This is a genomic window from Litchfieldella xinjiangensis, from assembly GCF_000759345.1.
GTDB classification, from domain to species: domain Bacteria; phylum Pseudomonadota; class Gammaproteobacteria; order Pseudomonadales; family Halomonadaceae; genus Litchfieldella_A; species Litchfieldella_A xinjiangensis.
In genome coordinates, this window is sequence record NZ_JPZL01000004.1 from 403700 (window position 1) to 506731 (window position 103032).

Annotated in this window: 97 protein-coding genes; 33 read left to right on the top strand and 64 right to left on the bottom strand. The window is 60.8% G+C overall.

Annotated features, from left to right (window positions below; all coding sequences use genetic code 11):
* Positions 1-44: 44 nt before the first annotated feature.
* The 5 genes from JH15_RS16580 to JH15_RS17965 all read right to left on the bottom strand — a co-directional run bounded on the left by JH15_RS16580 (position 45) and on the right by JH15_RS17965 (position 4002).
* A complete protein-coding gene (locus JH15_RS16580) occupies positions 45-710 on the bottom strand; it encodes a hypothetical protein (RefSeq protein WP_043532335.1) in 666 nt (221 codons plus the stop codon).
* 58 nt (positions 711-768) lie between these two features.
* Positions 769-1158, bottom strand: a complete 390-nt coding sequence (locus tag JH15_RS16585; protein WP_197053355.1) for a DUF2846 domain-containing protein — start codon at positions 1156-1158, stop codon at positions 769-771.
* Positions 1159-1488: 330 nt separating this feature from the next.
* On the bottom strand, positions 1489-1830 hold the full coding sequence (locus tag JH15_RS16590) for a hypothetical protein (RefSeq protein ID WP_043532338.1): 342 nt from the start codon (positions 1828-1830) through the stop codon (positions 1489-1491).
* 334 nt (positions 1831-2164) lie between these two features.
* Positions 2165-3055 (bottom strand): flagellin N-terminal helical domain-containing protein, encoded by an 891-nt coding sequence (locus JH15_RS16595; protein WP_043532340.1) that lies wholly within the window; start codon positions 3053-3055, stop codon positions 2165-2167.
* 188 nt (positions 3056-3243) lie between these two features.
* On the bottom strand, positions 3244-4002 hold the full coding sequence (locus JH15_RS17965; RefSeq protein ID WP_081949092.1) for a putative metalloprotease CJM1_0395 family protein: 759 nt from the start codon (positions 4000-4002) through the stop codon (positions 3244-3246).
* Positions 4003-4406: 404 nt separating this feature from the next.
* On the opposite strand from JH15_RS17965, the gene JH15_RS16605 reads away from it, so the two are divergent.
* The 3 genes from JH15_RS16605 to JH15_RS16615 all read left to right on the top strand — a co-directional run bounded on the left by JH15_RS16605 (position 4407) and on the right by JH15_RS16615 (position 5240).
* Complete coding sequence (locus JH15_RS16605; RefSeq protein WP_043532342.1) at positions 4407-4637, top strand: DUF2835 family protein; 231 nt, start codon at positions 4407-4409, stop codon at positions 4635-4637.
* 131 nt (positions 4638-4768) lie between these two features.
* The gene (gene relB / locus JH15_RS16610; RefSeq protein ID WP_043532347.1) at positions 4769-4990 is read left to right on the top strand and encodes a type II toxin-antitoxin system RelB family antitoxin; all 222 of its coding nucleotides are present in this window, start codon (positions 4769-4771) and stop codon (positions 4988-4990) included.
* Positions 4974-5240, top strand: coding sequence for a type II toxin-antitoxin system RelE family toxin (locus JH15_RS16615; protein WP_043532349.1), 267 nt, complete (start codon positions 4974-4976; stop codon positions 5238-5240). The genes relB and JH15_RS16615 overlap by 17 nt, the downstream gene beginning before the upstream one ends.
* A gap of 62 nt (positions 5241-5302) precedes the next feature.
* Here the strand turns inward: JH15_RS16615 and JH15_RS16620 are convergent, their stop codons facing one another.
* Positions 5303-7102 carry a methyl-accepting chemotaxis protein gene (locus JH15_RS16620; RefSeq protein ID WP_043532351.1) on the bottom strand — a complete coding sequence of 600 codons (1800 nt, stop codon included), beginning with the start codon at positions 7100-7102 and terminating at the stop codon, positions 5303-5305.
* 211 nt (positions 7103-7313) lie between these two features.
* Here JH15_RS16620 and JH15_RS16625 point away from each other — a divergent pair, with 211 nt between their 5' ends.
* Positions 7314-9029 carry a GGDEF domain-containing protein gene (locus tag JH15_RS16625; protein WP_197053356.1) on the top strand — a complete coding sequence of 572 codons (1716 nt, stop codon included), beginning with the start codon at positions 7314-7316 and terminating at the stop codon, positions 9027-9029.
* A 6-nt stretch (positions 9030-9035) separates the two neighbouring features.
* On the opposite strand, the gene JH15_RS16630 is transcribed toward JH15_RS16625, so the two are convergent.
* From JH15_RS16630 to JH15_RS16710, 17 genes are all read right to left on the bottom strand, one after another.
* A complete protein-coding gene (locus JH15_RS16630; RefSeq protein WP_052384195.1) occupies positions 9036-11399 on the bottom strand; it encodes a bifunctional diguanylate cyclase/phosphodiesterase in 2364 nt (787 codons plus the stop codon).
* A gap of 252 nt (positions 11400-11651) precedes the next feature.
* Positions 11652-12290 (bottom strand): urease accessory protein UreG, encoded by a 639-nt coding sequence (ureG, locus tag JH15_RS16635; protein WP_043532353.1) that lies wholly within the window; start codon positions 12288-12290, stop codon positions 11652-11654.
* 160 nt (positions 12291-12450) lie between these two features.
* Complete coding sequence (locus tag JH15_RS16640) at positions 12451-13161, bottom strand: urease accessory protein UreF (protein WP_043532355.1); 711 nt, start codon at positions 13159-13161, stop codon at positions 12451-12453.
* A complete protein-coding gene (ureE, locus tag JH15_RS16645) occupies positions 13151-13672 on the bottom strand; it encodes an urease accessory protein UreE (RefSeq protein ID WP_043532357.1) in 522 nt (173 codons plus the stop codon). Before ureE ends, JH15_RS16640 begins: the two co-directional genes overlap by 11 nt.
* A 290-nt stretch (positions 13673-13962) precedes the next feature.
* Positions 13963-15678, bottom strand: coding sequence for an urease subunit alpha (ureC, locus tag JH15_RS16650; protein WP_043532359.1), 1716 nt, complete (start codon positions 15676-15678; stop codon positions 13963-13965).
* Positions 15675-15995 carry an urease subunit beta gene (locus JH15_RS16655; protein WP_043532361.1) on the bottom strand — a complete coding sequence of 107 codons (321 nt, stop codon included), beginning with the start codon at positions 15993-15995 and terminating at the stop codon, positions 15675-15677. Before JH15_RS16655 ends, ureC begins: the two co-directional genes overlap by 4 nt.
* Before the next feature lie 10 nt (positions 15996-16005).
* On the bottom strand, positions 16006-16308 hold the full coding sequence (locus tag JH15_RS16660) for an urease subunit gamma (RefSeq protein ID WP_043532629.1): 303 nt from the start codon (positions 16306-16308) through the stop codon (positions 16006-16008).
* Positions 16309-16475: 167 nt separating this feature from the next.
* A complete protein-coding gene (locus JH15_RS16665) occupies positions 16476-17387 on the bottom strand; it encodes an urease accessory protein UreD (RefSeq protein WP_043532363.1) in 912 nt (303 codons plus the stop codon).
* Entirely contained in the window at positions 17384-18082 is a 699-nt protein-coding gene (urtE, locus tag JH15_RS16670) for an urea ABC transporter ATP-binding subunit UrtE (RefSeq protein WP_043532365.1), read from the bottom strand. Before urtE ends, JH15_RS16665 begins: the two co-directional genes overlap by 4 nt.
* A complete protein-coding gene (gene urtD / locus JH15_RS16675; RefSeq protein ID WP_043532367.1) occupies positions 18082-18915 on the bottom strand; it encodes an urea ABC transporter ATP-binding protein UrtD in 834 nt (277 codons plus the stop codon). The genes urtE and urtD overlap by 1 nt, the downstream gene beginning before the upstream one ends.
* On the bottom strand, positions 18912-20036 hold the full coding sequence (urtC, locus tag JH15_RS16680; protein WP_043532369.1) for an urea ABC transporter permease subunit UrtC: 1125 nt from the start codon (positions 20034-20036) through the stop codon (positions 18912-18914). The genes urtD and urtC overlap by 4 nt, the downstream gene beginning before the upstream one ends.
* Before the next feature lie 5 nt (positions 20037-20041).
* On the bottom strand, positions 20042-21643 hold the full coding sequence (gene urtB, locus JH15_RS16685) for an urea ABC transporter permease subunit UrtB (protein ID WP_043532371.1): 1602 nt from the start codon (positions 21641-21643) through the stop codon (positions 20042-20044).
* A gap of 96 nt (positions 21644-21739) precedes the next feature.
* A complete protein-coding gene (gene urtA, locus JH15_RS16690) occupies positions 21740-23008 on the bottom strand; it encodes an urea ABC transporter substrate-binding protein (protein ID WP_231566469.1) in 1269 nt (422 codons plus the stop codon).
* Positions 23009-23418: 410 nt separating this feature from the next.
* Positions 23419-25245: an acyl-CoA dehydrogenase C-terminal domain-containing protein gene (locus JH15_RS16695; RefSeq protein ID WP_043532375.1), complete on the bottom strand. Its 1827-nt coding sequence runs from the start codon at positions 25243-25245 to the stop codon at positions 23419-23421.
* A 182-nt stretch (positions 25246-25427) separates the two neighbouring features.
* A complete protein-coding gene (locus tag JH15_RS16700; protein ID WP_043532377.1) occupies positions 25428-26954 on the bottom strand; it encodes a tripartite tricarboxylate transporter permease in 1527 nt (508 codons plus the stop codon).
* A complete protein-coding gene (locus tag JH15_RS16705; RefSeq protein WP_043532379.1) occupies positions 26954-27406 on the bottom strand; it encodes a tripartite tricarboxylate transporter TctB family protein in 453 nt (150 codons plus the stop codon). The genes JH15_RS16700 and JH15_RS16705 overlap by 1 nt, the downstream gene beginning before the upstream one ends.
* Positions 27406-28392, bottom strand: coding sequence for a Bug family tripartite tricarboxylate transporter substrate binding protein (locus tag JH15_RS16710; protein ID WP_043532381.1), 987 nt, complete (start codon positions 28390-28392; stop codon positions 27406-27408). The genes JH15_RS16705 and JH15_RS16710 overlap by 1 nt, the downstream gene beginning before the upstream one ends.
* A 228-nt stretch (positions 28393-28620) precedes the next feature.
* On the opposite strand from JH15_RS16710, the gene JH15_RS16715 reads away from it, so the two are divergent.
* The 4 genes from JH15_RS16715 to JH15_RS16730 are packed head-to-tail and all read left to right on the top strand — an operon-like array spanning position 28621 to position 32334.
* Positions 28621-29235: a helix-turn-helix domain-containing protein gene (locus JH15_RS16715; RefSeq protein ID WP_043532383.1), complete on the top strand. Its 615-nt coding sequence runs from the start codon at positions 28621-28623 to the stop codon at positions 29233-29235.
* On the top strand, positions 29232-29894 hold the full coding sequence (locus JH15_RS16720; protein ID WP_043532385.1) for a response regulator transcription factor: 663 nt from the start codon (positions 29232-29234) through the stop codon (positions 29892-29894). Before JH15_RS16715 ends, JH15_RS16720 begins: the two co-directional genes overlap by 4 nt.
* Positions 29891-31264, top strand: a complete 1374-nt coding sequence (locus JH15_RS16725) for a sensor histidine kinase (protein WP_043532387.1) — start codon at positions 29891-29893, stop codon at positions 31262-31264. The genes JH15_RS16720 and JH15_RS16725 overlap by 4 nt, the downstream gene beginning before the upstream one ends.
* Positions 31261-32334, top strand: coding sequence for an ABC transporter substrate-binding protein (locus JH15_RS16730; protein ID WP_043532389.1), 1074 nt, complete (start codon positions 31261-31263; stop codon positions 32332-32334). The genes JH15_RS16725 and JH15_RS16730 overlap by 4 nt, the downstream gene beginning before the upstream one ends.
* A 23-nt stretch (positions 32335-32357) precedes the next feature.
* Here the strand turns inward: JH15_RS16730 and cobA are convergent, their stop codons facing one another.
* The 3 genes from cobA to JH15_RS16745 form a co-directional block, all read right to left on the bottom strand.
* Positions 32358-33254 carry a uroporphyrinogen-III C-methyltransferase gene (gene cobA / locus JH15_RS16735; RefSeq protein ID WP_081949094.1) on the bottom strand — a complete coding sequence of 299 codons (897 nt, stop codon included), beginning with the start codon at positions 33252-33254 and terminating at the stop codon, positions 32358-32360.
* 10 nt (positions 33255-33264) lie between these two features.
* Positions 33265-34737 carry a sodium-dependent transporter gene (locus JH15_RS16740; RefSeq protein ID WP_043532391.1) on the bottom strand — a complete coding sequence of 491 codons (1473 nt, stop codon included), beginning with the start codon at positions 34735-34737 and terminating at the stop codon, positions 33265-33267.
* A gap of 104 nt (positions 34738-34841) precedes the next feature.
* Positions 34842-35447 carry a LysE/ArgO family amino acid transporter gene (locus JH15_RS16745; protein ID WP_081949095.1) on the bottom strand — a complete coding sequence of 202 codons (606 nt, stop codon included), beginning with the start codon at positions 35445-35447 and terminating at the stop codon, positions 34842-34844.
* Between the two features lie 98 nt (positions 35448-35545).
* Here JH15_RS16745 and JH15_RS16750 point away from each other — a divergent pair, with 98 nt between their 5' ends.
* Positions 35546-36430 carry a LysR family transcriptional regulator ArgP gene (locus JH15_RS16750; RefSeq protein WP_043532393.1) on the top strand — a complete coding sequence of 295 codons (885 nt, stop codon included), beginning with the start codon at positions 35546-35548 and terminating at the stop codon, positions 36428-36430.
* 2 nt (positions 36431-36432) lie between these two features.
* Here the strand turns inward: JH15_RS16750 and JH15_RS16755 are convergent, their stop codons facing one another.
* Complete coding sequence (locus JH15_RS16755) at positions 36433-36738, bottom strand: MTH1187 family thiamine-binding protein (protein WP_043532395.1); 306 nt, start codon at positions 36736-36738, stop codon at positions 36433-36435.
* Positions 36739-36980: 242 nt separating this feature from the next.
* Here JH15_RS16755 and cfa point away from each other — a divergent pair, with 242 nt between their 5' ends.
* Both cfa and JH15_RS16765 read left to right on the top strand, forming a co-directional pair.
* Positions 36981-38132 (top strand): cyclopropane fatty acyl phospholipid synthase, encoded by a 1152-nt coding sequence (gene cfa / locus JH15_RS16760; RefSeq protein WP_043532397.1) that lies wholly within the window; start codon positions 36981-36983, stop codon positions 38130-38132.
* A gap of 233 nt (positions 38133-38365) precedes the next feature.
* Positions 38366-39280 (top strand): sensor domain-containing diguanylate cyclase, encoded by a 915-nt coding sequence (locus JH15_RS16765; protein ID WP_081949096.1) that lies wholly within the window; start codon positions 38366-38368, stop codon positions 39278-39280.
* A 2-nt stretch (positions 39281-39282) separates the two neighbouring features.
* Here the strand turns inward: JH15_RS16765 and JH15_RS16770 are convergent, their stop codons facing one another.
* From JH15_RS16770 to JH15_RS16805, 8 genes are all read right to left on the bottom strand, one after another.
* Positions 39283-40293 (bottom strand): DUF2955 domain-containing protein, encoded by a 1011-nt coding sequence (locus tag JH15_RS16770; RefSeq protein WP_043532398.1) that lies wholly within the window; start codon positions 40291-40293, stop codon positions 39283-39285.
* Positions 40294-40414: 121 nt separating this feature from the next.
* Positions 40415-41476: an HlyD family secretion protein gene (locus JH15_RS16775; RefSeq protein WP_043532400.1), complete on the bottom strand. Its 1062-nt coding sequence runs from the start codon at positions 41474-41476 to the stop codon at positions 40415-40417.
* Between the two features lie 117 nt (positions 41477-41593).
* Complete coding sequence (locus tag JH15_RS16780; protein ID WP_156105355.1) at positions 41594-41995, bottom strand: group II truncated hemoglobin; 402 nt, start codon at positions 41993-41995, stop codon at positions 41594-41596.
* Complete coding sequence (locus JH15_RS16785; protein ID WP_043532402.1) at positions 41992-46908, bottom strand: coiled-coil domain-containing protein; 4917 nt, start codon at positions 46906-46908, stop codon at positions 41992-41994. Before JH15_RS16785 ends, JH15_RS16780 begins: the two co-directional genes overlap by 4 nt.
* Positions 46905-47819 carry a hypothetical protein gene (locus JH15_RS16790; protein ID WP_231566462.1) on the bottom strand — a complete coding sequence of 305 codons (915 nt, stop codon included), beginning with the start codon at positions 47817-47819 and terminating at the stop codon, positions 46905-46907. Before JH15_RS16790 ends, JH15_RS16785 begins: the two co-directional genes overlap by 4 nt.
* Entirely contained in the window at positions 47816-49231 is a 1416-nt protein-coding gene (locus JH15_RS16795) for a hypothetical protein (protein WP_043532404.1), read from the bottom strand. Before JH15_RS16795 ends, JH15_RS16790 begins: the two co-directional genes overlap by 4 nt.
* A gap of 71 nt (positions 49232-49302) precedes the next feature.
* Complete coding sequence (locus JH15_RS16800) at positions 49303-50913, bottom strand: BCCT family transporter (RefSeq protein ID WP_043532407.1); 1611 nt, start codon at positions 50911-50913, stop codon at positions 49303-49305.
* 128 nt (positions 50914-51041) lie between these two features.
* Positions 51042-51611: an endonuclease dU gene (locus JH15_RS16805; RefSeq protein ID WP_043532409.1), complete on the bottom strand. Its 570-nt coding sequence runs from the start codon at positions 51609-51611 to the stop codon at positions 51042-51044.
* A gap of 133 nt (positions 51612-51744) precedes the next feature.
* On the opposite strand from JH15_RS16805, the gene JH15_RS16810 reads away from it, so the two are divergent.
* Complete coding sequence (locus tag JH15_RS16810; protein WP_043532411.1) at positions 51745-52083, top strand: 4a-hydroxytetrahydrobiopterin dehydratase; 339 nt, start codon at positions 51745-51747, stop codon at positions 52081-52083.
* 1 nt (position 52084) lies between these two features.
* A complete protein-coding gene (locus JH15_RS16815; protein ID WP_043532413.1) occupies positions 52085-53272 on the top strand; it encodes an amino acid aminotransferase in 1188 nt (395 codons plus the stop codon).
* Between the two features lie 91 nt (positions 53273-53363).
* On the opposite strand, the gene JH15_RS16820 is transcribed toward JH15_RS16815, so the two are convergent.
* Together JH15_RS16820 and JH15_RS16825 are read right to left on the bottom strand one after the other, a co-directional pair.
* Positions 53364-54635, bottom strand: coding sequence for an MATE family efflux transporter (locus JH15_RS16820; protein WP_231566463.1), 1272 nt, complete (start codon positions 54633-54635; stop codon positions 53364-53366).
* 118 nt (positions 54636-54753) lie between these two features.
* Positions 54754-56751 (bottom strand): putative bifunctional diguanylate cyclase/phosphodiesterase, encoded by a 1998-nt coding sequence (locus JH15_RS16825; protein WP_231566464.1) that lies wholly within the window; start codon positions 56749-56751, stop codon positions 54754-54756.
* Between the two features lie 276 nt (positions 56752-57027).
* Between JH15_RS16825 and JH15_RS16830 the strand changes: the two genes are divergently transcribed.
* Positions 57028-57822 (top strand): 2OG-Fe dioxygenase family protein, encoded by a 795-nt coding sequence (locus JH15_RS16830; RefSeq protein WP_043532415.1) that lies wholly within the window; start codon positions 57028-57030, stop codon positions 57820-57822.
* A 112-nt stretch (positions 57823-57934) separates the two neighbouring features.
* On the opposite strand, the gene JH15_RS16835 is transcribed toward JH15_RS16830, so the two are convergent.
* The 17 genes from JH15_RS16835 to leuC form a co-directional block, all read right to left on the bottom strand.
* Complete coding sequence (locus tag JH15_RS16835) at positions 57935-58516, bottom strand: YceI family protein (RefSeq protein ID WP_043532416.1); 582 nt, start codon at positions 58514-58516, stop codon at positions 57935-57937.
* A gap of 62 nt (positions 58517-58578) precedes the next feature.
* Complete coding sequence (locus tag JH15_RS16840; protein WP_043532418.1) at positions 58579-59133, bottom strand: cytochrome b; 555 nt, start codon at positions 59131-59133, stop codon at positions 58579-58581.
* A 168-nt stretch (positions 59134-59301) separates the two neighbouring features.
* Positions 59302-60504, bottom strand: coding sequence for an O-succinylhomoserine sulfhydrylase (locus JH15_RS16845; RefSeq protein ID WP_043532420.1), 1203 nt, complete (start codon positions 60502-60504; stop codon positions 59302-59304).
* Positions 60505-60516: 12 nt separating this feature from the next.
* Positions 60517-62034: an amidophosphoribosyltransferase gene (gene purF / locus JH15_RS16850; RefSeq protein WP_043532421.1), complete on the bottom strand. Its 1518-nt coding sequence runs from the start codon at positions 62032-62034 to the stop codon at positions 60517-60519.
* A gap of 56 nt (positions 62035-62090) precedes the next feature.
* Positions 62091-62678, bottom strand: coding sequence for a CvpA family protein (locus JH15_RS16855; protein ID WP_043532423.1), 588 nt, complete (start codon positions 62676-62678; stop codon positions 62091-62093).
* Positions 62678-63394 carry an SPOR domain-containing protein gene (locus JH15_RS16860; RefSeq protein WP_043532425.1) on the bottom strand — a complete coding sequence of 239 codons (717 nt, stop codon included), beginning with the start codon at positions 63392-63394 and terminating at the stop codon, positions 62678-62680. Before JH15_RS16860 ends, JH15_RS16855 begins: the two co-directional genes overlap by 1 nt.
* A gap of 11 nt (positions 63395-63405) precedes the next feature.
* Entirely contained in the window at positions 63406-64695 is a 1290-nt protein-coding gene (gene folC / locus JH15_RS16865; RefSeq protein ID WP_043532427.1) for a bifunctional tetrahydrofolate synthase/dihydrofolate synthase, read from the bottom strand.
* A gap of 13 nt (positions 64696-64708) precedes the next feature.
* On the bottom strand, positions 64709-65665 hold the full coding sequence (gene accD, locus JH15_RS16870) for an acetyl-CoA carboxylase, carboxyltransferase subunit beta (protein ID WP_043532429.1): 957 nt from the start codon (positions 65663-65665) through the stop codon (positions 64709-64711).
* Between the two features lie 67 nt (positions 65666-65732).
* On the bottom strand, positions 65733-66536 hold the full coding sequence (trpA, locus tag JH15_RS16875) for a tryptophan synthase subunit alpha (protein ID WP_043532431.1): 804 nt from the start codon (positions 66534-66536) through the stop codon (positions 65733-65735).
* Positions 66537-66554: 18 nt separating this feature from the next.
* Positions 66555-67769, bottom strand: coding sequence for a tryptophan synthase subunit beta (gene trpB / locus JH15_RS16880; RefSeq protein WP_156105356.1), 1215 nt, complete (start codon positions 67767-67769; stop codon positions 66555-66557).
* A gap of 10 nt (positions 67770-67779) precedes the next feature.
* On the bottom strand, positions 67780-68442 hold the full coding sequence (locus tag JH15_RS16885) for a phosphoribosylanthranilate isomerase (RefSeq protein ID WP_052384197.1): 663 nt from the start codon (positions 68440-68442) through the stop codon (positions 67780-67782).
* On the bottom strand, positions 68435-69352 hold the full coding sequence (gene truA / locus JH15_RS16890) for a tRNA pseudouridine(38-40) synthase TruA (protein ID WP_043532435.1): 918 nt from the start codon (positions 69350-69352) through the stop codon (positions 68435-68437). Before truA ends, JH15_RS16885 begins: the two co-directional genes overlap by 8 nt.
* 4 nt (positions 69353-69356) lie before the next feature.
* Complete coding sequence (locus tag JH15_RS16895; protein WP_043532436.1) at positions 69357-71702, bottom strand: FimV/HubP family polar landmark protein; 2346 nt, start codon at positions 71700-71702, stop codon at positions 69357-69359.
* A 222-nt stretch (positions 71703-71924) separates the two neighbouring features.
* Positions 71925-73037: an aspartate-semialdehyde dehydrogenase gene (gene asd / locus JH15_RS16900; protein WP_043532438.1), complete on the bottom strand. Its 1113-nt coding sequence runs from the start codon at positions 73035-73037 to the stop codon at positions 71925-71927.
* A gap of 33 nt (positions 73038-73070) precedes the next feature.
* The gene (gene leuB, locus JH15_RS16905) at positions 73071-74150 is read right to left on the bottom strand and encodes a 3-isopropylmalate dehydrogenase (RefSeq protein ID WP_043532440.1); all 1080 of its coding nucleotides are present in this window, start codon (positions 74148-74150) and stop codon (positions 73071-73073) included.
* Positions 74147-74821 (bottom strand): 3-isopropylmalate dehydratase small subunit, encoded by a 675-nt coding sequence (gene leuD, locus JH15_RS16910; protein ID WP_043532442.1) that lies wholly within the window; start codon positions 74819-74821, stop codon positions 74147-74149. Before leuD ends, leuB begins: the two co-directional genes overlap by 4 nt.
* 3 nt (positions 74822-74824) lie before the next feature.
* Positions 74825-76282 (bottom strand): 3-isopropylmalate dehydratase large subunit, encoded by a 1458-nt coding sequence (gene leuC / locus JH15_RS16915; protein ID WP_043532444.1) that lies wholly within the window; start codon positions 76280-76282, stop codon positions 74825-74827.
* Between the two features lie 148 nt (positions 76283-76430).
* Here leuC and JH15_RS16920 point away from each other — a divergent pair, with 148 nt between their 5' ends.
* Both JH15_RS16920 and JH15_RS16925 read left to right on the top strand, forming a co-directional pair.
* Entirely contained in the window at positions 76431-77321 is an 891-nt protein-coding gene (locus JH15_RS16920) for a LysR family transcriptional regulator (protein WP_043532446.1), read from the top strand.
* Positions 77315-78670, top strand: a complete 1356-nt coding sequence (locus tag JH15_RS16925) for a hypothetical protein (protein WP_052384198.1) — start codon at positions 77315-77317, stop codon at positions 78668-78670. The genes JH15_RS16920 and JH15_RS16925 overlap by 7 nt, the downstream gene beginning before the upstream one ends.
* Before the next feature lie 4 nt (positions 78671-78674).
* Here the strand turns inward: JH15_RS16925 and JH15_RS16930 are convergent, their stop codons facing one another.
* On the bottom strand, positions 78675-79187 hold the full coding sequence (locus JH15_RS16930) for a zinc ribbon-containing protein (protein WP_043532449.1): 513 nt from the start codon (positions 79185-79187) through the stop codon (positions 78675-78677).
* Between the two features lie 212 nt (positions 79188-79399).
* On the opposite strand from JH15_RS16930, the gene leuS reads away from it, so the two are divergent.
* The 3 genes from leuS to holA are packed head-to-tail and all read left to right on the top strand — an operon-like array spanning position 79400 to position 83571.
* On the top strand, positions 79400-81982 hold the full coding sequence (gene leuS / locus JH15_RS16935) for a leucine--tRNA ligase (RefSeq protein WP_043532451.1): 2583 nt from the start codon (positions 79400-79402) through the stop codon (positions 81980-81982).
* 27 nt (positions 81983-82009) lie between these two features.
* Positions 82010-82513, top strand: a complete 504-nt coding sequence (locus JH15_RS16940; protein WP_043532453.1) for an LPS-assembly lipoprotein LptE — start codon at positions 82010-82012, stop codon at positions 82511-82513.
* Positions 82513-83571: a DNA polymerase III subunit delta gene (holA, locus tag JH15_RS16945; protein WP_043532455.1), complete on the top strand. Its 1059-nt coding sequence runs from the start codon at positions 82513-82515 to the stop codon at positions 83569-83571. The genes JH15_RS16940 and holA overlap by 1 nt, the downstream gene beginning before the upstream one ends.
* A 33-nt stretch (positions 83572-83604) precedes the next feature.
* Here holA and JH15_RS16950 read toward each other — a convergent pair whose 3' ends face one another.
* Positions 83605-84069, bottom strand: coding sequence for a YchJ family protein (locus JH15_RS16950; protein ID WP_043532456.1), 465 nt, complete (start codon positions 84067-84069; stop codon positions 83605-83607).
* Positions 84070-84354: 285 nt separating this feature from the next.
* Between JH15_RS16950 and JH15_RS16955 the strand changes: the two genes are divergently transcribed.
* Genes JH15_RS16955 through JH15_RS16965 form a run of 3 tightly spaced genes read left to right on the top strand, consistent with a single transcriptional unit; the run spans position 84355 to position 86714 of the window.
* Positions 84355-84747: a PA2779 family protein gene (locus tag JH15_RS16955; protein WP_043532458.1), complete on the top strand. Its 393-nt coding sequence runs from the start codon at positions 84355-84357 to the stop codon at positions 84745-84747.
* A gap of 9 nt (positions 84748-84756) precedes the next feature.
* On the top strand, positions 84757-85716 hold the full coding sequence (locus JH15_RS16960; RefSeq protein ID WP_043532460.1) for a PA2778 family cysteine peptidase: 960 nt from the start codon (positions 84757-84759) through the stop codon (positions 85714-85716).
* 47 nt (positions 85717-85763) lie between these two features.
* Positions 85764-86714, top strand: a complete 951-nt coding sequence (locus JH15_RS16965) for a 2-dehydropantoate 2-reductase (protein WP_043532462.1) — start codon at positions 85764-85766, stop codon at positions 86712-86714.
* A gap of 4 nt (positions 86715-86718) precedes the next feature.
* Here the strand turns inward: JH15_RS16965 and JH15_RS16970 are convergent, their stop codons facing one another.
* Positions 86719-87195, bottom strand: coding sequence for a YbhB/YbcL family Raf kinase inhibitor-like protein (locus JH15_RS16970; RefSeq protein WP_043532464.1), 477 nt, complete (start codon positions 87193-87195; stop codon positions 86719-86721).
* A 236-nt stretch (positions 87196-87431) separates the two neighbouring features.
* On the opposite strand from JH15_RS16970, the gene JH15_RS16975 reads away from it, so the two are divergent.
* From JH15_RS16975 to JH15_RS16985, 3 genes are read left to right on the top strand one after another with little or no spacing between them, the layout of a single operon-like run.
* Positions 87432-87635 (top strand): putative motility protein, encoded by a 204-nt coding sequence (locus tag JH15_RS16975; RefSeq protein ID WP_043532466.1) that lies wholly within the window; start codon positions 87432-87434, stop codon positions 87633-87635.
* A 15-nt stretch (positions 87636-87650) separates the two neighbouring features.
* Positions 87651-87986 carry a DUF488 family protein, N3 subclade gene (locus JH15_RS16980; protein WP_043532468.1) on the top strand — a complete coding sequence of 112 codons (336 nt, stop codon included), beginning with the start codon at positions 87651-87653 and terminating at the stop codon, positions 87984-87986.
* Between the two features lie 15 nt (positions 87987-88001).
* Positions 88002-88466: a flavodoxin family protein gene (locus tag JH15_RS16985; protein ID WP_043532470.1), complete on the top strand. Its 465-nt coding sequence runs from the start codon at positions 88002-88004 to the stop codon at positions 88464-88466.
* 50 nt (positions 88467-88516) lie between these two features.
* Here the strand turns inward: JH15_RS16985 and fadA are convergent, their stop codons facing one another.
* Positions 88517-89695 carry an acetyl-CoA C-acyltransferase FadA gene (fadA, locus tag JH15_RS16990; protein ID WP_043532471.1) on the bottom strand — a complete coding sequence of 393 codons (1179 nt, stop codon included), beginning with the start codon at positions 89693-89695 and terminating at the stop codon, positions 88517-88519.
* A 28-nt stretch (positions 89696-89723) separates the two neighbouring features.
* The gene (fadB, locus tag JH15_RS16995) at positions 89724-91874 is read right to left on the bottom strand and encodes a fatty acid oxidation complex subunit alpha FadB (protein WP_043532472.1); all 2151 of its coding nucleotides are present in this window, start codon (positions 91872-91874) and stop codon (positions 89724-89726) included.
* A gap of 236 nt (positions 91875-92110) precedes the next feature.
* Between fadB and JH15_RS17000 the strand changes: the two genes are divergently transcribed.
* Both JH15_RS17000 and slyA read left to right on the top strand, forming a co-directional pair.
* On the top strand, positions 92111-93274 hold the full coding sequence (locus JH15_RS17000) for a DUF5924 family protein (RefSeq protein WP_043532473.1): 1164 nt from the start codon (positions 92111-92113) through the stop codon (positions 93272-93274).
* 78 nt (positions 93275-93352) lie between these two features.
* Positions 93353-93811 (top strand): transcriptional regulator SlyA, encoded by a 459-nt coding sequence (gene slyA / locus JH15_RS17005; protein WP_043532474.1) that lies wholly within the window; start codon positions 93353-93355, stop codon positions 93809-93811.
* On the opposite strand, the gene JH15_RS17010 is transcribed toward slyA, so the two are convergent.
* Complete coding sequence (locus tag JH15_RS17010; protein ID WP_043532475.1) at positions 93801-94340, bottom strand: hypothetical protein; 540 nt, start codon at positions 94338-94340, stop codon at positions 93801-93803. The two genes, slyA and JH15_RS17010, sit on opposite strands and share 11 nt — an antisense overlap.
* Positions 94341-94453: 113 nt before the next feature.
* Here JH15_RS17010 and JH15_RS17015 point away from each other — a divergent pair, with 113 nt between their 5' ends.
* Complete coding sequence (locus JH15_RS17015) at positions 94454-94912, top strand: universal stress protein (protein ID WP_043532476.1); 459 nt, start codon at positions 94454-94456, stop codon at positions 94910-94912.
* A gap of 37 nt (positions 94913-94949) precedes the next feature.
* On the opposite strand, the gene JH15_RS17020 is transcribed toward JH15_RS17015, so the two are convergent.
* Positions 94950-96881: an ATP-binding cassette domain-containing protein gene (locus JH15_RS17020; protein WP_043532478.1), complete on the bottom strand. Its 1932-nt coding sequence runs from the start codon at positions 96879-96881 to the stop codon at positions 94950-94952.
* A 99-nt stretch (positions 96882-96980) separates the two neighbouring features.
* Between JH15_RS17020 and JH15_RS17025 the strand changes: the two genes are divergently transcribed.
* Positions 96981-97847 carry a TatD family hydrolase gene (locus tag JH15_RS17025; RefSeq protein ID WP_043532480.1) on the top strand — a complete coding sequence of 289 codons (867 nt, stop codon included), beginning with the start codon at positions 96981-96983 and terminating at the stop codon, positions 97845-97847.
* Positions 97847-98326 (top strand): hypothetical protein, encoded by a 480-nt coding sequence (locus tag JH15_RS17030; RefSeq protein ID WP_043532481.1) that lies wholly within the window; start codon positions 97847-97849, stop codon positions 98324-98326. The genes JH15_RS17025 and JH15_RS17030 overlap by 1 nt, the downstream gene beginning before the upstream one ends.
* A gap of 22 nt (positions 98327-98348) precedes the next feature.
* On the opposite strand, the gene JH15_RS17035 is transcribed toward JH15_RS17030, so the two are convergent.
* The gene (locus JH15_RS17035) at positions 98349-98903 is read right to left on the bottom strand and encodes an elongation factor P hydroxylase (RefSeq protein ID WP_043532483.1); all 555 of its coding nucleotides are present in this window, start codon (positions 98901-98903) and stop codon (positions 98349-98351) included.
* 167 nt (positions 98904-99070) lie between these two features.
* Here JH15_RS17035 and JH15_RS17040 point away from each other — a divergent pair, with 167 nt between their 5' ends.
* Together JH15_RS17040 and JH15_RS17045 are read left to right on the top strand one after the other, a co-directional pair.
* Positions 99071-100501 carry an MATE family efflux transporter gene (locus tag JH15_RS17040; protein WP_043532485.1) on the top strand — a complete coding sequence of 477 codons (1431 nt, stop codon included), beginning with the start codon at positions 99071-99073 and terminating at the stop codon, positions 100499-100501.
* Between the two features lie 101 nt (positions 100502-100602).
* The gene (locus JH15_RS17045; RefSeq protein ID WP_043532487.1) at positions 100603-101292 is read left to right on the top strand and encodes a hypothetical protein; all 690 of its coding nucleotides are present in this window, start codon (positions 100603-100605) and stop codon (positions 101290-101292) included.
* Position 101293: 1 nt separating this feature from the next.
* On the opposite strand, the gene tusA is transcribed toward JH15_RS17045, so the two are convergent.
* The gene (gene tusA / locus JH15_RS17050; protein WP_043532489.1) at positions 101294-101551 is read right to left on the bottom strand and encodes a sulfurtransferase TusA; all 258 of its coding nucleotides are present in this window, start codon (positions 101549-101551) and stop codon (positions 101294-101296) included.
* A gap of 46 nt (positions 101552-101597) precedes the next feature.
* On the opposite strand from tusA, the gene JH15_RS17055 reads away from it, so the two are divergent.
* A complete protein-coding gene (locus JH15_RS17055; RefSeq protein ID WP_043532491.1) occupies positions 101598-101882 on the top strand; it encodes an antibiotic biosynthesis monooxygenase family protein in 285 nt (94 codons plus the stop codon).
* A gap of 3 nt (positions 101883-101885) precedes the next feature.
* Here the strand turns inward: JH15_RS17055 and rlmM are convergent, their stop codons facing one another.
* Positions 101886-102953 (bottom strand): 23S rRNA (cytidine(2498)-2'-O)-methyltransferase RlmM, encoded by a 1068-nt coding sequence (gene rlmM / locus JH15_RS17060; RefSeq protein WP_043532493.1) that lies wholly within the window; start codon positions 102951-102953, stop codon positions 101886-101888.
* Positions 102954-103032 lie beyond the last annotated feature (79 nt).

The window sequence follows — 103032 nt, forward strand, 5'->3', positions numbered from 1 at the left end:
CTCGGCCCCTGAGGGTTTTCAGTGATTCGTTATGTGCGAGCGAATCAGAACGTATAGCTGATGCCGAACACGGCCACCGGATAGACGGAGAGCTTCTCGGCATCACGCTCGAGCTCACGCTCCTCGGCGCGCAGGTTCTGCTGAAAGGTCGGATCGCTGGTGTCAACGCCAGAAGCGCTCAGCGACACATCGACATTGGTAGCCATCACACCCACTTCGGAGAAGACGCCGAAGCCGCTACGGTGCGAACTGCGCCAGCCCAGGCCCGCATACGGCTGCACGCCATCGGCGATGGTGACTGCGCCGCGCACGCTATCCAGCTGGTAGGTTTCGCCATTCAGCTCGTAGCTATTGTTACCATTGGCCGCCCGACCGGTCACGTTGGCTTCCATATCGGGGAACATGGCGCCGGCGGTGAAATAGAAGCGGCCGGCAAACGGATAGAAATCGAGCTTCAGCGCCCCGGCGGAGATATCCAGGTCGCCTTCGTAGTTCACGTCACCGCTTTCATAGTCGCCATCCCAGTTAAGGCCCGCGGTGTAATTGGCAGTGAGGCTGAGACGCTCATGGAAGCGCCAGGAGGCTTCCGCACCTACGCCAGTCGTACTCGCCAGCGCACCCACGGTCACGGTGCGCTCGAACGCCTGTGCGCTGCCCACGCCAGCGCTCAACAATGCGGCACCCAGGCCGACGGCAATCAACTTCTTCATTTCTGGTTCCCTTGCGTTTTTTTGTGCCACGTTGCTAAACGCAGGTGGCGATGATTCGTTAGTTGGAGTTGAGCAGCGTGCCGAGCTCGGTTTCCTTGACGAAGTACTTGCCATCGTCTTCGCTCAGGCGAGACAGGCTATTACGCGCCATAATCAGGCCCATTTCGGCATGTTGGCGCAGAAAGACAATCTCACCAGCCACCACATCGATCTCGATATCGGCCCAATTCTCGGCTTTAGAGAAAATGGCATGACGCCCGGGTTCTACCGGGAAGTAGATATGCTGGCTACCGCGGGTATACCCCACTTCCGATTCGGCGTCCGTGTCGTCTACAAACACGTTGAACCGTACCAAGGTGCCAGTTATTTCGGGACGTACGACGTAGACTAACGCCTCATCCTCTGCTGGCTCGTGTGGCAAACTGAACCCTTCAAGTTCACCCTGCATGGCCTGCCCTGACGGCGCCTTAGCGGCACACCCGGCCAACATCCCAATGACCAATAGCGCTACGACAACGCGCCATGGTAATAAACCACTCATTCGGCCTGCCTTCATCCATAAGCTCCTTGTGCGACTCCCCTGCACATGATCAAGGGAGCACGCTCACCCACCGTGAGCGACGTTATCAGTAACGGCCACCGCAGGAGGAACTTTAGAAAAACAACGGGCTATGAGCGCTGCGGCACAAGGCGAGCCGCACCTAAAACTAGGCGAGCGAAGGAGTAAACCGCTAGGGGTCAGGATTCATCTCAAGCAGCGCCTGGCATCGACAGTAAACTAAGCGTGTTGGTAATCCCGTACCCGCTCGTAAAGCGCATAGGCGCTCTTGACGGCAAAAGTCTCGTGCTCATCTAGCTCTAATGATTGGTGCAGCGCCTGGTTAACGGATGCCTCGATCTCCACAGCATAACGCTTAAGCAAGTGATCGAGGTTCATGCGTATCATAATAATCTCCAGCTCGAACTCTTCCTTCTGAGTTTTTCGCAGCTGTCTCACGCCGTCCGATTCAGCCTGTTCGACTAGCGTTAGCAGTGTATTACTGACGATATCTTCAGCAGCGCTAAGCTTGGGAAGAAGACTCTGAACGAGTTCTCTGCTATCGATGGTTGATCCTGGCATAACTAAACCTTGTTAAAAAACAGCCCCATCATGTTCCGTAGTAGGTTTATGCTGCCCAACTCGCCGCCAGCAGGCCTGCATATGCACCCAGGAAAGTGACAAATTGGCCGAGCGAAACCGACCAGAGGGTTGCCTCGCTGGATCAGCATATTGCTTCATTAACGCATGCTGTGTTGCGCTTCCTATTACAGCTAGTGAATCTGAATTCACGCGTGGCCTGAAGCGATGTCCAATAGCTATCGGCATGTACGGAGGAAGATGCTGATCTTTCCCGCCATAAAAAAAGGCGGGGCCGAAGCCCCACCTTTTATTACCGATACTGCTGTGCTTGGAATTAACCCAGCAGAGACAGTACGGACTGCGGCACCTGGTTGGCCTGGGCCAGGACGGACGTACCGGCCTGCTGCAGGATGCCAGCGCGAGTCATGTTGGAGACTTCAACCGCGTAGTCAGCGTCTTCGATACGCGAACGAGCGGCAGACAGGTTGGTGGAAGTAGTGGAGAGGTTCTCAATTACCGAATCAAAACGGTTAAGGGTCGCACCCAAAGTCGAACGCGCTGTATTAATCTGATCCAGAGCGGAGTCGATAGTGTCAAGAGCACTTTGTGCATCGCCTGCACTAAATGCAGCGCCAGCGGTCAAGTCGCCTTCTTCAACTGGCGGTGTAGCAGTAGCATCAGCTGCAGCAGCATAAGTCCCTTTAAGGTCGTCAAGACCCAAGGTTGCAGTAGTAGCATCAACCTTATTTACATCAATACGGTCATTTGCATCGTTATTAGCACCAACCTGAATGGTCATTGCATCAGTACCATTCAGTACCTTTGTGCCGTTAAAATCAGCACTTCCTGAAATGCGACCTATTTCTTCGATCCGCTCGTCAATTTCTGTTTGGATAGAAGTGCGGTCATCTGCAGAGTTAGTATCACTAGCTGCCTGCACTGTCAGCTCACGGATACGCTGCAGGTTGTTATTGATCTGGTCCAGACCACCTTCCATAGTCTGGATCATGGAGACACCATCATTGGCGTTACGGCTCGCCTGGTTCATGCCGGTGATCTGAGCCGACATGCGGTTGGCGATGGCCTGACCGGCGGCATCATCCTTGGCACTGTTGATACGCAGGCCGGAGGACAGACGCTCCATGGCAGTCTGCTGGGCACTCTGGGCCTTGCCTAGGTTGTTCTGGCCGATCAGGGCGGTGATGTTGGTATTGATCACTGACATGGTGACTTTCCTTCCAATTAGTTAGAGGCTCCATTGGCTGGCCACGATCCAGGTTCTTCGATGCTGCTCGGGGCCTGCCACAACGGCGCCGTTGGCCGTTACCCTATTTATCGGAAGGGGGCGGGGAAGCTTTAGTAAAAGATGCGAATTTTTTTAAGAAGGTTGGGTGACGACGCTCAGGGCGGCCGTCAGGCCGCGCCATTCAAGGTCTGCGAGGCTATCTGGCCCGGCATGAAAATCGTCTCTACTACCTGTGTTGGCGTGTCATGCTGCCCTCGGGCGGCCGACATTTCGCTCTGCAACTGTGCGAGTTCCAGGCGGGCGCTGAGTAGCGCCTGCCTGGCCATGGCCGCAACCTTGCGATCCTGGGTCGAGGGGTCGGCGGGCGCCAGCGCGGCGGCAATGACCTTTTCCATCTTGGCGATGGTGGCTTGCGGATCGCCCTTGATGGGGCCGCAATCGATCGACACCTCCCCCGCTACGGCATAACGCTTGCCGTCAGGGCCCACTTCATACTCGTAGCTAGCGCCGCCTGAATAGGCCCCACCGGCGATCTGGTGGGCCATCTCGTGCTGGCGTACTGCGCGGTCAGTGACCTTGAGCTGTTCCAGGTGGGCGAGCTGCTCGACGCTTAGCGATTCGCCGTTGGGCGCCCGGGGGGCTACCCCCTGGTGGCGCTGAGGATCGGGTTCTTCCCCTTTGGCTGTATAAACTGGCGCCTGCCCTTCTTTCGTCTCGTCCTGAGCCGTTCTTGAACTGGGCGTCGCGGGACTCTCGAAGCGATAGCCAGCCTGACGGCTACGGACCTCTTCGACATGTGCCGCACCGCCGGTGACCTGGCTACCGGGGCGCCCCTCAGGAGCGCTTGCACTGCGCCCAGCCGGGCTGACTTGCGTCGTCTGGCGCAAGGCGATAGCGGCGTGGTTGACTACGGGAGCGATCTGCATAGGGCTTTCCTTGCCAAACTGGCATCGCATTTAGGGGTAGGTTCCCAATACGGTAAAGTATCGGGTAGCCACCCTGCCCAGGCAAGCCGGTAAGTAAACGCTTCTTGGAACGCCAACGTGGGGTTGCATGCGCCTGGCATTACCTTCAAAAAGCCCGCGCAGAGATCCGTATCGCCGGACCGCGCGCTCCTACAACCCCAGAGTCTTGCCTTTTGGGTTAGCCATCCAGGCTACTGTAGGAGCGCAGCTCGGCTGCGCGAGGGGTTATAGGCTTCTGGCGAGTCATCCGATAAGCTCGCGCAGCAATAGCTGCGCTCCTACACGAGGGTGGCAGGCATGGCGCCTCATCAAGCAATGGCAATGGATGGCACTCTATACACTGGAAGAGAAAAATTGGCGAATCTATGCCCAGTATCGATGTGGTGATCGACCTGACCCGTGACGAATGCCTGGCTCATTACGCGGGCGTGGCTCGAGAGGTACATGCTCAGAGTATTGATGGCCGTCGCGTGCAGTTTCCGGCCATGGCACTGCGCCGCATCGTTGGCCGCGATGGTGTACATGGTATTTACCGGCTCACGTTCAGCAGCAGCGGCAAGTTCGAATCGATCGAGGCGCTCAGTCGACTCGGGTGACGGTGGCTTCGCTGCTGCTATTGCCCGTTCCTCAAGCTCCGTTCACGGGCGAGTTCCGCCAGTGTCATAGCCTTGTCTCGACTCATGGTCTGAGATACATTGAATACATGTAATACAAAGAGACCGCTTCCATGGCTATCAGCCTTCGCCTCGATCATGACCTCGAGACCCGCCTTAACCATCTGGCCCAGGCCACCGGGCGCACAAAAACTTTTTATCTACGTAAGCTCATTGAGGATCATCTTGACGATCTTGAAGATGCCTATCTCGCAGAACGCGCGCTCGAGCAGCTTCGCCAAGGCCGAGACCGTACTCTGACGTCAGAGGAGTTCTGGCGTGACATGGAAGATTGAATACCTGGAATCGGCCCGAAAGAGTTTCAAGAAGATCGATCCGGAACAGCGTAAGCGTATCCGACAGTACCTTGAAGAACGCGTGATTGCTCTAGAGCATCCAAGACAATTGGGTAAAGCACTTAAAGGTGAGCTAACCGAACTGTGGCGCTACCGAGTGGGGAACTACCGAATCATCTGCAAGCTTGACGACCATTGTTTAACCGTTCTGGTAGTCAGGGCAGCTCACAGGAAAGATATATATGAATAATTACAAGCAGACCACCCGGCTATGCCGGGCGGTCTGGTGTGCGCGTTAGGAATGCTCGTGGTTTAGAACGCTTCCCAGGCCTCGGCGTCAGCCTTTTGCATCGTCTTGGTCGCTCTCTTGTCGGCGCTCTTCCCTGCTGCCCCAGCGGGGAGCGCGGCTTGCCGCTGCGAGGGGAACGCTGCCTGCCTGCGCGATGCCTGCCCGTGAGATGTATGGGATTGCCCCTCGGCATCATCACCCAGCACGAAGCTTCCGATAAGGGCGTTCAAGCGTTCGGCATGATGACGCATGTCGCCGGCGGCGCTGGACGTTTGTTGCACCATGGACGCGTTCTGCTGCGTCATGGTATCCATCTCGCTGACCGCGGTATTGACCTGGCCGATGCCGCTGCTCTGCTCCTTGGCCGCTGCGCTGATCTCGCCGATCACGTCGGTGACCCGCGATACGCTGGCAACGATCTCGCGCATCGTCTCGCCGGCATGGCGCACCAAGTCCGCACCGGTCCGCGTATGCGAGGCCGACGTATCGATGAGCTGGCGAATCTCGCGGGAGGCATCACTGGAACGGCTGGCCAGGATACGTACCTCCTGGGCGACCACGGCAAAGCCCCGGCCATGCTCACCGGCGCGTGCGGCCTCCACCGAGGCATTCAGTGCCAGAATGTTGGTCTGGAATGCGATGGAGTCGATCATGCTGATGATGTCGCTGATCTTGGCGGCGGAGCTATTGATGTCATTCATGGTGCGCTCCACCTGGGACATCGACGATTCGCCCTGCCGAGCCACTTCGGCGGTCGCCAGCACCAGTTGGTTGGCCTGCTGGGCCGAGTCGGCACTGTGATTGACGGTCGCCGTGATCTCCTCCATCGAGGCCGAGGTCTCCTGCAGGTTGGCCGCCGCCTGATCGGTGCGTGAGGCAAGCTCCTCGCTACCTTGGGCGATTTCACCCGCTGCCTGGTAGACGTGGGTCGTGCTCGCCCGTACATCGCGCAGCGTTTCCTGCATCCGTGCCACGAAGGCGTTGAACTGGTTGGCGAGTTCACCGATTTCGTCCCGGCTCTCGACGGCCAGGCGTCGTGTCAGGTCGCCCTTGCCCTTGGCAATATCCTGCATGGCCGCGGCCGTGCGCCGGATCGGCTGAACGGTACGACGGACCAGGGTGTAGGCAACCAGGCCTGCGCCCACGAACATCAGCGCACCGACCCCGATCGCCAGCCAGATGGAGCGCTTAAGGCTAGCTGCAGCAGCGGCTTCGATGTCGGCCATGGCCGCGTCGATGCCCGTAATGTAGACACCGGCGCCGAGCATCCACCCCCACTTGGCGATGCCATCGGCATAGGAGTACTTCTGTTCGATCTCGCCCGTGCCGGGATAGGGCCAGTGGTATTGATAGAAGTCGCCTTTTCCGGTCTTGGCAATCTCGATCATGTCCCGGATCAGGAAGCTGCCGTTACTGTCCTTCACCTCGAGCATATTAGTGCCTTCCCGCTCCGGCATGGGTGCCGTGACCAGGTTGGTACCATCGAAGCCATAAACGAAGACGTAGTTGCCGTCATCGAAGCGCATGTTACGCAGGATGGCCTTGGCCTGTTCCTGGGCCTGAATATCGTTGGGGCCAGCTGACGCCACGATCGGTGCTATCGAGGACTTGGCGACTTCAACGATGTTGCGCACCGCAAGCTGGCGGGTCTCGATCAGCTCGGCGCGCTGTTCGGCGAGCGTCGCCTGGGTATCCTGATAACGGTCATACGAAGCCAGGCTCACCAGGGCCACGGTGACCAAGAGCATGGGGACGAGCACGAGCAGCAGCATCTTGCCCTGCAAGCTCAGGGCGCGCTTGGTGAGGGGGTGTCTACGGGGCATATAGGACGCGCTCCTAACGGGGAATTGAACATTCCCTCGCTATATCGGCTCGCCGAGCGGACACTGCATAAGACCATAGTGCAGTGCCTTTCTCAGCGTTGACAGCACGTTGCTCATACCATAGCGCCAGCCAAATTTGGACTCACGCTGCGGTGCATTTCTGGTCTAGCCTTGGTGTTACTTAAATAAACACTACATGACAGGGATTTACGTGGCAGGACGCGACGTGATGTGGGGAACAGGCATTCGGAAACTGACCTTGGGCTTGATCCTTGCTCTGGTGGGGCTGCCCCTGTGCCTGGCTCAGGCGCCGGAAAGCGATACGCCCCTCGCCCCGGTATCGCTGCAGCTGATCTGGCACCACCAATTCCAGTTCGCCGGTTACTATGCCGCCGAGGCGCAGGGCTACTTCCGCGAGGCCGGGCTGGATGTCGAGATTCGTCATGGCGGCTACGATGCCACGGGGCAAGCCGTCGACCCCGTGGACGAAGTGGTCTCGGGTCGTGCCGATTTCGGCGTCTCGCGCTCCGATCTGTTGATTCATCACAGCAATGGCTTGCCGGTCGTGGTGCTGGCCAACATCATGCAGCGCTCACCGCTGGTGTTCCTGACACTGGAGCGCTACGGCTTCACGACACTCGAGGAGATCGGCACACGGCCCATTACCGTGACGCTTCCCCGCGAGGGGGGCGACAAGCGCGTCAGTGCCGAGACCTTGGCGGCGTTTCGCCAGGCCGGTCTCGACGCGCAGCAGCTGAACAACCTGACCCCCACCTGGAATATCGACGACTTGATCGCGGGCCGAACGCAATTGACCTCGGCGTTCTCGACCGATCAGGCTTACTTCGTCCGTCAACGGGGCGAAACGCCCATCGAAATATCACCCCGCGATTATGGTGTGGATTTTTATGGGCAAACGCTCTTCACCCGGCGCGGTGTCATCGAGTCGCATCCCGAACGGGTCGCGGCCTTTCGCAAGGCCGTCCTGAAGGGGTGGGAATACGCCATGGCGAATCCCGAGGAGATCGCCACGCTGATCCTCGAACACTACCCACCCCGCCACGCCGATTACGATAAGGATTTTCTTCTCTACGAAGCGGCCAGAATCCGAGAACTGATGCAGCCCGAGCTGATCGAGATCGGCTATAGCAATGTCTCGCGCTGGTCGGATATCGCTACGATCTACCAAGAACTCGAGCTCATCGATGACCTTGACCTCAGCACGTTTCTTTATGTGCCTGAAACCGCCCCCCCGGCGGCGGCCTGGGATACCGCGGGCGTCGATGGCCTCCTAGGTAATTTCTGGCCTACGCTCGGATGGATAGTGTTCGCAGTCGCCTTGAGTATTGCCAGCTATTTACACCTGACGAACCGCCGCCTGGCGCAGGAGATCGGCTTGCGGCGAAGCAGTGAAACGCTGTTGCGCCAGCAGGCGGAACAGGACGGCCTGACGGGCATCGACAACCGTCGGCAGTTCGAAGCGCATTTTCACCGCGAATACCAGCGTGCACGCAGGCACGGGCGTCCGCTCTCGCTTATTCTGTTCGATATCGACCGGTTCAAGCAGATCAACGATACCTACGGTCACCTCACGGGGGACCGTGTACTGATCGAGATTGCCCAGGTGACCCGCCGCGAGCTGCGCGCCCACGATCTGTTCGCGCGTTTCGGCGGCGAGGAATTCGTGATCATCCTGCCGGACACTACCCTCGACGAAGCCAGGCAGGTGGCCGAACGTATTTGGGAGGTCAACCGTAACCATGCGATATGCGAGGCATCGGCCTTCATTCGGTACACGTTGAGCCTGGGGGTGACCGAACTGGCAAGCAAGGATGGCTCGGCGCGTGAATTCCTGAACCGTGCCGATACCCTGCTCTATCAGGCCAAGCACGAGGGACGGGATCGCTTGTGCCTCGAGGGGGTCTAGCGAGTCTCAACGTGCGCCTGTCGGCGCACCAAGAAGCCACTGTTCGGCGAAGCTGTCGGCATCCGTTGGTCTGCCAAAATAGTAGCCCTGCCCTTGATCGCAGCCCAGCTTCCGTAACGCTTCCGCCTGGCCCTGGGTTTCCACGCCCTCGGCCACGGTTTGCATACCCAGGCTCTTGGCCATGGCAATGATGGTCGTCACGATGGTGTGATCATGGGGATCGGTGAGCATGTCGCGCACGAAGGACATGTCGATCTTGAGGGTATCGGCGGCGAAGCGCTTGAGATAGGCCAGCGACGAGTAGCCCGTGCCGAAATCGTCGATCGCCAGGCCAAACCCGGCGCGCTTGAGTTCGTGGGTCAACCACACTGCCTGCTCAGGCTCACGCATGAAACCGCCTTCGGTCAGCTCCAGAACGATACGCTCCGGTGAGACCCCATTGGCCGCCACGATGCCACGCATACGCTCGGCAAACAGCATATCCTCGAACTGCTGGGCCGCGACGTTGATACTCAAGAGGCCGGCGAATTCGCGTCCCTGCGATCGCCAGGCAAGGCTCTGGCGACACACTGTTTCCGTGACCCAAGTGCCTAACGCCGAGGCCAGCCCCCGCTCTTCCGCCACCGGTATGAACTCGGCGGGACTCACCCACCCCAGCTCATCGTCATACCAACGGCACAACACCTCGGCGCCCACCAGCTCGCCGGACTCCAGATCGACCTGGGGCTGATAATAGAGCGTCAGCCGCCCTTCGTTGAGCGCGGCAATGAATCGCTTGGCGAGGATCAACCGGCGCGAGACTTTCTCGCCCAGGCGCGGCGCGAAGAAACAATAGCCTTCACCGTCCTGCTTGGCACGATGCATGGCGATATCGGTACTCTTGAGCAACTCGCTGGGCGTCTGGCCATGCTCCGGATAAAAGGCGACCCCGATACTGGCATCCAGCGTGAACGCGTGGCCCCGAATCTCGACCGGCGTCGAAAGCGACTGCTTGAGCCGCAGTACGAGCTGCTCAGCCTGAGGACGGCCAGCGTCCTCGATCATCACCACGAATTCATCGCCACCCAAGCGGGCCAGAAACTCGCCGCCGCCGAGCGTTCCCAGGAACCGCTCGGCAACGGCGACCAAAACCTTGTCGCCGATATCGTGGCCCTGGGTTTCGTTGATGTCCTTGAAATGATTGAGATCGAGAAACAGCAACGCCAGCTTGGTGCTGGCGCGGTTGGCATGGCTCATCGCCACCTGAAGCTGCTGCATGAACTGGGTACGGTTGGGTAGGCCCGTCCCCGAATCGTAGAAGGCCAGCCGACGCATGCGTGCCTCGCCGCTCTGGCGCTCGAGCTCCGCCGCAGCCCCTGCGGCGAAGATTCGCATGACCGAAAGCGCGAATGCCGCATCGATGAGCGGCTCACGGTACATCACGACCAGCAGTCCGATAGGCGCGCCGTCGGCATTGTCCAGACGACGGCCGACGTAGCCCCGCGCCCAACTCAGCGCCTCGCGGGAATCCTTGGGAAGTACGTCGACGACACGATCCCTGACGACACATTCGCTTTCGAGAAGCACGCGTTCGCAGGGCGTCCCCGTCAGGACGTAGCGGAAATTTTCGACCGGCTGGCCATCGATGAGCGCGGCCAGGGTCAGGGCCGAGTTGGGCTCGGTCTCGTCCACCAGGGCGATAAACGCGGCATCGCCTTCGAGGGACGAAGCCATATGGGACACGAGGTGATCGAAGTAGGCATCACCGCTGCGGCTGGATACGGCCGAAGCGATGCTCAGTACGGCTTGTTGTACACGCTCCTGTTCGCGGCGCGAGCGCAGGGTGACGATACCGAAGGCCAGGTTGTCGGCCAGTTCTTGAAGTAGCTGGAGCTCTTCCTCCCCGACCGGCTGAACATCGCCCTGAAAGAGGGTAAGAATACCGAAGGGCCCCTGCTGATCCTTGAGCGGCAGGGTGACGATACTCTGAAACCCGCGTACACGTGCTGCTTCTCGCCAGGGTTGAAAATCAGGCGCCTCGCTCAGGTCAGGAATGATCTGGGGCGTACCTTCACGCACCGCGCGACCTGCGGTACCACAGCCATTTGGCACGGCCTCGGACCAGCTGACGTGCACTTCCTCTAGGTACCCCAGTTCGGCACCTGCCGAGGCCTGGGGCATGATGGTCCGGGCGGGATCATTGAGCGCGTAGCCCACCCAGGCCATACGGTAGCCCCCCACCTCGACGGCGAGATTACAGATATCTTTCAGCAGGGAGGGCTCATCGCTCATATGGATGAGGGCATGATTGCAGCGACTGGCAAATGCCCAGGCACGATTGAGCGCTGCGACATGGTGGCCCTTCGAGTTCTTTGGGGGTGCCTTCTTCATCCTGCGCTCATAGACCTTCGTTACGACACGACGAACCCGTCTGGTGTCTCGGCGTTACCGTACCAGGCTATCCAAGGGGGATTCCCCTGCCCCGTCATGCTACGAACGATGAAATGCAAACCTAGGCAAGTCAAGAATTTATTGCACTGCAAGGCAACCAACTATGCAGAAATTACCATATTCAACGTCGACTAAAAAAAGCAACGCCCGATGGCTCGGGCGTTGTCAGGCATGATATGAAGAGAATGTGGCCTAGCTGGCGTCACTGACCGCCTGGGGACGACGCTCAGGTAGCATGCCCCGGTCAAGAATGAACTGGATGATCGTCTCCAGGCCCACCCCATCGTACAGATTGGTGAACACGAACGGGCGTTCGCCACGCATCTTTTTCGAATCGCGTTCCATTACGTCCAGCGAGGCATGCACCTGCTCGGCAATATCGATCTTGTTGATGATCAACAGGTCCGACTTGGTGATGCCGGGGCCGCCCTTGCGTGGAATCTTGTCACCGGCGGAGACATCGATGACGTACAGCGTCAGGTCGGAGAGTTCGGGGCTGAAGGTCGCCGACAGGTTGTCGCCGCCCGATTCGACCAGGACCAGCTCGAGCCCAGGGTGGCGCGCCTGCAGTTCGTCGATGGCGGCCAGGTTCATCGAGGCATCCTCGCGGATGGCCGTGTGCGGGCAACCCCCGGTCTCCACACCCAGGATACGATCCGCCGGTAGCGCATCGTGCTTGAGCAGGAAGTCGGCGTCTTCGCGGGTATAGATATCGTTGGTGACGACGGCAATATCGTAATGATCACGCAGCGCCAGACACAGCTGCTTGAGAAGCGCGGTCTTGCCGGAGCCGACCGGGCCACCCACCCCGACACGCAAACAATGGTTCATTGGGTTCTCCTTTCAGTGTTCTGTTTAGGCTCTGTCATATTCGGCATCGCACAGAAAATCCGGATCGCCGGACCGTGTGCGCCTTAACTGGCCTTGGCATTGGTTTTGGTAGGAGCGCAGATTTTCTGCGCGATGAATTCCAGCACTATTACAACCAACACTAGCTTCGAAACAGCCGCGAATACTGGGTTTCATGCAAGGCACTCGCCAGCGCCAGCCCGGGCAGTACCGGGCCAAGCGCCTCGTCCCTCAAGGCTAACGCCTCATCCACTGCGGTGACTAACGCGGGACGCAGCCGCTCGATCAACCGCTGGGCGGCGGTGTGGCCAAGCGGCAGCGCCTTGCAGGCCACTGCCAACTGGTTCTCGAGCCAGGCCCAGGCAAACCCCAGCAGGGCCTGGCGTGTCGGCACGCGACGCACATGGGCCGCCCAGGCAAAGACCGTGACGTAGCCGGCGTCGTCAGGTAACGCAGGCGAACTCGGCAGCAACTCGAGACTGCCCAGCAGACGTGCCAGCGAGGCCCCCAGCCGCAAGTCCTCGGAGGCCAGCTCGGCCGTCTCCCGGTTGGCATGCAGCCAATCGTTCCAGGCGACGATGGCCTCACCCTCAGCCTGACTCCACGCCGTTTGCAAGCGGGCCAGCACGGGTAATTCGCAGCGCGCCAGCCCGTCTCCGAGCACCCCTTCGAGCCATGCGCCGAGACTTGCCTCATCGGTGACCCAACCCAGTTCGAAGGCGCTTTCGAGCCCCTGCGAGAACGCAAAGGCCCCGATGGGTAGCGCCGGGCTGACCAGTTGCATGAGGCCGAGCAGCGCCAGGTCGCCGCCTTGTACCAGGTCGGCTGTGTCGCTGGTCGCCTCAGTGAGCATGGTCGTGCTCGTGGGGATGGTCGTGAGCGTGACCATGGTCATGGGCGTGGGAATGACCGAGCTGGGTATAGGCGCCCGGCTCGGGGTCGAACGGTTCCTCGTGATGCTCGATACGCGCCCCGAGCAGTTCGGCCAGTTCTTCGAGCACATGATCCGGCGGGAAGCGTACCCAGCCCCGCCGCTCGCCGTTCACCTCGTTCTCGCCCAGGGCCAGCTGCACGTGGCGGTTGCCCAGATGGTAGGCCAGCCGTGCCAAGGGCAGGCCGGGGGCGGTCCAGGCCGTGGCCACCGGCTCGACGGCGGAATTGATACGTACGATCTCGCCGCTTTCCGCCCTGAGTAATGAACCATCCCGCAGTACCGGGCCGCGGTCGAGGAACAGGCCGAGTTCGCGGCCACTGTCGCTCTGTGCCTTGAGCCGCCCGCGAATGCGCAGCTCAAAGGGCAGCGTCAGCGTGTCGTCGGGCATGATGTCGGACTGTGCCTCCAGGCGTTCGATCAGTTTCAGCATGGGTCTTCCTTTCGTGGCTCAGGCTTGAGATTTATGTGGCTTGAATCAGTCCTCGCACCAGAATTCATCGCGAAGAAATCCGTATCGCCGGACCGTGCGCTCCTACCCGTGCCACGACATTCGACAAGCCATCCGGGGTTGTAGGAGCGCAATTCATTGCGCGAGAGGTTTGCAAGGGTCCCCGACCGCCGGCCGTGCGTTCTTGAATTCATCGCGCAGAAAACATCTGCGCTCCTACAAGAGAATTTTGAGCACCGCGCGACAAAGCGATACGCTCGCGCAGCCATTGCTTAAAACAAATGGTAGCGCTGCGCCAGCGGCAGCTCGGTAGCCGGCTCGCAGGTCAGGAGCTCGCCATCGGCATGCACCTCGTAGGTCTGCGGGTCGACGGTAATGTCCGGGCAAGCCTCATTGAGCTTCATGTCGCTCTTGCGCACGTTGCGTACGTTCCGGCACGCAGCAAGTTGGCTATGCAGCCCCAGCGTCTCCTTGATACCCGCCTTCAAGCCCGCCTGGCTGACAAAGGTCAAACGTGTGGCGCTTGCAGCCCGCCCCAACGCGCCAAACATGAAACGATAATGCACCGGCTGCGGGGTGGGGATCGAGGCGTTAGGGTCACCCATGGGGGCCGCGGCGATCATGCCGCCCTTGATCAGCAGCGCCGGCTTCACACCAAAGAAGGCAGGATCCCACAGCACCAGATCAGCCAGCTTGCCGACTTCCACCGAACCGACTTCATGGCTGATGCCATGGGTAATTGCCGGGTTGATGGTGTACTTGGCGATGTAGCGCTTGGCCCGGAAGTTGTCGGCGCCCAGCGTCTCGTCCTCGGGGAGCAGGCCGCGCTGAACCTTCATCTTGTGGGCGGTCTGCCAGGTACGGCAGACCACCTCGCCGACGCGGCCCATGGCCTGGGAATCCGAGGCGATCATCGAGATCACGCCCAAGTCATGCAGGATATCTTCGGCGGCGATGGTTTCGCGACGGATACGCGAATCGGCAAAGGCCACGTCCTCGGGAATGTTGGGGTCGAGGTGGTGACACACCATCAGCATGTCGAGATGCTCGTCGATGGTGTTGACCGTGTAGGGCCGCGTCGGGTTGGTCGACGACGGAAGCACGTAATCCTTGGAACACGCCGTGATGATGTCGGGTGCGTGACCGCCCCCTGCACCTTCGGTGTGGTAAGTATGGATACAGCGCTCCTTGAAGGCAGCCAGCGTATCCTCGACGAAGCCCGACTCGTTGAGCGTGTCGGTATGGATCGCTACCTGAACGTCGTACTTGTCGGCCACACTGAGGCAGTTGTCGATGGACGCGGGCGTGGTTCCCCAGTCCTCATGCAGCTTGAGCCCCATGGCGCCCGCATCGAGCTGGGCCTCCAGGGCCTCCGGCAAGCTGGCGTTGCCCTTGCCCAGAAAACCGATGTTCATCGGCAAGTCGTCGACCGCCTGCAGCATCTTGCCGATATGCCAGGCCCCTGGCGTACAGGTCGTCGCGTTCGAGCCGGTCGCCGGCCCCGTGCCGCCACCCAGCATGGTTGTGATGCCACTCATCAGGGCTTCTTCCACCTGCTGCGGGCAGATGAAGTGAATATGCGAATCGATCCCTCCGGCAGTGAGTATCTTGCCTTCGCCGGCGATCACTTCGGTACCCGGGCCGATGACGATCTCCACACCTGGCTGGGTATCGGGATTGCCCGCCTTGCCGATGGCGGCGATACGCCCGGCCTTGAGGCCGACATCCGCCTTGACGATCCCCCACCAATCGAGAATCAGCGCATTGGTGATCACGGTATCCATTACTGAGTCATCGACGCGCTGGCTCTGACCCATGCCATCGCGGATGACTTTGCCGCCGCCGAACTTGACCTCGTCGCCATATACGGTGGCGTCGCGCTCGACCTCGATCCACAGTTCGGTGTCGCCCAGGCGCACCCGATCGCCGGTCGTCGGACCGTACATGTCAGCGTAGGCCTGGCGTGTAATGGTGTTGGTGGGCTTCATGGCCGACCTCCGTCCAGTGTCCCCATGACCTCGCCGCGGAAGCCATATATCTGCCGGGCGCCGGCATACGGAATCAACGTGACCTCGCGGGTCTGGCCGGGCTCGAAGCGAATTGCCGTGCCCGCCGCCACGTCGAGTCGATAGCCGTGCGCCTTGTCGCGATCGAAGCGCAACGCCGGATTGGCCTCGGCAAAATGGTAGTGCGAGCCGATCTGAATCGGTCGGTCGCCGGTATTGGCGACGTCGACGGTGATCCGCTCGCGGCCTGCGCAGAGCTCGATCTCGCCGTCCTTCAATTGGTACTCACCGGGAATCATGGAAGGCTCCTTAAACTATTGGCTCATGAATAGTCACGAGTTTCGTACCGTCGGGGAACGTTGCCTCGACCTGCACCTCATCGACCATCTCGGCGATTCCCTCCATGACATCGTCACGCGTGAGAATTTCGCGCCCATAGCTCATCAATTCGGCCACGCTCTTGCCGTCGCGGGCGCCTTCCATGATCTCGAAGCTGATCATCGCCACCGCCTCGGGATAGTTGAGCTTCAGCCCGCGGGCCTTACGTCGCTCGGCCAGCTGCGCCGCGGTGAACAGCAGCAGCTTGTCCTTGTCTCTTGGGGTCAGTTCCATGGGCAGTTGCCTCTTGTCGTTTCGTATCAATTCATCGCGCAGCAAGCCGGATCGCCGGACTGTGCGCTCCTACAACACCCTGACCATCGTTTGCAGGAGCATTTATTCATTGTGCGAGGTCACTGCTTCGCGCAGAAATCTGCGCTCCTACAACCTCACTAGTCCTGTCACGTCAACCAGATCCGCGGTACGTGGGCCTCTCGCTCGATGAGGAACGGACGCAGGATTTCCCAGGCTCGCTGGCAAATGTCCCAGGCCTGGTTTCGCTCCTGCCCCAGGTAGCGCAGCAACAACACGCCATGGCGATGGGTCACGGCCCAGTGAGGTGCAGTGGGCAATGCCTCGCGAAGCGCCTCAATGGCGGGCTGGAAATCCCTGAGCCCTACTGCCCATAGCGTGGCTTGAACGGTCGCGCCGCCCTGTCCCCAGTAACCGGTGAAACGCGGGTGCGTCGGATCCAGTGGCTGCCGCTCCAGCCAGAGTGGTTTGCCGTCTCGAAGTAGGCTGAAGCGCTGCTCCACACGCCCGGACACGAAGGGCAAATCGCTTGCAGGACGCCCCAGGGCCATGATCTCCCAGCCCAGGCAGCGAGCTTCTCCATGCAATTCCACATGGGTGGACTGCTCCCCGCGCGAACCATCGAAGCACAGCGTTTCCTGGGGCAACCACTCGAGAATGCCGCCCTCAGCCACCGTAAGGCGTGTGTGTTGGCCCCAGGCCACGCCGTGGCTATCGGCCTTGTACAACTTGGCTGCCGCGGGCGTGGTCAACAAGGCGTGCGCGCCCTCGCCCACCTCGGCATCGATGCGCAGCTCATCGCCGCTCACCAGCCCACCGGGCGGATGCAACAGATAGACATGGCAGGCCTCGGCCTTGCCCTCGGGGTAGAAAGGGCGCTGCACCCGCAAGGGCCCGTGATGGCGGGCGCGAGTCAGGCGTGTCACCGACGCATCGCCACTCTCGCGAGCGGTAAAGGCGAGCGACAATGAGGCCGCCCAGCGACGGCCTGCATCGAATCGGTGGCCTGAGCCTTCACCGTGTCTCGGGTCGATAGGTGTGAGTGTCTCGTAGGGCGTCATACCGTCAGGTGCTGTTTGATCAGGTTATCGGACAGCTCGCCGATCGGCCCCTTGGCGACCTGGCGGCCACGGTCCATGATCACGAAACGGTCGGCGTACTTGCGGGCAAAGGGCAGCTTCTGCTCGACCAGCAGGACCGTCAACCCATCCTCGGCGATCAGCCGGCGTATCACCTCGCCAATCTGTGCAACGATATTGGGCTGGATGCCCTCCCCCGGCTCGTCGAGGATAAGCAGTCGCGGCTCGAGTACCAGTGCCCGGCCAATGGCGAGCTGTTGCTGTTGACCGCCGGACAGGTCGCCGCCCCGACGATGACGCATTTCCTTGAGCACCGGGAACAGTTCGTAGATGCGTTCGGGGATCGTACGCATGCCGTCCCGACGCGCCGCCAGCCCGGTGCGCAGGTTCTCCTCCACGGTGAGCATCGGAAATATCTGACGCCCTTGGGGGACATAACCGATGCCCAGCCGCGAACGATCCTCGACCCGGCGCTCGGTCAGTTCGACTTCCTCGGCAAAGCGAATACTGCCATCGCGGGTGGCCTCCTCGCCCATCACGCACTTGAGCAAGGTGGTCTTGCCCACCCCATTGCGCCCCATCACACAGGTGCACTCACCTTGCGGTATATCGACCTCCAGGTCCCACAGGGTATGGCTCTGGCCATAGTACTGGTTGAGCTTGTGAACCTTGAGCATCAGGCCGCCTCCTCGCTTTCGCCGAGGTAGACCTCGATGACCTTGGGATCACTCTGTACCTGGTCCATGGTGCCCTCGGCCAGCACACTGCCCTGGTGCAATACCGTCACCTTGCGGGCAATCGAGCGCACGAAGCCCATATCGTGCTCGACCACGACTACCGATTGCTTGCCGGCCAGGCCGGTCAAGAGCTCGGCGGTCCGCTCCATCTCCTGCTCGGTCATGCCGGCCACCGGCTCGTCGACCAGCAGCAGGCGGGGGCGCTGCATGAGCAGCATACCAATCTCTAGCCACTGCTTCTGCCCATGCGACAGGATGCCGGCTGGCTGGCGATACTGTGCTTCCAGCCCGATCATGCCCAGCACTTCGTCGATGCGGTCACGAATGTCGCCGTTCATCCTTGCCATCAGGGTCGGCAGGACGCGCTTGTCGGTGGCCATGGCCAATTCGAGATTTTCGAAGACGGTGAGCGCCTCGAATACGGTGGGCTTCTGAAACTTGCGACCGATCCCCAGCCGGGCTATCTCGGGCTCACTCAGGGTCAGCAGATTATGCCGGCTGCCAAACCACACAGAGCCGGTATCCGGGCGGGTCTTGCCGGTGATGATATCCATCATGGTGGTCTTGCCGGCCCCGTTGGGGCCGATGATGCAGCGCAGCTCTCCATCGTCTATGGTCAGGTTGAGATCGTTGATCGCCTTGAAGCCGTCGAAGCTGACCGTCACATCTTCCATGTACAGGATCGGGCCATGACGCACATCGACCGGTGATTCGGAAGGTACCAGGAAGTCGAAGACCCGGTCCCGCTGGGCCATGCTTTGCAATAGACTCATGCCGTTGCCTCCTTGCCGTCATTCTCCGTCACGCCACGCTTCCTGACCCGGTAGGCCAGCACGCCGGCAATCCCCTTGGGTAACAGCACAGTCACCAGCACGAACAGCCCACCCAGGGCGAACAGCCAGGCATCGGGCATTATCCCGGTAAATACCGTCTTGGCGTAGTTGACAAGAATCGCCCCGATGACCGCGCCATACAGCGTGGCACGGCCACCCAGCGCCACCCAGACCACGATTTCGATCGAGAACAGCGGCGAGAACTCGCTGGGGTTGATGATTCCCACTTGTGGGACGTACAGCGCCCCCGCGACACCTGCGAGCATGGCCGAGACCACGAACACGAATAGCTGGACCCGCTCGACCCGATAACCCAGAAAGCGGGTTCTGGCTTCGGCATCGCGTGCGGCCACACAGACCCGCCCCAGCTTGCTGGTGACGATCGCCCGGCACAGTACGAAGCCCAGCGCCAGGGCAATACCTGTGGCCAGGAAGAGCCCAAGCCGGACCTGGTCGCTGCGCAAGTCGAAACCCAGGATGTCGCGGAAGTCGGTCAGGCCGTTATTGCCGCCAAAGCCCATCTCGTTGCGGAAGAACGCCAGCATCAAGGCGAAGGTCATGGCTTGGGTAATGATCGACAGGTAGACCCCGGTCACCCGCGAGCGGAATGCCAGGAAGCCGAACACCAGGGCCAGCAACCCGGGCGCCAGCATCACCATGGGGAAGGCGATCCAGGCCGAATCGAAGCCGTACCAGTACCAGGGCAGGCTGTCCCAGTTGAGAAACACCATGAAATCGGGCAGCACCGGGTGGCCATAGACGCCACGCTCACCGATCTGGCGCATCAGGTACATGCCCATGGCATAGCCGCCAAGCGCGAAGAAAGCACCATGGCCCAGGCTGAGGATACCCAGATAGCCCCAGACCAGATCCACCGCCACGGCTAGCAAGGCGTAGCTCAGGTACTTGCCGAACAAGTTGACGGTATACGCGCTGACATAGAGCGGGTGCCCCTGAGGCACGACCAGGTGCAGCACGGTGACTGCCACAAGCGCCGTCAGCAGCACGCCGAGGAAGATGAGCGTCGAGCGCTCCTTGAAGGGTTGTCCTAGCCAATGCATAACGATTAACCCTCCGCTGCCCGGCCCTTCTGCGGGAAGAGTCCGCGGGGGCGTTTCTGGATGAACAGGATGATGAAGACAAGCACCATGATCTTGGCGAGCACCGCGCCGGCCCAGGGTTCGAGCACCTGGTTGATGACGCCCAGCGACAAGCCAGCCACCAGGGTGCCCCACAGGTTACCCACCCCGCCGAACACGACGACCATGAACGAGTCGATGATATAGCTCTGGCCCAGGTTGGGGCCGACATTGGTCAGCTGCGACAGGGCGACACCGGCCAGCCCCGCCACTCCTGAGCCCAGGGCAAACGTCATGATGTCCACCCGCGTGGCACGAATACCCATCGAGCGCGCCATGGCCCGATTCTGGGTGACTGCGCGCACTTCCAGCCCCAGCCGGGTACGACGCATGATCAGCATCAGGCCGACGAACACCACCAGGGCAAAGCCCATCACATAGAGCCGGTTGAGCGTCAGCGACAAGGCATCGTTGAGTACCAATGAGCCGCTCATCCACTCGGGGGTAATCACGGTGCGGTTGAGCGGTGAGATCACGGTACGTACCAGTTGCTGGAGGATCAGGCTGACCCCGAAGGTCGCCAGCAGGGTTTCGAGCGGGCGCCCTTTCAAGAATTGAATGACACTGCGCTCGATGGCCACGCCCGCCAGGGCGGCGACCAGGAAGCCGGCCGGAATCGACAGGATCAAGGCCAACCCCGGCTGGCCGGGGAGTAGCTGCTGCATGGCCCAGGTGGTGTAGGCCCCAAGCATCATCAGCTCGCCATGCGCCATGTTAATGACGCCCATGACGCCGAAGGTAATCGCCAGGCCAATCGCAGCCAGCACCAGTACCGAGCCCATCGACAGCCCAAAGTAGAGCGTTTCGGCGGCACGGTTGATTCTGAGATTCTGTTCGATATCGTCCAGGCCCGCCTGGGCGGACTGCGCGAGGATCGGATCGTCGCTGGCGGCGGCGCGGCCCAGTGCGACCCGCACACGCGGGTGCAAGCTTCCGGCGAGCGCTTCGACCGCTTCGGTTTCCCCGTTCTCGACTCGATAGATGGCCAGGGCCTGGGTCAGGCGACGGCGCACCTCGGCGTCCGGCTCTTCCTCGATCAGGTCGTCGATGGATCCCGCCAGGGTCTCATCGACTTCACCGAGCAAGCGCATGGCCGAAGCCAGGCGGACATCGGCGGATTCGGCGTAGAGATCGATCACCGCCAGTACACTGCGCAACTGGTTGCGTAGCGCGTTATTGATACCGATGCGGTCCAGGTCGCGGCGCGATATTTCACCGGCATCCTCGAACGTTAGCGCATCGATGGCCGGCCAGTTGCGTCCGCTATTGTCGATCACAATGACGAAACGGCCGGTGTCCTTGTGGCGTTGCAGCTTGCCGTCGAGCAACGTTTCCAGCCAGCGGCGGGCGCGCTCGTCCTCGCTTGCTGCGATGGTCTGGATGGCCGCCGCCTTGTCGTCATACGCGCGGGTATCCAGGGATTCGAGCAGGGCTTGGCCAGGGTCGTCCTGCTGGGCCAAGGCCGCGAGGGGCAGCCAGGCCAGCAAGAGTACGGTCAGCCAGGCGGTGAGGAACCGGGTGATCCTCATGGGCGTGTCCTGTGGTCAGTCATTACGTTGAGTGGCGTGTCGCAATCGCCAGGCCGGTCTTGCCGGCCTGGCTTGGTGTGGCTTTCGGTTCGCAAGTTACTCGGCCAATGCAGCCTCGGCTTCCTCGGCGGCCGTGCTGCCTCCACAGGTGCCTTCGGCGACGTTGAAGTTGCCGCACGCCATGGGCTTGCGCCAATCGGCGATCAGGTCACGCGAACCGGGCAGGTAGTCGGACCAGGCATCGCCCGCAACGGTGGACGGCGTCTGCCAGACCACGTCGAATTGACCGTTGTCCTGGATCTCGCCAATCAGCACCGGCTTGGTAATGTGGTGATTGGGCATCATCGCCGCATAGCCGCCTGTAAGGTTGGGCACGGTCACGCCGATGATGGCGTCCTTGACGGCATCGACCTCGGTGGTGCCGGCCTTGCGAACGGCTTCGGCCCACATGTTGAAGCCGATGTAGTGCGCTTCCATCGGGTCGTTGGTCACCGATTCTTCATCGCCGGTGTGCTCGATCCAGGCATCGATGAAGTCATAGTTGTCGTCATTGTCGACGCTCATGAAGTAGTTCCACGCGGCCAGGTGACCGACCAGCGGCCCGGTGTCGATCCCGGAGAGTTCCTGCTCACCCACCGAGAAGGCAACGACGGGGATGTCGGCGGCATCGATACCCTGGTTGGATAGCTCGCGATAGAACGGCACGTTGGCGTCGCCGTTGATGGTCGACACCACTGCGGTCTTCTTGCCTTCGCTACCGAAACGATTGATTTCGGAGACGATGTTCTGCCAGTCGGAGTGACCGAACGGTGTGTAGTTGACCATGATGTCTTCATCCGCGACGCCGTACTCCTCCTTCAAGTAGGCCTCGAGGATGCGGTTGGTGGTCCGCGGATAGACATAATCGGTGCCAGCCAGAACCCAGCGCTCGACACCCACCTGGTCGTGCAGGTAGTTGACGGCCGGGATCGCCTGTTGGTTCGGCGCGGCGCCAGTGTAGAAGACGTTCTGGGAAGACTCTTCGCCCTCGTACTGCACGGGATAGAACAGCAAACCGTTGAGCTCCTCGACCACCGGCAGTACTGCCTTGCGCGAGACGGACGTCCAGTTGCCGAAGATCACGTCAACCTCTTTCTGCTCGAGCAACTCACGCGCACGCTCGGCAAACAGCGGCCAATTCGATGCCGGATCGACGACGACCGCCTCGAGCTGTCGGCCCAGCAGGCCACCTTGCTCATTCTGCTGTTCGATCAGCATCTCCACGGTGTCCTTCAGGGTCGACTCACTGATGGCCATGGTGCCGGAAAGGGAATGCAGGATACCGACCTTGATGGGATCTTCCTGGGCCAGTGCCGGGGCAGCCATGCCCAGGGAGGCCAGGGCCACCGCCAGCCAACGGGGGGAAAGCGTCGAATTCTTCACACGATTCTCCTTGCGAGTCTGCATTGTTCTCATCGCATCAGTTCCAGCGAGAATGACACCGGGATGGATGTCGTCTCACTGTTATCGCAAGGGGTGTGCCAAGAAGGTGAATTTTTTCGAAAGAGCTGATTAAACAATCAATTATATCGAATAACGCTCGAACTAAAGAGCCTGCTTCGCACCATGGCGGTGCGATGCAAAAGGCGAATGGCATCGATCTGGGGCACCTGCCCCATGCCATGCACCAGCGAAGTTCGCTAATAAAGTGCGCTGATAAACTAGAAATGCTGCCTACGAAACGAAGACGCCAGCCCTAAGGCTGGCGTCTTTGCAATTTACTGAGATCGAACCTGTCATTCCGGATAGAACGCGGTCTCGGTCATCGCCATCAAGGGCGCGGCCCCGGCCTCGATCTGGGCTTCCAATGCGAGAGTGCGGGGTCGCATGCGCCGCAGGAAGTGCTCACCTACGGCGAGCTTGGCCCGGTAAAAGTCCTCCCCTGCCTGGCCATTACCCGTCAGCCCTTGCTGAGCGGCCCGTGCCATCTTCCACCACATCCAGGTATACGCGACGTACCCTACCAGGGCGAGGTAGTCGGCCGCCGCCGCACCGAGCTCCTCGGGCCGGCCCTCGGCGCGAACCAGCAGGCCCTCAGTGACACGCTCGAGCCGGGACAGCTCTTCTTCACAGGCGCGCCGATATTCGACAAGACTCTCGCTTGAATTCTCGACAAGGGACTCGTTTTCGGCCCGTTCGAGGTCGTCGCGTATGGCCTTGGCCAAGTGGGTAACATAGGCGCCACGGTTACGGAATAGCTTGCGCCCGACCAGGTCCATGGCCTGGATGCCGTTCGTGCCTTCATAGATCATGGCGATGCGCGCATCACGCACATACTGCTCGGCGCCCCACTCTACGCAATAACCGCTCCCCCCATAGATCTGCTGGGCCTCCACCGTGGCATCGAAGCCACGGTCGGTCAGGAACGCCTTGGCGACCGGGGTCAGCAGGGCTACAAGCCCCTCGGCGTGTTCGCGGCGGTCGGCGTCGGGATGGAACTTGGCGCGATCGAGCTGGCTGGCCACGAAGGCCGCGAACGCGCGTCCCCCTTCGTTCCAGGCGCGCACGTTGAGGGCCATGCGACGCACGTCCGGGTGCACCAGGATCGGATCGGCCGGTTTGTCGGGCGCCTCGGCGCCGCCCGGGGCGCGGCTTTGCAAGCGTTCCTGGGCAAAGTCCATGGCACTCTGGTAAGCCACTTCACCCAGCCCCAGCCCCTGAATACCGATAGAGAGCCGCTCGTAATTCATCATGGTGAACATGGTGGCCAGCCCCTGGTGCGGCTCGCCTATCAAAACACCCCGTGCACCATCGAAGTTCATTACGCAGGTGGCGCTGCCCTTGATGCCCATCTTGTGCTCTAGCCCACCGCAGCTCAGCGAATTGCGCTCACCCAGGGAACCGTCGTCGTTGACCTCGACCTTGGGCACCAGGAACAGCGAGATCCCTCGGCTACCCTCGGGCGCGTCGGGCAGCTTGGCGAGCACCAGGTGAACGATATTCTCCACCATGTCGTGCTCACCGCCGGTAATCCAGATCTTGCTGCCGGTGATACGGTAGGCCCCGTCCCCATCGGGGATGGCACGCGTCTTGATCAACCCCAAATCGGTGCCACAGTGTGGCTCGGTCAGGCACATGGTGCCCAACCACTGGCCGGCATACATGCGCAGCAAATACAGACGCTTGGTGGCTTCGTCGGCGTGGCTATCCAGCAACAACGCCGCGCCGGTATTCAGCGCCGGGTACAGGGCGAAGCTGGTATTGGCAGCGTAGAGCATCTCCTCGAAGGCGACCGTGAGCATCTTGGGCATGCCCTGCCCTTCATAATCGGGATTTCCGCCCAGCCCCCACCAGCCACCGTCCGCCAACGTTTCGAAAGCGGCCTTGAAGCCGGCCGGCGTGGTGACGTGGCCCGCCTCGAACCGGCAGCCCTCGGCATCGCCACGCTGGTTGAGAGGGAAGAGTTCCGCCTCGACCACGCGCGCGCCCTCCTCGAGGATGGCCTCGACGAGGTCCATGCCCAGTTCCTGGGTCGCCGGCATGGCTGCCCACTCCTGCGGGGCCTGGAAAACCTCTTCCAATATGAAACGCATATCGCGCAGTGGGGCGTGGTAACGGGCCATCGATGCATCTCCGGGCTGAACAGAATTCAAACGGTCGATTGAATTCTAGGCGAGCACGGGCAAGATGTCATGCCGACCTTGGCCGTAGGCGGTCTGGCTACAGTAGTAAAAAAAGCGCCGACAGGGTCGGCGCAGAAAATGATTCAAGCTGTATGGGCTTCGAAGCCCTTTGAAAGCACGGCTCAGTCGGATGTCGAACTTGCCTCGCCCACTTGCTGACGCATGCGACGGCGCAGGATCGGACCCACGACGTAGGGCAGGATCAGGCCGAGTGCGGCGAAGATCCACAGCCCGATCGCCAGGCCACTGTTCCACAGGATAGTCCAATCGCCATCGGAGATATCCAACGCGTGACGCAGGTTCTTCTCCATCTCCGGCCCAAGCAGCAACCCGAGGATGATCGGCACCAGCGGGATCTCGAGCTTGCGGAAGATATAGCCCGCGACGCCGAAGACCACCATGAAGTACAAATCGAAGGTGGTGTTGCTGATCGAGTAAATGCCCACGAACGCCACCATGGTAACGATGGGCAGCAGGAACATCGGCGGTACGGAGAGCAGCTTGACGAAGATGCCCACCATCGGAATGTTGAGTAGCAACAACAGGAAGTTGCCGATCAGAAGCGCAGCGATCACGCCCCACACGATGTCCGCGTTCTGGGTGAACATCAGCGGACCCGGGGTAATGTTCAGCGAGATCAACAGCGCCAACAGGACCGCCGTGGTACCGCTGCCCGGCACACCCAGGGTCAGCATGGGCACCAGCGCACCGCTCGAAGCACCGTTATTGCCCGATTCGGGCGCGGCCACACCGCGCGGATCTCCCTGGCCGAAAAAGCCCTTGCGGCCCAGGAGGCGCTTTTCCAGCGTGTAGCTGATAAAGCTACCCAGCGAAGCGCCCGCCCCGGGCAAGACGCCGGCAATGAAGCCAAGCACACCACCGCGGAAGCTGGTCGGCATGATGTGCATGATTTCCTTGAAGGAGAGCTTCAGCTTGTTGACCGTGATCTTCTCCTTGCCGCTACCGGCCCGCTCCTCGATGAAGAACAGCAGCTCGGAGATGGCGAACAGCCCCACGATGGCGATGATGAAATCGATACCTTCATAGAGTTCGAGCACGTTGAAGGTGAAACGCTGCACCCCGGTGGAATCGATACCCACGGTGGCGATCATCAGGCCGATGGCGGCCGCCACGACCGTCTTCATGGGATTCTTGCCGGTAATGCCGCCCAGGGTGGCGAACGCCAGCAGGAACAGGGCGAAATATTCTGCAGGGCCGAACGTGAGGGCAAATTTGGCTAGCATGGGGGCCAGCAAGATCAGGCCTACGGTGGCGATCAGGCTGCCCATGAACGAGGCCACGGCCGAGATGGCCAGTGCTTCGGCAGCCTTGCCCTTCTGGGCCATGGGATAGCCGTCGAGGCAGGTCATCATGGCCGGTTCGTCGCCGGGAATATTGAGCAGGATCGAGGAGATCCGCCCCCCATACATGGCCCCGGCATAGACCGCGGTCAGCATGATCAGCGCAGTTTCAGGCGGCAGGCCCAACGTGAAGGCCAGCGGTATCAAGATCGCCACGCCATTGGCCGGCCCCAGGCCAGGCAAGGCGCCGATCAAGGTGCCCAAAAAAGCCCCGAACAGGCCGAACATGAGATTCTGGGGCTGCAGGGCGACAGCGAAGCCGTCCATCAGAAAGCCTAGCGTCTCCATCAGCTCACCTCCAGGAATGAAAGCAGACCCAACGGCAGCGCGAGGTCAAGCCCAAAATTGAACAGCAGGAACACCACGACACCGGCGACCCCGCCAGTGACGAAGGCGTTGACCGGCCGGGCCCCCATGCGCCAGCACAGAGTGCCCACCGCAAGCAGGGTGCTGATGATGAACCCGAGCGGCTGGAGGAGCATGGCATAGAGCACCAGTACCACGATGGCGATGATCAGCTCGAGGCCGGTACGGTTCCACGGCCAGGCATTATCCGGGTCTGGGCGCACGATCATGTAGAGGCTCGAGAGACCCAGCACCGCCGCTAACAGCAGCGGGAAGGTCTCGGGTCCGACGGCCTCGGACCCGCCAAACGGTTCGGGAAGTTGAGAAGCGCCCCAGCCGTACGCGACGGCCAGGACGATCATCAGGACCCCGAAAATGCGGTCGTTGAAGGTCATTACTGAATCAACCCGATATCCTTGGACAGATCTTCAATGGAACGGATCTGCGACTTGACGAAGTTCTCGAATTGGCCGGCGCTCATGTGGAACGGCATCAGGCCATTCTGCTCCATGACGCTCTTCCACTCTTCGCTCTCGTAGATGGTATCCATGGCGTCGGTCCAATACTGCTTGGCTTCGTCGGAGATATCCGCCGGCATGTAGAAGCCGCGCCAGTTGGGGCCGAGCGCATCGATGCCCTGCTCACGTGCAGTCGGAAGATCCGAGTACTTGCCCGGCAGGCGCTCTTCGGCAAGAACGGCCAACACACGCAAATCGCCCGATTCCATGAAGCCCTGGGCTTCGGAGATGTCACCGGTGAAAGCATCGACGTGACCACCCACGACCTGGGTCATGGCTTCGCCGCCGTTGTTGTAAGACAGGTAAGGAATGCGCGGGAGGGCTTCGACGCCAGCCGCCTGAGCCGCGATCAGCACCTTGAGATGGTCCCAGCCACCCTTGGCACTACCACCGGCGAACTTGACGCTGCGTGGATCGTCCTTCAGCGCGTTCATCAGCGACGGGAGATCCTGGTAGTCGGAATCCTTGGATACCGCGATCACGCCATAGTCGGCACCCAGCGCTCCGATCCAGTTGACCATGTCGGCATCCATACCCTGGAACTGGCCTTGAGCCAGACGCGTGGTGGTTGCCGTCGAGGCAGCGACCAACAGCTGCTCTTCACCGGCGCGCTTGCTCACGGTATGGGCGTAGGCAACTCCGCCGCCTGCGCCAGCCATGTTCACGGTCTGGACGTTACGCGGGACGATATCCAGCTCCTGCATTACATTGCCGACGCTACGGCACGTGAAGTCCCAGCCGCCGCCCGGATCTGAAGGAGCGATACATTCGACCTTGCCTCGTGGCTCGAAGGCCATGGTCATGCTTGATGTCACGGTCAGTGCCGCAACGGCGAACAACTTGAGTGGCGTACTCATCGACATTGTTCTTTTCCCCTTGGTGTCTTAATCGGACTCGGTGAATGAAGCGAGCTATTTTCGGGAAGCTGACGCTTGTCGGGAAGCTGACGCTACCTTACAATTCTGTAAGGCAGAACGTCGTTCCTTAGAATGGAAGGCTAAGGGCTCCGCTTCGATGCCGTCAACGGCTGCGAGAGCAATTGCGACCAAAGTAGAAGGGGCGTATCACACGCCATCACGGAGACTCATTGCATGGCTCAGGATCGTGTCGAAGCCGTCGAACGTGCGTTGACGATACTCGAAGCGTTCGACTCCCCCTGTGAGGAATTCACCCTGGCCGATCTCGCCCAGGCCACGGGATTCTACAAGAGCACGCTGTTACGCCTGCTCGGCTCGCTGGAACGCTACGACTACGTCCAACGTGGCGAAGATGGGCGGTACCGCCTCGGGCATACGCCGGTACGCCTGGCCCGCCGTCATCTGCCCAGCCGACACTTGGCGGCCTGGGTTCAACCGATACTCGACGATCTGGCCCATCGCAGCGGTGAAACCGCAGCCTTGGTCGACGTCGCCACAGGCCAGGCCGAGTGCCGCCTGGTCAGCCTGCCCGAATCCCGCTTGCGACATGAGTTGCGTCCCGGAGAGCGCTGGCCGATCGAGCCTGACCGCCCGCCGGCCCTGGCACTGCCGGGCGGTTCGATGTATTGCACGCCGCTTTCTTCCGGTGTCGGCGGGCTATCGTTATGGCTCACGCTTTCGGGGCCCAGTGGTCGGCTGTCAGCAACACGGGCCGAACAATGGCTGGAACGGGCAGCGGCGGAGCTTCAACGTCGCCCCACGGAGCAGCACGAGGGGACACCGGCATGAAACTGTTTCTGGTCGAGGATGACGTACTGCTCGCAGAAACCCTGGGCGACGCTCTCAAGCTGGAAGGCCATGAGGTGACGGCCATCGACGATGGCGAACTGGCACGTCAGCGTCTTGCTCAGGCCGGTCACGGGTTCGACCTGATCCTGCTGGATCTGAACCTGCCCGGCTGCAGCGGCCTCGATGTACTGGCCGAGCTGCGTCAGCGCGACTCGACCACCCCGGTTCTGATCCTGACGGCGCGCGGTGCCATCGAAGATCGCGTCAAGGGACTCGACCTGGGGGCCGACGACTACCTGGCCAAGCCCTTCGTCCTGGACGAACTCGAGGCGCGGGTGCGAGCCCTGTTGCGTCGTCACCCTCAGGGCCAGAGCTTGCATGTCGGCCCGTTGGTTCTGGATACCGTGGCCCAGCGTTTCATGCTGGAGGGCGAGCCGCTGAATCTGCCGCCACGCGAACAGCGGCTGCTCAATTGCCTGATGCGCCACGCCGGGGAGCCGGTGGACAAAGCCCGCCTGAGCGAAGAGGCGTTTGCCGGCGAGGTCAGGGGAGACAATGCCATCGAGGTCTATGTGCACCGGCTCAGAGGCAGGCTCAAGGGTAGCCGTGTAGCTCTGCGCACAGTGCGGGGGCTGGGCTACGTACTGGAGTCGACGTGAGAGCGCCGCGAAGTCTCTACAGCCGACTGCTGGTGTGGCTGTTGCTCCCCCTGGTACTCCTTGGCTCCCTGATGCTGATCCAGGCCTATTACGATGCCCGGCGTACGGCTGATCGGGCCTTCGATCGCCTGCTCGAAGCCGCGACATTGGCGATTGCGGAACAGGTGCAGTGGCAAAACGAACGCCTGTGGCTCGACCTGCCCCCCGCCGCCCTGGAGATGCTCGCCACCGGTGCACAGGAGCGCGTCTTCTACGCCCTTTACAATGGCCAGGGCGAGTTCATCACCGGCAATGCGCGCCTGCCCGGCGACGCCCGCCAGGATGTCGAAAGTGGCGATACGCTGCTTTATCGAGATATCGACTGGCGTGACATGACCTTGCGCCAGGGGGTGCGTCGTACACGGCTCGAGGACTGGAGCCTGCGGGAGCGATTCGAAGTGCGGGTCGCCCAAACGCGCGAAGGCCGGGCAGCCCTGACCCTCTCGTTGCTGCGCGGCAACCTGGCCTATATCGGTGTGATGGCCGGGGTCGCCGTCGTGATGCTATTGCTGGCCGTACGCTCCGCCCTGGCACCGTTGACCCGCCTACGCCGGGCGATTCGCACACGCGACCCACGTACCCTGGCGCCTCTGGAACTGCCGTTACCCCGCGAACTTGCCGAGCTGCGCGAGACCATCAATGAGTTGCTTGCCCGCATGCGCCGGGTTCGCGCCAATCAGGAGCGCTTCATCGGCGATGCCTCACACCAATTGCGCACGCCCTTGGCCGGGCTTTCCGCCCGCGCCGAACTGGCCTTGCGACAGGACGACCCCCAGGCCTGGCACGACGCATTGAAGGCCATGCGATCCACCAGCGCCAATACGGCGCGCCTGGCTGTACAGTTGCTATCACTGACGCGCCTCAACAATCCCGAGGCGACTCCGGAGCTGGTCACGACCGACCTCGATCGAGTGGCCCGCACGGCGCTGCACCATGCCTGGCATGCCTGCCACCGGGCAGGTATCGACCTGGGCCTCGAAACTCCCGACACGCCAGTGACCGTACGTGGAATCGACTGGCAACTCGAGGAGGCCCTGAGCAACCTGATCGATAACGCGCGCCGTTATGGCGCCCGGCGCATCACGATCCAGGTCTCTGGCAGCCCACCAAGCCTTGCCGTGGAAGATGATGGACCCGGCATACCCGCCGACAAGCGACTGCTGGTGCTTCGCCCCTTCTATCGTGGCACGAGCGATGGCGAAGGCTCCGGCCTGGGGCTCGCCATTGTCGACGGCATCGCACGCTCCCATGCAGCCAGACTCATTCTGGAAGAGACCCCATCCGGCCGAGGCTTGCGAGTCAGCCTGCGCTTTCCCGGAGAGATATCATGAAACACCTCTGGATCTATCTGATGGCAGCATGGCTCAGCCTGCCGGCGCTAGGGAGCGATACGATCGAGTACCCGGCGTCTTCCGAATCGGGCTCCTCCGCGCGTTCGCTGATCGTACATGGCGCGCTGGACCTGCCCTACGTACGCCCTTTGCTCGATGATTTTCACCGGCGCCACCCTGACATTGCATTGCGCTATCGCAACTTCACTACTCTCAGTGTTCACCGCCGTTTTCTCGAAGACGAGGAGCGCGCCGACGTGATGATTTCCTCGGCCATGCCATGGCAGTACCGGCTGGCCAATGACGGGTATGCCCAGCCGCTGGAAACGCCCAACGCCTCGGCCTGGCCGGCCTGGGCCCGCTGGCGCCAGGAGCTGTTCGGGTTCACCTTCGAGCCTATCGTGATCGTCTATCACCGCGAGCTGGCCGAGCGCTTCGGCCCCATCACCAGCCACGCCGACCTGCTGCAACTGCTTGAAACACACCATCAGGCCCTTCAGGGACGTGTGGTGACCTACGACCCCGCACGCAGCGGCGCCGGCTACACCTACGCCATCGAGGAAGTCAGATTGTCGCCCCGGTATTGGGATCTGGTCGCGGCCATGGGCCGGGCCAATACGCGCTTGGTCGATACCACCGGGGAGATGCTCGACGGTCTGGCCGAAGGCCGGTTCTGGCTAGGCTACAATCTGTTGGGCAGCTATGCCCGTGACGTCGTCGAGACGAATCCCGACCTGAAAATGGCGATACCCGATGACTATGCGTTGGTCACTCAGCGTCTGGCGTTCCTTCCCCGCAGCGCACCCCATCCTGAAACGGCTGAAGTGTTTCTCGACTACTTGCTCAGCGAAGCAGGCCAACGCGTGATTGCAGAGCAAACGACCCTTGGCGCCGTGCACCCTGCCCTGCAAGGGCCCGGCACGGCACAAGCCTTGCGAGAATCGCTGGGCGACGCCCTGCGCCCGATTCGTCTGGGCCCGGGGCTACTTGCCACGCTCGACGATCTCAAGCGCGAAGCGCTGCTCAGCCACTGGCGCCGGGAATATCATCGCTGGCTGAATCTGCCCTGAGCCGGTAACCGATCAAAAACGACTCAGCTATTTTTGACGTCATCGTTGGATGTGTCCGTACTCGCGGGGTCCGGCGTGGGATGCTTGCCCTCGATCCATCCCTGACTATACGCCTCTCGTGAATCGAACCAGGCAAGCTTCGCCTGCAGCGATACCACGCCACCCACGATGATCAACGTCGGCGGTTTGATCGTGTCCTGCTCCAGGCTGGCAGGAAGCTCGGCCAGGTTGCCCACATGAACCCGCTGGCGCGCCGTGGTGCCTTGCTCGATCAGCGCCAGTGGCGTCTCGCTCGGCAGGCCATGGGCGACGAGCTGGTCCCGAATGATCGAGACACTGCCCAATCCCATGTAGAAGACCAAGGTCTGTCCGGGCCGAGCCAGGGTTGGCCAGTCCAGGTTGCAATCGCCGCTTCTGAGGTGCCCGGTAATGAAGCGGACCGACTGGGCATGGTCGCGATGCGTCAGCGGTATCCCTGCATAGGCGGCACACCCCGAGGCCGCCGTGATACCCGGTATGACCTCGAAAGGGATACCGGCCTCGGCCAGCGTCTCGAGTTCCTCGCCGCCGCGTCCGAAGATGAAGGGGTCCCCGCCCTTGAGGCGAACCACGCGCTTCCCCTTCCGTGCCCAGTCGACCAGCGCCTGATTGATACCTTCCTGGGGCACGCTGTGGTGCGAGCGCGCCTTGCCGACATAAAAACATTGGGCCTGCGGGTTGGCCATGGCCAGGATCTCGTCACTGACCAGGCGGTCGCGAAGAATGACATCCGCCGCCTGGAGCCGCTTGACCGCCTTGAGCGTCAATAGCTCGGGATCGCCGGGACCGGCACCGATCAGCGTGACCTGGCCTGTCGTCCGATCGTGGGGAGCCGCATGACTCGCGGGCCCATCCCGCTCGCCAGGGATAGGATGCGTCATGACCCCCTCCTCATGACCGGCCCTGAACGATGCGCTGGCGTCCGAAACGCGGGGTGAGCCACTCGCCGCCTAAGGTAAATAATGCCAACAGGGCCAAGAGCCAGGGCCACTGACGGCCCAGGTCGAGCGATACCAGACCCAGGCTATCGATGAAGATCAACACGATGCCCAACGGACTGACGTAGCGCACCATGAACAACCACGCCGAGTATGACCCAGGCGAGAGCCCCAGCTCCGAACGGAATATGGCATTACGAATCACGAAACCGGCCATCAACGCCATACCCAGTCCACCCAAGGGCATCATGAAGCGCGAGGTCAGGTAATCCAGCCAATCGAAGACGTGCATGCCGGCAAGGGTCCATTCGGCCCCCACGTTGAACGAGAGCATGGCCAAGGTGCTCAATGTCCAGAGTACGAGGCCCGCACTCCAGGAGGCCGTGACCCGGGAGATACCCCGGCTTTCATTGAGCCAGGCTACCGTGGCCTCGATCATCGAAATCGCCGAAGTCAGCGCGGCCATCGATAGCATCAGGAAGAAGATCGCAGCGAACAGCATGCCCATCGGCATGGCCTGGAATGCCAGCGGCAGGCTCATGAACAGTAGACCCGGCCCCGCGGCGGGATCCATGCCGTTGGCGAAGATCACCGGGAAGATGGCCAGACCGGCCATCAGTGCCACCAGGGTATCGGCGATGGCAACGGTGAAGGTGGTACGGGCGATCGAGCTGTGATCCGGCAGGTAAGCGCCGTAGGTCAGGATCGCCCCGGAGGCCAGCGACAGGGTGAAGAAGGCGTGCCCCAGCGCCGCCAACAAGCCTTCGCTGGATAGGCTGCCGAGGTCGAACGAGAACAGGAAAGCCACGCCCTGGCCGAAGCCTCCCGAGAACACCGCGTAGCCGATCATGATGGCCAGCATCACGACCATGCCTGGCATCATCCAGCTGACACTACGCTCGATGCCTTTCTGGACGCCCGTGCCAACGATAAACATGGTGGCGACCGTCACCAGCGTGCTCCAGAATCCAAGCACCCAGGGGTTGGCGTTATTGGCGGCGAAAATGGCCGCCATGTCGTCCACGCTGCTGCCGGCGAGCCCGCCGCTGACGGTTTTCCACAGGTAGGAAAACGCCCAACCGGCGACCACCACATAGAAGGAGAGGATCAGAAAGCCGCACAGCATCGCCATCCAGCCGAGCAAGGACCAGCCACGCCCTCGCCCGGATTCCTGGGCGACTCGACGAATGGCATCGATGGGGCTGCCCCGGCCACGACGTCCAAAGGCGATCTCGACCATCATGATCGGCACCCCGACGGCGAGAATGCAGGCCAGGTAGACCAGCACGAAGGCGCCGCCGCCATACTCACCGGTCATGTAGGGAAACTTCCAGATATTGCCGAGCCCGACCGCTGACCCCGTCGCTGCGAGAATGAACCCCCAACGGCCAAGCCAGAGTGTCTTGGGTTGTTGCCGTGACGTCATCGTTACTTACCTTGCAGTGCATGCAGAGGGGCGCGATTGTAGCGTCATTTGACGCCTAGGGAACCCGCTAGCGTCCTGCACAGCCCGGCAATGCCTCGAAAACGTTACAACATCGCGCCACTGGCCAGGCGCCAGGCGATCCATGCCATCATCAGCGCCACGAACAGATCGATCAGCCGCCAGGCCAAAGGGCTGGCCAGTCGCGGCGCCAGCCACCCCGCCGCCGCAACCAAGCCGAAGAACCAGCCGAACGAGGCCAGGGCCGCGCCGAGGAAGAAGCCCATCGGACTGGGCTGTACGGCACCGATGGCGCCCAGCATCAGTACGGTTTCGAGATAGACTTGGGGGTTGAGCAACGTCACGGCCAGGGTCGTGGCCACTACGGCTCGCCAACTGTTGGAGGCGGCGCCCTTCGCCTCGAGACCTTTGGCTTGCCAGGCGCGCCGAAATGCCTGGAACGACAGCCACGCGAGGAACGCCGCGCCCCCCCAGCGGGCGACTGCAAGAAGTACTTCCTGCTCGGCCAGCAGCCGCCCGACCCCCAGCACACCGATGCCTACCAGCAGCCAATCGCATAACGCACAGATGGATGCCACCAGCCAGCCATGCTCGCGGCGAAGCCCCTGATTGAGTACGAAAGCGTTCTGAGCGCCTATTGCCACGATCAGACCAGCGCATACCATCAGGCCATGCAGTGTCGAAACCAGCACATCGTTCCCCTTCTCATTGGTTTGCAATCGGGGGCCAGGTTAGGCTTGACTATGCAATGAAGGAAATTAATTCAAGGAATGTATGATTAGTAATTCTGATGCTCGACTATAAACTTCTCGAAGCATTGGCGGCCGTGGTCGATCAGTCGGGCTTCGAACGTGGCGCTCAACACCTGGGCTTGACCCAATCCGCCATATCACAACGGATCAAGTTGCTGGAGGCCCGCCTGGGTCAACCGGTACTGGTGCGTAGCCCCAAACTCGCCCCCACGCCGCTGGGAAAACGCCTGCTCAATCATGTGTTACAGGTCAGGTTGCTGGAACATGATCTTCTCGATCGCATCCCGGCCCTGAGTGAGGGAGAGCAGCGTCTCAGACTGGCGATCAATGCCGATAGCCTGGCGACCTGGTGGGCGCCCGCTACCGGCGCGTTTTGCGCTCGACAGCGGGTCTTGCTGGATATGGTGGTAGAAGATCAGGATGTGGCGCTCAAGCGCATGCGCGACGGCGAAGTAGCCGGTTGTATCTGCGCCACGCCACGCCCGGTCCAGGGGGCCCGTGCCCATGCGCTGGGCAGCATGCGCTACCGGGCCTTGGCCAGTCCGTCTTACATGGCCCGGCATTTTTCCGAAGGGCTGAGTCTTTCAGCGCTCAGGCAGGCCCCCGCCATCGTCTATGGTCCCGACGACCGGCTACAGCATCGATACCTGGAGCAAATGGACTTTCACGATCCCTTTCCTCATCACCTCTGTCCCTCCTCGGAGGGATTCGTGCGTCTGGCACTCGCCGGCATGGGGTACGGGTTGATCCCCGAGCTTCAGGTCAAGCGGGAGCTGGCCGAAGGCCGGTTGGTCGATCTCGATACGGCCTACCACATCGACGTACCACTCTATTGGCATCACTGGCGGCATGGTGGCGAGACGCTGGAATCGTTGACGACCCATTTGTTGTCTGTCACGCCTACCTGGTTGACCTCACCATGACATCACTCGTCCTTCAGTAGCGATTCCACCTTGGCAACGCGATCCGCCATGGTCTGCTCCCGGTCGGTTCGCGTTCCCAGCTTCAGCGACGTGTTTACCCGTGGCGCTCCCATCTCGTGCAAGGTCTCGTGGCAGCGCTTGGTGACAGCCATGACCTCGTCCCAAGGCCCTTCGATGTTGGTGCCATAGGCGTGGAGCGTGTAATTGAGACTAGCGTCGCGGATCAGCCGCTCGCAAGCCGCTATGTACTTCGATACGGACGTTCCCACCCCAATGGGTATTACGTTGAGATCTGCGATGACATGCATGCTAGGCCTCCTGTATTGGCTGATATCAATCTTTAGCGGATGCTCAAGTTAGCCATCACATCGTGCGTGATGCGCTTGCGGCATGATTCAAATAAGTAGTCTAGGCTATCGATAAGATAGACTTAACCTGTTGAAAGCATGTCTCGCCGGCGGCACCCTTACAAATCGTTGCAAAATGGCAAGGATCGCCTTGCTCGAATCCCGCTCTTGCGCTCTGACGCATTAATGAACCGGAGTTCGGCATGACCAGTGATACCCGTATCGGCCCCATTGCATTCCCCGACACCCGAGCCCGGCGGGTCGTCGAACAACTCATCGAGGGTTCAGGCGTTACTCTTAACGGCAGTGCCTCGCACGATTTGCAAATCAACCATCCCGATTTCTTTTCCCGTGTGCTTCACCAGGGCACGCTCGGCTTGGGTGAAGCCTATATGGATGGCTGGTGGGACTGCGATCGCATCGACGAGCTGGCCCACCGTCTACTACGTCATGGCCTGGGGGAACATGCGCAGACGCCCTCGGAACGCCTCATGTACCGGCTCCAATCGGGGTTCTTCAATCTACAGAGCAAGGCGCGCGCCTATATCGTCGGCGAAGCCCACTATGACCTGGGCAACGATCTCTTCGAGCGCATGCTCGACTCGACCCTCTGCTATTCCTGCGGCTATTGGAAAAACGTCGATAATCTTCACGATGCCCAAGTCGCCAAACTCGACCTGGCCGCCCGAAAGCTCGAACTTGCGCCAGGGATGAAAGTGCTCGATATCGGCTGCGGGTGGGGCAGTTTTGCCGAACATGCGGCTCGCCATTACGGGGTTGAAGTCACAGGGATCACCATTTCCCGTGAACAGGCCGACCTGGCCCGAGAGCGTTGTCGTGATCTACCCGTCGAGATCCTGTTGCAGGATTACCGGGAGCTCGATGGGCGTTACGACCGTATCGTATCGATCGGCATGTTCGAGCATGTGGGACATCGCAACTACCGCACCTACTTCGAGACCGCCAAATCGCTGCTCGCCCCGGACGGGCTCTTTCTGCTGCATACGATAGGCTCGAACAATTCCGATATCAGTGCCGATCCCTGGATCAACAAGTACATCTTCCCCAATGGCGTACTGCCCTCGGCCATGCATATTGCCAAGGCCGCGGAAGGTCTGCTCTTGATGGAGGACTGGCAGAATTTCGGTGCCGACTACGATCGCACCTTGATGGCCTGGCTACATAACGTCGACCGGTACTGGGTAGATATCGCCGACCGCTACAGTGAACGTACGCGCCGCATGTTCCGCTATTATCTCTCGGTCTGTGCCGGCGCTTTCAGGGCTCGTGATTTGCAACTATGGCAAATGGTGTACTCACAAGGGCGCGCGGGCCGTTACGATGCCCCACGTTGAATGGCGTTTTCAGCACAGCCAGGTTCAACGTTTTTTCAATGTCAGCAATGTCTTACGCCTATAGATTAATGACGCCCAACGTGTTCCGGGCGTATATTAGCGCGCTCTGCAGCGCATGCAGGCGAGACGCTGCAGGCAGATGAGCGGACGTGCCACCCTCAGATTGACGACGCTGGTTCGACTTCGCTTTTGCCCTCACTTAAGCAGGATGCCGAGCCAGGAGGCCCCGACGCATGTCGTCAAACGTGATCGTGCCCGACGAGACCAAGGAAAGTTTCGGGCAGCTCCGGCGAATGACACAGCGCATTCCCGGCACGATCTTCCAGCTTTATCGCAGCCCCTGCGGAGGGATGCGCTTTCCTTATCTCGCGGGAGAATTCTCGCTGATGCGCGGTGCCGAGCGGCGGCGCCTTCGCCTTGATGCGCGTCACGTCCTGGATAGGATCGATACAGAGGACTTTCCCCGCGTCATGACGGCTATCGAGCGCTCGGCCAAATCGGGCCATACGCTTTCCATCCAATTCCGCCTGCTGGATGCCGATGGAGAGACTCGCTGGATGGCTGCCCGAGCCCAACCCGAAGCCATGAAAAAAGGTACCCTGTGGCATGGCTTGATGCTCGATATCAGCGAGCAGGTGGCCTACCAGGCCCATTTACAGGCGCTTTCCGATACGGATGAGCTTACTGGACTCGCCAACCGTCGAAAGTTCATGACCCGCCTAGACGAAGAAATCGCCCGTAGCAATCGGCATGCGACTCCGCTTTCACTGGTACTTCTCGATCTCGATCACTTCAAACGCATCAACGATACCTGGGGTCACCTTCAAGGAGATCAGGTTTTGGCCGAGCTCGCCGCATTGAGCCTCGACAGCCTGCGTGAAGACGATGTGATCGCACGCCTGGGCGGGGAAGAATTCGCCCTTTTGCTTCCGCTGACGCCGCTGGTGTGCTGCGAGCCCTTGGCCGAACGGCTCAGGCGCCTTATTGCCGAACACGATTTCCGCCTTCCGCAGGGTCGGGTCACGGTGAGCGTGGGTATCGCCGAGCATCGTGTTGGCGAATCCCGGGAAACGTTGATCGAACGCGCCGATCAGAGCCTCTATGCGGCCAAGCGCAATGGGCGTAATCGGGTGGAAAGCGTGACGTGACGCTAGGCTTCGCTGACGCGGGTTGGCTGCCAGGCATTCAACAAACGATGCAGCAAGGCCATGACTGCCAGCGTCGCCACGAGCGCAACGCACATCGACGAGAAACGGTACAGAGCGCTGAAAATCAGATCCTGCTGCGGTGATAGTGATTGGCCGAACAGAATGCCCAACGTCGTCAGGCCGCCGAACCCCACCCCCGAGCCACCCCCTTCAGTGACGTGCAGACGGGCAAACATCAACAAACCGACCCAGTAGAGCGGTAAGACCAGCAGGAAGTGCTGACTTTGGGTATAAAGCACAAGCTGTATCACGATCGCCAAGTTACAACCCAGTAGCGTACCGATTGCTCGCCGCTGTGCCGACAGCTTCGCCCCGGGGTAGCCCAGGGCGAATAGAATCAGGATCGTGGCCATCTGGGCCGATAACGAATCGCGTAGATCGAATACCTGGAACACCAGGAACGACAGCGTCGCGGTCAGCGCCCCGATCAAGGTTTCGTGGCGAATTCGTGCCGGGGTTTTTTCTTGCCGAGGAAAGGGGCCGCGAGGCTGTCGATCGGGAAAAACGGTATACATCAACGCAGCGATGCCTACCGCGAGACCACTGGCCATGAGATTGCTAGCCAGCAGATCGGATAGACTCAGTTGCGGATAGCTGGCGAAGTGCAGCAGGATGCTCAGCGTCAGCACGCCATTGGCCCCGAACAGGAAGAGTGGCCCCTTGGCCATCATACGAAAGCGCCAATAGAAAAGCGCAAAGGCAAGCCCCGCCATGATGGGTGGCATGTGCCGGGTCAACCCCACCACCAGGCTGACCTCGATACAGTTAAGCAAGGCATTGGCAAAGAACTGTCGTACGACATGCGCATTGAGTACCGGCACCAATCCCACCAGGAACATCGGAAATACGGTGAAGAAGACCCCGTAGTTCCACCCCATCGCCTGGCTGATGATGAATCCCAGCAGCCCGCCGCAGGCGATGCGTAGACATTGGCTCAGTCCATTCTCGTCCAAGCTTGGATGCGCTGACGCTGCTGACGTCGGCTCGGTAGGCCTTGGCTTGTCAGACCACAACCTAAAAGACCTGAATTTAATCAAGCGGGGTTTTATAGCCCTGATTTTAATAAACCAGTTATTAATAGACATAATGCAACCAGCTCATCAGGCGTATCTGGATATGCGCGAATAACCGTGCCAAGCCCCCCTCATTCGGTGCCAATTGCACCGTGGCACGCGCCCCTGAAGCAAGCAGTGCGTTCGGCTGTTCTTCCAGTGCAAAGTGAACTCTCAGACGCTGGGCGTCTCGTACCCAGCGATCCGTAGCGGGTATATCGGCAAGCTGCCCATCAGCGGCAATCTGTCCTTCACGCACGCCGGCATCCTGAGACACTACACGCGCCGCGAAGACGCGACCTGGCAATGCATCGAAGGTGACCCAGGCCGGCGCGTCGGGACCCGTGTGACGCAGGCTTTTTTCGCGATAGTCGGCGATCACCTCATACGACTCACCCACGTGGGCCAACAGCGGCACGCCCGCGGCAACCACGTCACCGACGCTGAGCTGCAGGTTGCTTACGCGACCTGCCCGCTCGGCAAGTATCGTTGTACGCTCAAGATTCAGTCTCGCCGAATCGAGCCCGTTACGTGCCCGCCGAAGCGCCAGGTTGTCCACGCCGCGCTCACCCCGCTGCACCTCCAAGGCGTGAACCTCAGCTTCGGCCGCCGCTACCGAGGCCTGCGCCGTCTGCGCCTCAGCCACTGCCACGTCGACTTGCTGACGTGATACTCCTTGGTGGCTGACCAGCGCTTCCATGCGCCGACGCTCACCCGTCAATTCCTCGGCCTGCGCCCGGGCTGCCGCTAGCCGTGCGCGGGCTGCCGCCAGGGAGGCGTCCAGACGTGCGTTGTCACGCCCGGCCTGCTCCACCGCCAACTCCGCCTCGCGAACGGCGATACGGTAAGGTTCGGGATCGAGACGAAACAGGACATCGCCTGCCTCGACAGCGGCATTGTTTGTCACCGGGACGTCGATGACACGACCGCCCACTTCGGGCGCTACCCGCGTCACCTCACGCATGACTCGGGCCTGGGGGGTCATGGGCATGAAGGCATCGGCGACGATGAAATACACAAACAGCAGGGCGAACGCGACGAGTGCCACGCGCACCCAGCGGGCGAAGCGCTGATCAGGAGTCATGAAGCTCTCTCGAGAATGGGCAGCAATGCGCAGGAAGCGAATTGCAAGGCAATACATTGTTAGCCTGCTAAATATATTAACGATGTTTTAGCAGGCTAACAACAGCATGCCCCTCGCTCAGCGGGAACGACACATCTCGGCGGGGTGACGCAACTGGGTCAGCAGATAGGTTCGCAATTCAGGATCGGCGCCCACTTCATCGAGGGCTGTGGCCATGCAGAGAAGCCAGGCATCTCTTTCTTCGGGGCCGATCGGCAGGTGGCGGTGAGCGGCGGGAATCGCAATCGGCCCGAAGCGTTCCCGATATCGGCTTGGCCCGCCCATCCAACCGACCAGAAACGTCGTCAGCTTATCGCGCGACAGGCTCAGGTCATCGGGATGCAGCGCACGGATGCCCCGAGCCTCGGGCAGCCGCTCCATCGCATCATAGAAGCGGTCCACCAATTCGCGCACCGCCGCCTCGCCACCCACGGCCTGCAGAGTGCTATCGCCGATCCCGAAGGTTCTCAGCCGGGTCACGTTTCAGGCTCCATGACATGGATTCCGAACAAGCTGGCCTCGCCCGCACCGCGGCCGAGGCTCTCGGGGTCGACGGCTCGCCCATCGCGTACCACGACGTGCCCGCCCTGCCCCTGGGCGCCACCGATGACGCTTCCAACCAGGTAGGTGGGGAAGATCGAGGCATCGTTCTCGTAGTTGGGGTTGTGGATCAAGCCGATCATCTGGAAGCGGCCACGGGTATTGCGCAGCGATTCCAGGGAGTCCTGAATCAGACGGCGATGCGAGAGCTTGGAGAAAAGGCCATCGAGCAGGATCACGCTTTCCCGGCCCGCCCGCGCACGACGCTTGTGGCTACCAGGCAATTCGCGCAATTCGCGCTCGATGGCGAATTCCGACAGCTTGACCAGCCACATCAGAGAGACCGCTTCGCGCTGGCCTTCCGACATGTCTTCGTTGAGCGAGAATAGCCGCCCATGGGGACGGATAGCGTCGTGCTTGAGGCGAATCGAGACATCACGGAACAGGCCCCGGTAAATGCGCCGACGAATCTGCCGGCTCAGTTCCTCGTCTCGCCGCCGCGCGTCGGTCGCGGCGTTGGCGCTGGCCCCGTCCTGCTGTAGACGACGGCGCTGGGCCAGCATGTGCTCATCGATGTCGGCAAGCAGCAACTGGATCAGTTCGCGCACATCGTTATCGCTGATGAGCGATGCCTTGACCTCGAAATAGGCCCCGCCTTCGCCACTGCGCTTGGCCACACGCTTGAGAATGTCCAGGTTGCCTGCGGCATCGGCGATGATCGAGCCCAATCGCTCGACCAGCGTGCCCTCGATATGTTCCCGCGAGGCGTGCAGCTTGGCCACGCGCTCACGATGGTCGCCAAGCTGGCCGGCAAGTTGGCCATGCAGGCTACGCAGCTCCTCGAGTGCCGTCGGGCTGACGCCATCCAGCCCGGTAAGCCGTGCCCGCTCGGTACCATTGAACAGACGGCTTTCGCCGGCCTCGAGCAGTGCCTCGCCGAGTCGCTGCTCGCGGGTCTCGACATCCCGTGCCTGACGGTCGCGATTGCGCGAGCGTTCCCCCAGGTTGAGCCGTCCCAGCCCCTCGAGCAGCATCTGCTGACAGGCCTCGAGCGAGGTGAGCTCGATATCATCGCGGGTCTCATCGACGCCGCCGGCCACGCGTTGCCAGGTCAACAAGGCATCGTCCAGTGCCTCGGCATTGGCCTGATCGCCATCGAACGCCTCGGCGGGCCAACGGCTGACCGAGGCCAGGTCATCGACATGGTCGAGCCGCTCACGCCAGCCACTGGAGAGCTCGCGCAGCACCTCCAACCATTCGATGCCCAGCTGATCGACCCAGTGCATGGCCTGTTGGTTCTTTTCGAGCCGGTCATCGACCGCTTCCAGTTCCTGGGTCTTGGTCTTGGCCATGTCACGCGTTTCGGTCAGCTCACGCTTGAGCTTGGCGACCTCGCGTTCGAGCTTCTGGCTGCCCCCGCTCTCGTCGCGCACGTCGAGAAAGGCTCGGATGCGGCCGAAGTCGAAATCGGCTCGCCGCGCGGTCGTGGCAACGCCACGCTCGAGTTCGCTTTTCGTCACCTCGGCGTTCGCCATGAATGCGACGCCGCCCTCGGCTTCGAACGTGGCCAGGGCTCGAAGCCGGTCGCGTTCGCCGTCGGCAAATAGCGTCCGAAGCTGCCCCTCAAGCGTGTCACGTTGATGCTTGAGTGTCTCGGCACGCTCACCGGCCTGCTCGAGACGCGCCTCGACGAGCGCCTCGTGTTCCTGCAATTCCTCCAGGCGCGACGCCAGCGTTGCCAATCGCTCGACCCCACCCGCATCGGCGAACTTCTCTGCAGCCAGCCAGGTCGCACCGTGCTCGTCCAGGTCATGCCCCAGGCGAGCCACCTGCGGGGTCAGCTCGGCGAGTTGCAGCTCGGCGTCAGCCAGCGTCTCGGCCGCGTCCTCGAGCGCACGATCACCGCCTTCAAGCAAATAGCGCTGAAAGTCATCGATACAGGCCAATGCGGCCTCGGTCATTCGAGGGGCCAAGCGTTCACGACGATTCGCCAGGTCGTCGAGCTTGAGGGCAAGGGCTTCGAGCGAAGCATCGACTTTCTCTTCAACGGCCTCCTGTGCCCGCCGCGCCAGGGCAAAACGCTCGCCGTGCGGGTCGAGCCGAGCGAGTTCTTCGTTCAATGCCCCCCGCCGTGTCCTGTCGATCGCCAGGCGATTCTGGGTCTCCTCGCGCAGCGCGTGCAGGAATTGGGGATCGAGCGCCGCCTTCACCGCCAGGGTCTCGACACCCTGCACGGCCCCCAGAGGAGAATGCCCATTCGCCAGGCTCTGGGCCAAACGGCCCGCTTCGATGACCGGTACGCCCAGCCCGCGCTCGATCAACCGCTCGGCGGCGTCCCGGGCACTGGCTTCGCCCTCGACGACCGGCGCGAAAAGCTGGCCGGCGGCCTGGGATAGCCACTCCCGTCGTTTATCCTCGGCGCCATCAGCACCGCTCAGCGCTACATGCAGGGGGACGAAATCAATTGCCGCCTCGTCGAGCAAGGCGTGCGCCTCGGCTTCGGCAACCTGGCGCGCCAGCGGATCGCCAGCGAGACTCTCCAGGTAACGCTCGCGGGCATCGATGTGCTCGTCCAGGCCTTCCGCTTCTCTCAACAATCGCGGATAACGCCCCTTGGCATCCTTGAGCCAGCTATCAGGCGCCTGCTCCGTGAGGTCCTGAAAGTTGAGGAGCGCCTGATGCAGCTCACGCAGGCGACGCTCTTCCTGAACCAGACGATGCTCTTCATCGTCGAGTTCGCGTTTTTGGGCGTGCAGTCGGTCGCGCAGATGCACTGGGTCGTCATCACCGTGCAGGCGTGAAAAGTCACGCGCCGCCTCGGCCAGCGGTGTCAGGCGAGCGCGTTGGGTGACAGCCTCGTCATGACGCTGACGCTCACGCTGTACGTGCTGTTTGAGCGAAGCGAGTTCGGCCTGCTTGCGAGACCATAATCCATGGATGGCTTCGTTAGGCCAGGCCGCCACAAAGGCGTGCCATGCCTCTTGCCCCTGCTTGAGCGGTCCCTGCTCCCCCTCGAGACGCTGGCGCTCGCCGCGCAGTCGCTCACGCTCATCCCGCGCACTCTCACGCTGGGCCAAAGCCTCATCGTGCTGGGCCGCCATCGACTCGCGCTCGAGGCTGAACGTCTCGTGCTGCTCGAGCTTCAGCGCCAGTACGGCTTCGGGCGTGCTGTCGGGGTGCACATGGATGAACTCCTCATGCCAACGTGCCACCTGCTTGAGCTCACCGACACGCCCGATATGCTCGGCCAATGCAGCCCGGGCCCGCTCGGCGGCGTTCCGAGCGGCATCGGCCGTGGTTTCAGGCGCTTCTAGCTCGGTCTCGCTGAATAACCCTTCGGCCAAGGCCTGGGTATAGAAGCTCTGGTTGTCGACGAACTCGCGCTGACGCGATTCGAGCTGCTCGCGCTGATGATCGAGCTGCTCCCAGGCGTTGCCGAGTCGCTGGATGTCGCCCTTGAGTTCCTTCTGGAATTCGCGGTCGGCGATCACCTCCTCGCGGAACCGGTTGCCATCGAGTGCCTCGAAGTCATCCGCCGCCTCGTCCAGTCGCGAAAGCGCCCGGTAGCGCGCCGAATCGTCATTGAAGGCGTGGCTATCCGCCAGCCACTCGCGCGCGGCACTGAAACTGACATGGCCGACGTCTTTCGCCATAGGCCAGCGTGCCTCTGCCAGATGGATGAGCCGACGGTGTGCATCGACGCGGGCCCCACGCTCGGACAGCGCCTGTCGTACGCTACGTTCGCTCTGGCCAGATAGCTTGGCCAGCAGCCAAGTGGATACCCGGGGACGCGCAGTATCTCCCGCCCCCCAGGCGAAACCGGCGATGAACTCTTCCTCGCGTACCTCGCCCAGAGTCGCTGGCGGCCTGGGTAGCCCGGGCAGGCCACTGATCGCCTGGCCGCCAAGCAAGCGCTCGCTGGCGGTGAGCCCGGCATCGAGCTCGATCAATTGCAGGCGTGACTCGAGCAGTCCTTCACCTTGGCTGTTGAGCTCTTCGAGCAGCTCGACCTTACGTTGGGCGCGCTGCTGGTCGGTTTCGGCCTCGTTCAGGCGATGACGCAATTCGGTGACCTTGGTACCCGAGTTGAGGATCACGTCCTCGATCAGCTCTTCGCCTTCATCGGTCTCGCCGCGAGTGGCCCCGGAGAGAATCTGCGGTGCCAATACCTCGAAGAAGAAGGCCTGGTCGGCCTTTTCACCGGCGCGCGGCTTGATCGCATTGAATATCTGGCTCTTGTCGGCCCCGCCCTCCTTCTGGAAGGCAGCCAACTGGGCCAGCTCACGCCGCGAGATATGGGCACCCACCGCATCCAGCCACTCTTCACGGTTGGCGCTGCGCGTCACCCCATGTTGCCGCATCGCCGCCTGGACATCGGCGTTGGCAAAGAGCGCCAGCTTGCCATCACGTGTGAGGTGGTGCACCGGGACATCGTCGAGCCGTCCGGCATAGTGATAAAAGGCGAGACCGCTACCATCGCTGTAGCCGTACATGCCGAAGACGAAGGTTTCCCCAGCGACTTCCTCGCCCGCTGCGGCCAGCATGTCGGATTGTCCGCCGCCGTCACCGGCACGAAACTCGACTCTAAGATGCGACCAGCTGCGGCCCTGCCCGCCTACGCTTGAAGGCGAGCACTTGCGCCGGGTACGCGAAAGCAAGGAACGGTCGCGGGAGAGCAAGCCGATCAAAGCTTCGGCCAGGGTGGTCTTGCCGAAGCCATTTTCCATGCTGATGGCGCTCGATTGGCCACGCAGATCGAGCAGGACATGACGCATCTTGGCGTCCCAGGGCGAGGCGATGTCCCCATGCTTGTTGAGCAGATTGGCCACTTCAATGCGATTGATGACGCTCATGCACGGTCTCCGGTCGCGTCTTCTTGCAGGTCTTGCTGATCGAACAGATCGGTCTCGTCAAGCGGCTCATCGGCACGCTCCGCCTCATCCTGAACGACGGGGTCGTCAACCGCCCCGTTCATTACTGGCTCGTCTCGCAATGGGATGTCGTCGCGCACTTGGCCGGACATCAGCTCGACCAGGTGCGAAAGATGGTGCACCCCCACCTGTTCGGCTTCCAGTGCACCAAGCAGGCTCTGCTGCCAGACATCGCCGGCCTCCTCGTCGCTCGTTTCGCGTACGGCCTCGAGATGACCCGCGCGCACCTGAAGTTCGATGAATGCCTTGACGCGCCGGCTGATGTCTTCACCTCGCTCGTCGAGCAGTACCCGGCTGGCGTCGGGGGCGGTGTCGCCCAGGGCACGCAGGCTTTCGAGCTGTTCACGCAGGAGTTCGCTGAGTTCGCTGGTGGCGAAAGTCGCTTCCTGGTAGCGGCTGACGTCGGAAAGCGCCCGGTTGAGCCGGGTATAGAGCAAGGTATGAAGCAATAACCAGAGCTGCAGGTACCACTGGGCCAGCTCGGCACGGCTCTCCTGACGCAAGCGCAGCGCATCGAAGATCGGATCCCGAGTATAGAGCGGGGGCTGTTCCAGCTCCGGGTCGGGCATCAGTGCGTAGAGTCGTGAACCGGGAGCGATGCCCGGATAGTCGCCAGGCTCGAAGACGCGCAGGCGCATCCCCTGCCCGCCGAGAAAGTCGCGCAGTGCCTCGCGTTCGGTATCGAGCGCATCATCGATCAGTGCACATACGTCGCGCTCGGAAAGTTGGCCTTCACGGGCCGCGCGACGTTTACGCCCCCCGCTGGGCTGGCGTTCGGCGGTGCGGTACCGCAGCAGGTAGGCGACCACCTCGCCCATTTCGGTCATGTTCATGAATCACTGTCCTGCGTGGCCATGGGTTCAGTCACGGCTGAGGGAGAAGCGGAATGAGAGAAAAAGCCCAACATGGGGGTCGTGGCGCCTTCGATACGCCGGCCGTCATCGAGTGTGATCACGAAGGGCTGGGCTTCGATTCCCACCGTCAGACGCGCATCGAGCAATTGGGTATCCACGAAGGTATTGAGCAGTTGCGCCAGGCAATCGTCATCCTCGAAGCGATGCCAACCTTCACTGAGCGCGTCCGGCAGCGATAACGGTGCGGCCTCGAGGCGCTCGCGCAATGCCGGGCCCCGGGCCTCGAGAAACCGTGCCAGCAACGGATCTTCCGGCCTGGCATCGGACTGTTCGTCGAACACCAGCGCCGTGGCGCTCTTCTCGGCACGCCGGGTCTCGACGAAGGGAATCAGTGTGTCGACACGCGGCACCGCAACAGCCAGCGCAAACGGCATCATGCGTCCGACCAGGGCATCGCGCAGCGGCGCCTGGAGGGGAGTACTCAGCAATTGCCGAGACAGGTCGGCGAAATCGATCACTCCCATCGACTGGATACGACCTTCGGCAATATCCGAGAGCAACTCGGAGAGTCGCCGCGAAAGGTTCTCGATGGCCGTCAGGACGCGCCCGATGGCACTCGACAGCATGCGCAGGTCCCACCCTTCATCCGAATGAGCGTCTGCCCATGTCTCGAAGCGTGACAGCGTCTCGGGAGTGGCCAGCTGGGTGCGGGCACTGAGCAGGGTACTCTGGATCGTAGATAGCGCATTGTGATAATGGCGCTCGTTATCGAGAAAGGCGCTCAGCTTGCCTTCTCGAGTGGGGTTCTCGCGGATGCGGCGCAGTTCCTGGGTCAGCGCACGAATCGCCATCAGGATCTGATTGGTGATATCCGGAATGCGCGCAAAGTCTCCCCGTGCCAGGGCGGCCAGTACCTTGGCGGCATCATATTCGGAATACAGCAGATCCTCGACCTGGCTGGCCAGGGTGACCGCCTGGCGCCCACTCGGGGTGAGGCGCACCTGGCCGGTCTGTCCCTGCTTTTCAATCAATGCCGTTCGCTTGGTACTGAGCCGTCCCCGCTCGTTATCGGTCGCATCCCGATAATTGAGTTCGCTCGGCGTCGCGAGCAGGTTGACGACGAAGCTGAGATCGTCAGCGGGTAAGTGGGGATAGAAATCCCGCAGGTGTGCCAGGCAACGTGTCTGGGAGACAAAAGCGCTGTTGGTGGCAAAGTCGACGTCGAGCAAGTAGTCGAGCAACAGGCAGCCCACGTCGAGCCAGTAGCCATCGCGCAGGCCACGGCGCTGCTCCTGGCTGACCTGAACGAAGGCCGAACCCGGCTCATGAGCGCTGTCATGCAGATCGATTAGCCGCGTGGTGGCGACAAGAAGCTTGCTCCAGGCGGTCATGGATCATCCCCGAGGGCGAAAAACCGCCATTATGCCAAGGGAGACGCCATGGGGCATAGCCAGGGCTTGGCTTAAAGCTCATCCACCCGCGGGGGTTTGCCCACCTTCACTTCACTGAGGTTTTCGGTCAACAAGCCGCGTACCAGGGCGAACATCATCCCGAAGACCAGAATGAACATCGGTAGACCGACGACAGTGATGACCTGCTGCAAGGCGGTCAGTCCCGCCTCGCCCGCAAGCACGATAAGCATGGCGGCCAGCACCCCCTCGGACACGCCCCAGAATACCCGCTGATGCCAAGGCCCCGGTTCGGGGGTTCCGGTACACAGCATGTCGACGACCAGCGAGGCCGAATCCGACGAGGTCGCAAAGAAGATGGCCACGATGACCACCGCCAGCCCTTGTATCAGCGTGGTGCCAGGGAAGTTCTCAAAGAACGCGAACATCGCCAGCGGAATACTCTCTTCCACCGCCGCGGACAGTACTCCAGCTTGCTCCCCAAGGGCGGCCCGAGCCTCTTCGCCGATGCCGTCGATCTGCATGGCCGACCAGCCAAAGACCGCGAACCACACCAGGGTGAAGGTGGACGGTGCGAACAGCACGCCGAGCACGAACTCTCGGATGGTCCTCCCACGTGAGATGCGGGCCACGAAAATGCCGATGAACGGCGACCAGGTGACCGTCCACGCCCAATAGAAAACGGTCCAGCCACCCTGCCAGCCCCAACCACCCTCGTCTTGCGCATATTCAGCCAGCGCATCGTTCCAGAACGCCATGGGGACGATGTTGGAAATATAGATACCGAAGGTCTCGATCATGGAACGCAGGAGAAACACGGTCGATCCCGTGAAAAGGATAAACAGCATCAATCCGACAGCCATGCCGATATTGATGTTGGAAAGTATCTTGATGCCTTTGTCCAGGCCGGCCACGATCGAACACACCGCCACGGTGGTCAGGATGGCTATGATGATGACCTTGGGCATCACGGCATTCGGAATGCCGAACAATTCCGTAAGGCCGGCATTGATCTGCTGGGTGCCCAAACCGATCGAGACCGCAACGCCGAACAAGGTACCGAGAATGGCGAAGACATCGAGCGCCTTGCCGAGGGGCCCATAGATCCGGTCACCGATCAGCGAGTAGAAGACCGAACTGAAACGCATCGGCAGATCATAACGATAAATGAAATACGCGAACGCCAGTCCCGGCAGCGTGAAGATCGCCCAGGTATGCAATCCCAGATGATAGATCGCGAAACCCATCGCATCGTCGGCGGCTTCCACCGTGAATGGTTCGACATCCGGGCGCGGCGGATTGGCAAAGTGAGATATGGGCTCGGCCACGCCCCAGAACATCAGCACTGTACCGATGCCCCCGGCAAACAGCATGGTGAACCAGGACAAATTGCCGTAGTCAGGCTTGGCGTCATTGCCACCCAAACGAATCGCACCAAAACGGCTGATGGCCACCCACAACAGGAACGCCACCCAACTGGTGACCCCGAAGATGAAAAACCAGCCCAGGTTGGTGACAATCCAGGCCCTTCCCGCACCAAAGGCGTCCCCGATCGGACCGGGCGCTATCAATAGCGCCACCAGGAAAATCACCATGATGCCGGCCGATACGAAAAAAATGGTCGGGTCGGTTTGCAGTCCTAGTTTGCGCGCTAGCTTTTCCATTGAGATTTCCTTGATATTTCTAAGGTTAACCTAGAAGCAGATAAGCCAAGCGTCGAGCGGAATAAGCAATAACTAGAACCTAAGGGGGCAGACCTCCTTGCGAGTGCAGGCAGCGGTCACGACAGGCATCAGGTTCGTCCACGACTCTCTCCGTGACCTATGCCGCCAGCTATCAAGTGTGCCGCACGCAGCGGCTCGGGAATGTTACCGTTGATCGCGGTGGCGCTTATTACATTTGCGGCTTCTTCACGCGTGATGCCAACCCGCTGGACATGCACATGGCCCAAGGGCTCCATCGGTCCGAGACGTTCCACCAACGCCCATTTTCGCGCTCCCCCAGGTATGCGCTCCAGCAGAGCGCGCCGCATCGCCTCGGGGCGTGGCGCGTGGCGGGCCACTACCAGGGCGGGAATTCCCAACGCCCCGCACAGTTGCGGGACGTCAATCACATTGAAGCCGGCCAGTGCCACACCTTGCAGCAACACCAGTTGGGCATGAGCACCGAATTTGGAACCGCGCACCAGGCGTGTCAGCACGGAGGTGCTGTTTCGGCCGTCGCGACGGACTTTACCGGACACGACCCCCTCCATCCGCGCACCAGCGAAGATCGTGCCGATCACCCGGACATCCCCCCGGTGTGCTCGGGGAAACGGGCAGTCGTCGAAGCCGACGATATGAGAGAAGGTGCGTGGCGTCATCGATCCCTCTGCCGCATTGTCTCGCTCGTCATGGTGCCCCTCTTCTCTTGCGAAACATCAACTAGCGTACAAGCTGTCGCGCCGTCCTGCATAAGCTAGGCTGGTAGAAACCCAAGCAAGGCAAGCAGGCAATATGAGCGAGCTTTCAAGCCAATCCTGCGAGGCGTGCAGCAAAAACGCACCCCGTGCGACGGCTGCCGAAATCCAGACGTACATGGCCGACCTGCCTGAGTGGCAGATCGTCGAACGCGATGGCATCATGCAGGTAGAGCGTGCGTTCACGTTCAAGGACTTCAAGCAAGCCCTGGCGTTTACCAACCGTGTTGGCGACATCGCCGAGGCGGCGGGCCACCATCCAGCCCTTCTCACCGAATGGGGGAAGGTCACCGTGACCTGGTGGTCCCACAAGCTCAAGGGCTTGCACAAGAACGATTTCATTCTGGCCGCTAGAACCGACGAGGTAGCGACGTAACATGTTCGAGCAGATACAGCGGGTTCCCGGGGATGCCATTCTCGGGCTGATCGAGGCCTTCAACAAGGATACCAACCCCAACAAGGTCGACCTGGGGGTCGGTGTGTACCGTGATGCCGAGGGCACCACGCCGATCATGCGGGCGGTCAAGGAAGCCGAGGCGCTGCTGCTCAAGAACGAGACCACCAAGAGCTACATCGGCTCGCACGGCGACCCCCGTTACGCCAAGGTCGTCCTACCGATGGTGCTGGGCGAGGATTCGCCGGTCCTGGCCGCGGGACGCGCCAGCCTGACGCAATCCCCCGGCGGCACCGGCGCCCTGCGTCTAGCTGCCGATTTCATCCATACCCAATTGCCTGGCAAAGGCATATGGGTCAGTGACCCGACCTGGCCGAATCACCTGGGTATCTTCGAAGCCGCCGGTGTCACCCTGCGCAAATACCCCTATGTCGATGCCGAAAACCGCCTGGATTTCCCGGGGATGCTCGCCGCCCTCAAGGAGATTCCCGAAGGCGACGTGGTGTTGCTGCATGCCTGTTGCCACAACCCCTCGGGCTTCGATCTGAATGCCGATCAGTGGCAGCAAGTCCTCGAGGTCGTCAAGGACCGCAAGCTCCTGCCGCTGATCGACTTCGCCTATCAAGGCTTCGGCGATGGCCTCGATGAGGACGCCTATGGCGTACGCCTGCTGGCTGAAAATCTCGATGAAGCCCTGATCACCAGTTCGTGCTCAAAGAACTTCGGCCTGTATCGCGAACGTACCGGTGCGCTTATCGCCATCGCCGGCGACAACGAGCAGATGGAAAACGTACGCTCCCAGATAGCGATCGTGGCTCGCGAGAACTATTCTAACCCGCCCGCCCATGGCGGCGCCATTGTCGCCGAGATTCTCGAATCCGCCGAGTTGGCCAAGCAATGGCGCGAGGAACTGACCGAGATGCGCAATCGCATCAACGGCCTGCGTCGAGATTTCGTCGAGGCGCTCAAGCCTTTTGAGCTCGACGAGAAATATGCCTTCATCGCCGAGCAGCGGGGCATGTTCTCTTATACGGGGCTGAGCCCCGAACAGGTCGATCGCCTCCGCGAAGAATTCGGCATCTACATGGTCCGCTCGGGGCGCGCCAATGTGGCCGGGCTGGCTAGCGAGAACCTGCCCTACGTGGCCAAGGCAATCGCTGCGGTCAATTGATCCAACGTTTACTGAAGTCACCATGAACGCCCGGGAGCCTGACGCTCCCGGGCGTTTTAACTTTGGGCCTTATGTCACTTTGGGCCTTGTGTCACTTTTGCCCCGTCGGTCGCATGCTTCGCAGATACCATAACCAGGCTATCAGCCCCGCCATGATATTCCCCACCGCGGCACCCACACCCACGCCCCAGACACCCCAAAGCTGGGCGCCCAGCCACAAGCAAGGCAGATAACAGACAAACAATCGGGCCGCGGACAGCAGCATCGAGCCAAAAGGCCTGCCCAAGGCATTGCCGGCAGAAACCACCACCATGCAAAGTCCCAGCAGGGCGTAGCTGGGCAGCATGAAACGTATCAATAGGGTCAGTTCTTCACGCACCTCGGGCGTACCTGACAGCATCACTGCGACCCAAGGAGCCAATAGTGCCAGCACGATGCCCAGCATGCCTTGCCACAGGAGAACGACCCGCGCCGCCAGGCGCATGAGACGCTGGATTTGAGCCCAGTCATTGGCGCCATAGCAGCGGCCCAGCCATGGGGGAAGCGACATCGTCAGTGCGAGAACGACCATCAGGCTCACGGTTTCCAGGCGGCTGGCCAGCCCCCAGGCTGCGACTGCGCTCTCCCCCAGCGTGGCCACGATACTGATCGCCAGCATGGCCGAGAGGGGCGGCATAAGCTGACCTACCATGGCGGGGCCGGCAATACCGATGAAGGTGGGGCCCGACTGCCGCACTTCGTGCCCCAGCCCCTGGCGGGAAAGCCAACCGGTCCCCTTCAGGCGCGCCGCGATCATTACCAGCCCCGAGCCGAATGCCACCACGGTCGCCCAGGCTGCACCGGGCAACCCCAACCCCGGCCATTCCCCTACGCCGAAGATCAAAATCGGGTCTATCGCGAGGTTGATGAGGCTGGTCACGACCATCAGCTTGCCAGGCAAGCGCGTGTCGCCATGCGCACGAAACAGGCTATAGCCGAAATACAACGCGGCCCCCAGCCAGGAAGCAAGCAGTTGCGGCGCCCAATAGCCGCGAATCAATGCGAGGTTGTCAGGGTCCGCTCCCAACAGAAGGAACAAGGGCCGATGGGTCACCCAAAGCCCCAACACGAGTAGCGCGGTTACACCCCCTGCGCTCATCAAGGCCAAGCTGCCCTGTCGGCGTGCGCGCTGCACGTCGCCGGCTCCCAGAGTCCGGGATATCAATGCCGCAATGGCGATCCCCAGGCCCACCTGGACACCGATGATCAAGAACGACAATGGGAAGGTGAACGATTGGGCCGCGAGAGGCGCGGTGCCCAGCCTCGAGATGAAAGCGCTGTCGACGAGTTGGAAGCCGAGAAGCGAGAGTACACCAATCGCCATGGGCCAGGTCTGGCGCCATAACTGTCGTTTCATTGAGGGAGAAGAGGAAACCGCAGACGGAGAAGGCGACACATGCGCTCCTAAAGGCGTAAAGCCCTCATTGTACGCAGTCGCTCGGCTAGTCTCGAATGATACGTGGCACGACCAACAACCTGACTGCCAGCATCCGCTGGATATCCGCAGCACTCATGGGCTTGTAATGGTAGAACCCTTGAACCAGATCGCAGCCCAACTCCTGAACCAGCTCGAGTTGCTCCTCATTTTCGACACCTTCGGCAACGACTTCCAGTCCCAGGCGGTGCCCGATGAAGACGGTGGCCGCCATGATGGCCCGGTCACTCAGATCGCTCGGTGCGTCACGGACGAAACTGCGATCGATCTTGAGTGCCGTGACCGGAAACAGCTTCAGGTAGCTCAAGGAAGAGTAGCCCGTGCCGAAGTCATCGATGGCGATTTTCATGCCCCGGTGATGCAGACGGCGCAGCACATCGAGGACACGATCATCGGATTGAATGAGGACGTTCTCGGTCAGTTCGATACCGATATCGCGAGGAGAGAGGCCAAATTCCTGCATGCAAGCCTCGAGGTGGTCGAACACATCGAGTTGGCTCACCTGCTTGCCCGACAGATTGATGTCGATGCGATGATCTCCGAGCCCCACCCGCTTCCACTCGGCCTGCTGACGACACGCTTCACGAATGACCCATTCGCCGATGCGATGGATCAGGCTAGAGCGCTCCGCCACGGGGATGAACTCGGCGGGAGACACCGTACCGCCTTCTTGCGGAAACCACCTGAGCAACGCCTCCAGATTCTCGATCCGACCACTTCGCGCTGCCACTTGAGGCTGATAATGCAAGGCCAGCTCGCCGCGCCGCAGGGCGTGTCGTAACCGTTCCACCATATGGTGTTGGCGAACCAGCTCGTCATGAACTTCTTTCTGGAAGAACCCATAACGATTGCTGCCGGAGAGCTTGGCGCGGTTCTTGGCAACGTCGGCATTATGGATCAGCTCGCGTGCCGTGGTGCCGTTGTCGGGAAACAAGCTGATACCGATACTCGCCGACACGTGTATTTCACGGTTCGTCAGGATAAAGGGCTCTGAAAAGACATCGAGCACCTTCTCGACCAGCCGCAACGCATCACCGCTGTGCTTGAGATGGGGGAACGCCATTGCGAACTCGTCACTGCCGAAGCGTGACAGCAGGTCGGAGCTGCGCTGACAGCGCCGCAGACGTTTGGCGACCTGAAACAGCAACGCATCCCCATGCTCGTAGCCTTGCGCATCGTTTATCTCGGCGAAGCGGTCGAGATCGATAACAAATACCGCGACGTAATCACCCATGGCATGGCAGCGCTCGGTGAATGCATTGAGCTCGCTCTCGAAGGTCTGCCGGTTGGGCAAGTGGGTCAAGCTATCGAAGCGGGTAAGGAACTCAAGGTCACGCCGGGCCTGTTTCTGTACCGACAGGTCGACATCGACACAGAACATCAGCGGGTCCTGGGTCTGCTCGCCAAGCATGACGTGATGAGAGAATACCGCCACCGGGGCACCGGATTTATGCCTAAGCTCCAGCTCCGCGGCAGGAATCTCAGTGCCGTGGGTCATCCAGAGACGATGGGCGGCAATCACTTCTTCACGCATTGGCTCGGGAATGATCAAGTCTTCGAGAGCTCGCCCCTGGGCTTCGCACGGGGTATAGCCATAAAGTTGCGTGCTGGCCTCGTTCCAGTAGATGACCCGACGGTGTCGATCATAGCCTTGGACGGCCACTTTGGGCAGGCTCTCGAGCAATGCACGAAAGCGCTGTTCGCTGTCGCTGAGACGGCGCTGCGCTACCTGCAACTCACCTGACGCAGGCGAAGCCCTGCCCGTTTGTGATTGCCACTGTTGCCATACGAGAAACGCGCTTGCCAGCATGCCCACGGCCGGTGCCACAGCCAGAAGCGAGGGCACGCTGAGTAGAAACCACACAACCAACAGGGCCATTATTCCCGCAGCGACCGCCGCGCCCTTGAGCGCATGTCGCTCGCGCTTGAGCCAAGCCCAGGCGCTTTCCTGTGTCTCCCCTACCGTCGGCTTCTTCTTCATGAGTCCTGGCTTATTGGCGATCATGCACGACGTCATTACCCTCGGTCTCGTTAGACCCAGACTGGCTCTGATCAGGGGATCGGAGCCCGACCAGGTTGAGACTCGTTCACGAATCTTATCAATTGCTTGATGTTGCAAGCATGGCGTACGTATAGAGCATAGACGGTAACGGACTGAAACCAATCATCCTGACTATACATTTATTGACATTGGTTTTCATTGCTTTTCATTGTGGCCTGTGTTGCACATCGCAACCCCGCTACAGAGCGTCTGTGGCGAGAGACCGAGAGGAAAGCAGACATGAAACAGGAAAGTCTCAAACACGGCTACGGCATGGCAGCCACGTCCTTCGACACCGATCATGGCTATTGGTCACAGGAGGTTCACAACGAACTGGCCAATCGATATTGGAGTCGCACAGACCTTACGTCACGCATCGACCTGAATGCCTGGCAAGGCTTCATCGCCGATCTTCCTCGCGATCCGTATGTCGAACGCCGTTGGAAGCGAATGTCCTGGCTCCATCTCAACGACCAGCACGAAGTCGAAATTCTTGGAGAGTGCCCCATGGCCCAGGGGGGCATGTTCAACGATGCCGAGAGCATGGCTGATAAGCTACGCTACTATCCGGGGTTGGAGCGTGCTTTTCTGGATCGGCAGGATGTCAGAAGCTTCGTCCGTGCCTGGGCAAAGCTCTGGGGAATCGGACCACGCGAGCCGATTCTGATGCAGATCACCGGTGTGAAGGGCAAGGGCCATCTCGACCCCCTACAGGGGCAGGGCATTCATGCCGATGGCTGCAAGTACCTGAGTATTCTGGTGCTCAATCGTGAAAATGTAACCGGAGCTACCAGTCATCTCTATGCTGACAAGGCGGGCCGCCAAACACTTTTGGAGGGCGTGCTGAACCCTGGCGAGATACTGCATATTCGAGACGACAAGCTCTACCACTCGGCAGGCAGCATTTCCCAGGACGATCCCCAGCGACCGTTCGAGCGCTTCATCATCATCATCAACAGCTGTTTCATCGATGGGTTCCAGAACCGCATGTTACGTCGCCATTTCCCGCATGCGGTACTTAACGACCTCCCTTGATCCGCATGAGGGTCGCCTATTGCAGGCAGGGATCCTTATAAGCATTAGTTAATAAAAACGCTCTCGAGGCTAGCCTCGAGAGCGTCTTGTCGATCACTGTCTTCGATGCGGCTTACTGACGAATGCCTTCGAAGGTGACGTAGAGTTCCAGCTCATGCATCGGTTCGGGGAAATCGCTCATATCGATCCCGTAATCCGACAAGACCAGGGTGGTGCTCCCCTCGAACCCGGCACGGTAGTTACCCCAGGGATCCTCGCCTTCACCCAGTAATGTCACTGGCATCTCAATCTCTTGCGTCTCACCATGCAGGGTCAGTTCGCCGGTCAAGGTACCGGATTTATCCCCATCCGACTCGAAGCCGGTAGAAGTAAAGGTTGCGGTGGGATACTCCTCGGCATTGAGGAAATCATCGCTGAGTATGTGCTTGTCGCGCTCGGCATGATTGCTGTCCAGGCTTGCAACGTCGACCTCGACATTGACGCTGGAAGCAGAAAGGTCCTCGGGATCGTAGCTGAACTCACCACTGAACTCGCGGAAGCTACCCAGAATATATGACATGCCAAGGTGACTGATCTTGAATTGCACGAAGGCATGTTGCCCTTCGGTATCGATGACATAGTCATCTGCCATGGCTTGGCTCATCGGCACCAGGGCAACGGAGGCCAAGGCGGCAACAGCAGTCTTCTTCAACATCGGTACATCTCCTTACGTAGTGAGTCTTGGGATGCCGGTCGCGTGGACCAGCACCGGAAAAGCTAGGAACGCCGGCGGTAACGAGGCAGGACCATACGCAGCAAGGTGTCATGGCGATCCTTCCAATGATGCTTGAACGCCGCCAGGGTATGGCCTGCCGCGAGTATCATCAGCGCCAAGGCACTGTACCAGTGGACCCAGCCTGCGATTGAGGCCTGATTGGGCAACCCATGCACGAGAGCGGGCACTGCAAACCAGTCGAAAACGTTTATGCCCCGGCCGTTGGCGGTCGAGATCAGATAGCCGCTCACCATAACCACCATCATCAAAAAATATAGCGCGATATGACCGAGATGGGCCGCCAGTCGCTCGAAGCGTTGGCCATGGGCCTGTGGGGCTGGCTGAATCCAACGCCAGACGATGCGCAGCAGGGTGGCACCCAGCAGCAGCATACCCACGGAACGGTGCCACCACGGCGCCAGATTGTACCAGGCGTCATAATAGCCCAGCCCCGTCATCCACCAGCCCAGTATGAATAGCCCGACAATGGCGATCGCACTCGCCCAATGGAGCACGATACTGACGAGTCCCCAACCCTGTCGTGTGTTACGCCACATGTATCGTGTCCCTAGTCCGCAGATACCCAGTAGGTGTAGAGCATACGCAAGGATGCTTGCCCACACAGCATGCGATACGGTGAATGTATCGTTCACCGGACAGAAACAATGACGGCGCCAAGGTCAAAGGCGCCGTCCTGTACCGAAGTAGTGACACACGATACTCGTCTAGAGGAGCGCGTCGAGTCCTCGTGCCAGATCGGCTTTGAGGTCATCGACATCCTCGAGGCCTACCGCCACACGGATCAATCCCTCGGCGATGCCAGCCGAGGCTTTCTGCTCGTCCGATAAACGGCCATGGGTCGTGGTGCCCGGATGGGTGATCGTCGTCTTGACGTCTCCGAGGTTGCCGGTGATGGACATGATGCGAGTGGCATCGATGACCGACCAGGCACCTTCACGCCCTCCCTTGACCTCGAAACCCAATACCGCGCCATAGTGCTTTTGCTGCCTACTCGCCAGGGCGTGCTGCGGATGGCTCGCGAGACCGCTGTAATGCACTCGGGTCACTGCCGGATGCGCCTCCAGCCACTCAGCCATGGCTTGGGCGTTCTCGCAATGCGCCTTCATGCGCAGGTTAAGCGTCTCCAGCCCCTTGAGAAAGATCCAGGCATTGAACGGACTCAGGCAGGGGCCGCACGTGCGCACCACGCCGAACAGGGCCTCGAGCTCCTTGTCGCGTCCAACCACGGCGCCGCCGATCGCCCTTCCCTGCCCATCCAGGTACTTTGTCGCCGAATGGATCACCAGATCCGCCCCCAAGTCGATGGGCCTCTGCAGCGCCGGTGTCAGGAAGCAGTTATCGATGGCCAGCAGCGCATCGTGGCGATGGGCGATCTCCGCCAGTGCGGCGATATCCACCACTTCGGACAGGGGATTCGAGGGTGTTTCGGCAAACAGGAGGCGCGTCCGCGGGGTGATGGCCGCCGCCCAGGCTTCGAGATTCGACAGCTCGACATAACGGGTGACGATACCGAACTTGCCGAGATACTTGTCGAACAGACTGACCGTCGAGCCGAACAGTGATCGCGAGGCAACGATCTCGTCACCCGCCTCGAGCAGGGCCAGCACGGTAGACAGGATCGCCGCCATGCCGGAACTGGTCGCCACGCAGCGCTCGCCCCCTTCCATGATCGCCAGGCGCTTTTCGAAATTGCGGACGGTAGGATTGGTGAAGCGCGAGTAGATGTTACCCGGCTCTTCGCCACTGAACTTGCGCGCCGCTTCAGCCGCACTGCCATACACGAAGCTGGAGGTGGGAAAGATCGGCTCACCGTGCTCCTGCTCGTGCGTACGCTCGTGCCCGGCACGGATCGACTGCGTGGCTAACGCCCAGTCGAGGCTCGGGGCGTCGTCGAAATGGTCACTCATGGCTCCCCTCCCTCAGTCCAGATCGTCGTCCTGGTTATGCATGCCAACCAGCGCATGATCGCCGACATTGACCAGTTTTGCCGCATCGTTGCGCGAGGCCTCGAGTTCCGACAGGTAGGCCTCGTCGATATCGCCAGTGACGTAGGCACCGTCGAAGACCGAGCAATCGAAGTCATCCAGTGAGGGGTTGACAGCACGACACGCACTCTTCAGGTCTTCGAGATCCTGATAGAAGATACGGTCGGCACCGATCAGTTCGCCCACCTCGGCTTCGCTGCGCCCATGGGCGATCAGTTCATTGGCTGCGGGCATGTCGATGCCGTAGACATTGGGGAAACGTACCGGCGGTGCCGCTGAAGCGAAGTACACCTTTCTGGCCCCCGCCTCTCGAGCCATCTGGATGATCTGCTTGCAGGTCGTGCCACGCACGATCGAATCATCGACCAGCAAGACATTCTTGTCGCGAAACTCGATATCGATGGCGTTGAGTTTCTGACGCACCGATTTCTTGCGTTGTGTCTGGCCTGGCATGATGAAGGTCCGTCCGATATAGCGGTTCTTCATGAAGCCTTCGCGATAGGTCACCCCGAGGTGTTGCGCGAGTTCAAGAGCCGAGGTACGCGAGGTATCCGGGATGGGGATGACCACGTCGATGTCGTGCTCGGGCCATTCGCTCTTGATGCGATCGCCCAGACGACGCCCCATTTCCATTCGTGTGCCGTAGACATAGGCACCATCGAGAATGGAGTCGGGACGCGCCAGGTAGACGTGCTCGAAGATGCAAGGGGCGAGCTTGGGGCGGTCGGCGCACATCTGGGTATGGATGTTGCCCTGCATATCGACGAATATCGCTTCACCCGGGGCCAGGTCTCGATGCAGTTCGAAGCCACCGACGTCCAAGGCCACCGACTCGGAGGCGATCATCACGTCCTGCCGGTCCCCATCCTGACGGGAGCCGAACACCACCGGACGAATGCCGTTGGGATCACGAAACGCGACCAGGCCGACCCCGTTGATGATCGATACCGCGGCGTAGCCACCGCGGCAACGGCGATGGACACGACGCACGGCATCGAAGACATCCTCGGGATCGAGATGCAGGCCCTGCTTGCCCAATTCATGGGCGAAGACATTGAGCAATACTTCGGAATCGGAACTGGTGTTGATATGCCGCAGGTCGGTGGAAAACAGCTCCTGCTTGAGCTGCTCCGAATTGGTCAGGTTACCGTTATGCGCCAGCGCGATACCGTAGGGTGAGTTGACATAGAACGGCTGGGATTCGGCCTCGCTCGACGAGCCGGCTGTTGGATAACGGACGTGGCCGATCCCCAGGTGGCCCTTGAGACGTGCCATATGCCGGGTGTGGAAGACATCACGTACCAGGCCATTGCTCTTGCGCAGCAGAAAACGGCCTTCATGCCATGTCATCATCCCGGCGGCATCCTGCCCACGGTGCTGGAGGACTGTCATCGCGTCATACAACGCCTGATTGACCGCCTGGTTGGCCATGAGGCCTACAATGCCGCACATTCCGCCTACCTCGCTTACTAAGGAATCTCGGAGCCGCTGCTGCGACGCCGCTGATACTAGAGGCTACCCGCCTCGTCACTCCCCACCTCGGGCCTGATGTCTGGCTCGCCATTGCCAAGATCGGGAAATGAAAGATTTCGCCAGTCACGATTTTGCTCGGGATCGCTACGTTCCCACGCCTCGATCTGGCTGACCGCCCAGTCGCGCAACTGCTCGAACGATGGGCGCAATTGCGCCTGTTGCCAGGCCTGGAGTTGCTGCAATGGGGTCAAAGTAATGAGTATCGTCGCGAGGACCAATATGGCAGCCCCCCTCAGCGCGCCGAACAAGGTGCCGGCCACCCTGTTGAGGAAGCCCATCCCGACCCACTCCACCGCGGCATGTAGCATGCGTATCATGATACCGCAGAGCAAGATCACGCCGAATATGACCAATACGAAAGCCAATACCAGGCGTCCGTCGGCATTATCGATGACACCGGTAAAGAGATCTGCAACGGGTTCGGCTATCAGCCGCGCCACCAGCAGCGCCACGATCCATGCTGCCAGGCCCAGTCCTTCACGGACCAACCCGCGTGAAAAGCCGACCATCATCGAGATACCCAGTACCGCCAGAAAGACCCAATCCAGCCAGGTGAGCGCCATCAGTCCTCCCGCACCCTGACCAGCAGACCTTGGATATTGGCACGCTCCTTGAGCTGGCCGCGTGCCTGCTCACCGGCATCGGAACTAGAGAAGGGTCCGACATAGACGCTGGTCAGGCCGCCCTCGCGCTGACGCCGGTAGGCATCGAAACCCAACTCGCGTAGCTGTGATTCAAGGCGCTCGGCGTTGGCCGGCTCACCGAAACTCCCTGCCTGGACCGCCCAATCACCAGCTGTCGCCGTGGGATTATTCGACGACTGGGACTGTCGTTCGCGCTCCTCCGCGGCCCTGGCCAAATCAGCGATCGGATCCTGGGCGGGGGGCTGTTCGCGGGAGGGCGCCTGCGACGGCGCTTGCTCGTTCGGCTCTGGGGCCGCGCGAGACGCAGCTTCACCCGGCGACTGTGAAGAGGAAGAGCCACTGGCTTCGGAAGGTGTCGCTTCTGCCGCTGGAGCGTCTTGTTCCGGCTCAGCCACTTCGAGACTGCCTCGTGAATTCACCAGCGGCTGAGGGGGGCGGATATCGCCCAGGCTGGTTGGGGGTTCCGGCTCAGGGACAGAGCGCCGCTCCACTTCGATGGGCTGCTCGATGGTCAGGACCGGCCGGGGCCGCTCTTCACGCGGCGCCGGTTCATCGAACAGCATGGGTATGAATATCACCCCAAGCGCGATCACGATTACCGCACCGCTGAGCCGCTCACGCATGCCATACTTCATTACTCGCCTCCTCAGCGACGGCGCTCACACCAGGCCAGCACCTCGGCCACGGTGTAAAAGGAACCACACACCAGCACCTCATCTTTTTCCTGCATATTGGCCGCCAGCCATTCGGCTCCCGCCTGGGGCGAGCCAGCACGATGCGCAACGGGCCGCCCTTGGTCCACGAGCACCTCTGCCAATTGCTCGGCACTGCGTGCCCGATCCCCCTCGAGAGTGACCACCACCCAGGCATCGATCACGGGGGATAGCGCGGCGACAACCCCTTGGGCGTCCTTGTCGACGAGCATGCCCAACAGCCCGAAGCGCCGCCCCCGCTTGCCGCCTTCCGCTAAGCGTGATGCGACATACTCTGCCGCATGGGGATTATGCGCCACATCAAGGCACCAATTATCCAACCACTGCATGCGACCTGGAAGCTTGACGTGTGCCAGCGCCTGACGACAGCAGTCCTCGTCGAGACGAAGCGAGATCAGGGTCAGGGCCTGAAGCGCTGTTGCCGCATTATCGAGAGGAAGGCCAGGATCCGGTAGTGACACAAGACACAGGCGACTTGCGCCGGCACGTTTGCCGTGCCAGGTCCAGCCTTGTTCAGCTACCTCGCGCCGATAATCGTCGCCCAGCGCAAATACCGGCGCGCCTAGCCGATCGGCGACGCCGCGCACACTCGCCGGTAGCGACCTGCTGCCTAGTACCGCTGGCCGATCGCTACGCATGATACCCGCTTTTTCACGGCCGATCGCATCGATATCCGTGCCCAGGAAGGCGGCATGATCCTGGGCCACGGTGGTGACGATGGCCACATCGGCATCGATGATATTCACTGCATCGAGTCGCCCGCCGAGTCCGACCTCGAGGACGGCCACGTCCGGCTGCTTCTGGGCAATAGCCCAGAATGCGGCGAGGCTACCAGCCTCGAAATAGGTAAGACTGACCGGCTCACCTTGGAGACGTGCCGCTTCGACACGCTCGAAGCCCTCGATCAGAAGCGCATCATCTGCTTCTACCCCGTCGATACACAGGCGTTCGTTGTAGCGCAGCAGATGGGGAGAGGTGTAGGTCGCGCAGGACAGACCATGAGCGCGAGTCAGCGCATCCAGCATGGCCACCGTCGAGCCCTTGCCATTGGTCCCCGCCACACTGATGACGTGACGAGCCAAAGGGCGTGATTGCAGACCCAAGCGCTGACCGACCCGGGCGACGCGTTCGAGGCCCAGGTCGATGGCGACCGGATGCTGTCGCTCAAGCCGCTCGAGCCAGGCGTCCAAGGTGAGCGATGGCACGTCCAACGCTCGAGTCATTGACCATTCACCATCAGCGATCGTTGCCGGGTTCTTCAAGAGGCTCGTCATTCTCGCTGACTTGCTCGGCCACATCCACCAGGTCGGGCGCCTCGACGTCTGGCAGACCGGTTGCTGGAAGACCGGTCAACTTGCGCAGTACCCCACCCAGGCGTTCACGCATCTCGCTGCGATGCACGATCATATCGACAGCGCCATGCTCGAGCAGGAACTCGCTTCGCTGGAAGCCTTCGGGCAGCTTCTCACGCACGGTCTGTTCGATGACCCGAGGACCGGCGAAGCCGATCAGCGCATTGGGCTCGGCCACGTTGAGATCGCCCAGCATCGCCAATGAGGCGGATACGCCGCCATAGACGGGATCCGTCAGCACCGAAATGTAAGGAACGCCAGCCTGCTTGAGCTTCTCCAGCGCAGCCGAGGTCTTAGCCATCTGCATCAGCGAGAACAGGGCTTCCTGCATGCGCGCTCCGCCCGAGGCAGAGAAGCAGACCAGAGGGATGCCTTCCTCGAGTGCCAGGCTCGCGGCGCGGACGAATTTCTCGCCGACCACGGCCCCCATCGAGCCCCCCATGAAGGTGAACTCGAAGGCCACCGCCACAATCGGCATGCCTTCCAATGTGCCGCGCATTGCGATCAGTGCATCGTTCTCGTCAGTGTCCTTCTGGGCTGCCGAGAGCCGATCCTTGTACTTCTTGGAATCACGGAACTTGAGACGGTCCACTGGCTGCAGGTCGCCAGCAACCTCCTCACGACCTTCGGCATCGAGAAACCAGTCAAGCCGCTTGCGTGCCGTGAGACGCAGATGGTGGTCGCACTTGGGGCACACACTATGGTGCTTCTCGAGTTCGGGAAGGTAGAGAACCGCCTCGCACTTGGGGCACTTGCGCCACAATCCGTCAGGCACACTGGTGCGGCGGTCGGTGCGCTGAATGCGCCCCATGGACGGCACGATCTTGTCTAGCCAGCTCATATCAGAACGCTTCCGTTATGCTGTCTTGGGCCCGGCATGCCGAGCCGTCATGAATGGTCGGGGCTTCTCAGGCATCCAGCGCCTGGCGCATTTCGCTCAGCACCGCTTTCAAGGCCGGAGCAATCGAGGCCGGGCTATCCGCGCCCTCGGCAATGCGATTGACCAGGGCACTGCCAACGACCACGCCGTCGGCGATACGCCCGACAGCAGCGGCCGTAGCACCATCGCGAATGCCAAACCCGACGCACAAGGGCAGGTCGGTCAAACGCCGCAGCGGTTCCAGTTGGCGGTCGACCGCGTCGACGTCCAACGTAGCGGCGCCGGTGACGCCCTTGAGCGAAACGTAGTACAGATAGCCTTCGCCGTGGCCGCATATTGTAGCGGCACGCGCCTCGGAGGTGGTAGGGGCGACCAGGAAGATCGCCGCGAGACCCGACGACTTCATGAGCGGCCCGATCTCGTCGGCCTCCTCGGGCGGCATGTCGACGATCAAGACCCCATCCACACCCGCGGCTGCGGCCTGCTCGGCAAAGCGCTGGTAGCCCATGCGCTCGATAGGATTGAGATAACCCATCAGCACTACCGGGGTCTTAGTGTCCGTCTGGCGGAAATCCTGCACCATCTCGAACAGATGCGTGAGACGGGTGCCGTGGGCCAAGGCTCGTTCGCAGGCCTTCTGGATGACCGGGCCGTCGGCCATGGGGTCGGAAAATGGCACGCCGAGCTCGATGATATCGGCCCCCGACTCAACTAGGGCATGCATGAAGCCCACGGTATGCTCGGGGGCCGGATCACCGGCGGTAATATAGGGAATCAAGGCCGTCTTTCCCTGTGCCTTGAGGGAAGCGAAGCGCTTGTCGATCCGATTCATCGTGTTACCTCAAGGCAGTTAGAAATGAACGCCGTCGATGCGAGCGACCGTAAGAATGTCCTTGTCGCCGCGCCCGGACAGGTTGACGATGATATGCTGGTCGGGCCGCATGGTGGGCGCCAATACCTTGGCGTGGGCAATGGCGTGGGCCGATTCCAATGCCGGCATGATGCCTTCCATCCGCGTCAGCTCACGGAACGCTTCCAGTACCTTGTCATCGTTCGCCGCCACGTATTCGACCCGCCCGACATCCTTCCACAGGGCGTGTTCAGGCCCCACGCCAGGATAATCGAGACCCGCCGAAATGGAGTGGGTATCGGCAATCTGACCACCCTCGTCCGACATCAGGTAGGTACGATTGCCATGCAGCACCCCCTGCGGGGCGTTAGCGGTCAATGGCGCTGCGTGGCGACCGGTTTCGACACCGTCGCCCCCCGCCTCGACACCGTACATCTTGACCTCATCGTCCTCGACGAAGGGGTAGAACAGGCCCATGGCGTTGGAGCCGCCGCCTACACAGGCAATGAGGGCATCGGGCAAGCGTCCGATCTGCTCGAGCGACTGACGGCGAGCCTCGCGGCCGACCACGGCATTGAAGTCACGCACCAGCATCGGGTACGGGTGCGGACCCGCCACCGTGCCGATGATGTAGAAGGTGTCGTCGACATTGGTGACCCAGTCGCGCAGGGCCTCGTTCATGGCATCCTTGAGGGTACGCGAGCCGGACTCGACCGGAATCACCTTGGCCCCGAGCAGATGCATGCGATAGACATTGAGCTTCTGGCGCTCCACATCCTCGGCGCCCATGTAGATTTCACATTTAAGCCCCAGACGCGCAGCAACGGTCGCCGTCGCGACCCCATGCTGTCCGGCGCCGGTCTCGGCGATCACGCGGGGCTTGCCGCCCTTCTTGGCCAACAAGGCCTGACCGATGGTGTTGTTCACCTTATGGGCGCCGGTGTGGTTCAGGTCCTCACGCTTCAGCCAGATCTGGGCACCGCCCAACTGCTTCGACCAGCGCTCGGCATGGTAGAGCGGTGACGGGCGGCCGACATAATGGGCCAGATCGTAGTCGAATTCCGCCTGGAAATCGGGATCGTCGCGAAGCGCCATATAGGTCTTCTCGAGATCCTCCAGGGCGAAGCTCAACGTCTCCGAAACGAACCGGCCACCGTAGGGGCCGAAATGGCCTCGTGCATCGGGCAGTCGGGTCAGGTCGCTGAACTTGGTCACGAAAGACACCTCACAGGGTCACTTGGGCTTGAGTCGTTGGAGTCGTGCATGCCTGTTGGACGAATGCCTCGATCAGCGATGCGTCCTTGATGCCCGGTGCGTGTTCGACACCGCCCGAGACATCCACGGCAAAAGGGGCCACCTGGCGTATCGCGCGCGCGACATTGGCCGGGGTCAAACCTCCCGCGAGGATAACAGGTTTTGTCAGGCTTGCGGGGATTCGTGCCCAGTCGAACGTCTCGCCGGTACCGCCCGGCACGCCGGGGCAATAGGCGTCCAGGAGTAGCGCTTGGGCGCCTTGGTAGGCCTGCGCCGCCGCGTGAAGGTCCAGGTCGTCACGCATGCGCAGCGCCTTGATCCAGGGGCGATCGAAGCTGGCGCAGAAGTCGGGGCTTTCATCACCATGAAACTGCAGCAGGTCGAGATGGCGGCTGGCGTGTTCGATGACGCCACGCTCCTGATCGACGAACAACCCGACCCGGGTGACGAACGCGGGAACTCGCGATGCCAATTCGGCTAGCCGAGCGTCATCGAGCGCCCGCTTGCTGCCGGGCCAAAGTACGAACCCCAGGGCATCGGCACCCGCCGCCACCGCAGCGTCCACGTCCGTGGGGCGGGTCACTCCGCATATCTTGACCCGGGTTCGAGCAGCCCGGGGGGGTGTATCAGTCATCGGTTTGCTCCAAGGCAGGTAGACCCCGTCGACGTCTGACCATGGGGCTATCGGGGAGTTCGCGCTCGCCTGTCCACTCCCCCAGGAACGCCAGCAAGTTGGGGCCCAGCGGCTCACGAGGCAGTGCGAAGCGGGAATCATAGATGGAATCGACGAAGTGGAGCCCACATCCCGGCGCCGTGACGCTGGCCAGGGTGCGATCCTTAACCTCAAGTAAGTGATGCAGGTAGTCCTCGCCCTTCTCACCCCGCCCAACGGCGACAAGCGCGCCGGCGATGTTGCGAATCATATGATGCAGAAACGCGTTGGCCTGCACGTCGATCACCACGATCGGCCCATGGCGGTGGACTTCGATGAAGTGAAGATGACGCCATGGTGTCTTGGATTGACAGCCACCGGCGCGGAAGCTCGAGAAGTCATGCTCGCCCACCAGTGCCTGGGCAGCGCGATGCATGGCCGGAACATCAAGGGGGTCGCGGCACCAGGTGGCGTTGGCCCGCTCCAATACGGGGCGGCTAGGCTGATTGAGAATGACGTACTGGTAGCGCCGCGCCAGGGCCAGGAAGCGGGCATGAAAGTCCTCTTCCACGGGTACCAGCCAGCGCAGGGCGATATCGCGCGGCAGGTTGGCATTGGCGCCGAATACCCAAGCCTTCTGGGATCGCGAAATCGGAGGGTCGAAATGCACCACCTGGCGGGTGGCGTGAACGCCGGAATCGGTTCGCCCACTGCAGTGAATCGTTACCGGTTGCCCGGCCACGCGGGCAAGGGCACGCTCCACTTCGGCCTGAACCGAAGGGGCGTGCTTCAGGCGCTGCCAACCACAGTAGGCACTGCCGTCGTATTCCACACCGAACGCCAGGCGTCCGGTTAAAGGCTGCTTTTCGTCGAGGCGCTGGAACAGGGGCATGGACTCAATCGAGGTTGTACTGCGCGATCAGTTTCCGCGCTTCCTTCCTGAGTGGCACATCATCATGATCCAGTACCTGTTGCAGCAACTCGTGGGCCCGTTCGCTTTCGCCAGCGTCGAGTAATTGACGCGCCTGGCCCACAAGCCGCAACGAGGCTTCAGGGGAAGCGGCGGCGGGGCCCTTATTATCCAGATGCAGGGGCTCGAATGCCACCTCCTCGACAACATCCCATCGAGGATCCTCGGCAATCCACCGCGGCAGCTCGGCAACAGGCTCAGGGCCTGCTTCCTCCACCCGGAGAGGGTCAACAGATATCGAAGCTTCAGGGGCTCTCGTCGAAAACTCGATGCTCGGTTGCATGGGTGTCTCGCTACGCGGCGCCGGTTCGGGGTCCAGGGATGGCGGACAGTAATCGATCACATGGCCGAAATGAGAAGCCTGTGAAGCGCTGACTGGCGCAGCAATGCGCCGGTCCTCCTGCGTCTCTGCCTGAATGTCATAGACTTCACGCTCCGTGGTAGCCGACTCCTTCAGCGTGAGACCTTCGCTTGGCGCCCTTTCATCATGTGACGCCTGGCTGAGTGTCGTGTCATCACGGCCGGCGAGGATGCGGTCGACTTCTTCGATGACCTCGAGCGTGCCCGACTGGCGTAGCCGCTCGCCCTCCCGCTCCGCGGCCTCCCAATCGTTACGCTGGGCATGCACCTTGACCAGTTTGATGCGCAGATCCTGCCTATCCGGTTCATTGGTCAGGCTGGCCTCGAGAAGATCACGCGCTTGGTCATAGCGGCCGTAGGCGACAAAGATATCCGCTTCGCTGATCACCTCCGCCTCGGGCATGAAAGTACGTGAGGGGGCTTCTTCGGCAGTGTCATGTGACTGCGCAGACGACGGTGTGAGCGTCTCGGGCTGGGTATCGGCTGCAAGGATAGAAAAGGCTTCCTCGCCTTGGCGCGCCGTCACTACTGACGCTCCCATTCCATATGCCTGGCTGAAGGTAGGGCTCTCCTCCTGCACCTGACGGCGACGCCTCAAGACCACCCACGCGAGCAGTAGCGCCAGTAAGGCGCCGCCCAATGCCAAGGGGTTATCGCGCAGGCCTTGCCATGGCAAGCCCCACCAGGGAGTGCTGGATGTTTGCGCGAAAGTGCCAGCCCCCTGGGGGTTGATCTGGGCAAGCATGCCATCGTCTTCATCTGTGGGCGCAGAGGCAGGTCGGGTGTGCGTATCGCCGGGCAGGGTATCGGCACTGACGCGCGTGGCATCGGCCAGTTGCGTGTGCAGTTGGTCCAGTTCCTCACGCAATCCTCCCAAGGCAGCTTTCAAGGCCTCACGCTCACTTCGTACCGTCTCCAGGGCATGCTGGCTTTGTTGCCACTGTGCCTCTAGCCAGGACAGGCGGTCATACGGATCGGCAGCCTGTTCCGTTTCAGCATTCAGTTGCGCCTCGCTCAGCAGAGCGGACCGATGCCCCGGCGCCTCAGCGGTAGACGCTGCTGTATCCATGCCTAGAACTCGGCCCTGCTGTGCAGGCGAAACGTCACTGGCCACGGCCATACCGCTGTCACGCTGGTTCCAGTCCTGGTTATGCGCTGCCACCTGCCGGTCGGCCTCGCCCATATCGCGTCGCTGGATCGCCTCTCGGGAAGGCACCACGAGTGCCATACCTGCACGCATGCCATTGATGTTGCCGGACGGAAACGCTTGAGGATTGGCCTCGACCAGTGCCAGCATCATTTGATGAATACTGATATCCGTGCCAGGCCGCAGGCGTTGGGCCACGCCCCATAAGGTGTCGCCAGAGCCAACCCAGGCCTGCCCCGTCTCAACCGCCCCAGGCGCGCGCGCGCTGGGACGTGCGGAGCCAACAATGGGCATCTCCAAAGTGGGGACTGCCAGCGATTCTCCAGACACCGCGGATCGCGCAACGGCTGGAACCAATGCCGGCATGTGAACGTAGTCGACGGGATCGAGAAGCAGAGTCACCTGGTGAAGTTGCTGCCCCCCTGGCCATTCAAGACTCAGCAATAAGTCAAGATAGGGGTCGTGGATGGCACGTTCGGAGCGCAGGGTCAGCGACACACCCTGGCGGTCATGCTCGACATCGAGAGCGATATCAGCGGCCAGGCGACTTCGGCTGAGCCCTGCCCGTTCGAAAGCCGAGGGTGCGGCCAGCGATACCTTGAGCAATCCCGCTTCGATATCCTGCGCATCGGTGACGGGGATCGTCGCTCTCAAGGGTGTATTCAGGTTCGATTGCACACTCGCCTCACCCAGCCCCAGGGCCAGGCTCAACGGGCTGGCTGAAGCCAGGGACAGCAACAGCGCCAGCGATAGCTTGCGTCTCATGGTGTTCCCCTGCAGTACCCCACCGTGGCGTCATACGAAACGTCGGTGGATATCATTATCGTGAGAGCATAGTTACCCTACTTTCGGACCACACAACGTAACACGTTGTTGCATAATACCCGACCACGACAAGGATATTTCAGATACGGCAAGCGTCATCTCGTGAAAATGCCTCCACAAGGGAGGCATTTCATGACATTGCTGAAACGAGGTATTGCTAGGTTACTGCTCGCGGAGGATCTTCAACATCCGCTTGAGCGGCTCGGCAGCCCCCCATAGCAGCTGGTCGCCTACCGAGAATGCCGACAGATACTCGGGCCCCATGGCCATCTTGCGCAGACGACCCACAGGAATATCCAGGGTGCCGGTAACTGCGGCCGGGGTCAGCCCATTCAGGGTCTCTTCCTTCGAGTTGGTAACCACCTTCACCCAATCGTTATGACGGGCAATGCGATCTTCGATCTCATCCATCGGCACATCACGCTTGAGCTTGATGGTGAAGGCCTGACTGTGAGAGCGCATGGCACCGATACGTACACAGAGGCCGTCGATCGGAATGGGATTGTCGCCGCGGCCAAGGATCTTGTTGGATTCGACGGAGCCCTTCCACTCCTCCTTGCTCTGACCGTTTTCCATGGCCTTGTCGATCCAGGGCAGCAAGCCTCCGGCCAACGGCGCGCCAAAATTCTCGATCGGAAAATCACCGCCACGCATGGCCTGGGAAACCTTGCGATCGATATCAAGAATCGCGCTGGCCGGGTCGTCCAGCTCGTGCTGGACGGAATCGCGCAGCGATCCCATCTGGCTCAGCAGCTCGCGCATGTGCTTGGCGCCGGAGCCGGATGCGGCCTGATAGGTCATCGAGGTCATCCATTCGATCATATCGGCCTCGAACAACCCGCCCAGGCCCAGCAGCATCAAGCTGACGGTACAATTACCGCCAACGAAGGTCTTGCCGCCCCTGGCCAGTTGCGCATCGATGACGTCGCGGTTGACCGGATCGAGGACGATAGTGGCCTCGTCGCTCATGCGCAGCGTACTGGCCGCATCGATCCAGTAACCCTTCCAGCCGGACTGGCGAAGGTCCTGATACACCTTCTCGGTGTACTCGCCCCCTTGGCAGGTCACGACGGCATCGAGTGCCTTGAGCGCGTCGAGGTCGAAGGCATCCTTCAGCGGGGGCACGTCCACACCGACGTCGGGGCCAGGCTGGCCAACCTGGGAGGTGGTGAAGAAGACCGGCTCGATACCCGAGAAGTCATTGTCCTCCACCATGCGCTGCATGAGCACGGAGCCCACCATCCCGCGCCAACCGACGAAACCGACTTTCAACATGTGAAGTCCTCCAGGAACTGAGTGAACCCCTCATTATACATGATGGAAAGCATCCAGCACGGCGTCCCCCATTTCTTGCGTGGACACCTGGCGGGTGCCTGCATAGGCAATATCGGCGGTGCGCAGGCCATCGTCGAGCACTCGACCGACGGCGCGCTCGATGCGTGACGCCAGCTCGGACTCGTCGAGCGAGTAGCGCAGCATCATGGCGACCGACAGAATCGTCGCCAGCGGGTTGGCCATGTTCTTCCCGGCGATATCCGGTGCACTGCCGTGGCAGGGTTCGTACATGCCCTGCCCGCTTTCGTTGAGCGACGCCGAGGGCAGCATGCCGATCGACCCGGTGAGCATGGCGGCGGCGTCCGACAGGATGTCCCCGAACATGTTGCCGGTGACGATGACATCGAACTGCTTCGGCGCTCGGACCAGCTGCATGGCAGCGTTGTCGACGTACATGTGGCTGAGCTCGACATCCGGATACTCCGGCGCCAGCCGATCCATGACCTCGCGCCACAGGATGGTGACTTCCAGCACGTTGGCCTTGTCGACGCTGCAGAGACGACGCCCACGTTTCTGGGCCATCTCGAAGGCGACACGGCCGATCCGCTCGATCTCGGATTCGGAATATACGTACGTGTTGAAACCGACCCGCTCGCCGCCGCGCTTCTCGATGCCCCGGGGCTGGCCGAAATAGATACCGCCGGTGAGCTCGCGCACGATCATGATGTCTAGACCGGACACGACCTCGGGCTTGAGGCTCGATGCCTCGGCCAACTGCGGATAGAGGACCGCAGGCCGCAGGTTACCGAACAAGCCCAGGTGCTTGCGAAGCCCCAGCAGGCCCTTCTCGGGGCGCTTGCTCAAATCTTCGATCTTGTCCCACTTGGGTCCGCCTACTGCACCGAGCAGGATGGCATCGGCACTCTTGGCCGCCGCCAAGGTCACTTCGGGAAGCGGCTCGCCATGGGTGTCATATGCCGCCCCGCCGACCAGCGCCTCTTCGACGGTCACGTCGAGGCCATCTTGCCGGCAGGCATCAAGTATCTTGACCGCCTCGCGGGTGATTTCAGGACCGATCCCATCGCCCGGAAGCACGAGTATGTTGCGGCTCATGAGGCCTCTCCCTGCGGTTCGACATGAAGGGTGTCTCGAAACAGCCAGGGACGTGCCTGGCGATGCTTCTGCTCGAACTCACGGATGGCCGCATCGTCCTGCAGCGTCAAACCGATGTCATCGAGCCCATTGAGTAGGCAGTGCTTGCGGAACGCATCAATCCCGAACTCGAGGATCTCGCCTTCTGGCGTGGTGATGCGCTGTTGTTCCAGGTCGACGTCCAGACGGTAGCCTTCGTTAGCCTCGACCGCCTTGAACAGGCGATCCACAGTGGCTTCGTCGAGGGTAATCAGCAAGATGCCGTTCTTGAACGAGTTGTTATAGAAGATGTCGGCAAAACTCGGCGCGATGACGACTCGAAAACCGTAGTCGGCAAGCGCCCAGGGCGCATGCTCGCGAGAGCTTCCGCAGCCGAAGTTACGCCGGGCAAGCAGTACGCTCGCGTCGCGATAGCGCGGCTGGTTGAGCACGAAGTCAGGATTGACCGGCCGTTGGGACACGTCCTGACCGGGGTAGCCCTCGTCGAGATAGCGCAGCTCATCGAACAGGTTGACCCCGAAGCCGGTGCGCTTGATCGACTTGAGGAATTGCTTGGGGATGATCAGGTCGGTGTCGACATTGGCGCGGTCGAGCGGTGCCACGAGTCCCTGGTGACGATCAAATTTCTGCATGGTTCAGGCCTCCTGGGGTTGAGCGGCACCGGCGGTCTCGGCATCGAGACGGCGCACATCGACGAAGTGGCCGGCGATGGCGGCGGCGGCAGCCATGGCCGGGCTGACCAGGTGAGTACGCCCACCGTACCCCTGGCGCCCTTCGAAATTGCGGTTCGAGGTCGAGGCGCAATGCTCGCCCGCACCCAGCTTGTCGGCATTCATGGCCAGGCACATCGAACAGCCCGGCTCGCGCCACTCGAAGCCCGCGTCGAGGAATATCTTGTCGAGCCCTTCAGCCTCGGCCTGGCGTTTCACCAGCCCTGAACCCGGAACCACCATGGCGAGCTTGATGCTGTCAGCGACCTTCTTGCCCTTGGCCACCTTGGCCGCCTCGCGCAGATCCTCGATACGTGAATTCGTGCACGAGCCGATGAATATCTTGTCGAGCCGGATATCGGTGATCTTCTGCTTGGGCGCCAGCCCCATGTAGGACAGCGCACGGGTATAGCTGTGCTTGACGGTTTCGTCATCGACGGCATCGGGATCGGGCACCTCACCGCTGATGTTGGCGACCATCTCGGGGCTGGTCCCCCAACTCACCTGGGGCTCGATTTCAGCAGCGTCCAGCGTCACGACCTTGTCGAATTCCGCATCGCCATCAGAGACCAGTTCGCGCCAGTCAGCGACGGCAGCGTCCCATTGCTCGCCACGGGGGGCGTAGGGGCGATCCCACAGATAGTCGATGGTCGTGTCGTCTACGCCGATCAGGCCCACGCGAGCGCCCGCCTCGATGGCCATGTTGCACACGGTCATACGGCCTTCCATGGACAGCTCGCGAATCGCACTACCGGCGAATTCGATGGCGTAGCCCGTACCGCCGGCAGTACCGATGCGACCGATGATCGCCAGCACGATGTCCTTGGCCGTAACCCCTGCGCCCAATGTCCCCTCGACGCGAACCTGCATGTTCTTCATCTTCTGCGCCAGCAGGCACTGGGTGGCCAAGACGTGCTCGACCTCGGATGTACCGATGCCATGGGCCAAGGCCGCGAAGGCTCCATGCGTGGCGGTATGCGAGTCGCCACACACCACGGTCATGCCCGGCAACGTGGCGCCCTGTTCGGGACCGACCACATGAACGATGCCTTGGCGTGCGTCGTTGATGCGGAACTCCTCGATGCCGAAGGCTTCGCAGTTGTCGTCCAGGGTCTGAACTTGAATCAGCGAGACGGGATCCTTGATGCCGGTATTGCCCTCGGCGCGCTCAAGCAATGTGGTCGGCACGTTGTGATCCGGGGTGGCCAAATTGGCATCCAGGCGCCAAGGCTTGCGCCCAGCCAATCGCAGCCCTTCGAATGCCTGCGGCGATGTCACTTCGTGCAATAACTGCCGATCGATATAGATCAGTGCAGTACCGTCGTCGCGCTCCTTGACCAGGTGCTGCGACCACAACTTGTCATAAAGTGTCTGGCCTGCCATGTCTCTCCTCCCGGGCGCTCTCAGGCGACCTCGTTTATCGTCGTACGAGGGTAGAGGGGAAGCATCCATGAAAGCAATTCATCTTCTTTATTTATTGGATTCCAGAATGGAATAATAGAGATCCAAAACCTAGCGACACGGTGCATATGTGGATACGCAGAGCCTTCAAGCTTTCCTGGCCGTAGCCGACCATGGCTCCTTTTCTCTGGCGGGTGAGCACCTGCACCTGACCCAGCCGGCCGTCAGCAAGCGTATCGCCGTGCTCGAAGATCAGGTCGGCACCCGACTGTTCGATCGCATCGGGCGGCGTGTCTCGCTTACCGAGGCAGGCCGGATGCTGCTGCCCCGGGCCCGGGAAATCCTGGTCATGGTCGATGACAGTCGGCGTGCCCTGTCGAACCTGTCGGGCGACGTGGCTGGCAGCCTGACCATGGCCACCAGCCACCATATCGGCCTGCATCGTTTGCCCCCCCTGCTCAAATCCTTCACCCAGGTCCATCCCGGCGTTCGCCTGGACCTCCGCTTTCTCGATTCCGAGCAGGCCTACCAGGGCGTACTCGACGGTGACCTGGAAATCGCAGTGGTCACCTTGGCGCCAGTGCCCGATCCGCAGTTGCTCGTGGTGCCGGTATGGGTCGACCGGCTGCAGTTCGTATGTGGGCACGATCACCCCCTCGCTCACCACGACACGCTGTCCCTCGCAGCGCTTTCCTCGCACGATTCGGTACTCCCCGGGCCGTTCACGTTCACGCGCGGCCTGGTGGTCGATACCTTCGCTCGTGATGGCCTCGGGGTGAGCGTGGCGCTGTCCACCAACTATCTGGAGACGCTCAAGATGATGGTATCGATCGGGCTGGGCTGGAGCGTACTGCCCGAAACGCTCATCGATGAAAGCCTTTGTGTACTCCCCGTCAAGGTGCGCCCCATTCACCGCCCCTTGGGTTACCTGGTTCACAAGAGCCGGACGCTATCCAACGCCGCGCGTGCAATGCTAGAAAAACTCGATGAGCAGCGCGACAAGGATGAAAAGAGATGGTGACCCCTGCCCGCACGACAACCAGAGAAGGCTTCCCTGCGCAGCCAACCTCCCTGCGCCAGGCCGTGGCAGGCATGGCGATCCTGGTCGGCCTGCTTCTGCAAATCTCACGGTTCACTGCGTTTCCGGTCAACCCCGATCTGGTGGGGTATGCCTTTTGGCTGGCTGCCCTGCTGTTATGGATCGACCTCAACCCACTTACGCGTTGGCAATCCGGGGGGCTGGCCGCCATCGGTCTGGTGCTGCTGGGGGTATGCCGGTGGCGCTATGACGTGGCGATCGATTGGTCATCGATTCTCAACGGCAACACCTATGTGGTGGCCATGCTGGTCGGGGTCAGCTTCATCGGCCTGCTGGGCCAGGGCAAGGCGCCCTCGGGGGCACCCGGGCGAGCTACGATGGGCGCCAATGGAATCATCAGCACCTGGCTCAGCGTGCACCTGCTCGGAGCGATTCTCAATCTATCGTCGGTATTCATGGTAGGAGACCATATCAAGGCACGAGGCGGTCTAGGGACAGCCCAGATACTGACCCTGAATCGTGGCCTGTCGAGTGCCGCCTTCTGGTCGCCCTTCTTCGCCTCGATGGGCGTGGCAATGAGTACGGCGCCGGACATGGCCTTTGCATGGATCGTGTCCTTTGGTTTGCCACTGGCACTCCTGTCGGGGCTGGTCACTCGCCTCGAAATTCCGCGGCGCTACGCGTTGGACGATATTCAGGGCTTCTCGTTATCGCCGGCCAGCCTGTTCATGCCTCTTTCAATGGCCGCTCTCGTGATGCTGTTTCACTACGTGATCACCCCAGCCCTGTCGATCGTCAGCATCATCACCTTTCTGTTACCTGGGGTCGCCCTGCTTTTCCAGATGCGCTATGGCGTGCCAAGCGCGGCGCAACGCGTACTCCAGCATGCCCGAACGCGGTTGCCTGCCATGCGCGGCGAAATAACGCTTTTTCTGTGTGCAGGGCTCTTTACGCTAGGGCTTTCAAGTCTCATCGACGCCGCTACCGGAAGCCAGTGGGTCTTGTTCGAGCGTTTCGGGATACGTGAGGCCACGCTGAGCTATCTGGGTATCGTGTCGAGTGCGGTAATCGGCCTGCATCCGATCATCGGCGTATCAGCCCTGGCTTCGATGCTCGATCTCGACACCGTGAATCATACGCTGCTGGGTTTCGTGTGCCTGTCGGGCTGGGGCGTAGGGGCCGCCATCGGCCCCCTTTCTGGTATCAACCTGTCACTACAAGGGCGCTACGGGATCGGCAGCTATCGGCTCATGCGCCTCAATATTCCCTATGCCCTAGCCATGTCATGCCTGGTATTTTTCGCCATCATGCTGCTCGATGCTCTGATGTAGCTCATCACGCCGAGACCCGTGAAAAGTAGCGATGGCCACACTGATGACAAGGCTCGATACGCGTGACGCCATCGAGCTCGACTTTCGCGCCACAGTGCACGCAGGCCATGCGTCCCGGCGCGGCCAGCTCGCCTTCGAAATAATCGGCCCGGGCCGCTTCGAGATCGTCGTCGAACCGCGCCTTGTCGACGATGGAGCGATCGGCGACCGACAGTAGGGCTTCCGTCACCCGGCGCGAGACGACCGTCAAGTCGATGCCCAGCCAAGTGGCGACGCTCTCGCCACCGGCGGCCAGATAGTGGCGCAGGTCCTTGAGATCGCGCTCGACCCACGCACGCAACAACGCCAACTCGTCCTTGGTGTATTCCTCGAGCTCGGCTTCGAAGGCCACTGCATCGTCGAGGTCGCGCTGCAGGTTGTCCCACGACAGCTCATCGGCCCCTTCACGTAACCGGGATAGGACGCGCTCATACCCCTCGCGCATCTTGTACTCACGTTGCTCCCTGTTCTCGCTCATTTTCGACTCCTTGCTCCAACGGTTGCGGACCCTACCTGCACGGGCCCCACTACGGTATGCTTGTTCACCATTTAGACGCTATCTTCTCGCGCCTTCAAGGATTTCCGCCAGCCGTAAACCTGACGCGAGACGACCGTTCGCTCCCATGGCGTGAGGATGGTGCTTTTAAGCCCGACCTGCGCCAGCCCAACGCAAGGTGCCTTTACAGACCGATGGACGCACAGTACAAGCCCTTTGAAATCGAACGCGACGCCCAGCAGTTCTGGAACGAGAACCAGTGCTTCAAGGCGGTGGAAGATGCCAACCGCGAGAAGTATTACTGCCTGTCGATGTTCCCCTACCCCAGTGGCAAATTGCATATGGGGCATGTGCGCAATTACACCATCGGTGATGTGGTTTCTCGCTTTCAGCGCATGCAGGGCAAGAATGTCATGCAGCCGATGGGCTGGGATGCCTTCGGCATGCCGGCCGAGAATGCCGCGATACAGAACCAGGTCCCCCCGGCCAAGTGGACCTATGACAATATCGATTACATGCGCCAGCAACTTAAGGCGCTGGGCTTCGCCTACGACTGGAGTCGCGAATTCGCCACCTGTGACAGCGACTACTACCGCTGGGAGCAGTGGTTCTTCACCAAGCTGGTGGACAAGGGCCTGGTCTACAAGAAAATGTCGACGGTCAATTGGGATCCGGTCGACCAGACGGTGCTGGCTAATGAGCAAGTAATCGACGGTCGCGGCTGGCGCTCCGGCGCACTGGTCGAGCGCAAGGAGATTCCGCTGTGGTTCCTCAAGATCACCGATTATGCCGAGGAACTGCTGGCCGATCTCGACAAGGTCGAATGGCCTGAGCAGGTCAAAACCATGCAGCGTAACTGGATCGGCAAATCCAGGGGCGTCGAGCTGGCCTTCGATATCGCCGGACAATCGGGACAGGCCAGTGAGCCATTACGGGTCTATACCACCCGTCCCGATACCTTGATGGGCGTGACTTACGTGGCCGTCGCCGCTGGCCATCCACTGGCCAGGCAGGCCGCCGAAAGCGACCCGCAACTCGGCGAATTCCTACAGGAGTGTGCCCGCGGCGGTACCTCGGAAGCCGAACTGGCGGTGATGGAAAAGAAAGGCATGCCGACCGGGCATCGTGCCATTCATCCCCTCACCGGCGATGAAGTACCGGTTTACGTTGCCAATTTCGTGCTCATGGAATACGGCACCGGCGCGGTAATGGCGGTTCCTGGCCACGATCAGCGTGACTGGGAGTTCGCCACGAAATACGATTTGCCCATCAAGGCGGTGATTGCCGATGAGCACGGCCAGGCCCCTGATCTTTCCCAGGGCGCTTATACCGAGCATGGGGCTTTGATCAATTCTGGCGAGTTCGACGGACTCGATTTCCAGGCGGCCTTCGATGCCATCGCGGCCCGGCTCGAAGAGCAGGGGCATGGCGAGGTCAAGACCAACTTCCGTCTTCGCGACTGGGGAGTAGCGCGCCAGCGCTACTGGGGCGCCCCGATTCCGGTCAAGTACGGCCCCGAAGGCCAGACGGTACCGTTGACCGATGACGAGCTGCCGGTCGAACTGCCCATGGAAGTCACCGTGGACGCTTCGGGTTCTCCGCTCAAGAAGATGCCGGAATTTTCCGAACTGGGTGACGGCTGGGTGCGCGAGACCGATACCTTCGACACGTTCATGGAATCCTCATGGTATTACGCACGCTTTGCCTGTGCCGACAATCATGACGCCATGCTCGATGAGCGTGCCGACTACTGGCTGCCGGTGGACCTCTATATCGGGGGAATCGAGCATGCCATCCTGCACCTGCTCTATGCGCGCTTTTTCCATAAGCTGATGCGCGATTTCGGTCTGGTGAAGTCCGACGAACCCTTCCAGCAGTTGCTGACGCAGGGCATGGTGATCGCCGAAACCTTCTACCGTCCCACCGCCAACGGTGGCAAACAGTGGTTCAACCCCGCCGACGTCGAGGTCAAGCGCGACGAGAAGGGACGCCCGGTGAGTGCGGTCCTCATCAGCGACGGCCAGCCGGTCGAGATGGGCGGCATCGAGAAGATGTCGAAGTCGAAGAATAACGGTGTCGATCCCCAATCGATGATCGAACGCTTCGGCGCGGACACCGTGCGCCTGTTCATGATGTTTGCCGCCCCGCCCGAGCAGTCATTGGAGTGGTCGGATTCTGGCGTAGAAGGTGCGCATCGCTTCCTCAAGCGCCTGTGGCGCCTGGTGGCCGATCATCTCGATGCAGGAAGCCCCGGGAAGCTGGATTCGGCCGCTCTCAATGATGAGCAGAAGGCCCTGCGCCGCAAGACCCACGAGACGATTGCCAAGGCCAGCGACGATATCGGTCGACGCACCACGTTCAATACTGCCATCGCGGCGGTCATGGAACTTTCGAATGCGCTGGGCAAGTTCGAGGACACCAGCCCCCAAGGCCTAGCCGTGGCTCGCGAAGCCATCGAGGCCTGTATATTGTTGCTGGCACCGATTACTCCGCATGTGTGCCACGCTCTCTGGCGCGCCTTGGGGCACGACGCGCCGGTCATCGACGCATCGTGGCCCAAGGTCGACGAATCGGCCCTGACCAAGGACACCATAGAACTGGTCGTGCAGGTGAATGGCAAGCTGCGGGCCCGCCTTGAGGTTGCTGCCAACGCAGACAAGGCCAGCATCGAGGCGCAGGCCATGCAGGCGGAAAACGTCCAGCGGCATATCGAGGGCATGACGATCCGCAAGGTCATCGTGGTACCGGGCAAGCTCGTCAACATCGTGGTGGGCTAAGGCTACGCATCCGTTCGGGAGACAGTCATGAAGCGGCGACAATTCCTGCAGGTATCGCTACTCGGCGCGGCGTCCTTGATTCTCGCCGGGTGCGGCTTTCGCCTACGGGGTTACCAGACCGAAGGCCTGGGACTCGAGGCCCTGAGCTACGTGCCCGCCGACAGCGAGCTTGCGCCTATCGTGCGCAATGCGCTGATAAACGCAGATATTCGACTCCTGGCTGATGCCCCGCTTCGCCTGAACCTCGACCCTGAAAGGATCAGCGAAACATCGCTCACCCATGGCGATGCCGGCAGCCAGGAAATTGTCATTCGCCTAACGGCGCCGTTCTCGGTGCAACGTACCGAAGACGGTGCCTACCTGCTCAATCAGCAACAGCTCGATGTCGAGACCACGCTCAACGTCAGCGACGACAACCTGCTCGCTCAGGACAACATCCGCGCCGAGGCGCATGAGCAACTGCGCCGCGATGCAGCCCGCCAACTCCTCGAGCGCCTGCGTCCGCTGGCCGAATCCCAGGCCAATCGCTGATGAAGGTCTTTCCCGACAAGCTGACCGAGGCGCTGGAGAAGAAACTGCCCCCGGTCGTCATCGTCGCGGGGGACGAACCGCTACTGCATATCGAGGCCTGCGACACGGTGCGTGCCCGCGCCCGCGAGCAAGGGATCGAGGAGCGAGAGGTGCTGCATGTGGAAGGCAACTTCCCATGGGGTCAGCTCCTGGAATCTGCGACCAGCATGTCGCTCTTTGCCTCCAGCAAGCTAATCGAGCTGCGGCTCGGTTCACAGTCGCCCGGCCAGGAGGGTAGCCGGGCACTGGAAGCCTATGCCGAACGGCTCGGTGACAGCGATAATGTCCTGCTCATCTCGGCCGCCAAACTCGACCGCAAACTGCAGCAAAGTAAATGGTTCAAGGCCATGGACAAGGCCGGGCTGTACGTCCCGGTGTGGCCCGTGGATCATCAGCGCCTCGGCTTCTGGTTGCGCGACCGCGCCGGTCGCCATGGCCTGACGCTCGATATGGACGCGGCACGCCTGCTCGGCGAGCGAACCGAAGGCAACTTGCTGGCGGCCGATCAGGAACTGCAGAAACTCGCACTGATTCTTCCCCCCGGGGCACGTCCGGATGTCGCCACGATCGCCAGCGGCGTCGAGGACAGTGCCCGCTACGATATCTTCACCCTGACCGAGGCCTGCCTGCGGGGTGAGCGTGAACGTACCTCACGGATCGTACGTGGGCTGAAAGGCGAAGGTGTCGAAGCGCCGATCGTGCTGTGGGCGCTGACGCGGGAAATGCGCATCCTGCTATCGCTGTATCAGCATCTCGACCAGGGCCAGAGCTTCGAGCACGCCTGCAAGGCTCAGAAGCCGCCCATCTTCGACAAGCGACGCCCCGCCTACCAGCAGGCACTGAAGCGGTTACCGGTCAAGCGTCTGCACAAGCTCCTGCTGTTTGCCCAGCGCCTCGACCTGGCCATCAAGGGTGCGAGCCCACTGCCCCTCTGGGAAGGACTACACGACCTGGCCCTGACTCTTGCTGGTGGCCGCGGGGTGTTGGCGGAGTCGCCGATCGCCTACAAGGTTGGCTGAGCTCAAACCTAGAAATGCATTCCTCCGCAGGTCCTAAACCAGCCCACAACAACTCTTGAACTTATATCCCGTGCCACACGGGCAAGGGTCGTTGCGCCCCGGCTTGAGGCGCGAGACGTTGGGTACACCGTCTTGGTATACCCAGCGTGCTTCTCGGTAGACAAAGCGCGACTCTTCCTCGAGTACTGCCCAACGCCGTCGTTCACGAAACGTGGCACGAAAGCGCACCCGCCCCGAGTCGCCCGACTGGGCATGCTCGAGAATGTCGAGCCGCATCCATTCAGTATCGGAAAGGTCTCCCAGAGAGCTAGGGCGTGTATCGGGATGCCAGGTCTCGAGCAGATAGCCTGCCAGCCCCATTGCAAAGGCACAGTAGCGGGAGCGCATGAGCGCTTCTGGCGTGGGCGGTGTAGCCTCGCCGAGATGAAAGCGCTCGCAACAATCGCCGTAGCGCTGTCTGGAGCCACACGGGCAGGCAAAAGATGGTGTCAGGGCCATGCCCCCCTCCGTTCGCATATGGGCCTTTATTTTACCTCTCAGAGCTTGACGACAACAGTCGGCTCGGTCGTTGACATGGCTTACTGCCACCCAGCTTGCATATCCCCGGTGGCGTCGGTCAGTCATGCCAAGCCGGAGGACATGGGGTATCAGTGTCGTAAATTCATTCGGAAAAAGGCATGAAAATCATGGCGGTTCGGTTCTATACTAATCGATGCATCGCGTAAGTAGACATCGGATCATTCAACACGCTGGAAGCCAGTCCACCCAATAAGGAACATTCCCATGAAGAAACTGACCCGTGTTCTTAGCCCTCTTCTCATTCTTTTCCTGACCGTTGCCAGCCTGCCGGTCGCTGCAGCCCCGCAGCCCGCTTCGTCGCTGATTTCGACTCAAGATGCGCTGCAAGCCGACCAGCGTCGTAGCGATCGTGAACGAATCAATGAACTCCTGGCACGCCAGGACGTGCAGGAGCAGTTGCAGGCCCAAGGGGTCGATCCTGCCGATGTAGAAGCGCGTGTCGCCGCGCTATCCGACGAGGAAGTTCGCCAAATGGCCGAGCACCTTGATGAGCTCCCCGCCGGTGCCAGCGTCGTGGGCGCCCTGGTGTTCATCTTCGTCGTCTTGCTGGTGACCGACATCCTCGGCCTGACCAATGTTTTCCCGTTCACTCGCTGAGTGCGGAAGATGCCAAGCAATTTGAATCATCTGCTACAGCAAAACGCCCGCCTCGCGGGCGTTTTGCTGTTTATCCTTGCGCTGGGTCTGATATCGGGGTGTGCCAGTGGACCTCGCCTTGCCAGCCCCGCCGAGATGGGTGTCACCGAGCAGGTCAAGCTCGATCATGTGCCGTTTCATGGGCAACGCGATTACCAATGCGGTCCTGCTTCTCTGGCAATGGCACTCAATGCATCAGGTGTCGATGTGGATGTCGACACGCTGATTCCCCAGGTCTACCTCCCCGGACGGGAAGGAAGCCTGCAACCCGAGATGCTGGCGACGCTACGCCGCTACGAACGTATCGGCTTCGTGATCGATGGTCGCTTCGAGACGCTTTTCCAGGAACTCGACGCGGGCCATCCCGTCGTCGTGATGCAGAATCTCTCCCTACCGGCATGGCCGATGTGGCACTATGCCGTCGCCATCGGATATGACCTCGAAGATGAGGTCATGATCGTCCATAGCGGCATGGAACCGGCAAGACTCGAGTCCTTCAAACGCTTCGATTCGACCTGGGCACGTAGCGGCTACTGGGCCTTCGTCGCCCTGCCACCGGGCGAGTTGCCAGTGAGTATCGGCCCTTCACGGGCCATGGATGCGATAGCCGCGTTCGAGCATGCTCAAGGCACCGAAGCTAGCCTGCCCGCCTGGCAGGCAACCGTGTCACGCTGGCCTCAGCATGCGATGGCCTGGTTTGCCTTGGGCAATGCCCAGCATGCCAACGGCGATGCCACTGCGGCGGCCGAATCCTTCGAGAAAGCCACCGACGAGGATCCGACGCTGACGGTAGCCTGGCTCAACCTGGGCCTGACCCTGGAAGGCCTGGGCGAGATTCAGCGGGCCCGACAGGCACTCCAGCAGGCTGCCAGCGCCTCCGGGCAGTGGCAGGAAACAGCTCGCCAAGCGCTTATCCGCCTAGACGGTTAAGCACTGGTTGGTCATTCACGAACGCCAGAAGATGGAGCTAGGCCGCCATGGCAAAAATAGCGATATACGGTGCCGGGGGCGTGGGCGGCTACTTTGGGGGTCGCCTGGCCGAAGCGGGTCATGACGTGACCTTCATCGCCCGGGGGGAGCATCTGACTGCACTTCAACGCGATGGGCTCAAGGTAACGAGCATCGCTGGCGATTTTACAGTCGCTCCCGTCAACGCCACGCCGTTACCGAGCGAGGTCGGGCCGGTCGATTATGTGATCGTGGCAGTCAAGGCTTGGCAGGTAGCCGAGGCCGCCGAGGCAATGCACCCTATGCTCGGCCAAGATACGCTGGTCGTTCCGCTTGAGAATGGTGTAGAAGCCGCGGATCATCTCGCACGAATTATCGGGCGCCAGCATGTCATTGGTGGGCTTTGCGGGATCCTGGCCTGGCGGGAAGCCCCGGGGCATATACGTCATGCCGGCGTCGACCCCTTCATACGCATCGGCGAACTCGACAAACACCCCAGCGAACGCGTTCAGCAGTTAAAGGCGATCCTGGACGGGGCGAACGGAGTCAGTGCCGAAGTCGTCGATGACATACATGTCGCCATCTGGAGCAAGTTCCTGTTCATTTGCGCCATGAGCGGCATCGGCAGCATTACGCGTGCGCCGATCGGCGTCACACGTGCCTTGCCGGATACGCGTCAGGTTATCGAGGACATACTCTCGGAAATCTATCAGGTAGCCCGCGCCAAGGGTATCGCGTTGCCCTCCAATGCCATCACCCGGGCCATGGCATTCATCGACAGTCTTCCTGAAAAGAGTACCGCCTCGATGCAGAGGGATATCATGCAGGGGCTGCCATCGGAATTGGACGCCCAGAATGGTGCGGTGGTCAGACTCGGTATCGAGTACAGCGTGGATACACCGGTAAACCGTGTCATCCACGCCGCCTTGCTACCGCAGGAAATGCATGCCCGCGGGGTCGAGGCTGGACCCAGCCACTGAGCGATCAGTCACGTTGATAAGTGCCCACCAGGCGGTTCATGCCCAGCAGATGGGGCTCGACCTTGCTAAGTAGCTCGCCGAGAGACAAGCCTTCCGGAAGGTCGAGCTGCTTATCCAGTGCCAGTATCCAGAAATAGTATCGATGCAGGCCATGGCCCTCCGGAGGCATCGGCCCACCATAGCCGACATTACCGAAATCGTTGTTGCCGGCGGTACCCGCCTGGGTCCCCTCCTCCAGGCTCGTGGTCGATGCAGGCAGGTTATATAGCACCCAATGCACGAAACCATACAGGCCATTCTGTACCAGCGGCGCATCGGGGTCATGACAGATCACGGCAAAGGCCTGGGTACCTTCAGGTGCCTCACTCCAGCGAAGCGCCGGTGAAACGTCCTGCCCCTCTGCGGAATGCTTGGTGGGAATATTGTCTTGCGCTTCAAACGCCTCGCTCTCCAGCTTGATGCTTGATAGGGCGAACGCCATGACGAAAGTCCTCCTGGTGGAAGTGTTGATGGGTTCGAAGCAGCGCGCCTCGGCTATCCTTTACTGTACATTCGAAGAGAAGTCCTTGGCTGTCAATCGCATTGCCAGCCAGTGAGCCTTGGGTCCCAGCCCTTTTGCGTGTCGCGCGTACCGGTGAAGTAGCGTGATATCGACGAGTTGCCTCGCTTCGTGGCCCCTGATAGCGTTACATGACTCCCTACACTCAGGATGATGCCATGGATCCTTCAGTCAATAGTGCCGTCAGTGCGTCACTGGTCATGCAGCAGGCGCAGACCCTACAACAAGCGCAGATGCAGATATTCCGGGAAGCGCTGGATACACAGCAGACCCAGGTCACCGCCCTGATGGAGTCGGCCACGACGCAATCGCGCCTGGCAACGGATGGCTCCGTGGGTACCCAGATCGATACTTACGCCTGAGCCTGGCTCGTTGCCATGTCCTACGATATCCGGATCAAGTCCCTGTACAGTGACATCGGCGAGGATGGCGCCAGGGTTCTGGTGGATACGACATGGCCTGAAAGCCTGTCGTCCGCCGCGCTGGCGCTGACCGAGTGGGTTCCGGAAACACCGGCATCATCGGGTCAGGTCGCGCTCATGCGGCTGGCCCGTCAAGACCGTCTCACTCTACTGACCGCCCACCCCCTGCCGGCCCCTTCGCTTGACGCTCTTCGCAATAGGTTACTCGCCGAACTGGCAGAAGAGGATCGCCAGGCTGATGGCGATACACTCAGTTCGCCCCCCTGCTTTCTCCAGGATTTCGATCAATAGCGTAGAGGTGCACTAATGACCCGACGGCTACTCATCGTGGCCCACGCGCCTTCGCCCAATACCCGACGACTATTGGAAAGCGCGGAGCGAGGAGCTCGTCATGAAGATGTCGAGAACGTCGAGGTCGTCGTGGTTTCACCCCTCGACGCAGGACCAGAGGACGTTCGCCGTTGTGATGCCATTCTTCTGGGCACGCCCGAGAACCTGGGCTACATGAGCGGCGCGCTGAAGGATTTCTTCGATCGATGCTATTACCCGCTACTGGAAGAGACTCAAGGGCTGCCGTGTGCCCTGTATATCCGTGCTGGCCACGACGGCACCGGGACCCAGCGTGCCGTCCAGAGCATCGTTACCGGACTACGCTGGCAATGGGCGCAGGAGCCGCTGATTTTGCGCGGGCAATGGCAGGCAGCGTTTGTCGATCAAGCCGAGGAGTTGGGCTTGTACATGGCGGCAGCCTTGGATAACGGCGTGATCTGATACGACAACGGCACCCGAGGGTGCCGTTGAGGATGACGACCGACGTCAGGTCATTTCAAGCGCTCGAAAACCGTGGCTACTCCCTGCCCCATGCCGATACACATGGTGGCCAGACCCAGCGTCGTATCCTGCTGCTGCATCACATTGAGCAGCGTGGTGCAGATACGTGACCCCGAACACCCCAGCGGGTGCCCCAGAGCGATGGCACCACCGTTGAGATTGACCTTCTCATCCATGGCATCGTAGAAGCCAAGATCCTTGAGAACGGGGATTGCCTGTGCGGCGAACGCCTCGTTCAGCTCGACAGTCTGGATATCCTTCGACGACAACCCGGCCGCCTTGAGCGCCTTCTTCGAAGCGGGCACCGGCCCGTAGCCCATGATCGAGGCATCACACCCTGCCACCCCGGTAGAAAGCACTCTGGCGATTGGCTGTAGGCCCAGAGCCTGAGCGCGCTCGTAACTCATCACGGCCATCGCCGAGGCACCTACCGACAGCGCCGATGACGTTCCTGCAGAGACCGTGCCACTGCGCGGGTCGAAGACCGGCTTAAGCTTGGCCATCTCTTCGAGGCTGGCATCGATGCGTACCACCTCATCATGCTTGATGAGGCGCTTGAAGCCTTGCGTATCATGCCCTTCGATGCCAACGATTTCGTTATCGAAGTAGCCCTGCTGGTTGGCGGCATAGGCGCGCTGATGGGAACGTACACCGAACTTGTCCTGGTCTTCCCGGGTGACGCCATGCATCTTGCTTAGCAGCTCCGCGGTAAGGCCCATCATCATGGCCGCCTTGGCCGCGTACTTGCTGGCGGCGGGGTTGACGTCGACACCATGGGCCATCGGCACGTGCTCCATGTGCTCGACACCACCGATGATATAGAAGTCCCCCATCCCGGCTTTGATATTGGCGGCCGCAATGTGCAACGCCGTCATGGAGGAACCACACAACCGGTTCACCGTCTGCGCCGGCACACTACGGGGGATCCCTGTCATAATCGCCGCGTTGCGTGCGATGTTCATGGACTGCTCGAGTGTCTGGTTGACGCAGCCCCAGATCACATCATCCACTTCATTGGGATCGAGCCCCGCGTTGCGATCGAACAACGCCTGCATCACGGAAGCCGACAGGTTTTCAGCACGGACGTTTCGAAACGCCCCATTCTTGGCCTTGGCCATGGCAGTCCGCACACCGTCGACCACCACGATATCTCTGGGATTCAAACTCATCTGCAAATTCTCCTAAAAGCGTGGTGGTTCAGGCGTAGAAACGTTCACCGGACTTGGCCATCTGGCGCAACTTGTCGGTCGGCGCATAGAGCGGCCCCAATTCGTCGGCCAGGCGATCCGCCAGCGCGACGAACTCGGCTACGCCGGTGGCATCGATGTAGCGTAGTGCACCACCACGGAACGGAGGGAAGCCAATACCATAAATCAATGCCATGTCTGCCTCGGCGGGGGTGCCGACGATGCCATCTTCAAGACACCGCACGGTTTCCAGGCATAGCGGCACCATCATGCGCGCGATGATCTCGTCGTCGCTAAGTTCCTTTTGCTCTTTCACCACCTGCTTGACCAGTGCATATGCCTGGTCGTCGCTGACCTTCTTCGGCTTGCCCTTGCGATCTTCCTCGTAGGCATAGAAGCCCTTGGCATTTTTCTGGCCCAGACGATCGTTCTCGTACATCACCTGGATCGCGGTCTTGCTATCGCGGGCCATGCGCTCCGGGAAACCTTCTGCCATGACTTCATTGGCATGTACGGCGGTATCCATGCCGACCACATCGAGCAGATAGGCTGGCCCCATCGGCCAGCCGAATTTTTCCATGATCTTGTCGACGCGCTGGAAATCGGCGCCCTGCTCCACCAGGAAGCTGAAGCCTCCGAAATAAGGGAAGAGCACGCGATTGACCAGGAACCCCGGGCAGTCATTGACCACGATCGGGGTCTTGCCCATGGCGCGAGCATAGGCGACGGTAGCGCCAACCGCGGCGTCTGATGTCTTCTCGCCCCGGATGACCTCCACCAGCGGCATGCGGTGTACCGGGTTGAAGAAGTGCATGCCACAGAAGTTCTCGGGGCGCTTGAGGTTCTGTGCCAAGCGATTGATCGAGATGGTCGAGGTGTTCGAGGTGAGTATGGCGTTATCGCCAATCAACCCTTCGACTTCGGTCAGGACGGCATCTTTGATTTTGGGGTTTTCGACTACGGCCTCGACGACCAGATCGACATGACCAAAATCGCCGTAGGAGAGCGTGGGCCGGATATTGGCGAGTTGTTCGGCCATTTTGCCGGTGTTGAGCTTGCCGCGCTCGACTTGCTTGGAAAAGAGCTTACGCGCTTCCTTCAGACCCAGTTCGAGCGCCTCTTCCTTGATGTCCTTCATCAGGATCGGCGTGCCCTTGGAAGCACTCTGGTAGGCAATGCCTCCCCCCATGATACCTGCGCCGAGTACGGCAGCCTGGGCGACCTTGCCACCCTTTTTCTCGTACTGACCGGCCTTTTTCTTGACGACCTGATCGTTCAAGAAGAGGCCTACCAGATTGAAACAGACATCGGTCTTGGCCAGCTTGGCGAAGCCCTTGGACTCGATGGCCTGTGCCCGGGCCCGGCCTTCGCCGGCCCCTTTCTGGATGACCTTGATCGCCTCGATGGGCGCCGGATAGTGCGGGCCCGCCTTGCCAGCAACGTAGCCCTTGGCCGTCTCGAAGGCCATCATCTGTTCGATGGCATTGAGCTTGAGCGGGCCTTGCTTGTCTTCCCGGCGTGCCCGATAGTCGAGCTCACCCTGGTTGGCGCGCAGAAGAATATCCAATGCCGCTGCTTCGAGCTGATCGCCAGGCACCACAACGTCTACAGCGCCCATCTTGAGTGCTGCGTCAGCCTTGTTCTCGGTACCGCCAGCGATCCACTCGATGGCGTTATCGGCACCGATCATGCGAGGCAGGCGTACGCATCCCCCCCAACCCGGGAGGATGCCCAGCTTGGTTTCCGGCAGTCCCATGCGAGCCGACTCGCTCATCACACGGAAGTCGGTCGTCAAGGCAACTTCGCAGCCGCCGCCCAGGGCCAATCCGTTGAGCGCTGTCACGGTAGGGAAAGGCAGGTCCTCGATGGCATTGAAAATGCCATGCACATGCTCGAGCATTGCCAAGATTTCATCATCGCCCTTTTCGAACATGCCATGGAATTCGGTAATGTCCGCGCCGACGATGAACGCATCCTTGGCGCTGGCGATAACCAGGCCCTTGATGCCCTTTTCTTTTTGCAATGCCTCGACGGCATCACCCAGTTCCGTCACGACGGCCCCGGACAACTTGTTGATGGACTCGTCCTTCAGGTCGAAGGTGAGCGTAGCGATGCCATCGCCGTTGGTCGCCACCGAAATGGCATTGCCTTGGTAGATCATCCACGCATCTCCACAGAAAGATTCATACGGGCGTTTGATTGCTGGTTAGCTTGGTCCAGCTTGCTCCTGGCGTCAACCCCAGCGTCGCTAGGCCATCGTCTAACATCCGCCGAGGCAAGTGCCGCGTGTCGCCTTGAAGCGACTCCCCCTCGCCAAGCTCAGTTGCTAGGATGCGCGGCATTTCTGTAACTGTCCTGGTACTCATGCGACACCCGGATTCAGACAATGCTCCAGACATGAGTTCACATCGGGCAGCCAATGCCTGGTTCGCTCGCTTCCAGGCGATAACCGGCACCGCAGAACGCTTGGTCAAACGTCTTCGGCCTTTCTTATGGCTATGGCCTCCCATCGCCTTTGGTGCAGGTGTCGCCAGCTTCTTTCTGGTTGAGCGTCAACAATGGTTAGGGGCTGCCTTGGCGCTGGCCATGTTGCTGGCCTGGGTCCTGCTACTCACGGAAAGCCTTCTTAGCCGGGTGCTTGCCCGTTTTGGCTACCCTTCGCCGCCTCGGACAGTTACCACCTTCATCGCCCAGATGATTCACCAGGAAACCCTTTTCTTCAGCCTGCCCTTCCTGCTTGCGACGACCGTCTGGACCAGTGGGCAGGCACTCTTCACGGTTCTGATCATGGCCATGGCGGTCCTGGCGATTCTCGATCCTCTCTATTTCAGGCTCGCCGAGCGCCATCGCTGGATCTACTTCGCCTTCCATGCGCAATGCGTATTCGTGGTCATGCTGGTGGTACTGCCGCTGATGCTGCATCTGACGACCGGTGAGAGCCTGCGCTATGCCCTGCTGGTCATGGTGGTCTTCAGCTTGCCGAGCCTGTTGCACCTGATCCGTCCCAGACGGGTGAGGAGCTGGCTCGCTCTGATCACCCTGCTGGGGCTCTTGGCCACGTTGGGCTGGGTGGGCAGAGCCTGGGTACCTCCCGCTACGCTATGGATCAGCGGAAGTGCACTATCCCCTGGGTTCGATGTCGAAGAAAGACGCCCACGCGGCAGCCTTCGCCTGCAAACAGATGAAGTGCGACGCAGCGGACTCTATGCGTATACCGCAATCCATGCCCCACGCGGGCTGCGTGAAACGGTCTATCACGAGTGGCGCTATCGGGGTGGACTCGTGGACCGCGTCCCGCTGGAAATCCGCGGCGGGCGACAACAGGGCTATCGCGCCTGGTCCCACAAGCGTAACTTTCCTGAGGATCCGTCGGGCGACTGGCGTATTGATGTGATGACGGCGTCCGGCCAACGCATCGGCATGATCCGCTTTGAGGTCAATGAGGATGCCAGCGAATCACGTATGGCCACTGGCACGATCTCACCTCCTGCGGGTCTGCCGGGCCTGGATTGGCCTCGTCTGGTACCTGGTAACGGTGCCAGTGAAGAAGGGGCATCTTGACGCGCCCTGAAACAAGCACTTGCATTGCACGACGGGGGTTCGGACAATTCGAACAACAGTCAGCGATTACGGAACACCATGCAACAGAATATCGGTTTCAAGCTGTCTCGATTGCCGCGCCTCTGGCGCGCGATACTCGACCGGCGCCTGGCCCCTCTTGAGCTGACCCAGACTCGTTGGATCACTCTTTATCATCTTTGGCATTTAGGAGACGGTCAGCCTCAATGCGATTTGGCCCGGGCTATCGGTGTCGAAGCCCCTTCGCTGGTTCGCACCCTCGACCAGTTGGCCGAACAGGGCTTGATCGAGCGCTGGCCGTGTGAGCAGGATCGTCGCAGCAAACGCGTCTTCCTCACGGCAGAAGCCACGCCCCTGCTCAAGCGAATCGATCATATCGTCAGTGAAGCCCGAGCGGAAATGCTCAGCGGGCTGGATAACGATGACATTGCCAAGCTCGACGAATTGCTCAGCCGCATCGAGCGTAACGGCCTGGATATCCAGGCCCGTGAAGGCGATGTCTCGGGCATCAAGGCTTGACGCTTTTCGATCCCGATTCGACCGGTGCACTTCCTTGCCGGTCGGGTCTGCCTGCCAATGCATCCCTCAACGCGGCAAAACTCTGGGCATAGGCCACGAATCGCTCACCCTGCTGCGATTCATACCACCACATGGTCAAAGCCTCCCGGTCCGACTCCAGTACGAGAGCATCCTGAGGTAAGCGTTCCAGTAACATGACAAGATGGTCTTCTGCGTCGGCAGGTAAGGGACGCAACGGTTCGATGCGCCAGCGCCACCCCGGCCGAAACGTTTTCAGCGCCTCGCTCGCCTTCTCGTTACGTACCAGCATGAATCGAGGCCCCGGCCGTTGCGGTGGATAGGTCCAGCGATAGCTCGGCATCGTCCCCCGTACCTCATGCAGTGGCGGCTTGGCCAGCTTGACCGTCACGCCTTCTTGTGTCGCTGTAGTGCGCAGCCGTGAGACTCGCGCCTGCCGGGGGCTGGGCTTGAGCCACATGACCGGGGCAATCACGAACATCAGCACCAGTACGATGATCAACCACTCCATCCCAGCCTCCAAAACAATGCGTAAGAAGCAAAACGTTGATATGGATCGTTGTTCTCGAGCATGACCCCGCCTAGAGTGAGGGGCATCATAGGTTAACCAATCGGGAGAGTCCCATGAGCAATGAATATCGCCATATTCTGGTTGCAGTCGACCTTACCAAGGACTCCCAGCGAGTGCTTGAGCGGGCGCTGCCGATCGCCGAGCGCAACCAGGCCAAGCTATCGATCATGCACACCCTCGAACCCCTCGGCTTCGCTTACGGTGGGGATATTCCGATGGACCTGACCAGCATCCAGGATCAATTGGACGATCATGCCAAGCAGCGACTGGCCGAGATAGCCGATCCGCATAATGTTCCCCGAGAAAACCAGTATGTCGTGGTAGGCATGCCGGACACCGAGATCCATCGCTTCGCCGAGGACCATGACGTGGACCTGATCGTGGTGGGCTCTCACGGACGCCATGGCTTCGCGCTCTTGCTGGGATCGACGTCCACCGGTGTCCTGCATGGGGCTCGCTGCGATGTACTGGCCGTTCGCGTCGGTACCGACGGTGAAAAGAGCGACGAATGATCCAAGGCGATGACGCCCGAAACGGGCGTCATCGCGGTCATTCTCCCGAGGCCATCGCTTCGAGCTCCATCCAGCGCTCCATGGCCTCATCCAGCTTGGCCTGCTTGGCATTCATGGCCTCCAGGGTCGCCGTCACCGCCTCGGCATCCTGCTGATAGAAAGCAGGATCGCCCACTTGCTGCTCGAGCTTGGCAACATCGTTTTCCAAGGTTTCGATAATTGCCGGCAAGCCGTCGAGTTCCCGCTGCAGCTTATACGAGAGTTTGACCGGTTTGGCACGTGAAGCTGGCGTCACCTTTGGCTCGGGCTCAGGCGTGGTTGGCGCTGATTGGGTCTTGGCTTGCTTGGAAACTTGCCGTGCATCGAAGTCCCACGGTGCCGGTGGAAGCTTCCCCCCCTGGCGGACCCAATCGGAATAGCCCCCCACGTATTCGCGCACGCGCCCCTCACCTTCGAACGCCATCACACCCGTGACCACGTTGTCCATGAAGGCACGGTCGTGAGAGACTAGGAGCAGCGTTCCCTCGAAGTTGAGCAACAACTCTTCCAGAAGCTCAAGTGTCTCCACATCCAGGTCGTTGGTCGGCTCGTCTAGCACAAGCACGTTGGCTGGCTGGGTGAATAGCTTGGCCAGCAGGAGCCGGTTGGATTCTCCGCCCGATAGGGCCTTTACGGGCTGGCGCGCACGCTCGGGCGTAAATAGGAAATCCTGCAGGTAGCTCATGACATGCTTGTCCTTGCCCCCGACGGTGACTCGATCGCTACCCTGAGCCACGTTGTCGTAGACCGTCTTTTCCGGCTCGAGACCGGCGCGCAACTGATCGAAGTAGGCGACCTGTATATTGGTTCCGAGCTTGACGCTGCCTTCCGTAGGTTCCAGCGCGCCCAAGAGGATCTTGAGCAGGGTGGTCTTTCCGGCACCGTTTCTGCCGATGAAACCGATACGATCGCCGCGCTGCAATTCCAGACTGAGATCGCGTATCACCCACTCATCGCCGAAGCGCTGGCTGACCCCCGACAATTCGACCACCCGCTTGCCGCTACGCTCGCCGCTATCCACCGCGATGTTGGCACGCCCCTGACGCTCACGGCGCTGGCTACGTTCATTTCGCATTTTTTCCAGCGCCCGCACGCGCCCTTCGTTACGGGTACGCCGAGCCTTGATGCCTTGACGAATCCAGGCCTCCTCCTGGGCGAGCTTCTTGTCGAATTCGGCATGCTCTCGTGCCTCGACTTCAAGCTCATGCGTCTTCTGCGCCTGGTATTTGTCGTAATCGCCGGGATAGCGTCCCAGGCGTCCACGATCCAGCTCGAGGATGGTCGTTGCCAGCCGCGACAGGAACGCCCTGTCGTGGGTGATGAACAATACCGCGCCATTGAAGCCAAGCAACTGCTCCTCGAGCCAGGTAATAGTATCGATATCCAGGTGGTTGGTCGGCTCGTCCAGCAACAGAAGATCGGGCTCGGCCACCAGAGCGCGGGCCAGGGCCACACGCCGACGCCAGCCCCCCGAGAGCGCCTCCATGGGACTATCGGCAGGCAGTCCCAGGCGGGTCAGGATGGTGTCGATGCGCTGATGAAAGGACCAGCCGTCAATGGCTTCCAGCTGCGTCTGCAGCCGCGCCATGCGCTGCATGTCGGGCTCGGCTTCCAAAATGAGATGATGGTACTCAGCCAGTAGCGATCCCGCCTCAGGGAGCCCCTGTGCCACCACGTCGAAAATCGTTTCACCGGATGCAGCCGGCAGATCCTGTTCAAGTACGCCCACCTTGAGCCCCGGGGCACGCCAGATACTCCCCCCATCGGGCAGGGATTCGCCGGAGACCAACCTGAGCAGCGTCGACTTGCCGGTGCCATTGCGCCCGACCAGCGCCAGACGCTCGCCCTTTTCGATCACCAGATCGGCACCGTCGAGCAGGACATGCGTGCCGTAGGCCAATTGCAACTGTTCCAGACGTAGCAGGGTCACGCGTGTACCTCATGATTCATCAAAGGCCCCTAGTGTAACGCATGGCCGAGCGGAGGTGGCCTTGGGTACAATGGCTGTCTTGACGCAAGGAGTCTCCGCGTGGCCCAGCCAAACGAAACAGACGATAGTTTCCTCCCCGAGGCGCTGCAATTTCGCTCACCCGCTTCGCTGGTGGATATTGGCGCCAACCTGACCCATGAGAGCTTTGCCCGCGATATCGAGTCCGTGATTGCCCGTACTCGGGCCGCCGGTGTCGATACGTTGATCCTCACCGGTACCGACCGGGAGCATGCCGAGCAGGCCGTTAGCCTCGCACAGCAGCACACAGGGCTCTATGCCACCGCCGGTGTCCATCCCCACGATGCCAGTCACTGGACACCCGAGATGGCCCAGGCGATGCGCACATTGCATGGTGCGGCGGAAGTCGTTGCCGTGGGCGAATGCGGGCTCGATTTCAATCGAAACTTTTCGACCCCCGAACAACAGGAGCATGCCTTCGAGGCACAGCTAGGCCTCGCCGTGGAGAGTGGGCTGCCGTTGTTCGTGCATGAGCGCGACGCGGGACGCCGCATGCTCGACATTCTCAAGGCGTGGCGAAACGACATTAGCCAAGCGGTGGTGCATTGCTTCACCGGCGACCGCGATACTCTCTTCGGATATCTCGACCTCGACCTGCATATCGGCCTGACCGGGTGGATCTGCGATGAACGTCGTGGTCATCATTTACGCGATCTGGTCGGTAACATCCCGCTCGACCGATTGATGGTCGAAACCGACTGCCCCTACCTGCTGCCTCGCAACTTGCCAGCCAAGCTCAAGGGGCGCCGCAACGAGCCAGCGCTGCTACCCTGGATCGTACGCGAAATCGCGCATTGGCAGGGTGTCAGTGAACGAGAGTTGGCACAGGCGACCACCCTTACGGCTCAACGATTCTTCCAACTCCCCACGACCCAAGAGGATACCTGATGGCCGAATTGCCCGGCTTCATTGCCATCGAAACCGGAGAGGAAGGCGGACTTCCCCTCGCTATCGCCTGGTCGCTTCCTGACGGTCGGATCAAGCACACCCTGATTCAGCCCGATAGTGATTGGCTGGACAATGAAATGGTGTCGCTGGGGGATTACAGTCTCGAGGAGCTCGATAACCTAGGGGTGAGTCCACTGGACGTGATACGTGAGCTGGAAACCGACCATTTTAGCGAAACGTTATATACCGCCGGCGTCAACGATGACGAAGCATCCTTATCGAGGTTGTTCGATGTTTATGGCATCGATCCATTCGTCGAATTGGCCCCGGCAGATTCGCTGTACAGTTCGCTGACGCCCGGTGAATGGTCTCGAGCTCGGGGCGACATGTTCGGGGAAATGGGGTTCGAGCCCATGCGTCCCGAACAGGAAGTCGAAGTCATGCTACTGCTGCATCAACGCCTGAACGAGTCCGAGTGACAAAGGAGTTAGGGACGACGCTTCATGCGGGCGACATCATGAGTCGCTGCCGTCCCTGCTCGATCGCTTCCTGTTGCGTCAGCCCTTCACGGTAAAAGGCCTGCAGCGTACTGCGAAACGACGCAGCCCGTTTGGGCAGTCCTTCACGCTCGTAGCGCTCAGCGCGCTGTGCCACCCGCGTCTGGAACGTCTCGCGGTCGACTTCGACCTCGCCCAGGTTATCGACGCTGACGTTGAATTTCAGCCCGCACGCCCGTGAGAAAAGCGATTCCAGTGCTTGTGGGGCGATCTCAACAGATTCGAAGTCACGCTGCTGCTCAGTATCGCGCCCATCGGGAAGATACCAGTAACCGTAATCCTCCTTAAGCCGGCGTGATTCGCCAGCAATGCACCAATGGCTGATTTCATGCAAGGCACTGGCGTAAAACCCCCGTGCAAAGACGATCCGATGGTAGCGTACGAGCCGATCCGCCGGACGGTACAAGGGTTCGTCATCACCACGCACCAAGCGGGTGTGATACGTGGGGAAAAAGACGCCATCGAACAGGGCGATGATGTCGTCGAGACGATGATGCACGATAACTCCAAGAGCAGGAAAGCCCACCATTATAGTGTGGAGAAGCCGAGCGAAAAACTGGGCGGCTTGCTAGACTGCCGAGCTGCCCGGCTGAGCAGGCGCTCGTCCCTGCATTCGCGCGCGTTTCATACAAGGAGCAAAACGTCTTGTTTCCCCTCTCGTCGTCAATGATCGCACGCAGCCGCAAGGAGACGTGGCTGTTGATTCGCCTGGCCTTGCCGATCTGCGGGGCGCAGCTCGCCCAGGCGGGTATGGGCACCACCGACGTGCTCATGACGGGTCGACTGAGTGCTACCGACCTGGCAGCCGTTTCGGTCGGCTCCAGCCTGTGGATGCCCTTGATGCTGTTCATGACTGGCACTCTGATGGGCGTTACGCCCATCGTAGCCCAGCTATTGGGAGGCGGACAGGCTCACCGAATCCGAGCCAATGTTCATCAGGCCCTGTGGGTCGGGCTGGTTCTGGGGATTCTCTCGGGCCTATTACTAGGGTTCGCCGTGGCGCCCATCTTCCGGCTGATGAATGTCCCGCCACAGGTCGCGGCGTTATCGGCTGATTACCTCGCTGCCGTCGCCTTCGGCATGCCTGGCGTCGCCCTGTTCCAGGCGCTACGTGCCTTCTCCGACGGCATGAATCATACCCGGCCCTCGCTCTGGATCAGCCTGGTGGGATTGGCCGTGAATATCCCCGCTAACTACGTTCTCATCTATGGCGGCGAAGGGCTCAGCGCTCTGTTCGGCACTGCTTTGCCAGCGTCTCTGGAATCGATTCCGGCCCTGGGTGCCATGGGCTGTGGCATTGCCACTGCGCTATCGATGTGGGTCATGGGGTTGGCCATGCTTCGCTATACGCAGCGTAGCCGGGCCTATCGGGATGTGTCGCTATGGCGGGCACCGACTCCGCCCCAAGTGAAGATGATCGGTGAACTATTGCATGTGGGGCTACCTATTGGAGTCGCCATTTTTGTCGAAGTGACCTTGTTCACCCTGATCGCTCTGTTCATCGCCAGCCTCGGTGAAGTCACCGTGGCTGCGCATCAGGTAGCGCTCAATTTCACCTCGCTGCTGTTCATGCTGCCGCTGTCGCTCGGCATGGCCTTGACAGTGCGCGTGGGCAATACCCTGGGTAGCGGGCAAGGGGAACTTGCTCGGTTCGTGGCCTGGAACGGAGTGGCAGTCAGCCTGGTCATCGCGTTGGCCAACGACCTGATCCTGTGGCTAGCCGCGGAGCCGGTCGTGGCGCTTTATACGCATGATTCGGAGGTCCAGGCCCTCGCCGTATCACTGATATGGCTGGCCATCCTCTATCAGATATCCGATTCGCTGCAGGTCAACATGGCAGGCGCCTTGCGCGGCTACAAAGATACGCGAATCATCATGATCATCACATTGCTGGCCTACTGGGTCGTCGGATTGGGAGGCGGTCATTGGCTCGGTATGGGCGGCTCTGGCGCGCCAGTCCCTGCGCTCGGCGTCTATGGCTACTGGATCGGTCTGATCGCCGGACTCTCTATGGCGGCGCTACTGCTGGGCCTTCGCCTGCATCGTATCAGCCGTGCCGAGGCCCAACGATTGCAACCCAGTCAAAGCGGTGATTAAGTTATCTACACATAGAGGTAACAGGAGACTTAACTTTTAACGATCGACTGTGCTAATAGTGAAGCAAGGCGACGCCGTTACCATGCTCAAGGAGGGTAATCATGGGCAATCCACTATCCCCCCGTACGGCCCAGGTCATTGACCTGAAAGTCATGCGAGAACGGCAACTCGCCAGGCGGCGGCTGGTTCGACTGGCCCCGGAGCTGGACGGTCTCGAGATGCTTTATCACCTCGCCTCTGATCCGGACACGCTGTATGGCATGCCTTTGCTGGCCTGGGGAATGCAAGAAGATGGCGATATCGTAGGGCTGGTTCCGTGGATGGAAGCCTTGACACCTTGCCATCAACTCGACGACCCCGAGCATGGTCATTTTGTCGGCTACCGCGACCCCGAGACGGAAGAAATCTTCCATAGCCCTCCAGATCACAAGGTCTTCGAACTGGAGCATGCCGCAGCATACTTCGACTATGAGGCGACCTCGGAGCCTACGTTGATCCAGCAGCTACCCGACACGCTGGGTACACATGCGTTATGCATGGACAACGATGATCGGCCCTGGCAACTGAAGCAGGTATTTGGATGGCGCCTTTATAGCAATGGCGACGTCGAAGCTCTACTGGTCGATGAGCAGCGTATCGAGAATACCCCGGTTCTCGCGGGAGATGCTTGCCTTTATCCAGGGCACAGCCGTCACGATGTGGTCTATTTCTTCCAGCGCATCATCGCCAACCGTATCAAGCAAGAAGACCCTGCAACCCTAGAGGCCCTGGCGCTGATGGTGACCCGCTGATTCAAGACGTACCCAGCTGGATGTCGTAGATATAGGTCCCCTCGGCCTCGGACTGATGAATCAGTGCGTGGCCGAGAAATGCGCAGAACTTGGGGATATCACGCGTCGTGGCAGGATCCGTGGCGAGTACACGCAAGACCTCGCCCGGTTGCATTTTTCGGACACGGTTATGCATCAACATGATGGGCTCGGGACAATATAGGCCGCTCGTGTCGAGCTCGGCATCATAAGATGAGTCTGCTTCAGTGATGTCTGGCATGGAGTATGAACCTTCCGTCTAGCGCTAACAGTAAGGGCAGAGTGAGATGATCAAGATACTCATCGAGCGGCGTATCACGCCAGGCCTCGAGGAAGAGTACGACCGAGCTGCACGCGATGCCATGCGGGCTTCGATCAATGCGTCCGGTTTCATTGCCGGCGAGAGTCTTCACGAGCGCCACCATTCTGATAGACGTCTGCTAGTCACCCAATGGCGAGACGTGCGCGCATGGAAAGATTGGCTTTATAGCGCCGAGCGCGAGCGAGCCATGCAGCGTATCCTGCCCTTGCTCGTTGAAGAAGAGCACATCCGCCTTTTCGAGCACGACTGAAGATCAGCTCAGCAGACGCACATGTACCGTGACTTCTTCGCGGTCATGATACAGGTGTTTGCAACGAATCTCAGCCGCCACCCGGGCCGCGTCCAGCTGCGTCTGAAGCCGTTCCAGACAGCGCTCGACTTCCCGCCAGCGCTGCTTCATGGGCAGCTTGAGGTTGAAGACGGCTTCTCTGCACCAACGCCGCACAAGCCAACGTTCGACCATCGATACGACACGCATCGGTTTGTCGACGATATCGCAGACAAGCCAATCGAGTCGGCCCGGTGGCTCCCAGACGAAACCATCCTCATGTAAGTGTTCGACTTGCCCAGTAGCCATCATTCCCTTGTCCATCGGGCCATTATCGATGGCATGGACATACAAGCCCTTGCGTACCAGCTGATAGGTCCAGCCGCCCGGAGCGGCCCCCAGATCGGCAGCCTGCATACCTTCCGCAAGGCGTTGTTCCCATTCGTCACGCGGTACGAAGACATGCCAAGCCTCTTCGAGCTTGAGCGTCGAGCGGCTGGGTGCCTCACGAGGCGCGCGCAAGCGCAGGATGCCTCCGGGATGCTCACTGCGATTACCGGGAAAACTCATGCCAAGTTGCACGCAATCGCCCTGGCTCCAGAAAAGATGAAGCCTGCGTTTTCCCGCTTTACGGCGCAAGGCGCCGGCTTTCTTCAACAGTGATGTCAGCGGACGGTCCAACGCCTTGGCCAGGCCGCTCAGTGCCTTGCCATCATTGGTATCGGGGGTCTCTTGCCAGACCGACTCGAAGCTCCAGCCGCTCGCCACGACCTGTTCAACAATGGATGTGAGGCGGTCGTCGCGGGGGAGTTCCGCCAGAACCGGCAGCGCAACCAGACTTTGTCGAGCAAAGACTAGCTGCTCCAAAGGAATATCACGATGCAGGCCATTGGCACCCTGGTCGCTTTCCAGTACGTAACGCACGAATCCACAATCAGGGGTATACGCCGTGCTGCCCTGCCATCCCATCACTGCCGCCTTGTCGCCGAGCTCTTCAGCCAGGTCGCGTTCGAAGCCAGGGCGGCAATACAGCAGCAGTTGATGAGGAATCATGGGGCGTCCTGTCGAAATACAACGAAAAAACCCCGGCCTGCTGGCCGGGGTTTCCGAAAAGGTGCCTGACGATGACCTA

Coding starts and splice junctions, on each gene's coding strand:
- rlmM (WP_043532493.1), bottom strand. CDS start 102,953: ATGATTCCTCATCAACTGCTGCTGTATTGCCGCCCTGGCTTCGAACGC.
- ureC (WP_043532359.1), bottom strand. CDS start 15,678: ATGAAGCCCACCAACACCATTACACGCCAGGCCTACGCTGACATGTAC.
- JH15_RS16810 (WP_043532411.1), top strand. CDS start 51,745: ATGAGCGAGCTTTCAAGCCAATCCTGCGAGGCGTGCAGCAAAAACGCA.
- JH15_RS16720 (WP_043532385.1), top strand. CDS start 29,232: ATGAAACTGTTTCTGGTCGAGGATGACGTACTGCTCGCAGAAACCCTG.
- JH15_RS17010 (WP_043532475.1), bottom strand. CDS start 94,340: ATGGAGTGGTTGATCATCGTACTGGTGCTGATGTTCGTGATTGCCCCG.
- JH15_RS16580 (WP_043532335.1), bottom strand. CDS start 710: ATGAAGAAGTTGATTGCCGTCGGCCTGGGTGCCGCATTGTTGAGCGCT.
- JH15_RS16665 (WP_043532363.1), bottom strand. CDS start 17,387: ATGACGCCCTACGAGACACTCACACCTATCGACCCGAGACACGGTGAA.
- trpA (WP_043532431.1), bottom strand. CDS start 66,536: ATGAATCGGATCGACAAGCGCTTCGCTTCCCTCAAGGCACAGGGAAAG.
- JH15_RS16800 (WP_043532407.1), bottom strand. CDS start 50,913: ATGGAAAAGCTAGCGCGCAAACTAGGACTGCAAACCGACCCGACCATT.
- JH15_RS16740 (WP_043532391.1), bottom strand. CDS start 34,737: ATGACGTCACGGCAACAACCCAAGACACTCTGGCTTGGCCGTTGGGGG.
- leuD (WP_043532442.1), bottom strand. CDS start 74,821: ATGCAGAAATTTGATCGTCACCAGGGACTCGTGGCACCGCTCGACCGC.
- slyA (WP_043532474.1), top strand. CDS start 93,353: ATGCAACAGAATATCGGTTTCAAGCTGTCTCGATTGCCGCGCCTCTGG.
- leuS (WP_043532451.1), top strand. CDS start 79,400: ATGGACGCACAGTACAAGCCCTTTGAAATCGAACGCGACGCCCAGCAG.
- urtD (WP_043532367.1), bottom strand. CDS start 18,915: ATGAGTCTATTGCAAAGCATGGCCCAGCGGGACCGGGTCTTCGACTTC.
- JH15_RS16820 (WP_231566463.1), bottom strand. CDS start 54,635: ATGGCGATTGGTGTACTCTCGCTTCTCGGCTTCCAACTCGTCGACAGC.
- fadA (WP_043532471.1), bottom strand. CDS start 89,695: ATGAGTTTGAATCCCAGAGATATCGTGGTGGTCGACGGTGTGCGGACT.
- JH15_RS16705 (WP_043532379.1), bottom strand. CDS start 27,406: ATGACCTTCAACGACCGCATTTTCGGGGTCCTGATGATCGTCCTGGCC.
- JH15_RS17015 (WP_043532476.1), top strand. CDS start 94,454: ATGAGCAATGAATATCGCCATATTCTGGTTGCAGTCGACCTTACCAAG.
- urtB (WP_043532371.1), bottom strand. CDS start 21,643: ATGAGGATCACCCGGTTCCTCACCGCCTGGCTGACCGTACTCTTGCTG.
- JH15_RS16930 (WP_043532449.1), bottom strand. CDS start 79,187: ATGAGCGAGAACAGGGAGCAACGTGAGTACAAGATGCGCGAGGGGTAT.
- folC (WP_043532427.1), bottom strand. CDS start 64,695: ATGACTCGAGCGTTGGACGTGCCATCGCTCACCTTGGACGCCTGGCTC.
- JH15_RS16795 (WP_043532404.1), bottom strand. CDS start 49,231: ATGACCGCCTGGAGCAAGCTTCTTGTCGCCACCACGCGGCTAATCGAT.
- cobA (WP_081949094.1), bottom strand. CDS start 33,254: ATGACGCATCCTATCCCTGGCGAGCGGGATGGGCCCGCGAGTCATGCG.
- JH15_RS17040 (WP_043532485.1), top strand. CDS start 99,071: ATGATCGCACGCAGCCGCAAGGAGACGTGGCTGTTGATTCGCCTGGCC.
- JH15_RS16605 (WP_043532342.1), top strand. CDS start 4,407: ATGCCCAGTATCGATGTGGTGATCGACCTGACCCGTGACGAATGCCTG.
- JH15_RS16805 (WP_043532409.1), bottom strand. CDS start 51,611: ATGACGCCACGCACCTTCTCTCATATCGTCGGCTTCGACGACTGCCCG.
- truA (WP_043532435.1), bottom strand. CDS start 69,352: ATGCCCCTGTTCCAGCGCCTCGACGAAAAGCAGCCTTTAACCGGACGC.
- JH15_RS16835 (WP_043532416.1), bottom strand. CDS start 58,516: ATGTTGAAGAAGACTGCTGTTGCCGCCTTGGCCTCCGTTGCCCTGGTG.
- urtC (WP_043532369.1), bottom strand. CDS start 20,036: ATGCATTGGCTAGGACAACCCTTCAAGGAGCGCTCGACGCTCATCTTC.
- JH15_RS17965 (WP_081949092.1), bottom strand. CDS start 4,002: ATGCAGATCGCTCCCGTAGTCAACCACGCCGCTATCGCCTTGCGCCAG.
- JH15_RS16955 (WP_043532458.1), top strand. CDS start 84,355: ATGAAGAAACTGACCCGTGTTCTTAGCCCTCTTCTCATTCTTTTCCTG.
- accD (WP_043532429.1), bottom strand. CDS start 65,665: ATGAGCTGGCTAGACAAGATCGTGCCGTCCATGGGGCGCATTCAGCGC.
- JH15_RS16695 (WP_043532375.1), bottom strand. CDS start 25,245: ATGGCCCGTTACCACGCCCCACTGCGCGATATGCGTTTCATATTGGAA.
- holA (WP_043532455.1), top strand. CDS start 82,513: ATGAAGGTCTTTCCCGACAAGCTGACCGAGGCGCTGGAGAAGAAACTG.
- JH15_RS16655 (WP_043532361.1), bottom strand. CDS start 15,995: ATGATTCCCGGTGAGTACCAATTGAAGGACGGCGAGATCGAGCTCTGC.
- JH15_RS16985 (WP_043532470.1), top strand. CDS start 88,002: ATGACCCGACGGCTACTCATCGTGGCCCACGCGCCTTCGCCCAATACC.
- JH15_RS16585 (WP_197053355.1), bottom strand. CDS start 1,158: ATGCAGGGTGAACTTGAAGGGTTCAGTTTGCCACACGAGCCAGCAGAG.
- JH15_RS16775 (WP_043532400.1), bottom strand. CDS start 41,476: ATGACTCCTGATCAGCGCTTCGCCCGCTGGGTGCGCGTGGCACTCGTC.
- JH15_RS16595 (WP_043532340.1), bottom strand. CDS start 3,055: ATGTCAGTGATCAATACCAACATCACCGCCCTGATCGGCCAGAACAAC.
- JH15_RS16590 (WP_043532338.1), bottom strand. CDS start 1,830: ATGCCAGGATCAACCATCGATAGCAGAGAACTCGTTCAGAGTCTTCTT.
- JH15_RS17045 (WP_043532487.1), top strand. CDS start 100,603: ATGGGCAATCCACTATCCCCCCGTACGGCCCAGGTCATTGACCTGAAA.
- cfa (WP_043532397.1), top strand. CDS start 36,981: ATGACCAGTGATACCCGTATCGGCCCCATTGCATTCCCCGACACCCGA.
- tusA (WP_043532489.1), bottom strand. CDS start 101,551: ATGCCAGACATCACTGAAGCAGACTCATCTTATGATGCCGAGCTCGAC.
- JH15_RS16730 (WP_043532389.1), top strand. CDS start 31,261: ATGAAACACCTCTGGATCTATCTGATGGCAGCATGGCTCAGCCTGCCG.
- purF (WP_043532421.1), bottom strand. CDS start 62,034: ATGTGCGGCATTGTAGGCCTCATGGCCAACCAGGCGGTCAATCAGGCG.
- JH15_RS17000 (WP_043532473.1), top strand. CDS start 92,111: ATGAGTTCACATCGGGCAGCCAATGCCTGGTTCGCTCGCTTCCAGGCG.
- JH15_RS16970 (WP_043532464.1), bottom strand. CDS start 87,195: ATGGCGTTCGCCCTATCAAGCATCAAGCTGGAGAGCGAGGCGTTTGAA.
- JH15_RS16830 (WP_043532415.1), top strand. CDS start 57,028: ATGAAACAGGAAAGTCTCAAACACGGCTACGGCATGGCAGCCACGTCC.
- JH15_RS16785 (WP_043532402.1), bottom strand. CDS start 46,908: ATGAGCGTCATCAATCGCATTGAAGTGGCCAATCTGCTCAACAAGCAT.
- JH15_RS16860 (WP_043532425.1), bottom strand. CDS start 63,394: ATGAAGTATGGCATGCGTGAGCGGCTCAGCGGTGCGGTAATCGTGATC.
- JH15_RS16950 (WP_043532456.1), bottom strand. CDS start 84,069: ATGGCCCTGACACCATCTTTTGCCTGCCCGTGTGGCTCCAGACAGCGC.
- JH15_RS16755 (WP_043532395.1), bottom strand. CDS start 36,738: ATGCATGTCATCGCAGATCTCAACGTAATACCCATTGGGGTGGGAACG.
- fadB (WP_043532472.1), bottom strand. CDS start 91,874: ATGATCTACCAAGGCAATGCCATTTCGGTGGCGACCAACGGCGATGGC.
- JH15_RS16660 (WP_043532629.1), bottom strand. CDS start 16,308: ATGGAACTGACCCCAAGAGACAAGGACAAGCTGCTGCTGTTCACCGCG.
- urtE (WP_043532365.1), bottom strand. CDS start 18,082: ATGCTCAAGGTTCACAAGCTCAACCAGTACTATGGCCAGAGCCATACC.
- JH15_RS16885 (WP_052384197.1), bottom strand. CDS start 68,442: ATGACTGATACACCCCCCCGGGCTGCTCGAACCCGGGTCAAGATATGC.
- JH15_RS17055 (WP_043532491.1), top strand. CDS start 101,598: ATGATCAAGATACTCATCGAGCGGCGTATCACGCCAGGCCTCGAGGAA.
- JH15_RS16630 (WP_052384195.1), bottom strand. CDS start 11,399: ATGAAGAAGGCACCCCCAAAGAACTCGAAGGGCCACCATGTCGCAGCG.
- ureE (WP_043532357.1), bottom strand. CDS start 13,672: ATGCTGAAACTGATCGAACGCCTGGAGGCACAGTCCGACATCATGCCC.
- asd (WP_043532438.1), bottom strand. CDS start 73,037: ATGTTGAAAGTCGGTTTCGTCGGTTGGCGCGGGATGGTGGGCTCCGTG.
- JH15_RS16840 (WP_043532418.1), bottom strand. CDS start 59,133: ATGTGGCGTAACACACGACAGGGTTGGGGACTCGTCAGTATCGTGCTC.
- JH15_RS16790 (WP_231566462.1), bottom strand. CDS start 47,819: ATGAACATGACCGAAATGGGCGAGGTGGTCGCCTACCTGCTGCGGTAC.
- JH15_RS16715 (WP_043532383.1), top strand. CDS start 28,621: ATGGCTCAGGATCGTGTCGAAGCCGTCGAACGTGCGTTGACGATACTC.
- JH15_RS16980 (WP_043532468.1), top strand. CDS start 87,651: ATGTCCTACGATATCCGGATCAAGTCCCTGTACAGTGACATCGGCGAG.
- JH15_RS16895 (WP_043532436.1), bottom strand. CDS start 71,702: ATGAGACGCAAGCTATCGCTGGCGCTGTTGCTGTCCCTGGCTTCAGCC.
- JH15_RS16765 (WP_081949096.1), top strand. CDS start 38,366: ATGTCGTCAAACGTGATCGTGCCCGACGAGACCAAGGAAAGTTTCGGG.
- leuB (WP_043532440.1), bottom strand. CDS start 74,150: ATGAGCCGCAACATACTCGTGCTTCCGGGCGATGGGATCGGTCCTGAA.
- JH15_RS16965 (WP_043532462.1), top strand. CDS start 85,764: ATGGCAAAAATAGCGATATACGGTGCCGGGGGCGTGGGCGGCTACTTT.
- JH15_RS16845 (WP_043532420.1), bottom strand. CDS start 60,504: ATGAGTGACCATTTCGACGACGCCCCGAGCCTCGACTGGGCGTTAGCC.
- ureG (WP_043532353.1), bottom strand. CDS start 12,290: ATGAACCATTGTTTGCGTGTCGGGGTGGGTGGCCCGGTCGGCTCCGGC.
- urtA (WP_231566469.1), bottom strand. CDS start 23,008: ATGGCTGCCCCGGCACTGGCCCAGGAAGATCCCATCAAGGTCGGTATC.
- JH15_RS16925 (WP_052384198.1), top strand. CDS start 77,315: ATGGTGACCCCTGCCCGCACGACAACCAGAGAAGGCTTCCCTGCGCAG.
- JH15_RS16620 (WP_043532351.1), bottom strand. CDS start 7,102: ATGCCCCGTAGACACCCCCTCACCAAGCGCGCCCTGAGCTTGCAGGGC.
- JH15_RS16855 (WP_043532423.1), bottom strand. CDS start 62,678: ATGGCGCTCACCTGGCTGGATTGGGTCTTTCTGGCGGTACTGGGTATC.
- leuC (WP_043532444.1), bottom strand. CDS start 76,282: ATGGCAGGCCAGACACTTTATGACAAGTTGTGGTCGCAGCACCTGGTC.
- JH15_RS17030 (WP_043532481.1), top strand. CDS start 97,847: ATGGCCGAATTGCCCGGCTTCATTGCCATCGAAACCGGAGAGGAAGGC.
- JH15_RS16940 (WP_043532453.1), top strand. CDS start 82,010: ATGAAGCGGCGACAATTCCTGCAGGTATCGCTACTCGGCGCGGCGTCC.
- JH15_RS16975 (WP_043532466.1), top strand. CDS start 87,432: ATGGATCCTTCAGTCAATAGTGCCGTCAGTGCGTCACTGGTCATGCAG.
- JH15_RS16700 (WP_043532377.1), bottom strand. CDS start 26,954: ATGGAGACGCTAGGCTTTCTGATGGACGGCTTCGCTGTCGCCCTGCAG.
- JH15_RS16710 (WP_043532381.1), bottom strand. CDS start 28,392: ATGTCGATGAGTACGCCACTCAAGTTGTTCGCCGTTGCGGCACTGACC.
- JH15_RS16825 (WP_231566464.1), bottom strand. CDS start 56,751: ATGATCGCCAATAAGCCAGGACTCATGAAGAAGAAGCCGACGGTAGGG.
- JH15_RS16640 (WP_043532355.1), bottom strand. CDS start 13,161: ATGCTCACTGAGGCGACCAGCGACACAGCCGACCTGGTACAAGGCGGC.
- JH15_RS16815 (WP_043532413.1), top strand. CDS start 52,085: ATGTTCGAGCAGATACAGCGGGTTCCCGGGGATGCCATTCTCGGGCTG.
- JH15_RS16960 (WP_043532460.1), top strand. CDS start 84,757: ATGCCAAGCAATTTGAATCATCTGCTACAGCAAAACGCCCGCCTCGCG.
- JH15_RS16750 (WP_043532393.1), top strand. CDS start 35,546: ATGCTCGACTATAAACTTCTCGAAGCATTGGCGGCCGTGGTCGATCAG.
- relB (WP_043532347.1), top strand. CDS start 4,769: ATGGCTATCAGCCTTCGCCTCGATCATGACCTCGAGACCCGCCTTAAC.